The 115,343-nt window shown below is 66.7% G+C and carries 92 protein-coding genes and 1 tRNA gene (1 of these 93 running past the window's edge); 44 read left to right on the top strand and 49 right to left on the bottom strand.

All coding sequences use genetic code 11. From position 1 onward, the window contains the following. The 3 genes from VIP82_RS15480 to galU all read right to left on the bottom strand — a co-directional run. On the bottom strand, nt 1–371 hold a 371-nt coding region (locus VIP82_RS15480), incomplete at its 3' end, for a SepX/GlpR family protein (protein ID WP_527250132.1). Nucleotides 372–492: 121 nt separating this feature from the next. Beyond that, the gene (locus tag VIP82_RS15485; RefSeq protein ID WP_331910171.1) at nt 493–1,122 is read right to left on the bottom strand and encodes a GNAT family N-acetyltransferase; all 630 of its coding nucleotides are present in this window, start codon (nt 1,120–1,122) and stop codon (nt 493–495) included. A 23-nt stretch (nt 1,123–1,145) separates the two neighbouring features. Next, on the bottom strand, nt 1,146–2,033 hold the full coding sequence (gene galU / locus VIP82_RS15490) for a UTP--glucose-1-phosphate uridylyltransferase GalU (protein WP_331910173.1): 888 nt from the start codon (nt 2,031–2,033) through the stop codon (nt 1,146–1,148). A gap of 78 nt (nt 2,034–2,111) precedes the next feature. Here galU and VIP82_RS15495 point away from each other — a divergent pair, with 78 nt between their 5' ends. From VIP82_RS15495 to mscL, 3 genes are read left to right on the top strand one after another with little or no spacing between them, the layout of a single operon-like run. After that, nucleotides 2,112–2,708 (top strand): 5-formyltetrahydrofolate cyclo-ligase, encoded by a 597-nt coding sequence (locus VIP82_RS15495; RefSeq protein ID WP_331910175.1) that lies wholly within the window; start codon nt 2,112–2,114, stop codon nt 2,706–2,708. Nucleotides 2,709–2,725: 17 nt separating this feature from the next. Further along, the gene (locus tag VIP82_RS15500; RefSeq protein WP_331910177.1) at nt 2,726–3,025 is read left to right on the top strand and encodes an FmdB family zinc ribbon protein; all 300 of its coding nucleotides are present in this window, start codon (nt 2,726–2,728) and stop codon (nt 3,023–3,025) included. Nucleotides 3,026–3,068: 43 nt separating this feature from the next. After that, nucleotides 3,069–3,491 carry a large conductance mechanosensitive channel protein MscL gene (mscL, locus tag VIP82_RS15505; RefSeq protein ID WP_331910179.1) on the top strand — a complete coding sequence of 141 codons (423 nt, stop codon included), beginning with the start codon at nt 3,069–3,071 and terminating at the stop codon, nt 3,489–3,491. Nucleotides 3,492–3,614: 123 nt separating this feature from the next. Here mscL and VIP82_RS15510 read toward each other — a convergent pair whose 3' ends face one another. Beyond that, nucleotides 3,615–3,815, bottom strand: a complete 201-nt coding sequence (locus VIP82_RS15510) for a hypothetical protein (protein WP_331910181.1) — start codon at nt 3,813–3,815, stop codon at nt 3,615–3,617. Continuing rightward, nucleotides 3,802–7,572 carry an AAA family ATPase gene (locus VIP82_RS15515; protein ID WP_331910386.1) on the bottom strand — a complete coding sequence of 1,257 codons (3,771 nt, stop codon included), beginning with the start codon at nt 7,570–7,572 and terminating at the stop codon, nt 3,802–3,804. The genes VIP82_RS15510 and VIP82_RS15515 overlap by 14 nt, the downstream gene beginning before the upstream one ends. Nucleotides 7,573–7,781: 209 nt before the next feature. Between VIP82_RS15515 and VIP82_RS15520 the strand changes: the two genes are divergently transcribed. Continuing rightward, nucleotides 7,782–8,399 (top strand): methylated-DNA--[protein]-cysteine S-methyltransferase, encoded by a 618-nt coding sequence (locus VIP82_RS15520; RefSeq protein ID WP_331910183.1) that lies wholly within the window; start codon nt 7,782–7,784, stop codon nt 8,397–8,399. A 64-nt stretch (nt 8,400–8,463) separates the two neighbouring features. Here VIP82_RS15520 and VIP82_RS15525 read toward each other — a convergent pair whose 3' ends face one another. Beyond that, nucleotides 8,464–10,083 (bottom strand): monocarboxylic acid transporter, encoded by a 1,620-nt coding sequence (locus tag VIP82_RS15525; protein WP_331910185.1) that lies wholly within the window; start codon nt 10,081–10,083, stop codon nt 8,464–8,466. Next, nucleotides 10,080–10,436, bottom strand: a complete 357-nt coding sequence (locus VIP82_RS15530; protein ID WP_331910187.1) for a DUF485 domain-containing protein — start codon at nt 10,434–10,436, stop codon at nt 10,080–10,082. Before VIP82_RS15530 ends, VIP82_RS15525 begins: the two co-directional genes overlap by 4 nt. Before the next feature lie 138 nt (nt 10,437–10,574). Here VIP82_RS15530 and VIP82_RS15535 point away from each other — a divergent pair, with 138 nt between their 5' ends. Continuing rightward, on the top strand, nt 10,575–11,492 hold the full coding sequence (locus VIP82_RS15535) for a LuxR C-terminal-related transcriptional regulator (RefSeq protein ID WP_331910189.1): 918 nt from the start codon (nt 10,575–10,577) through the stop codon (nt 11,490–11,492). A gap of 165 nt (nt 11,493–11,657) precedes the next feature. Next, nucleotides 11,658–12,011 carry a histone-like nucleoid-structuring protein Lsr2 gene (locus VIP82_RS15540; RefSeq protein WP_331910191.1) on the top strand — a complete coding sequence of 118 codons (354 nt, stop codon included), beginning with the start codon at nt 11,658–11,660 and terminating at the stop codon, nt 12,009–12,011. A gap of 28 nt (nt 12,012–12,039) precedes the next feature. Here VIP82_RS15540 and pntB read toward each other — a convergent pair whose 3' ends face one another. Beyond that, nucleotides 12,040–13,467 carry a Re/Si-specific NAD(P)(+) transhydrogenase subunit beta gene (pntB, locus tag VIP82_RS15545; RefSeq protein ID WP_331910193.1) on the bottom strand — a complete coding sequence of 476 codons (1,428 nt, stop codon included), beginning with the start codon at nt 13,465–13,467 and terminating at the stop codon, nt 12,040–12,042. Beyond that, on the bottom strand, nt 13,464–15,017 hold the full coding sequence (locus tag VIP82_RS15550; RefSeq protein WP_331910195.1) for a Re/Si-specific NAD(P)(+) transhydrogenase subunit alpha: 1,554 nt from the start codon (nt 15,015–15,017) through the stop codon (nt 13,464–13,466). Before VIP82_RS15550 ends, pntB begins: the two co-directional genes overlap by 4 nt. 296 nt (nt 15,018–15,313) lie before the next feature. On the opposite strand from VIP82_RS15550, the gene VIP82_RS15555 reads away from it, so the two are divergent. From VIP82_RS15555 to VIP82_RS15580, 6 genes are all read left to right on the top strand, one after another. Beyond that, complete coding sequence (locus tag VIP82_RS15555) at nt 15,314–16,309, top strand: phosphodiester glycosidase family protein (protein ID WP_331910197.1); 996 nt, start codon at nt 15,314–15,316, stop codon at nt 16,307–16,309. A gap of 4 nt (nt 16,310–16,313) precedes the next feature. After that, a complete protein-coding gene (locus VIP82_RS15560; protein WP_331910199.1) occupies nt 16,314–17,501 on the top strand; it encodes a glycosyltransferase in 1,188 nt (395 codons plus the stop codon). Beyond that, nucleotides 17,498–18,139, top strand: coding sequence for a DUF4956 domain-containing protein (locus tag VIP82_RS15565; RefSeq protein WP_331910201.1), 642 nt, complete (start codon nt 17,498–17,500; stop codon nt 18,137–18,139). Before VIP82_RS15560 ends, VIP82_RS15565 begins: the two co-directional genes overlap by 4 nt. Beyond that, complete coding sequence (locus tag VIP82_RS15570; RefSeq protein ID WP_331910203.1) at nt 18,136–19,032, top strand: polyphosphate polymerase domain-containing protein; 897 nt, start codon at nt 18,136–18,138, stop codon at nt 19,030–19,032. Before VIP82_RS15565 ends, VIP82_RS15570 begins: the two co-directional genes overlap by 4 nt. Further along, nucleotides 18,999–20,762 carry a carbohydrate-binding domain-containing protein gene (locus tag VIP82_RS15575; RefSeq protein ID WP_331910205.1) on the top strand — a complete coding sequence of 588 codons (1,764 nt, stop codon included), beginning with the start codon at nt 18,999–19,001 and terminating at the stop codon, nt 20,760–20,762. The genes VIP82_RS15570 and VIP82_RS15575 overlap by 34 nt, the downstream gene beginning before the upstream one ends. Before the next feature lie 155 nt (nt 20,763–20,917). After that, entirely contained in the window at nt 20,918–21,199 is a 282-nt protein-coding gene (locus VIP82_RS15580) for a Fe-S cluster assembly protein HesB (protein WP_331910207.1), read from the top strand. A 52-nt stretch (nt 21,200–21,251) separates the two neighbouring features. Here the strand turns inward: VIP82_RS15580 and VIP82_RS15585 are convergent, their stop codons facing one another. After that, nucleotides 21,252–22,112: an endo alpha-1,4 polygalactosaminidase gene (locus VIP82_RS15585; RefSeq protein ID WP_331910209.1), complete on the bottom strand. Its 861-nt coding sequence runs from the start codon at nt 22,110–22,112 to the stop codon at nt 21,252–21,254. A gap of 52 nt (nt 22,113–22,164) precedes the next feature. Here VIP82_RS15585 and VIP82_RS15590 point away from each other — a divergent pair. After that, nucleotides 22,165–22,236, top strand: a tRNA-Arg gene (locus VIP82_RS15590). A gap of 219 nt (nt 22,237–22,455) precedes the next feature. On the opposite strand, the gene VIP82_RS15595 is transcribed toward VIP82_RS15590, so the two are convergent. The 4 genes from VIP82_RS15595 to VIP82_RS15610 form a co-directional block, all read right to left on the bottom strand. Then, on the bottom strand, nt 22,456–23,586 hold the full coding sequence (locus VIP82_RS15595; protein WP_331910211.1) for a tyrosine-type recombinase/integrase: 1,131 nt from the start codon (nt 23,584–23,586) through the stop codon (nt 22,456–22,458). 328 nt (nt 23,587–23,914) lie between these two features. Continuing rightward, a complete protein-coding gene (locus VIP82_RS15600; protein WP_331910213.1) occupies nt 23,915–24,235 on the bottom strand; it encodes a hypothetical protein in 321 nt (106 codons plus the stop codon). Nucleotides 24,236–24,302: 67 nt separating this feature from the next. Continuing rightward, nucleotides 24,303–25,394 carry a DNA cytosine methyltransferase gene (locus VIP82_RS15605; protein ID WP_331910215.1) on the bottom strand — a complete coding sequence of 364 codons (1,092 nt, stop codon included), beginning with the start codon at nt 25,392–25,394 and terminating at the stop codon, nt 24,303–24,305. Between the two features lie 150 nt (nt 25,395–25,544). Further along, nucleotides 25,545–28,157 carry a sigma-70 family RNA polymerase sigma factor gene (locus tag VIP82_RS15610; RefSeq protein ID WP_331910217.1) on the bottom strand — a complete coding sequence of 871 codons (2,613 nt, stop codon included), beginning with the start codon at nt 28,155–28,157 and terminating at the stop codon, nt 25,545–25,547. A gap of 158 nt (nt 28,158–28,315) precedes the next feature. On the opposite strand from VIP82_RS15610, the gene VIP82_RS15615 reads away from it, so the two are divergent. The 5 genes from VIP82_RS15615 to VIP82_RS15635 are packed head-to-tail and all read left to right on the top strand — an operon-like array spanning nt 28,316 to nt 40,075. After that, on the top strand, nt 28,316–31,147 hold the full coding sequence (locus VIP82_RS15615; RefSeq protein ID WP_331910219.1) for a DUF1156 domain-containing protein: 2,832 nt from the start codon (nt 28,316–28,318) through the stop codon (nt 31,145–31,147). 1 nt (nt 31,148) lies between these two features. Next, entirely contained in the window at nt 31,149–34,544 is a 3,396-nt protein-coding gene (locus VIP82_RS15620) for a DUF499 family protein (RefSeq protein ID WP_331910221.1), read from the top strand. Then, nucleotides 34,544–36,073: an ATP-binding protein gene (locus tag VIP82_RS15625; RefSeq protein WP_331910223.1), complete on the top strand. Its 1,530-nt coding sequence runs from the start codon at nt 34,544–34,546 to the stop codon at nt 36,071–36,073. Before VIP82_RS15620 ends, VIP82_RS15625 begins: the two co-directional genes overlap by 1 nt. Then, nucleotides 36,054–37,037, top strand: a complete 984-nt coding sequence (locus VIP82_RS15630) for a PD-(D/E)XK motif protein (RefSeq protein WP_331910225.1) — start codon at nt 36,054–36,056, stop codon at nt 37,035–37,037. The genes VIP82_RS15625 and VIP82_RS15630 overlap by 20 nt, the downstream gene beginning before the upstream one ends. Continuing rightward, nucleotides 37,034–40,075: a Z1 domain-containing protein gene (locus VIP82_RS15635; RefSeq protein WP_331910227.1), complete on the top strand. Its 3,042-nt coding sequence runs from the start codon at nt 37,034–37,036 to the stop codon at nt 40,073–40,075. Before VIP82_RS15630 ends, VIP82_RS15635 begins: the two co-directional genes overlap by 4 nt. On the opposite strand, the gene VIP82_RS15640 is transcribed toward VIP82_RS15635, so the two are convergent. Together VIP82_RS15640 and VIP82_RS15645 are read right to left on the bottom strand one after the other, a co-directional pair. Continuing rightward, nucleotides 40,072–40,500, bottom strand: a complete 429-nt coding sequence (locus tag VIP82_RS15640; protein WP_331910229.1) for a very short patch repair endonuclease — start codon at nt 40,498–40,500, stop codon at nt 40,072–40,074. The genes VIP82_RS15635 and VIP82_RS15640 overlap by 4 nt on opposite strands. A gap of 68 nt (nt 40,501–40,568) precedes the next feature. After that, the gene (locus VIP82_RS15645) at nt 40,569–41,522 is read right to left on the bottom strand and encodes a hypothetical protein (RefSeq protein ID WP_331910231.1); all 954 of its coding nucleotides are present in this window, start codon (nt 41,520–41,522) and stop codon (nt 40,569–40,571) included. Between the two features lie 157 nt (nt 41,523–41,679). Between VIP82_RS15645 and VIP82_RS15650 the strand changes: the two genes are divergently transcribed. From VIP82_RS15650 to VIP82_RS15665, 4 genes are all read left to right on the top strand, one after another. After that, nucleotides 41,680–42,480, top strand: a complete 801-nt coding sequence (locus VIP82_RS15650; protein WP_331910233.1) for a hypothetical protein — start codon at nt 41,680–41,682, stop codon at nt 42,478–42,480. After that, nucleotides 42,477–44,060 carry a GmrSD restriction endonuclease domain-containing protein gene (locus VIP82_RS15655; RefSeq protein ID WP_331910235.1) on the top strand — a complete coding sequence of 528 codons (1,584 nt, stop codon included), beginning with the start codon at nt 42,477–42,479 and terminating at the stop codon, nt 44,058–44,060. The genes VIP82_RS15650 and VIP82_RS15655 overlap by 4 nt, the downstream gene beginning before the upstream one ends. Before the next feature lie 249 nt (nt 44,061–44,309). Continuing rightward, nucleotides 44,310–47,048 carry an AAA family ATPase gene (locus tag VIP82_RS15660; RefSeq protein WP_331910237.1) on the top strand — a complete coding sequence of 913 codons (2,739 nt, stop codon included), beginning with the start codon at nt 44,310–44,312 and terminating at the stop codon, nt 47,046–47,048. A gap of 332 nt (nt 47,049–47,380) precedes the next feature. Beyond that, a complete protein-coding gene (locus tag VIP82_RS15665; RefSeq protein ID WP_331910239.1) occupies nt 47,381–48,241 on the top strand; it encodes a hypothetical protein in 861 nt (286 codons plus the stop codon). A 1,510-nt stretch (nt 48,242–49,751) separates the two neighbouring features. Here VIP82_RS15665 and VIP82_RS15670 read toward each other — a convergent pair. Together VIP82_RS15670 and VIP82_RS15675 are read right to left on the bottom strand one after the other, a co-directional pair. Beyond that, nucleotides 49,752–51,140: an AAA family ATPase gene (locus tag VIP82_RS15670; RefSeq protein WP_331910241.1), complete on the bottom strand. Its 1,389-nt coding sequence runs from the start codon at nt 51,138–51,140 to the stop codon at nt 49,752–49,754. A gap of 497 nt (nt 51,141–51,637) precedes the next feature. Then, a complete protein-coding gene (locus VIP82_RS15675) occupies nt 51,638–51,817 on the bottom strand; it encodes a MerR family transcriptional regulator (RefSeq protein WP_331910243.1) in 180 nt (59 codons plus the stop codon). 112 nt (nt 51,818–51,929) lie between these two features. Here VIP82_RS15675 and VIP82_RS15680 point away from each other — a divergent pair, with 112 nt between their 5' ends. Further along, on the top strand, nt 51,930–52,544 hold the full coding sequence (locus tag VIP82_RS15680) for a hypothetical protein (protein ID WP_331910245.1): 615 nt from the start codon (nt 51,930–51,932) through the stop codon (nt 52,542–52,544). Between the two features lie 372 nt (nt 52,545–52,916). Here VIP82_RS15680 and VIP82_RS15685 read toward each other — a convergent pair whose 3' ends face one another. From VIP82_RS15685 to VIP82_RS15695, 3 genes are all read right to left on the bottom strand, one after another. Further along, nucleotides 52,917–54,923, bottom strand: a complete 2,007-nt coding sequence (locus tag VIP82_RS15685; RefSeq protein ID WP_331910247.1) for an ATP-dependent helicase — start codon at nt 54,921–54,923, stop codon at nt 52,917–52,919. 364 nt (nt 54,924–55,287) lie between these two features. Then, the gene (locus VIP82_RS15690; RefSeq protein ID WP_331910249.1) at nt 55,288–55,686 is read right to left on the bottom strand and encodes a hypothetical protein; all 399 of its coding nucleotides are present in this window, start codon (nt 55,684–55,686) and stop codon (nt 55,288–55,290) included. A 246-nt stretch (nt 55,687–55,932) separates the two neighbouring features. Further along, nucleotides 55,933–56,223 carry a helix-turn-helix domain-containing protein gene (locus VIP82_RS15695; RefSeq protein ID WP_527250133.1) on the bottom strand — a complete coding sequence of 97 codons (291 nt, stop codon included), beginning with the start codon at nt 56,221–56,223 and terminating at the stop codon, nt 55,933–55,935. 49 nt (nt 56,224–56,272) lie between these two features. On the opposite strand from VIP82_RS15695, the gene map reads away from it, so the two are divergent. After that, nucleotides 56,273–57,043, top strand: coding sequence for a type I methionyl aminopeptidase (gene map, locus VIP82_RS15700; RefSeq protein WP_331910251.1), 771 nt, complete (start codon nt 56,273–56,275; stop codon nt 57,041–57,043). A 94-nt stretch (nt 57,044–57,137) separates the two neighbouring features. Here map and VIP82_RS15705 read toward each other — a convergent pair whose 3' ends face one another. The 3 genes from VIP82_RS15705 to VIP82_RS15715 form a co-directional block, all read right to left on the bottom strand. Then, nucleotides 57,138–57,467, bottom strand: a complete 330-nt coding sequence (locus VIP82_RS15705) for a hypothetical protein (RefSeq protein WP_331910253.1) — start codon at nt 57,465–57,467, stop codon at nt 57,138–57,140. A 491-nt stretch (nt 57,468–57,958) separates the two neighbouring features. Next, complete coding sequence (locus VIP82_RS15710) at nt 57,959–58,411, bottom strand: NUDIX domain-containing protein (protein WP_331910255.1); 453 nt, start codon at nt 58,409–58,411, stop codon at nt 57,959–57,961. A 50-nt stretch (nt 58,412–58,461) separates the two neighbouring features. Then, nucleotides 58,462–58,833: a hypothetical protein gene (locus tag VIP82_RS15715; protein ID WP_331910257.1), complete on the bottom strand. Its 372-nt coding sequence runs from the start codon at nt 58,831–58,833 to the stop codon at nt 58,462–58,464. A 562-nt stretch (nt 58,834–59,395) separates the two neighbouring features. Between VIP82_RS15715 and VIP82_RS15720 the strand changes: the two genes are divergently transcribed. Beyond that, a complete protein-coding gene (locus tag VIP82_RS15720; protein ID WP_331910259.1) occupies nt 59,396–59,857 on the top strand; it encodes a hypothetical protein in 462 nt (153 codons plus the stop codon). 730 nt (nt 59,858–60,587) lie between these two features. Then, complete coding sequence (locus VIP82_RS15725; RefSeq protein ID WP_331910261.1) at nt 60,588–61,805, top strand: hypothetical protein; 1,218 nt, start codon at nt 60,588–60,590, stop codon at nt 61,803–61,805. Between the two features lie 215 nt (nt 61,806–62,020). Here the strand turns inward: VIP82_RS15725 and VIP82_RS15730 are convergent, their stop codons facing one another. The 3 genes from VIP82_RS15730 to VIP82_RS15740 all read right to left on the bottom strand — a co-directional run bounded on the left by VIP82_RS15730 (nt 62,021) and on the right by VIP82_RS15740 (nt 63,479). Beyond that, the gene (locus tag VIP82_RS15730; RefSeq protein WP_331910263.1) at nt 62,021–62,248 is read right to left on the bottom strand and encodes a hypothetical protein; all 228 of its coding nucleotides are present in this window, start codon (nt 62,246–62,248) and stop codon (nt 62,021–62,023) included. Nucleotides 62,249–62,293: 45 nt separating this feature from the next. Then, on the bottom strand, nt 62,294–62,536 hold the full coding sequence (locus VIP82_RS15735; protein WP_331910265.1) for a hypothetical protein: 243 nt from the start codon (nt 62,534–62,536) through the stop codon (nt 62,294–62,296). A 229-nt stretch (nt 62,537–62,765) separates the two neighbouring features. Further along, nucleotides 62,766–63,479: a response regulator transcription factor gene (locus VIP82_RS15740; RefSeq protein ID WP_331910267.1), complete on the bottom strand. Its 714-nt coding sequence runs from the start codon at nt 63,477–63,479 to the stop codon at nt 62,766–62,768. Between the two features lie 156 nt (nt 63,480–63,635). On the opposite strand from VIP82_RS15740, the gene VIP82_RS15745 reads away from it, so the two are divergent. The 3 genes from VIP82_RS15745 (at nt 63,636) to VIP82_RS15755 (ending at nt 67,720) form a co-directional block, all read left to right on the top strand. Beyond that, nucleotides 63,636–65,621 (top strand): sensor histidine kinase, encoded by a 1,986-nt coding sequence (locus VIP82_RS15745; RefSeq protein WP_331910269.1) that lies wholly within the window; start codon nt 63,636–63,638, stop codon nt 65,619–65,621. 756 nt (nt 65,622–66,377) lie between these two features. Beyond that, nucleotides 66,378–66,860 (top strand): hypothetical protein, encoded by a 483-nt coding sequence (locus VIP82_RS15750; RefSeq protein WP_331910271.1) that lies wholly within the window; start codon nt 66,378–66,380, stop codon nt 66,858–66,860. Between the two features lie 38 nt (nt 66,861–66,898). Further along, entirely contained in the window at nt 66,899–67,720 is an 822-nt protein-coding gene (locus VIP82_RS15755; protein ID WP_331910273.1) for a hypothetical protein, read from the top strand. Nucleotides 67,721–67,853: 133 nt separating this feature from the next. Here the strand turns inward: VIP82_RS15755 and VIP82_RS15760 are convergent, their stop codons facing one another. Beyond that, nucleotides 67,854–68,258: a DUF2255 family protein gene (locus VIP82_RS15760; RefSeq protein WP_331910275.1), complete on the bottom strand. Its 405-nt coding sequence runs from the start codon at nt 68,256–68,258 to the stop codon at nt 67,854–67,856. 3 nt (nt 68,259–68,261) lie between these two features. Then, nucleotides 68,262–68,963 carry a mycothiol transferase gene (locus VIP82_RS15765; RefSeq protein ID WP_331910277.1) on the bottom strand — a complete coding sequence of 234 codons (702 nt, stop codon included), beginning with the start codon at nt 68,961–68,963 and terminating at the stop codon, nt 68,262–68,264. A gap of 277 nt (nt 68,964–69,240) precedes the next feature. On the opposite strand from VIP82_RS15765, the gene VIP82_RS15770 reads away from it, so the two are divergent. After that, a complete protein-coding gene (locus VIP82_RS15770; protein WP_331910390.1) occupies nt 69,241–69,699 on the top strand; it encodes a P-loop nucleotide/nucleoside kinase family protein in 459 nt (152 codons plus the stop codon). Between the two features lie 406 nt (nt 69,700–70,105). Here the strand turns inward: VIP82_RS15770 and VIP82_RS15775 are convergent, their stop codons facing one another. The 3 genes from VIP82_RS15775 to VIP82_RS15785 all read right to left on the bottom strand — a co-directional run bounded on the left by VIP82_RS15775 (nt 70,106) and on the right by VIP82_RS15785 (nt 75,349). Then, the gene (locus VIP82_RS15775) at nt 70,106–71,524 is read right to left on the bottom strand and encodes a DUF5597 domain-containing protein (protein WP_331910279.1); all 1,419 of its coding nucleotides are present in this window, start codon (nt 71,522–71,524) and stop codon (nt 70,106–70,108) included. Between the two features lie 110 nt (nt 71,525–71,634). Next, on the bottom strand, nt 71,635–74,049 hold the full coding sequence (locus VIP82_RS15780) for a glycoside hydrolase family 3 N-terminal domain-containing protein (protein WP_331910281.1): 2,415 nt from the start codon (nt 74,047–74,049) through the stop codon (nt 71,635–71,637). Further along, entirely contained in the window at nt 74,039–75,349 is a 1,311-nt protein-coding gene (locus VIP82_RS15785) for an MFS transporter (RefSeq protein WP_331910283.1), read from the bottom strand. Before VIP82_RS15785 ends, VIP82_RS15780 begins: the two co-directional genes overlap by 11 nt. Nucleotides 75,350–75,627: 278 nt before the next feature. Here VIP82_RS15785 and VIP82_RS15790 point away from each other — a divergent pair, with 278 nt between their 5' ends. After that, a complete protein-coding gene (locus tag VIP82_RS15790; protein ID WP_331910285.1) occupies nt 75,628–78,066 on the top strand; it encodes a glycoside hydrolase family 2 TIM barrel-domain containing protein in 2,439 nt (812 codons plus the stop codon). A gap of 33 nt (nt 78,067–78,099) precedes the next feature. On the opposite strand, the gene VIP82_RS15795 is transcribed toward VIP82_RS15790, so the two are convergent. The 7 genes from VIP82_RS15795 to VIP82_RS15825 form a co-directional block, all read right to left on the bottom strand. Beyond that, on the bottom strand, nt 78,100–79,734 hold the full coding sequence (locus VIP82_RS15795; protein WP_331910287.1) for a DUF5605 domain-containing protein: 1,635 nt from the start codon (nt 79,732–79,734) through the stop codon (nt 78,100–78,102). A 118-nt stretch (nt 79,735–79,852) separates the two neighbouring features. Beyond that, the gene (locus VIP82_RS15800) at nt 79,853–81,364 is read right to left on the bottom strand and encodes a glycoside hydrolase family 43 protein (protein WP_331910289.1); all 1,512 of its coding nucleotides are present in this window, start codon (nt 81,362–81,364) and stop codon (nt 79,853–79,855) included. Further along, on the bottom strand, nt 81,357–84,212 hold the full coding sequence (locus tag VIP82_RS15805) for an alpha-L-rhamnosidase (protein WP_331910291.1): 2,856 nt from the start codon (nt 84,210–84,212) through the stop codon (nt 81,357–81,359). Before VIP82_RS15805 ends, VIP82_RS15800 begins: the two co-directional genes overlap by 8 nt. A gap of 34 nt (nt 84,213–84,246) precedes the next feature. After that, a complete protein-coding gene (locus VIP82_RS15810) occupies nt 84,247–85,101 on the bottom strand; it encodes an ATP-binding cassette domain-containing protein (protein WP_331910292.1) in 855 nt (284 codons plus the stop codon). Next, nucleotides 85,094–86,890 carry a dipeptide/oligopeptide/nickel ABC transporter permease/ATP-binding protein gene (locus VIP82_RS15815; protein WP_331910294.1) on the bottom strand — a complete coding sequence of 599 codons (1,797 nt, stop codon included), beginning with the start codon at nt 86,888–86,890 and terminating at the stop codon, nt 85,094–85,096. The genes VIP82_RS15810 and VIP82_RS15815 overlap by 8 nt, the downstream gene beginning before the upstream one ends. Beyond that, nucleotides 86,887–87,828 carry an ABC transporter permease gene (locus VIP82_RS15820; protein WP_331910296.1) on the bottom strand — a complete coding sequence of 314 codons (942 nt, stop codon included), beginning with the start codon at nt 87,826–87,828 and terminating at the stop codon, nt 86,887–86,889. Before VIP82_RS15820 ends, VIP82_RS15815 begins: the two co-directional genes overlap by 4 nt. 19 nt (nt 87,829–87,847) lie before the next feature. Then, nucleotides 87,848–89,377 (bottom strand): ABC transporter substrate-binding protein, encoded by a 1,530-nt coding sequence (locus VIP82_RS15825; protein WP_331910298.1) that lies wholly within the window; start codon nt 89,375–89,377, stop codon nt 87,848–87,850. A gap of 308 nt (nt 89,378–89,685) precedes the next feature. Between VIP82_RS15825 and VIP82_RS15830 the strand changes: the two genes are divergently transcribed. Beyond that, complete coding sequence (locus tag VIP82_RS15830; RefSeq protein WP_331910300.1) at nt 89,686–90,726, top strand: LacI family DNA-binding transcriptional regulator; 1,041 nt, start codon at nt 89,686–89,688, stop codon at nt 90,724–90,726. Between the two features lie 62 nt (nt 90,727–90,788). Here the strand turns inward: VIP82_RS15830 and VIP82_RS15835 are convergent, their stop codons facing one another. The 6 genes from VIP82_RS15835 to VIP82_RS15860 all read right to left on the bottom strand — a co-directional run bounded on the left by VIP82_RS15835 (nt 90,789) and on the right by VIP82_RS15860 (nt 97,661). After that, nucleotides 90,789–92,639 (bottom strand): PKD domain-containing protein, encoded by a 1,851-nt coding sequence (locus VIP82_RS15835; protein WP_331910302.1) that lies wholly within the window; start codon nt 92,637–92,639, stop codon nt 90,789–90,791. A gap of 447 nt (nt 92,640–93,086) precedes the next feature. Continuing rightward, nucleotides 93,087–93,689 carry a DUF998 domain-containing protein gene (locus tag VIP82_RS15840; protein ID WP_331910304.1) on the bottom strand — a complete coding sequence of 201 codons (603 nt, stop codon included), beginning with the start codon at nt 93,687–93,689 and terminating at the stop codon, nt 93,087–93,089. A 67-nt stretch (nt 93,690–93,756) separates the two neighbouring features. Next, nucleotides 93,757–94,059 carry a Rossmann-fold NAD(P)-binding domain-containing protein gene (locus tag VIP82_RS15845; protein ID WP_331910306.1) on the bottom strand — a complete coding sequence of 101 codons (303 nt, stop codon included), beginning with the start codon at nt 94,057–94,059 and terminating at the stop codon, nt 93,757–93,759. 89 nt (nt 94,060–94,148) lie between these two features. Further along, nucleotides 94,149–94,934 (bottom strand): alpha/beta fold hydrolase, encoded by a 786-nt coding sequence (locus VIP82_RS15850; protein WP_331910308.1) that lies wholly within the window; start codon nt 94,932–94,934, stop codon nt 94,149–94,151. Nucleotides 94,935–95,055: 121 nt separating this feature from the next. After that, nucleotides 95,056–96,726: an alkaline phosphatase D family protein gene (locus tag VIP82_RS15855; RefSeq protein WP_414684689.1), complete on the bottom strand. Its 1,671-nt coding sequence runs from the start codon at nt 96,724–96,726 to the stop codon at nt 95,056–95,058. Nucleotides 96,727–97,019: 293 nt separating this feature from the next. Next, nucleotides 97,020–97,661 carry a DUF305 domain-containing protein gene (locus VIP82_RS15860; protein ID WP_331910312.1) on the bottom strand — a complete coding sequence of 214 codons (642 nt, stop codon included), beginning with the start codon at nt 97,659–97,661 and terminating at the stop codon, nt 97,020–97,022. 373 nt (nt 97,662–98,034) lie between these two features. Here VIP82_RS15860 and VIP82_RS15865 point away from each other — a divergent pair, with 373 nt between their 5' ends. Both VIP82_RS15865 and VIP82_RS15870 read left to right on the top strand, forming a co-directional pair. Beyond that, a complete protein-coding gene (locus tag VIP82_RS15865) occupies nt 98,035–100,239 on the top strand; it encodes an alpha/beta hydrolase-fold protein (protein ID WP_331910314.1) in 2,205 nt (734 codons plus the stop codon). Between the two features lie 140 nt (nt 100,240–100,379). After that, nucleotides 100,380–101,426 carry a LacI family DNA-binding transcriptional regulator gene (locus VIP82_RS15870; RefSeq protein ID WP_331910316.1) on the top strand — a complete coding sequence of 349 codons (1,047 nt, stop codon included), beginning with the start codon at nt 100,380–100,382 and terminating at the stop codon, nt 101,424–101,426. An 89-nt stretch (nt 101,427–101,515) separates the two neighbouring features. Here VIP82_RS15870 and VIP82_RS15875 read toward each other — a convergent pair whose 3' ends face one another. Then, complete coding sequence (locus VIP82_RS15875) at nt 101,516–101,995, bottom strand: hypothetical protein (RefSeq protein ID WP_331910318.1); 480 nt, start codon at nt 101,993–101,995, stop codon at nt 101,516–101,518. Between the two features lie 437 nt (nt 101,996–102,432). On the opposite strand from VIP82_RS15875, the gene VIP82_RS15880 reads away from it, so the two are divergent. The 5 genes from VIP82_RS15880 (at nt 102,433) to VIP82_RS15900 (ending at nt 108,261) form a co-directional block, all read left to right on the top strand. Continuing rightward, complete coding sequence (locus tag VIP82_RS15880; RefSeq protein ID WP_331910320.1) at nt 102,433–103,170, top strand: dienelactone hydrolase family protein; 738 nt, start codon at nt 102,433–102,435, stop codon at nt 103,168–103,170. 109 nt (nt 103,171–103,279) lie between these two features. Then, complete coding sequence (locus tag VIP82_RS15885; protein ID WP_331910322.1) at nt 103,280–103,966, top strand: hypothetical protein; 687 nt, start codon at nt 103,280–103,282, stop codon at nt 103,964–103,966. 71 nt (nt 103,967–104,037) lie between these two features. Next, nucleotides 104,038–104,355 (top strand): hypothetical protein, encoded by a 318-nt coding sequence (locus VIP82_RS15890; protein ID WP_331910324.1) that lies wholly within the window; start codon nt 104,038–104,040, stop codon nt 104,353–104,355. 111 nt (nt 104,356–104,466) lie between these two features. Then, nucleotides 104,467–105,912 carry a DUF1254 domain-containing protein gene (locus VIP82_RS15895; RefSeq protein WP_331910326.1) on the top strand — a complete coding sequence of 482 codons (1,446 nt, stop codon included), beginning with the start codon at nt 104,467–104,469 and terminating at the stop codon, nt 105,910–105,912. A 108-nt stretch (nt 105,913–106,020) separates the two neighbouring features. Then, complete coding sequence (locus tag VIP82_RS15900) at nt 106,021–108,261, top strand: helix-turn-helix transcriptional regulator (protein ID WP_331910328.1); 2,241 nt, start codon at nt 106,021–106,023, stop codon at nt 108,259–108,261. A gap of 16 nt (nt 108,262–108,277) precedes the next feature. Here the strand turns inward: VIP82_RS15900 and VIP82_RS15905 are convergent, their stop codons facing one another. Continuing rightward, the gene (locus tag VIP82_RS15905; protein WP_331910330.1) at nt 108,278–108,679 is read right to left on the bottom strand and encodes a hypothetical protein; all 402 of its coding nucleotides are present in this window, start codon (nt 108,677–108,679) and stop codon (nt 108,278–108,280) included. 152 nt (nt 108,680–108,831) lie between these two features. Here VIP82_RS15905 and VIP82_RS15910 point away from each other — a divergent pair, with 152 nt between their 5' ends. Both VIP82_RS15910 and VIP82_RS15915 read left to right on the top strand, forming a co-directional pair. Next, nucleotides 108,832–109,290, top strand: a complete 459-nt coding sequence (locus VIP82_RS15910) for a DUF6325 family protein (protein ID WP_331910332.1) — start codon at nt 108,832–108,834, stop codon at nt 109,288–109,290. A gap of 1 nt (nt 109,291) precedes the next feature. Next, the gene (locus VIP82_RS15915) at nt 109,292–109,495 is read left to right on the top strand and encodes a hypothetical protein (RefSeq protein ID WP_331910334.1); all 204 of its coding nucleotides are present in this window, start codon (nt 109,292–109,294) and stop codon (nt 109,493–109,495) included. Nucleotides 109,496–109,546: 51 nt separating this feature from the next. Here the strand turns inward: VIP82_RS15915 and VIP82_RS15920 are convergent, their stop codons facing one another. After that, nucleotides 109,547–110,488 (bottom strand): GAP family protein, encoded by a 942-nt coding sequence (locus tag VIP82_RS15920; RefSeq protein WP_331910336.1) that lies wholly within the window; start codon nt 110,486–110,488, stop codon nt 109,547–109,549. Nucleotides 110,489–110,633: 145 nt separating this feature from the next. On the opposite strand from VIP82_RS15920, the gene gadC reads away from it, so the two are divergent. After that, nucleotides 110,634–112,079 (top strand): glutamate/gamma-aminobutyrate antiporter GadC, encoded by a 1,446-nt coding sequence (gene gadC / locus VIP82_RS15925; RefSeq protein WP_331910338.1) that lies wholly within the window; start codon nt 110,634–110,636, stop codon nt 112,077–112,079. 17 nt (nt 112,080–112,096) lie between these two features. Then, nucleotides 112,097–113,491: a glutamate decarboxylase gene (gene gad, locus VIP82_RS15930; protein ID WP_331910340.1), complete on the top strand. Its 1,395-nt coding sequence runs from the start codon at nt 112,097–112,099 to the stop codon at nt 113,489–113,491. Nucleotides 113,492–113,552: 61 nt separating this feature from the next. Here gad and VIP82_RS15935 read toward each other — a convergent pair whose 3' ends face one another. Next, nucleotides 113,553–114,485: a LysR family transcriptional regulator gene (locus tag VIP82_RS15935; RefSeq protein WP_331910342.1), complete on the bottom strand. Its 933-nt coding sequence runs from the start codon at nt 114,483–114,485 to the stop codon at nt 113,553–113,555. A gap of 77 nt (nt 114,486–114,562) precedes the next feature. Between VIP82_RS15935 and VIP82_RS15940 the strand changes: the two genes are divergently transcribed. Then, on the top strand, nt 114,563–115,343 hold the start of the coding sequence (locus VIP82_RS15940; protein ID WP_331910344.1) for an L-aspartate oxidase. 953 nt of this gene lie beyond the right edge of the window; the window shows 781 of its 1,734 coding nt (coding positions 1–781); its start codon is at nt 114,563–114,565; its stop codon lies beyond the right edge, outside the window.

Genomic DNA, 115,343 nt, shown 5'->3' on the forward strand with positions numbered 1-115,343 from the left:
TCAGCGGCGACGCGTTCGGTGCGGGCCCGCTCACGCTCGAGACGTGCGGTGGCCTCGGCCACCTCGCGCTCGGTGCGGGCTCGCTCCAGGTCGACCCGCGCCTCTTCGAGTGCCGCGTGCTCACGTTCGGCGAGTGCGCGCTTCGCGAGCCGCTGCTGTGCGGCCGCGGTGCGGGCGTTCAGCTCCAGGCGCACTTCCTCGGGCGTCTCGCTCGTCTCGGCGAGCACCCGAAGAGCCTGGTTCAGACGGACGGCGTTGCGCTCGGCGGCGTCGAACTGGCGGCGGCTGTGCCACGTCGGCAGCAGATAGACGAGCCACAGGCCCACGGCGACGAGAACGATCACTCCCCCGCCCCACACCTGCCCGCCCATGCAGACCACGGTATGCGACGGATGCCGATGGCCCCGGCATCCGCTGGCGTGTCCCTCAACACCACCCGGTTGTCCGGTTCGACGCGCTCGCCTGGGAAAGCGTGTCTCGGGACGTGTATCGCTACGCGTGCAGCCGGTCTGCGGGCGGCACCGTCGCAGCATCCTGGGGTGCGCGTCCCGAGATCCAGCGCTGCAGCACGCCCTCGGGCACGTCCTCTCGCACAAGGGCGAACGCGTAGTGGTCGCGCCAGTCGCCGTCGATGTGGATGAACCGGCGACGCAGCCCCTCGTAGCGGAAGCCGAGCTTCTCGACGACGCGCAGGCTCGCACGGTTCTCGGGACGGATGCAGATCTCCATGCGGTGCAGCCGCAACTCGGAGAAGCAGATGTCGGTGGCGAGCGCGACCGCGGTCGGCGTGATGCCCCGGCCCGCGAACCGCTCGCTCACCCAGTACCCGATCGTCGCCGACGCGAGCGAGCCGCGCGCGATGCCCCACACGTTCAGCTGGCCCGCGATCTCACCGTCGTACTCCATGACGAACGGCACGCCGGCGCCGTCACGGTACTGCTGGAGCAGCCGGCGCACGCCCATCCGCATGTCGAACGACACCGGTCCATCGGGACTGGTCGCCTCCCACGGGCGAAGCCACCCACGATTGGACAGCAGTTCGTTCTGCAGCACGCGCGCGTCTCGCTGCTTCACGAGGCGGATCGCCACCGACCCGTGCCGACGAGGAGCCGACAGATCCACGTGACTCCCTCGAACGGGCGGCGTCAGAGATTCGCCGCGAACTCCTTGAACCAGGGACGCAGTGCGGGGCCGAGATCGTCCCGATCCGCCGCGAGCTGCACGATGGCCTTGATGTAGTCCACCCTATCGCCGGTGTCGTAGCGGCGGCCACGGAAAACCACCCCGTACACACCGGGGCCGTCGGGGTCCGCCGCGAGCTCCTGCAAGGCGTCGGTGAGCTGGATCTCGCCGCCCTTGCCGGGCGCCGTGCGCTCGAGGATCTCGAACACGTTCGGCGACAGCACGTAGCGGCCGATCACCGCGAGGTTCGACGGTGCGTCCTCGGCGCTGGGCTTCTCGACCAGGCCGTTCACCTTGACGACGCCGTTGCCGTCGGTCGACTCGACCGAGGCGACGCCGTACAGGTGGATGTGCTCGGGGTCGACCTCCATGAGGGCGATGATCGCCGCGCCGGTGCGCTCGTGCTCCGCGATCATCGTGGTCAGGAGCGGGTCGCGCTCATCGATCAGGTCGTCGCCCAGCATCACCGCGAACGACGAGTCGCCGACGTGCGCCTTGGCCCGCAGCACGGCGTGCCCGAGTCCCTTCGGCTCACCCTGGCGCACGAAGTGGATGTCGGCGAGGTCGCTCGACTCCAGCACGCGGTGCAGGCGGTCGGTGTCGCCCTTGTCCTTCAGCTTCTCCTCGAGCTCGGGAACCGAGTCGAAGTGGTTCGAGATCGCGTTCTTGTTGCGTCCGATGATCACCAGGATGTCGTCGATGCCGGCCTGGGCGGCCTCTTCGACGACGTACTGGATCGCCGGCTTGTCCACGACGGGGAGCATCTCTTTGGGCATGGCCTTGGTGGCGGGGAGGAAGCGCGTGCCGAGACCTGCGGCCGGAATGACAGCTTTGATGGAGGTATGGGGCATTCCCCGAGTCTAGGTGGCGGGGCCCGCCCGACACGGTCGCACCGACCCGTGTGACGAGCGCGCCGTAGAATCGACTGCATGTCCGACGCGATCGCCGATGCGAAGCGCGCGCTGCGCGCCGAGCTGCGCGAGCGCCGCCAGCTGATCACGCCGCAGGCGCGCGAACTCGCCGAGGCGGGCGTCCACGCTCAGCTCGACGCCCTCGTCGCCGAGCACGGCGCGCGATCGATCTCGTGTTTCCTGTCGACCACCACCGAGCCCGGCACGCGTTCCTTCGTGACGGATGCCGTGGCCCGCGGCATCCGCGTGCTCCTCCCGGTGACGCGCACCGACGGCCTCCTCGACTGGGCCGTCGCGACCGCCGACGGCGACATCGCCGAGGGCATGTTCGGACTGCCCGAGCCGGTCGGCGAGCTGCTCGGCCCGATCGCCGTCAACGACGTCGACCTGCTCGTCATCCCGGCGGCCTCGGTCGACCGCAACGGCATGCGTCTCGGCTGGGGCCGCGGCTTCTACGACAAGACCCTCGGGTCGATGGAACGCTGCCCTCCCGTATACGCCGTCGTCTTCGACTCCGAGTTCGTCGACGAGGTCCCCAGCGACGAACTCGACCAGCCCGTGACCGGCGTCGTCACGCCCACGCGCACCATCACCCTCGCGCCCAGCCGGCGCTGACACCCACCGAGAGAGCCATGCCCACCTACGCCTACGCCTGCAAGCAGTGCGGCCACCGCTTCGATGCGGTGCAGTCCTTCGCCGACCCGACCCTCACCGAATGCCCCGAGTGCGGCGGCGTGCTGCGCAAGGAGTACGGCTCGATCGGCGTGACCTTCAACGGCTCGGGCTTCTACCGCACCGACTCGCGCGCCGGTGCGAAGAGCGGTGGAGCGCCGGCGAGCGGCGGGACGGACGCCTCGAGTGGCGCCTCTTCGTCGACTTCGACATCATCGAAGTCCGAGGCGAAGGCCTCACCCGCGTCGTCCGGATCCTGATCGTCCGGAGCCCCCGGCGCGGGCGGACACCCAGGGGGTACGCGTGATCAAGGGCTTCAAAGAATTCATCCTGCGCGGCAACGTGATCGACCTCGCGGTCGCCGTCGTCATCGGCGCCGCGTTCACCGCCGTCGTCAACGCGATCGTCACCGGGCTGATCAATCCGCTGATCGCCCTCGTCTTCCAGGCGGACAGCCTCAACGACATCGTCATCGCCGTGCCGAACCTGCGGGGAGGCACGACCGACTTCGCGATCGGCCTCATCCTCGCTGCGGTCATCAACTTCCTCGCGGTCGCCGTCGTCGTGTACTTCGTCTTCGTCTACCCGATGAACCGGCTCAAGGAGCGGGCAGCGGCCAAGGCAGGGATCACGCCCGCGGATGAGGAGCCGAAGCTGCCGACCGAGCAGGAGATCCTGGTGCAGATCCGCGACATCCTGGAGAAGCAGGGATCCGCGAGGTCCTGAGCCTCTCAGCGACGCGTTTCGTCTCGGTCGCTGGCGCTCCCTCGGTCAACGACCGGATCTCAAGCATCCCTGCACCCGGTCGTTGAGCGAGCGAGGAACGAGCGAGACGAAACGCGCGAGGTCCTAGTAGTGCGGGGGGACGTCGCGCCGCAGGCGCTCGTCGTTCGGCCCCGCTGAACCGGGGGTCGAATCGGGCGCCGCGGCGGCGGCATCCGTCGTCTCATCGCCCGGTACGGGCTCGGCGCTCGTTCCGGGCGCAGGCGTCAGCTTCGCCCGCCGGGAGCCCTTGACCCGCTCGATGCGCTGGCGGTCACTCGACGACATCGATCGGCTGGGTCTCGTTGTCCACCCGGGGCGCGTCGGGCGGCACGCCCAGCATCGCGGCGATGCGCTGCGCGACGTCGGCGGGGTCGCGGTAGAGATCGAACGAGTGCACGCGCACGTAGTGCCAGCCCAAGCGCCGCAGGATCTGCGGGCGCAGGCGCAGCGACTCGCGCAGCGACTCACCGATCGTCTCGGGGTCGCTCTCGACCACGACCGCCTTGCCGTCGTACTGGGCGACCAGCGGCAGCAGGCCGCGGTAGTGCACGTCGACCGAGAGTCCGGCGCGGCGCAGTTCGCGGGCGAGGCCGCGGGTGAGCGGATCGGCGAGGTCTTCGAGGCGCGCTTCGCGCGAGCGGGCGGCGATGCCGCCGAGGATCGTCATGAGGGTCGCCGCGCCGTACTCCAGGCGTCCGTCGTCGAAGGCCGAGGGCCGGATCGACGACACGATCACCATCGAGCGGCGGGCGCGGGTCATGCCGACGGTCAGCAGCCGCTCCCCGTCGGGCGACGAGAGGTCGCCGAAGTCGCTCAGGACGCGGCCGTGCTTGGTGAGGCCGAAGCCGAGGGAGAAGACCACGCGGTCGCGACTCTCGGCGACCGACTCCTCGAGGGTCAGCACGGCGAAGGGCTCGGCGGTGTCGCGCGAGACGAAGTCGGCGACGTCGGAACGTCCGGCGAAAGCGGCCTCGACGGCGGCGCGGATCCGCTCGGCGTGCCGCGCACTCGCGGTCACGACCATGAGCGACTCGCTCCCCCGGTTGACCGCGTGCTCGACCACGAGGGTGACGACGCGGGCCACCTCGGAGTCGGGGCTCTCGACGGCTCCGGTGACGGGATCGGGCGTGCCGTGGCCGCCCTCCACGTAGTCGACGGCGAGGCTGCCGCGGCCGAGGTACGAACCCGCCCAGGGCAGAGACACGAGCTCGCCGCCGTAGAACGCGTCGTTCACGAGGGCCGCCAGGTCTTCGCCGCCTGCGCGGTAGCTGCGGGTGAGCGTCTCGACCGGCAGCAGCTCGGCGAGACGCTCGAACACGCTCGTCGAATCGAAGGGGACCTCGTCGTCCTCCGCGCGCTCCGCGGAGGCGGCGGCGGAGGCAGCGGCAGGCGTGGTCCCGTTGGTTTGAGGCGGCGTGGTGGCGCCCGACACCGCGGATCCGGCGGCGACGCGGAACGGCGTGGGCTTCTGCGTGACCGGGTCGCCGAATGCCACGACCTGTCCGGCCCGGCGCAGTGCGGGTGCGGCCTCGGCGAGGCAGAGGGCTCCGGCATCCGCCAGGATCACCACGTCGAAGCCCACCGCGTCGGGGATGCGCGGCACCTCGTACGGCGACGCCAGCCACACCGGCGCCAGCGTGCGCGAGAGCACCGGAGCGACCGTGGCGAGCTCGGCGGGCGTGATCGCCCCGCGCTTGAGCGCCTGCTTCAGCCCGTCGGCCTCGCTCTTGTGGTCGACGATCCCGATGCGCCACTGCGTGGCGAGGTGGGCGGCGAGGAGAGGGCCGGATGCCGAGGCATGGGCTTCGTCGACGAGCCGGAAGTCGCGCTCAAGGCGGTCGACGACGGCGGTGTTCGCGCCGAGGACGGCGCGGTCGGTGCGCAGCAGCAGCTCGAGGGCGGACTGCCACCACGCGTATTCGAGCTCGGCCGCGACCTGGTCTTCAGGCACGTGCCGCACCGACAGCTCGAGCAGGAGGGGCTCGAGGCCCATCGCGGCGAGCTCTGTGCGCAGCGTCGCACGCTCCTTGAGGTTGTCGAACACGTCGGAGTCGGCGGCGAGGCCGGCGAGCGTCCGCACCAGCTGTTTCACCGGGAGCGTCGAGAGCCTGTCCGCCTCGCTGCGGCCCAGAGCGGCGTCGAGTTCGGCGAGCTCGGCATCCACCCGCTGCCAGGCGACCTGCACGTCGGCGAGGCCCAGCGGCAGCTCGGGCGTGACGCCGGTGTCGACGTACCGCTGCCACTCGGTGCGCTGCTGCTGGATGCGCACGAGCGCCTCGTACATGTCGGGCACGTGCACGCCGGGGCGCAGGTACTCGCGCGACAGCCGGCGCAGCCGGCGGCGGTTGGCGCCCGTCATGTCGGGCGCGTCGCGCCGCGGAGCGTGCGCCTGGATCAGCTCGCCGAGCGGCCGCTCGAAGACGGTGAGGCTGAACCGGTCGAGGGAGTCACGGATGCCGCGCAGCAGGCGCAGGTACACCCCGAGTTCCGCGATCGTCCGGAAGGGACGCATGCGCGTCTGGGCGATGAGCTCGTAGCCGCGCTCCAGGAGCGTCGGCACGTCGCTGCGATGCAGCTTGCCGGCGAGGCCGTGGGCGCCGCGGGCCTCCTCCACGGTCGCGAACGTCACGCCGTACCAGGGCGAGTCGTCGGGGCCGAACCGGAACTCGCCGAGCCGTGCGGCGGCGGCGAGCTTGGCTGCGGCATCCTGTCGGGTCGTGGCGAGGTTGGCGAGCGCCTCCGCGTCGAAGCGGGCCTCGGTCGCCGGGGCGACGCCGCGCTCGGCCAGCTGCGCGAGCTCGCGGAGGATGTCGAGGACCGACACCCCGAACGCGGGATGCTGGGCGGTCACGGCCGAGCGATAGTCGCGGAGGACGCCACGCAGGCGCACGAGCGCGTCGTCGATGTCGGAGACCTTCGGCGCCTGGGCCTTCTCATTGCGGCCGATGGCACGGATGAGGTCCCGCTGCAGGCGGTCGGGCGAGACCGCCAGTCCCGGGAGCCCGATGCCGGCGAGTCTGTGGCGCACGCCGTCGAGCGTCGAGCGCCGGGCACTCACGACGAGCACGCGCTTGCCGTCGCGCACGAGGGCGCCGACGGCGTTGATCACGGTCTGGGTGCCCCCGGTGCCGGGCAGCGTGTGGACGACGAGCCACTGCCCGTCGGTCACCCGCGCGAGCACGCGCTCCTGCTCGGAATCGGCATCCAGCAGCAGCATGTCGGCGGCCGGAGGGCGTTCGTCGGGGCTCGTGGGCACGGGTCCGCGGCGGTGGAGCGTGAGGGACTCGCGGTCGGCGACGTGGCCGGCCAGCGCGTTCAGCACCCGGTGGTCGAGGTTGGACGCATCGAGCGCCATGTCGCCGCCCACGTCGGCGAAGCTCGACACGAGCAGGCGCGGCTTCACCGCGAAGCTGTCGATGGATGCCGTCAGCGCGCGGATGTGGTCGATGACCGGCTGCGGTTTGAACACGCCGTTGTCATACGCGAGGGCGGCGAGCCCGCCGGCGTCGATCATGATGCCGAAGTGGGTGCGCATCGCGCGGACGAGCTCGGGGTTGACCGAGAACGTGCCGTGCAGTTTGAGCTCGAAGTCGCCGTGGTGACGGCGGATCGCGAGCGGCCGCAGCAGCACCGGTGCGCTCCAGCCGATCCCGCCGAGACGGAAGGTCGCCAGGCCGACGGCGAGGCGCACGGCATCCAGGCCGCGCGTCGTGCGGAGCTCCTGGTCCTTCGCGGTGATGCGCTCGGCGGCCAGACGCGCGTTGCGCAGCGCGACCTCGTCGCGGAACAGGTTCGACAGGAGCGTGGAGCGCCCGGTGATGAACTGGGGAAGGCTGCCGGGGTGCGCCTTCGTGATCTCGATGGACGCGTCCTGGCCGTCCGTGAAGTGCAGGAGGGTCGACCTGCCGCCCAGGGCGGCGGCCTGCAGGCGGAGCCGGTCGCGCTCGGACTCGGCGACGTGCACGACGGTGACGTCGGGTTCGGCGAGACCCAGATCGCCCGGGGTCACGTCGTACCCGCGCTCGGCGTCTGCTGGGCCCAGCACGGCGCTCCGTTCTGCTCGCCACACACGTGCCACCCTAAAGGCGACGGCCTCCGGGTACTTGCAATGGACCTGAGTTTCGCGGTATTGGACGCGGCCGGATTAGCGTTCGCGCAGCCCCTCCTCCCCAGCCCGACGGGTCGCGCGGCATCGCACAGATCGGATGCCGGAGCCCCCGCCGCGTCGGCGCGCGGGGCCAGGATGGTCGCATGACCCCCGAGGAACCACCCCGCTTCCGCGTCCACCCGTCGCCGATCGGCGACATCCTCATCGTCACGACCGCCGACGGCATCGTGACACTCCATCCCTTCGACGGCCCCCTGCACGCCGAGATCGAACGCGTCGCGCTGCAGCTGCGCGCGGTGCCGGTTCCCGACGAGGGGAGGGATGCCGCCGACACTGTCTTCGACGTGGCGATCGACCAGCTCGACGAGTACTTCGAGGGTGACCGCCGCGAGTTCGACCTGCCGCTGGACTGGCGGCTGGTCCGCGGCTTCACGCGCGCGGCACTCGAGGCGGTGTGCGACATCCCCTACGGCGAGACCGCGAGCTACGGCGAAGTGGCCGTCATGGCCGGCACCGCTCGCGCGGCCCGCGCCGTCGGCACGGCGTGTGCGACGACGCCCTTCTCGGTCGTGGTCCCGGTGCATCGCGTGGTGCGTGCCGACGGATCGCTCGGCGAGTACGGCGGGCGGCCCGACATGAAGCGGTTCCTCATCGATCTCGAGCAGGGGCCCGGCATCCCGCAGGCACCGAGCGCGGCCGACGCGGGCGGGGCGGACGCCCCTGACGCCTCGGTCGACGCGAAGCTGGCGGCGGGCGTGTAGGCCGCCCGCACGCCGCGAGGCCCGGGCGGAGCGTCCGCCCGGGCCTCGCATTCCACCGACAGCGTCAGTGATGCGTCGCCTTCTCGGCGCCGAACCCGGTGAGCGACCGCACCTCCATCTCGGCCGCCTTGACCCGGCTCTCCGCCTTGCGCGAGGTCACCGAGCCGAGCCAGCCGAGGAAGAACCCGAGCGGGATCGAGACGATGCCCGGGTTGTTCAGCGGCCAGATGGCGGTGCCGACCTTGAACACGCTGGTCTCCGTGCCCCAGAACACCGGCGACAGGAAGATGAGGATCACCGCGGCGGCCAGGCCGCCGTACATGCTCCACACCGCGCCTCGCGTGGTGAACCGGCGCCAGAACAGCGAGTACAGGATGGTCGGCAGGTTCGCCGAGGCCGCCACCGCGAAGGCGAGGGCGACGAGGAACGCCACGTTCTGTCCCTGCACGCCGATGCCGCCGACGATCGCGACGAGGCCGATCACGACCACAGTGCGACGGGCGACCTTGACCTCGCCGTCCGGCGGCACGTTGCCCTTCTTGACGACGTTCGCGTAGATGTCGTGCGCGAACGACGCCGCCGCCGTGATGGTGAGCCCGGCGACGACCGCGAGGATCGTCGCGAAGGCGACTGCCGAGATGAATCCGAGCAGGAGCGGCCCACCGAGGTGCAGTGCGAGCAGCGGCGCGGCGGAGTTGACGCCACCCGGGGCTGCCTTGATCTCCTCCGGCCCGACGAGCGCGGCGGCACCATAGCCGAGCACCAGCGTCAGGAGGTAGAAGATGCCGATCAGCCAGATCGCCCACACCACCGACCGACGCGCCTCCTTGGCCGTCGGCACCGTGTAGAAGCGCATCAGCACGTGGGGCAGGCCGGCCGTTCCGAGCACGAGTGCGATCGCCAGCGAGATGAAGTCCCACGGGTTGGCGCCGTACTGCAGACCCGGTCCGAGGATCGCGTCCTGCGGGTCGCTCGTCGACGCCGCGACCGCGCTCTCGAGCAGGGCATTGAAGTTGAACCCGTTGAGGGCCAGCACCCAGATCGTCATGACGAGCGCGCCGCCGATGAGCAGGAACGCCTTGACGATCTGCACCCAGGTCGTGCCCTTCATGCCGCCGATGAGCACGTAGACGATCATGAGCACGCCGACGACGGCCACGACGATCGACTGACCCAGGGTCTCCTTGATCCCGAGCAGCAGCGACACCAGGCCGCCGGCGCCCGCCATCTGCGCGAGCAGGTAGAAGAAGCAGACCGCCAGCGTCGTGATCGCCGCCGCCATGCGGACCGGTCCCTGCTGGAGGCGGAACGACAGCACGTCGGCCATCGTGAACTTGCCGGTGTTGCGCATGAGCTCGGCGACGAGCAGCAGTGCGACGAGCCACGCGACGAGGAACCCGATCGAGTACAGGAACCCGTCGTACCCGTTGATGGCGATCGCACCGCAGATGCCGAGGAACGATGCCGCCGACAGGTAGTCGCCCGAGATCGCGAACCCGTTCTGCGGGCCCGTGAACGAGCGTCCGGCTGCGTAGTAGTCCGCGGCCGTCCGGTTGTTGCGGCTGGCACGGATGACGATGAACAGCGTCACCGCGACGAACGCCGCGAAGATCGAGATGTTCAGGACGGGGTTGTTCTCGACCGTCTGCACGGCCGCGTGGATGGCGCCGAAGACCTCGTTCACGACCGCACCTCCTGCTCCTGCGCCTCGAGCTCGCCGCGGATCTCCTCGGCGATGGGGTCGAGCTTGCGGTTGGCGTACCAGACGTAGGTCATGGTGATCGCGAACGTCGTCACGAACTGGCCGAGCCCGAACAGCAGACCGACCGTGACGTCTCCCCACACGCGCTGCGACATGAAGTCACGTGCGAAGGACGACAGCAGGACGTAGGCGAAATACCAGACGAGGAAGGCGATCGCGAGCGGGAAGACGAACCCTCGCTGCCGCCGTTTGAGCTCCACGAACCGCGGTGATTCCTCCACCGCGATGTAGTCGATACCGCCCGGCGGGGCGGTTTCGGTCGTCGATTCGGACATGTGGCCTCCTTGCCTCATGAACGGGCGCTTCGTCGCGCCCATCGGGGGGACCCGGACCACGTGTGGGCCGTGCCCCGGGTGGTAAAGTCGACGCTACGAAGGCGGCGAGGACGCCGTCACCCCCGGAAGTAGGTAGTCGTGGGCGCGTCCCTCCCACAACGTGCGCCGAACCCCGATCGCGCTCGCGCAGGGGTCGGTTCGGTCGTCGATGGACTCGACGGCGATACCGGCGATGCCCGGGCGCTCGATCACGCCGTCGCCGAGCTCGTGCGCCGCACGCGATTCCCGGTCGGATTCGGCGGACTCGCGCAGGGCGACACCATCTATGTCACCTCTATCCACGGCGCTCGCACACGCCGGCTCGAGGGCCTCGTGGTCGAGGCCTCCCGCGGACTCGGCGGGCGCGCGCTCGTCGAGAAGCGTCCGCGACTCGCGCTGGACTACAGGTCGTCCCGCAGCATCACGCACGACTACGACCGCGCCGTCCTCGGCGAGGGCATCGCCACGCTGTTCGCCGTTCCGGTGATGGTGGGCAACCGTGCCCGCGGCGTCATCTACTGCGGGTCCTGGGCGGAGTCGCCGGTCGGCGATGTCGTCGCCCGCCCCGCATTCGCGGTCGCTGAGGAACTGTCCGCCGAACTGCGCATCCGTGAAGAGGTGCAGCGCCGGCTGACCCTCTCCCCCGCCGGGCAGGTCACGATGCCGGCCACCACGCGCGAAGAGCTGCGCGAGACCTACGCCGAACTGCGCAGCATCGCCGCCGTCGTCGACGACCCTGCGGTGCGCGCGCGACTGGACCGCCTCGAGAAGCGCCTCGCCGCCCTCTCGCACGATGCGACGGAGCCGGCGCTCGACCTCGACGTGCGGCTGTCGCCGCGCGAGATCGACGTGCTGGCGTGCGCCGCGCTCGGCGCGACGAACGCCGAGATCGCCTCGACGCTCGACCTCAAAGAGGGCACCGTCAAGTCATATCTGCAGTCGGCGATGGCAAAACTGGATGCCTCCACCCGGCATGCCGCGGTCGTCACGGCTCGTCGCGCCGGCCTTCTGCCCTGACCGCCGAACTCTCGTCCTGCACGACATCCGACATGTCGCGAAATCCGCCGCCGTCAGGGTGATTCATCGTTATTCGGCCGACGGCCCCAATTCCCCGAGATAACGGTTCTCCACACCGGGAAAATACCGATGGTCGGGAGCGACAATTCGGCGTATTGTGCCCCCATGGCCCGAAGAATCGTTCACCAGCTCGTCGATGACATCGACGGTACCCTTTTGGAAGCCGGCGAAGGAGAAACAGTGCTGTTCTCCCTCGACGGCGTCGCATACGAGATCGACCTCACCGACGAGAATGCCGGAGCTCTGCGAAGCGCTCTCGAGCGGTACACCAAGGCGGCTCGCGCCGTCTCCTCCTCCCGCGCGACATCCGGCGCCGCGTCGGCCGGGCGAAAGCGCCGCCGCAGCGGGCAGCAGGATTTCAGCGCCGTCCGCGAATGGGCGAAGCAGAACGGCTATCAGGTATCGGAGCGGGGCCGGGTTCCGGCATCCGTTCTCGAGGCCTACGAGGCGGCGCACTGACGCACGCCGCCTCGCGGCTTTTCACGATTCAGCGCAGTTCCGAGATGCGCGAGAGTTGGAAGAGAATCTCCTCGACTTTCTCCTTCGCGTCCCCGAAGAGCATCTGCGTGTTCTCGCGATAGAAGAGCGGATTCTGCACGCCCGCATATCCGGATGCCATCGACCTCTTGAAGACGATGACATTCTGGGCCTCCCAGACCCGCAGCACCGGCATCCCGGCGATCGGGCTGCCCGGATCTTCCGCTGCGGCCGGATTGACGGTGTCGTTCGCGCCGATGACGAGCACGACGTCGGCGGCTGACAGGTCGTCGTTGATCTCGTCCATCTCCAGGACGATGTCATAGGGCACCTTGGCCTCCGCAAGGAGCACGTTCATGTGCCCGGGCAGGCGGCCGGCGACCGGATGGATGCCGAACCGCACGTCGACGCCGCGCTCGCGCAGCTTCTGCACGAGGTCGGCGACGCCGTGCTGCGCCTGGGCGACGGCCATGCCGTAGCCCGGCGTGATGACGACGGTCGAGGCGCCGGCGAGCATGTCGGCCGCGCTCTCGGCGTCGATCTCGCGGTGCTCGCCGTACTCCTGGTCGGTGCTGGTCGGCGCCTCGATGCCGAACCCGCCGGCGATCACCGACAGGAACGAGCGGTTCATGGCCTTGCACATGATGTAGCTCAGGTAGGCACCCGACGACCCGACCAGCGCTCCGGTGACGATCAGCAGGTCGTTGTTCAGCAGGAAGCCGGCCGCGGCGGCCGCCCATCCGGAGTAGCTGTTGAGCATCGAGACGACGACGGGCATGTCGCCGCCGCCGATCGAGGCGACCAGGTGCCAGCCGAGGGCCAGCGCGAGCAGGGTCACCGCGACGAGCAGCCACAGCTCCGGCGTGATGACGTACCAGACGGTGAGAACGAGGAACGCGACGAGCGCGCCGATGTTGAGCGCGTTCTTGCCGGGCAGCATGAGCGGCTTCGACGAGATGCGTGCCGACAGCTTCAGGAACGCGACGATCGATCCGGTGAAGGTCACACCGCCGATGAAGACGCCGATGAACACCTCTGCGTGGTGGATGTCGGCGAGCGCCCCCTCGAGCCCGGTCTCGTACAGCGCGCCGTTCCAGCCGACGAGCACAGCGGCGAGACCCACGAAGGAGTGCAGCAGGGCGATGAGCTCCGGCATCCCGGTCATCTCCACCACGCGCGCCCGCCAGAGCCCGATGGCACCGCCGACGACGACGGCGACCACGAGCATCACGAGCCCGGTCGTCGCCTGCGGGTCGCCCCAGGCGCCGGCGGCCGTCACCCACACTGTGGCGACGAGTGCGATCGCCATGCCGACGATGCCGAATGTCACCCCGCGGCGACTGGTCTCGTGCTTGCTGAGCCCCGCGAGGCTGAGGATGAACAGCAGTGCGGCGACGATGTAGGCGGCGCCCGCCACCTGGCCGGCGACGGCGGTCATCGGGTCTCACCCTTCTGGAACATGGCGAGCATGCGCCGCGTGACGGCGAAGCCGCCGAAGATGTTGATGCTGGCGAGCAGCACGGCCACCGCGGCGAGGATCTGAACGGTCAGATCGGGCAGCGTGATCTGCACCATCGCGCCGACCACGATGATGCCCGAGATCGCGTTGGTGACGCTCATGAGCGGCGTGTGCAGCGCGTGGGCGACATGGCCGATGACGTAGAAGCCGACGACGATGGCGAGGGTCAGCACGAGGAAGTGCTGCGGGAGCGGGGGCGGTGCGAACGCGCAGATCGCGAACAGCCCCGCGATGCCGGCGACCACGAGGCCGGTCCTGGCGCCCGCCGACATCGGCTTCCTCCCCGCGACCGCCCCGGTCCCTGAGCTTCTCGAAGCGATGGTCGCGGGGACAGCGGACACCTGAACAGGCGGCGGTGGCCACGTGATCTCGCCGTCCTGTACGACGGTGACGGTGCGCTGCACGACGTCGTCGAAGTCCAGCGCGAGAACGCCGTCCTTGCCTGGGGTGAGCAGCTTGAGCAGGTTGACGAGGTTCGTCGCGAACAGCTGGGACGCCTGCTGCGGCAGCCGGCCGGGCAGATCCGTGTATCCGAGGATCACGACGCCGTTGGCCGTCACGACCTTCTCGCCCGCGACCGACCCCTCGACGTTGCCGCCCTGCCCCGCCGCCATGTCGACGATCACGCTGCCCGGCCGCATCGAGGCGACGTCGGCGGCGGTGATGAGGCGCGGCGCCGGCCGGCCGGGGATCAGCGCCGTCGTGATGATGATGTCGACGTCGGCCGCCTGCTCCGAGTAGATCTCGGCGGCCCGGCGGTCGTATGCCTCGCTCGTGGCCTTGGCGTAGCCGTCGGCGGAGACCTGCTTCGCCTCGTCGGGCACGACCACCTCGAGGAACTCGCCGCCGATCGAGGCGACCTGGTCTGCCACCTCGGGCCGCGGGTCGGTCGCGCGGACGATCGCGCCGAGACTCGATGCCGCACCGATCGCGGCGAGCCCCGCCACACCGGCACCCGCGACGAGCACCTTCGCCGGGGGCACCTTGCCCGCGGCGGTCACCTGCCCGGTGAAGAAGCGGCCGAACTCGTGCGCGGCCTCGACGACGGCGCGATAGCCGGCGATGTTGGCCATCGAGCTCAGCACGTCCATCGACTGCGCGCGCGAGATCCGAGGCACGGCGTCGAGCGCGATGGCCGTGATCCCCCGGGTGGCGAGCGCCTCGACCAGGTCGGGCCGCAGCGCCGGGCTCAGCGTCGCGATGATCGTCGCGCCGTCGGCGAGCCGGTCGATCTCAGCGGGCGTGGGGGCAACCACCTTGAGAACGATCGGCGACGCCCAGGCCGCCGCGCCGTCGACGACGGTCGCTCCCGCCTGCGCGAACGCGGAGTCCGGGAACGACGAGGCGGCGCCGGCGCCGGCTTCGACGACGACGTCGTAGCCGAGTGCGATGAGTTTGGGGACGGTGTTCGAGGTCGCCGACACCCGGTTCTCTCCGGGCGCTTCGGCGACGATGCCAATGCGGGTCATGCGTTCCTCACGGTTGGGTGGGCACGGTCGGGTCGGCAGCGCGCTGCTGCCGAGACAAAAGCCGGCGAGCACCTTCCCCGGCGCTCGCGACGACGCCTCCACCATGTCAGACCACGGCGCGGATGGGTCCCGCGTTGCGCCCGACACGATGACAAGAATCACAGATCTTGCTGTCCGCGCACCACAATCGGGCTTCTTCGGCCGCTCCCGCTGCCCGACCCCGACGGCATCCTCACCGAGAAGTTTCATAGGCCACGGCGAAGGTCGTCGTAAGTCGGCCGCCTATCCATGAAGGCATGGACGAGAAGAGCAGCGACCGCACCAAGCCCGGCAGGCGCCGGCTCCGCAACACCGTCATCGCCTCCGGCCTGGTCGTCGCCCTCTCCGGCGGCGCCGGCGCCGTGTGGGCCGCCGACCGGTTCCTCGTCGAGCACGTCGAGATCGCCGACGTGTCGGAATACGAGGCGCAGAACTCCTCGACCGACGCGACGACGGAGGGGACGGATGCCGCCGCCGACGCGGTCGTCACGGCGACCTCATACACCGACGCCAGCACGGCCATCACGATCTCGACGGTCACCGAGGGCTCGGGCTCCGACACGGTGACGTACTACGTCGCCGATGTGACGCTGTCGGACGCCACGACGCTGCAGAGCGCCTTCGCGAAGGACCAGTTCGGCGAGAACATCACCGAGCTCACGAGCGAGATCGCTGCCGACAATGACGCGATCTTCGCCATCAACGGCGACTACTACGGGTTCCGCGACACCGGCATCGTGATCCGCAACGGCCTCGTCTTCCGCGACGAGCCGGCCCGCGAAGGGCTCGTGTTCTACACCGACGGCACCGTCGAGATCTACGACGAGACCACCACGAGTGCCGACGAACTGCTCGCCGACGGCGCGTGGAACACCCTCAGCTTCGGCCCTGCGATCGTCGCGGACGGCGCCGTCGTCGACGGCATCGAAGACATCGAGATCGACACGAACTTCGGCAACCACTCGATCCAGGGCGACCAGCCACGCACCGCGGTCGGTGTCATCGACGAGAACCATCTGGTGTTCGTCGTGGTCGACGGGCGTCAGTCGGGGTACAGCGAGGGCGTCACCCTCACCGAGCTCGCCGACATCATGATCGACCTGGGTGCCACCACCGCGTACAACCTCGACGGCGGCGGCTCGTCAACGATGTACTTCAACCGCGAGGTGATCAACTCGCCCTCGAACGGCGGCGAGCGCGCCACGAGCGACATCCTGTACATCGCCGACGCGTCCGCGTCCGCCGCCGAGTGACGCCGTGATCGTCCTCATCCCCACGTACGAGCCGGGCCACCGCCTCGAGCCCGTCGTCGCCGGCCTGTTCGCCGCCGACCCCGATGTCGAGCTGGTGGTGGTCGACGACGGAAGCGGGCCGGCGTTCGCGCCGACGTTCGCACGCGTCGCCGCCTGCGGCGCGACGGTGCTGCATCACGAGGCGAACCTCGGCAAAGCCGCGGCGCTGCGGACCGGCCTCGACCACGCGCTCGCCACGCACCCGGGCGATGACGTCGTCACCGCCGACGCCGACGGACAGCACACGGTGACCGACATCCTTCGCATCGCCGACGCCCTCCGCGAAGACGCGGCGGCCGCGACTCCGGCGCTGATCCTCGGCTGCCGCTCCTTCTCGGGCCGCGTGCCGCTGCGTTCGCGTGCCGGCAACGCGGTGGCGCGCGGCGTGTTCCGGCTCGCGGCCGGATGGGCGCTGAGCGACACGCAGACCGGGCTGCGCGGCATCCCATCCGGACTCATCGCGTGGATGCGCGACCAGCCCGGCGAGCGCTTCGCCTTCGAGCAGAACGTGCTGCTGCGCTGCCGGCGCGACGGCGTCGCAACGCGCGAGCTTCCCATCGAGACGGTGTACCTCGACGGCAATGCGTCGAGTCACTTCCGCCCCGTCGTCGACTCGCTGCGCATCATGCTGCCGCTGCTGCTGTTCGCGGGCTCGTCGCTGCTCGCCTTCGGTCTCGACACCGTCCTGCTGCTGGCGCTGAACGCGCTCACGGGCATGCTCGTGCCGTCGATCATCGCGGCGCGCCTAGTCAGCGCCTCGGTGAACTTCGCCGTCAACCGTCGCGTGGTCTTCGGCGCCGGTCCGACGGACTCACCGACCGGACGCGGACCGACGCTTCGTCTCGCCGGCGCTCGCTCAGCGGGACTGCCGCGCCAAGCGCTGCGCTATGCGGTGCTGGCGCTCGCGCTGCTGGCCTCCAACGTCGTGTGGCTCGACGCGCTCACGAGGTACGGGCTGCCGCTCGTCGTCGCCAAGATCGCGACCGAGGCCGTGCTGTTCGTGACGAGCTACGGCGTGCAGCGCAGCTTCGTGTTCGGCGTTCAGCCGGATCGTGCGGAACTCAGGACGCGGGCTGCCGCCCGTCATAGCAACCGCATAGCGGCGACGACTCGACTGGATTCGAACGAACACCCCATCGGGAGGAAACCATGACCACCAGTGCGCTGATCCTCATCGGCATCGATCTGGCGGCCGCGCTCGTACTGAGCCTCGGCCTGTACTACCGCCGGCACCACCGCCGCGACCTCGTCGTCGCGTTCCTGGGGGTGAATGTCGCGGTGTCGGCCGTCGCCGCCGTGCTCGGCACCGCCGAAGTCGCGATGGGGCTGGGCCTGGGCCTGTTCGGCGTGCTGTCGATCATCCGGCTGCGCTCGTCCGAGATCACCCAGCGCGAGGTCGCGTACTACTTCGCCGCGCTCGCGATCGGGCTCCTCACCGGTTTGCCGCAGTCCGACCCCTGGCCGGTCGCCGCGCTCGTGGCGCTCATCCTCGTGGTGCTGTGGGCGGCCGACCACCCGGCCTTCCTCGCCCGCTCACGCCACCAGGTCGTGCGGCTCGACCGCGCTGTCGCCGACGAGGGTGAGCTGCGGGCCGAGCTCGCGACGCGCCTGGGCGGCACGGTCACCTCCACCACCGTACAGGAGCTCGACCTCGTGAACGATACGACCCTCGTCGACGTCCGCTACCGGGTCCCGCGCGGGGGAACGCGACCGGCGCGCGGCGGTGGCCTCACCCTCGCCCGCGGCACGAGCGCGACCACCGCACACGCGCTGGAAGGAGCCGGGCGATGACGAGCTTCGACCGCTTCGACGCCGTGGCCCTCGACGCACTCGTGGCCGAGGCATCCCTCCTCACCCGCGTCGACCGCAAATACGTCGTGCCGCAGGCCGACCTCGAGGGGGTGATCGCCGCCCTCGACGCCCACACCCGCGTGCTCGAGATCGACGGCGCCCGCGACTTCGCGTACGAGTCGGTGTACTTCGACACGCCCGACCTGCTGAGCTTCCGGATGGCCGCTCAGCCGCGGCGGCGCCGGTTCAAGCTGCGCACGCGCAGCTACCTCGACACCGGCAGGTCGTACCTCGAGATCAAGACGCGCGGCGCCCGCGGCACCACGGTGAAGGATCGCGACGAGTACGACCTGAACGACCGCGACCGGCTCACGGATGACGCCCGCGACGATATCGCCGACGCCTTCGCGACGATCGGGGTCGCCGCAGAGCGTGCCGACGAGCTCGGCGCGACCATGCTGACGCGCTACCGCCGTGCCACCCTGCTCCCTCCGGACGGCTGCGGCCGCGCCACCGTCGACACCGCGCTCGAATGGATCGAGCCCGACGGGCACGGCTTCGCACTCCCGGGCACGGCGATCGTCGAGACGAAGTCGGGCGCGCAGCCGTCGGGGGTCGACCGCGCGCTCTGGCGCGCCGGCCACCGGCCGGCCACCGTCAGCAAGTACGCCACCGGCCTCGCCGCCCTCCACCCCGCGCTCCCCCGCAACCGCTGGGCGCGGCTGCTGCGCGGTCCGTTCGACATCACTCAGCGCGCGTTGCCTTCCAGCCACCAGCCCTCGGACCGGCCTATCGCCGGCTCGACCCACCCGACCACTACCCAGAAGCCCACCAGCGCCACCCCGAAGGAGGACGCCACATGTCCCGTCACCTCTCGCTCCGCCGCCGCCTGATCCTGGCAGCCGCGCCGCTCACCGTTACCGGCCTCGTGCTCGCCGGCTGCGCCGTGCAGAGCTCGGCCGCGTCGACGACCTCGACCTCGTCGACCGACGACACCGCGACAGAGACCGCGACCGTCGTCGACTCCGACCTCAGCGCGGCGGCGGTGCTCGCGGCCAACTCCGACGTCACCGTCGTCGAAGACGACGAGTGGAGCGAAGAGGATGCCGCAGACATCTCGCTCGACGGCACCTCGGCGTCGAGCGACTCCGACGCCGTGACCGTCGACGGGTCCACCGTGACCATCACCGCCGCCGGCGTGTTCCGCCTCTCCGGCTCGCTCGACGGCCACGTCGTGGTCGCGGCGCCCGACGATGCGCAGGTGGTGCTGATCCTCGACGACGCCGAGATCTCGGCATCCGATTCGTCCGCCATCACCGTCACCAGCGCGGACGATGTGGCGATCTCCCTCGCCGACGGCAGCGACAACAGCGTCTCGGATGCCTCGTCGTACGCCGACGACGCCGAGGCGAACGCTGCGATCTACGCGGATGCCGACCTCACGATCTCGGGCACGGGAACGCTCGAGGTGTCGGGCAACGGCAACGACGGCATCGCGAGCACCGACGACCTCGTCATCCTGTCGGGCACGATCACGCTCGACGCCGCCGACGACGGCCTGCGCGGCAAGGACTCGCTGACCGTCGCGGGCGGCACGATCGAAGTCACCGCCGGCGGCGATGCGCTCAAGAGCGACCAGACCGACGACGCCACGCAGGGCTTCGTCGCGATCGCCGGCGGCTCGGTCGACGCCACGAGCGGTGACGACGGGATCGCCGCGGCGACGGATGCCGTCGTCACGGGCGGCACCGTCACCATCACCGCGGGATCGGATGCCTCGACCGCCGACGACTCGCCTAAGGGCATCTCGGCCGGCGTCGTCGTCGCGCTCGACGGCGGCAAGGTCACCGTCGAAGCGGTCGACGACGCCGTCCACTCCGACGGCTCGGTCGGCATCGGCGGCGGCACGGTGACCGTCTCTTCGGGCGACGACGGCATCCACGCCGAGCAGCGTCTCGAGATCCGCGACGGCGAGGCGACCGTCGTCGAGTCGGTCGAGGGCCTCGAGGCGACCGATGTCGCGATCTCGGGCGGCACGGTCGACGTGACCTCGAGCGACGACGGCATCAACGCCGCCAGCGGCACGGCGTCCGACACGCAGGGCGGTGGCGGCATGGGCGGCGGCGGCGAGCAGGACACCGGTGAGATCCTCACGATCTCGGGCGGCACCGTGCGCGTGGCCGCGGTCGGCGACGGCCTCGACTCCAACGGATCGATCTCGATCACCGGCGGCACCACCGTCGTGAGCGGCCCGAGCTCGGCCGGCGGTCAGGGCGCCGTCGACTCCAACGGCGCCATCGCGATCGACGGCGGCGAGATCTTCGTCGCCGGCTCGGTGCTGGTGACGCCGACCGGTGCCCAGCAATGGGTCGCCGCGACGGTCAGCGGCTCGGCGGGCGACACGGTGAAGGTGACGGATGCGGCCGGCACTGTGGTCGCCACGTTCGAGGCCGACCAGAGCTTCGGCGCCGTGTTCTACAGCGGTCCCACCGTGACCGACGGCGCCGCGTACGCGATCGCGGTCAACGGAGTCTCGGCCGCCACCGTGACCGAGGGCGTCAACGTGTCGGGCGGCATGGGCGGAGCCGGCGGCGGGGGCGGCGGGGGCGGACGCCGACCCTGATCCCCCGTTCTCGGTCGCCGCTGGGTGTCGTCACCCGGCGGTCACCGAACGTGGGAACTCCCTCCGAATGCGGCGCTCTCGGCGCGTATGGGTTGCATCCGCGGTGGGATCTCGGAATCGTGGCCGACTCGGAACCGCACGAGGAAAGGAAAAGCATGCTCACGCTGACCCAGACCGCCGCCGAGGCCGTCGAAGAACTCATCGCCCGCGTCCCGCTCGCCGAAGACGGAGGTGTGCGCATCCGCGACACGGGAAGCTCCGAAGGATTCGAACTGAGCGTCGTGCCGGTCCCCGAGGCGACCGACACCGTCGTGGTGGAGGGCGGCGCCCGCGTCTTCCTCGACGAGACGGCGGCTTCGATTCTCGAGAACCGCGTTCTCGACGCGGAGCTGTCGAACGACGGCGCCGTGCGCTTCGCCCTCGGAACCCAGGGCTGACGATCTCACGAGGGCCCCGGCATCCGTCCTGGGTGCCGGGGCCCTTCGCGTGTCATCCGGACTCGGGGCGGCCGTCGCACAGCGCGAAGATGTAGCCCTCTTCATCCGGCGCGACGAGTGCGCGGTCTCGCAGGACGACGGATGCCGGTGCCGACGGGCGGCGGCACGCCTCTGCGAAGTCGAGCCCGGTGTCGGAGTACTCGATCGCGATCACTCGCGTGCCGTACGCGCCGAAGTACAGCTCGCACTCGTCGAAGGCGAGGCATTCCTCCGCGACGGCGAAGTCGAACCCCGCGTCTTTGCGCAGGGTCTCGGCATCCTCGGCCGCGTTCTTCTGGCCGGCCGCGAGCCCGGCGCGGTGCGCCGTGTCGACGAGGTGCGCGGCGAGCGCGAGATTGTCGTCGATCGTCAGCGCGCCGCCGCTGCGCGCGTAGGTGTCGAGGTTGTCGAACTCGACGGCCTCGAATCCGGATGCTGCGCACTGGCGGATCCAGGGATCGACCCGCTGGGCGATCTGGGCTCGGTGTGCGGCGGAGGAGGTGTCGAGCAGTGCCTCGTCGGGCCATGCCGGGTCGAAGACGATATCGCCGTCGTCGTCGGTGAGCAGCACGTCGGCCGGCCAGGCGTCGAGCTCGCCCGGCTGCGTCTGGAACGCGTTGATGTAGCAGACCGAGTAGATCCCGGCGACGGGCTCGGCGGTGCGATCGCGGACGACGATGCCGACCTCGGCTGCCGGTTCGTACGCCGTGCCCAGCTGGTAGTCGGGCGCGGCAGCCTCGGGCGGGAGGATCATCGTCGGCGTCGGGGCGGCGCACGCGGAGAGGAGTCCTCCGGCCCCGAGAAGCAGCCACGCGAGAAGCAGCGTTGCGGGGCGGACCGCGCGCCCGCCGCCGTCACGGGAGCGGATCACCACGGGCTGAGGGTACACGGCGCACCCTGCGCGCCTAGGTAGACTCGAGAGGCCAGCCTCTGTAGCTCAATGGAAGAGCAGTTCCGTCCTAAGGAAACGGTTGGGGGTTCGAGTCCCTCCAGGGGCACAGTCTTTTTTTGCCTCTGACCAGGTATTTCTTCTGTGGTCAGACCACTCAGAATGCGTTTTTGGCCGCTTTTTGGCCGCATTTGAGAAAGCTATGAGCCGATACCGACGCAGATTCGACGCCCTTCAGGGAGCGTCGTTCGATGCCTCAGAACGACGAAATCGAGCATTTCTGGCGTCCTGAGCCTCGTCGAAAAGTTGAGCAGTCTGCTCTCCGGCGCTACGTCGGTCGGGCGTAGCGCGTCTGCGGACCCGCCGGCAGCGCCACGAGCGGCATGGCCTCGTTGAGGCGCGATGCGACGGCATCCAGATCGTCGTCGAAGAGGTCGGCGTAGGTGTCGAGCGTCATGGCCGCCGACGCGTGCCCGAGCATCCGCTGCACGGCCTTCACGTTGGCGCCGGAGCTGATCGCGAGCGAGGCGGCGGTGTGGCGGAGGTCGTGAGGCGTCAGCCGCGGAATCGATGGGTCCACAGCCTGCGCGCGGCGGACCGCGTTCGCGAACCACCCCTGTGCGCCTGAGTTGCGCATGTGGTTGACGCCGTCGCCGAACAGCAGCCCCTCCGGACCTTTGCCGGCGCATGCTTGCTCGATCATCGGAGCGAGACGCTCTGGATAGGGCACCGAGCGCTTCTCGTGCGTCTTGGGCGTGCCGACGTGGATCTCGTACGCGATCATCACCGCGTTCTCCTCGATGACGAAGCGTCGACGGAGGCGGTTCACGCTCCGCACCCGCAGCCCCGTCGCCTCGCCCCACCGTAGGCCGGTGTAAGCCAAGGTCAGGACCATTGTCGGATACGCCGAGCATGCCGCCAACGTCGCCACCTGGTCGTGCGAGAGATAGACGCGGCGCTTGCCTGGCCCGCTCCGAGGGAGATTGCGGATGTGTCGCGCCGGATTGTTCGCAAGGCGACGATCATCGATGGCGACATCGAGGATGCCGGCGAGGACTCCCAGCGCGCGAAGGACGACCGTGCGCGACTTCTCCGTCGCGAGCTCTGACACCCAGTCCTGAACCTCAGACCGCCGGATCGACCAGATTTCCCTGTCTGCCCAGACTGGAGCGACGTGGTTCTTCCACGCCCGCTCGAGCGTCATGTAGTACGAAGGCTTCGACATGGGCGGCTGCTTCGACCGCAGCCAGCTGTCGGCGAACATCCGGACCGGCACCCGCGACGCCACAGGATCGATGTACTCGCCCTTCGACTTGGACACGGTGACCATGGACAGGTAGAGCTTCGCCTCGCGCATCGTCGTGAAGCCGCGCTTCTGTGCCTCGGTGCGATCAGGCTTGCGGTAGCGCACGCGATAGCGGCGGCCCTTCGACGTTTCGTACGGGGTGATGGTGCCCATCTCGACCTCCGCTCATGCCGGCTCGATGGTCGGTATCGGGCCAGTGTCGGACACTGGTCGGATGCCGTCAACGCTGCCGATGGCAGATGTGGATAGTTGACGGAAGACGTCGTCAACTGCCGTTGAGGCTGAGGGGCGCCTTCTCCGACGCCGAGAGTGTAGCGCTCGGTCGCGTCTCCGTTCTCGCCGCTCACTCCTTGCAGACTCCGCGCTGGCGCGCTCCGCTTAGCAGCCGTTCGACGACGAGCACTGCGCCGCACCCGATCGCTTGGGGGGCTGATTGTCGGAGCGACCAGCCGAGGGTTCCGGCGAGCGGGCTGAATGGCAGTCAGAGGCCCGGGTGTTGGTGCTTCGTCTTGAGCTTCGGGCTGAGGGCGATTTCGGTGAGATCCGCCGATCGACCGAGCTCGGTGAGCTGCCAGGGTGCTCGGCGGTCACCATCGACAGCCTTCATATAGCCATTGTTTCGTAGATACTGAGCTGCCCACCGAACGTCGTACTGCCAGGTATAGAACAGGTCACCCGAGGCACGGAGATCATGCTCGTGCACCTGCCATACGCGCTTCGTCACCTCGAGCACGCTGCCGGAACCCCCGAGCGATCGCAGAGCCTCGACGACGAAGTACCTGAACTCATCCCGTCCCACCACGCTCAGCAGCCTATAGACCCAATCGGTCCCAATCGTGGCACCGAAGGGCTGTGCCGGGCTCGGGACGCTAGAGAGCGCTCGCCAGCTGCCGACCGATCGCCGCGCCCAGAGGGATGGGAACCGCGTTTCCGATCTGTCGTGCGATAGCGGTCCTGGAGCCCACGAAGAGGTGATCTGCGGGGAACCCCTGCAGCACCGCTGCCTCGTAGTGCGTGATCGCGCGATTCTTCGTCGGATGCAGGTAGCGCCCCTTCTCGGGCTTGAAGAACTCTGTACGGATCGTTACCGAAGGACGGTCGGAGTGGAGGCGTCCCATCACGTCTGCCGAACCGGACTTGTGCTTCCGCCAGCACGGAGCAAGGTCCGCTTCTTTGATGTCGAACCGATTCCCACCCTCCGGAATCGCTTGCATTCGCCTCATCGAAAGATCTGTGTAGTCGCGGCTCCAGTGCAGCTCCCGTGTCGAGAAAGGCCCTGCGAACTGCTTGCCCGAGAAATGGACCGACTTGGTGCCGAGAAGGTGATCGCGGTCTGGGTCTCCGGGGATTCCGAGGAACGCATCCTGTACCCACCGGTATCTCTCGAGGCTGTCTGATGGCTGCGATGCGTGCGTCGGCTCGGGAAACCCCGGGAAGGGCAGTGTGCGGAGGTGCCCGATCAGCACAGCGCGCTTGCGTGCCTGCGGCGAGCCGAAGTCTGCGGAGTTCAGTACGCGATGTTGGAAGGCGTACTCCTCGAGAATTCCGCCCGGTTCGGTCGCTTCGACAAACTGGCCGAACTGCTTTGATCTCTCGAAGGCGGCCACGTTCTCGACGACGAAGTACTTTGGCTTCACTCGCTTGATTGTCTCAGCGTAGTGACGCCAGAGGCCGTTCCGAAGATCTTCCTCATCTTGCTTGCCGAGAGTCGAGAAGCCCTGGCACGGCGGCCCGCCGACGACCACATGAATGTTCGCCGGCATCGGCTGGGTATCGAGCCACTCCTCGATCGGTCCGGCGAAGACAATTCCGGAACCGAACGTCGCCTCATATGATGCAGCGGCCGCAAGATCCATCTCAACGGCCGCCACGCTCGTGAATCGCTTCGATCCTTCGCGGAAGCCTGCGGTCAACCCTCCCGCGCCAGCGAAGAGATCGAGGACACGGATTTTACGAGGCACGTCACAGGATCCTAGCCGGCCGTGTCGCTCTCAGCTCACTGCGACGCGACATCCTGACTGAAATTGGGGCTGAGATCAAGAGTGTGGACATAGCTTCTATACTCGGCGCGGCCACCGACACCGAACGCTATGCGGTGAGGGTGGGGCGTCTCACAGATAAGCCCTGAGTGACTTCGCGCGTTCCGAGTCGCGCAGCGCCTCGAGTGTCTTCGCCTCGATCTGACGAGCGCGCTCACGCGTGAGACCAATCGATCCTCCGACCGCATCCAGGGTGCGAGGTACATCCCCGCCGATGCCGAATCGCCATCGAATCACGTTGGCTTCTCGTTCCCCGAGTGAGTCGAGGAGCGACTTGACCTGGAGTGGCAGCATCGCTCTCTCGAAGTGTTCCTCCTGTGTGAGGTCATCGCCATCGATCAGTTCATCGGCTAGCGACACCCACTCAGTGCCGCCGTCCGCTGCTTCGATCAGTACCGGCCAGTCGAGTGAGAAGGGAGCATCGAGATTGTTGACGACTGCACGAACCAACGCAGGTGCTTCGGCCAGCGCCTCTGCGACGTCGTTGATCCGCTGTGTCGACGTGCCCGAGGTCTCCTTCCATACCTTGACAAGGGCCGGGAGCTTCTCGGCGATGTGGACAGGGAATCGGATGGTTCGCCCCTGGTCGGCTATTGCGCGGGTGATGGCCTGTCGGATCCACCAAGTGGAGTATGTCGAAAACTTAGTGCCATGGAATCTGTCGAACTTCTGGACCGCACGCAGCAACCCGGTGATTCCCTCCTGCACGAGGTCTGCGAGCTCGAGGCCGCGATTCTGATAGCCCTTCGCGATGTGAAGAACGAGGCGCAGATTCGAAACCACCATCCGATCGATGGCGCGCGCGCCGTCCCGCGCCAGCCATTGCAGGTCGAGGCCGTCGACCGTCACTCGATCCTCGCGCGAGAGCGATGCAACCCGCTCCGCAGCGAAGACACCGACCTCGATCTGACGTGCGAGCTCGACCTCCTCATGCGCCGTGAGCAGCGGAAAGTCCTTGGTCCGGCGTAGGAGATCCTTCAGAACATCGTCGTCAATGTGAACGTCGGCGAGTGCTGGGTCTGCGAGTGGCTCGTAGGGATCTCGCCCTGAGATCAAGATCGACTCGACCAGCACAAACTCTTCATCGTCGTCGTCGCCGTCCTCGCGGCCCCGATCAGGATCCTCGTCCGCCGAATCGTGGGCCACGGCTTCACCGGGTCCCTGCCCTGAATCCCGACTCACGTCGTCCGCGTGACCACGTATGGCGACGGATGCGAGCGCGGCATGCACCACATCCAGACGCTCCCTTGTGTGGCTTGCGAGACGCTCCTTGCCAGCGTGAGGCTCCAGCAGCAGGAAGATGCTCGTCTTCAGGAGCTCCAGCCTGGGCGGGTCCGACTCGAGCTCCGCCCGATGCTGACTGTTGAGCCGCACGTGGCCCGTCACAGGCTCGAACGAGTACAGCTGCCGCGGAGCGAGATCGACCCAGCCGAACGAGATCGCGGCGGCATCGCCGCGGACGCCGAGCGTCTTCTGCACGAGGGACTCAAGCCCGCTCGGGGCGCCCTCGCCCACAGCTGCAAACGGCTGTGCACGAAGCTCCCGCAGTTGCCCCCGTCGCCAGACCTCCCGGGCATCGTCGAAGTAGGCCTTCAGCGAGAAGCCGTCGGTTCGGGAACGCTCGAGCGCCTGCATCGCGGACGGGCGGAGGACGACACCGCGTTTCTCAGCGTTCATCGCCACGGCATTCAGCACGTCCGGCGTGAGGTCGATCACCGCCCGGGCAAGCTGTGTGTCGACGCCACCATCGGGATGGAGCTGCAGCCATCCGCCGCCGTGCAGGAGGCGATCGTTCCTATAGACGAAGAGCCCCTGCCAAGCCCCCCGGGGCCGGCCCAGCATCTTGACGTTCGGCCCATCCACCGCAGGCGGGACGATGTAGCACGTCATGGTGAGGCGCCCGCCGCCCGCCAACTCGGCATCGAGAGCTTTCGGGTAGCCCGTCGAGCCCCATTGCTCGAACTCGAATGGGTCGATCGGTTTCACTACACGGGGCGCGCCGGACTCGTTGCTGTTCTCGTCGAGCTCGTCGATCTCGATCCGGATTCGTTCTTCCGCGATCAACCGATGGAAAGTCAGCCCGAGCTCATCGCGGAGCTGGACGATCATCGCCTCGAACCAGTTCCGACGTGCGCGATAGGTCGAGGCCTCTGAAACGTTCTCGAGGCTCGACCATTCCACGACGGTCCCGGAATCGGCGTCGAGCCCGCGCTTCTGGAGCACGGATGCCGCCGCACCGGCGTCAATCACCTGCGCACGGATCTCGGGGCCCGACTGTGCTCGATCGAGCCGCATTCCCGCGGCAGGTGAGAACCCCGTGGTTGAGAAGACGGTCAGGATGCGAGCTTGACTGAGCGAGGCTGCCTTTAGCCCGACACGGAAGTGCCCGTGATCCGAGCCCGAGTGGTCGCTCCCTCCGCCGAGGGTCATGGCGCGCTCGAGCTGCGCGACCGTCATGCCACACCCGTCGTCGCGGATGCGCATCGAGCGGACGACGGCATTGTTGGTCACGAAGCGGATGCTGACGCGGGTAGCGCCGGCGTCGATGCTGTTGTCGATCAGATCGGCCAACGCGGAGGCGAGGGTGTGCCCTCGTCCTATCGCGCCGAGGATCGACGCATCAGGTGCGAGAACGACAGTTCCTTCCCCCAGGTCGGCCCCATCGACCTCGATGCGGTCTGTCATGGCTGCGAGCCTAAGGGCACTCCCTGACATGGCCGCGCGCTGGCTGCGCGGGCCGGGGCACTCGGTCTGTCGGCTCCATGCGATAGAAAGGAGTCGACTCTGGCCGGAGAGCGTCGAACGACGATGCCGCGGTGGGTCGAAGCACCATGGGGAGTGTTGTGGCCAAGAAGAAGTTGATCGAGGTCGCGCTGCCGCTCGAGGCCATCAATGCGCAGTCCGCACGTGAGAAGTCGATCCGGCACGGGCACCCGTCGACGCTGCACCTCTGGTGGGCCAGACGCCCGCTCGCCACGGCGCGAGCGGTGCTGTTCGCGCAGCTTGTCGACGACCCGTCGGAGCGCGCGGACGAGTTCCGGAGCGAGGCGGCTGATGCTGGGCTGAGCGACGTGGATGCACACGTGGCAGCGCGAGTGGATGCCGAACGCCAGAGTCTTTTCGATCTCATCACCCGCATGGTCGATTGGGACAACCTCGGCGACGAGGAGCTGTTCGACCAGGTACGAGCCGAGATCCGCAGATCCACTGACGGCAACCCGCCGGCGATCCTCGACCCCTTCGCAGGAGGGGGGACCATTCCGCTCGAGGCCCAGCGCCTCGGACTCGAGGCGCACGCGAGCGACCTCAACCCGGTCGCTGTGCTCATCAACAAGGCGCTTATCGAGATCCCACCGAAGTTCGCGGGACGCGCACCGGTGTTTCCGGGTGCCGAGGGCACCCGGAACTCGTGGCCGAAGGCGACCGGTCTCGCCGAGGACGTCCGCCGCTACGGCGAGTGGATGCGCGACGAGGCGGAACGTCGCATCGGGCACCTGTACCCGAAAGCAACGCTGCCCGACGGCACGACAGCGAACGTCATCGCCTGGATCTGGGCGCGCACGGTCACCTGCCCCAACCCCGCCTGCGGAATTGAGATGCCGCTCGTGCGTTCCTGGTGGCTCGGAAAGAAGAAGGGTAAAGAGGCGTACGTCGTGCCGTTCGTCGTCGATGGTCGTGTGGAGTTCGACATCGGTCACGAGATCAGTACCGCACCGAAGCGCGGGGAAGACGGGACCGTTGCTCGCGGAGATGGGGTTTGCGTCTCCTGCCACTCGGTGGTCCCGAACGCCTACATCCGCGCAGTCGCGACCAGTGATGGGCTCGGCGCGGATATGATCGCGGTGGTTGCCGAAGGACATCGGTCGCGAGTGTATGTAGCGCCGGAGCCTGCAGATCGAAGAGCAGCGGATGTGACGCGGCCTTTCGACACACCGGATCAGGTGGTGACCACGCCCAACCATGACGTCGATCGCCTTCCGATGTACGGAATGCCGCGATGGAGCGACGCATTCACGAATCGTCAGCTGACGGCCCTCACAACATTCAGCGACCTGGTCCTCGAAACACGAGAGCTCATTGTCCGCGATGCCGTGGCAAGTGGCATTGTCGAAGGCGAACCCCTCGAAGCGGGCGGCACTCAAGCCTGGGCTTATGCTGATGCGGTCGCTACGTACCTAGGTCTCGTGGTCTCGCGGCTGACCGACTACTCGTCCTCCGTGACGACTTGGGCAAGCAACCCACAGATGGAGATTCTGCGGAACGTCTTCGCCCGACAAGCGATCCCAATGGCCTGGGATTTCGCCGAAGGTAATCCCTTCGGTGGGTCATCTGGCGGTCTTGACATCATGATTCGAGCTGTCACGCGCGCGATCGAGCGAACGCCTGCGTCCTTGGCCGCCGAAGCGATTCAGGCTGATGCGGCAACGAGAAGCTATTCCAACGTCGTGGTGTCGACCGATCCCCCGTACTACGACAACATTGGATACTCGGATCTATCAGATTTCTTCTATGTGTGGCTTAGACGCACCTTGAAAACGATCCATCCCGAGCTCCTCAGCACGATGCTGGTCCCCAAAGCGGATGAGTTGGTGGCTAACCCAAATCGACACGGCGGCCGTAAGGGCGCTCAGTCGTTCTTCGAGATGGGTTTCAAGAACGTCTTCGCTCAAGCGCGAAGGGCTGCGACAGACCTGTTTCCAATTACGGTCTACTACGCGTTTAAGCAGTCAGAACTGGAGGCCGAAGGCCTCGCGTCGACGGGATGGGAGACGCTTCTGAGCGGCATGGTGTCCGAGAGTTGGATGGTTACAGCGACTTGGCCGGTTCGCTCTGAACGGGCGGGCCGCATGACTAGCATTGGCACGAACGCGCTCGCGTCGTCCATCGTCCTCGCGCTTCGTCCTCGCCCCGAGGACGCCCCGATAACCGATCGTCGCGGTTTCCTCGCTGAGCTGAAGTCAACGCTCCCCGAGGCGCTGCGGAATCTGCAGCAGGGTAGTGTCGCGCCTGTCGACATGGCTCAGGCCGCGATCGGACCCGGCATGGCGACCTTCTCCAAGTACGCACGCGTCGTGGAGCCCTCCGGCGAACCTATGAGCGTGCGCGACGCGCTTCGGGCGATCAATGGTGTGCTCGACGAGGTGCTCTCCCAGCAGGAGGGTGACTTCGACGACGACACCCGCTGGTGCGTGGCTTGGTTCGAGACACACGGCTTCGATGTCTCGCTGTACGGCGACGCCGAAACACTCGCGGGCGCGAAGAACGCGTCGGTCGCGGGACTCGCGCGGTCGGGCGTCATCTCGAGCGGTGGCGGCAAGGTCAAGCTGTTCACACCGGAGGAGCTCCCGACCGACTACGACCCTCGCACCGACGACCGAATCTCACTGTGGGAGGTCGTGCTGCACATGTCCCGAGCACTGTCGGACTCCGGTCTCGACGCGGCGGGCCGTATACTCGCGGGCGCCGAGGAACGTGCCATCGACATGACAGCAGCCCATGAACTCGCCTACCTGCTCTACGCAATCTCAGAGAAGCGGGGGCTCACCCAGGCTGGCATCCTGTTCAATGCGCTCGGCTCATCGTGGCCCGAGGTACGTGCGGCCGCGGCCATGGTGCAGGAGCGACCCGTGAAGAGCGCGGCTACTACCCTCGATTTCGGCGACCTGGAGCGCTGAAATGGCCGAGATCTCTAACCGAACGCGCATCGATGAGGCGCTCCTGCTGGTTGCAGAGGCGCTCGACCCGTTTATCGAGCGAACCGTCGCGGAACACGTGCCGGACGGCCATGACTGGACGATCATGCTTCGCGTCCGCGATGAGGCCGCCGGGAAACGGGGACTGGATTACTCCCGACTCGATCCGTCCGCGCAGCTCAAAATGATCAACGGTCGGTTCGGGGAACTGGGCTACCTCTTCGACGGCGTGCTCAGCCGGGCGGAGAAGAACTTCGCAGGCGAACTCGCTACCGTCCGCAATGATCTGTCGCACAACCTCAAGACTTTCAGCGCAGACGACACCTACCGCGCACTGGACACGGCAGAGCGCCTCCTGCGAGCCATCGGTGCAACGAAGCCGGCAGACCAGGTGCGCCGTTCTCGACTCGATGTCCAGAGGCGCACGTACGCGGAAGAGACAAGGCGTGATACCCGCGCGGGTGCAGGTATGCCGGCCCTGTCATCGACAGACCTTGCACCCTGGCGCGAGGTGCTGCAGCCGCATCCTGACATCGCTGCCAACGACTTCGCTCGCGCAGAGTTTGCCGCTGACCTCCATCAGGTCGCGACGGGCGCCGAGGCCTCCCGCGACTACAACGACCCCATCGAGTTCTTCCAACGCACGTATCTGACCCAGGGCCTCAAGTCCCTCCTCGGGATTGCGGTGAAGCGCATCGCGGGCGATATGAACGCCGCGCCGGTCGTCAACCTGCAGACAGCGTTCGGCGGCGGCAAGACCCACTCGATGCTCGCGGTGTGGCACCTGGTGAGCGGCAGGACGATCACCGACTTCCCTCAGAGCACGCAGGATGTGATCCGCGAGCTCGGCATCGACCCCTCAGTAGTCGAACGAGACGTGAAGCGCGTCGCGATCGTGGGCAATGAGCTCTCGCCCGGGCAGTCCTGGACGAAGCCAGACGGGACCGAGATTCGAACGGTCTGGGGAGAGATCGCATGGCAGCTCGGCGGTGCGGCAGCGTACGCGCAAGTTGCTGAAGCCGATCGCACCGGCACCAACCCCGGTGCCGCTATCCGGAACGTGATCGCAGATCACTCGCCCGCGGTGATTCTGATCGACGAGTGGGTCGCCTATGCCCGCGGGCTTTACGGGCAGGATTCACTCGTCGGAGGCACGTTCGAGACACAGTTCTCGTTCGCGCAGCTACTCACCGAAGCTGTGAAGTCGGTTCCCGGTGCGCTGCTGCTCGTATCTATCCCGGCATCAGACATCCGCCGCGACGATGACGCTCCCGTCGCCTCCGACCTCGAGGTGGGTGGTGCCCACGGTCGGGCCGCACTCGAGAAGTTGCAAAACATCGTCACCCGGATCGCGCAGCCCTGGACACCCGCGAGCAGCACGGAGTCGTTCGAGATCGTGCGTCGGCGGCTGTTCCGCGAACCAGATGCCGAGGCCCGACGCAGGATCGATGCGACCGCGAAGACCTTCGTCGAGTACTACCGCAGAAGCGTCGGAGAGCTCCCGGCCGAGACCCGGGAGCCGGCATACGAGTCCCGTATTCGCGATGCCTACCCGATCCATCCGGAATTATTCGACCGGCTGTACGGCGATTGGTCGACGCTCGAGAAGTTTCAGCGCACGCGCGGCGTGCTGCGGCTTATGAGCGCGGTCGTCCACGCGCTGCACTCCGCAGGCGATGACTCGCCGCTCATCATGCCTGGGTCGATCCCGCTCGACTCCGCCGCAGTGCGAGACGAGCTCACGGGATACCTCGACGATGGCGATCGGTGGAAGTCGGTCGTAGAAACCGATATCGACGGCGCGAACGGTACCGCGATCCACATCGACAGGGAGAAGCCGCTCTTCGGGAACCGCGCGCTGACGCGTCGAATCGCTCGCGCAACGTTCGTAGGATCGGCCGCGACGCTGCGTTCAAGCCACAAGGGGATCGAACGCAAGCGCATGTTCCTCGGCGTCGCTATGCCAGGTGACACGATCGGGAACTTCGGCAGCGCGCTGCAGCTTCTAAGCGAGCGGGCCAACTACCTCTACGCCGAGGGCGACCGTCACTGGTTCGATCTACAGGTCTCGCTCAACCGCACCGTCGCCGAGCGTGCGCAGTCGTACTCTGTCGCAGACGTCGAACGCTTCATCGTCGATCGTCTCCGGCGCCAGACGAAGAACCCCGCAATGTTCGCCGATGTCGTCTATGCGCCCGCGGACTCCAGCGAAGTAGTCGAGTCCGACAAGGTGCGCCTAGTCATCGCGGGCCCCGCGCATACGCACGACGGCAAGAGCTATGACTCGAAGGCCCACGCGTTTGCCCACGGCGTCGCCTCGACCAGAGGGAACGCGCCGCGTCAGGGCGTCAACACCGTCGTCGTGCTCGCGCCGGATCAGTCGCGCTGGACCGATCTGGAACAGGCGTCGCGGCAGTATCTCGCGTGGGAAGCCATCCACAGCGAACGCAAGATTCTCGATCTCACCCAGGGGCAGGTCGAGACGGCCTCGCAGCGCATCACCGCATTCAACAAGACGGTCGAGCAGCGCATCCGAGAGACATGGATCTGGGGCATCCATCCGCAGCAGCCCGACGCAGGAGCTCCGTGGACGACGTCACAGATCAAGGCCGACGGCGCCACCGAGTCGGTGATCCTTACTGTCGGCGACCGCTTCGACAAGGTCGACGCGGTGATCACGCAGTTCTCTATGCAGTCCATCGGCGTCGAGCTGCAAAGCAACCTGAGAAGCAGGTGGAACTCGGGTTCGATCCGCGTCGACGAGCTCTGGGAGTATCACGTCCGATACCCCTACCTGGCACGACTGCGCGACAAGCGGGTGCTGCTCGACGCGATCGCGGGAGCGATGGTCGACCCGGCATGGGAGCAGCTCGGGTTCGCACTCGCCGATGGTTATGACGAGGGGACCGGCGATTTCGTGGGGCTTCGAGTGCCGATCGAAGACTCGGCGCCAGCGGCCATCTTGGACTCGATGCTCCTCGTTAGCCCGCGACTGGCGGTGGCTCAGCGGGCGCGAGAGGTCGAGGCGGCCAGTCGTGTCGTGGTGCGGCCCACCGAGGGTGGGGGTACTGGTTCTGAGCCGGGTTCGGGATCCGGGACTTCGACAGGGGTGCCGCGCCCTCCGGCCCCGACGGTCATCAGAAACGCCCGCTATCGCGGCTCGATCGAGCTCAAGCCGGGCGCCGACCTTCGCGCGCAGGTGGTTCAGCTGGCCGAAGAGCTGCTCGAGCACCTGCGGCGGGCGGGCCCCGACACACTCGAAATCCGGGTCGACATTGACGCCGGCAAGACGGACGGATTTTCGGACGCCGTCGTTCGTACTGTCAAGGAGAATGGGATGCAGCTCGGCTTGTACCCGAACGCGTTCGAGGACATCTGATGGGTGAGGCGGCGCACGTCACCCGGTTCCGCCAGACGGCTCCGGACCCCTCGATTGCGAAGGCCGTCGGCCGCCATCACACATTCGAGACGGCGATCGCGGACCTTGTCGACAATAGTCTTGATGCCGGAGCATCCCGGGTCCTCGTCCGATTCCTCGAAACGAGCGGAGCCGTCACCGGCCTGCAGGTGATCGACGACGGCCGCGGGATGGACAGCGACCAGATCGATTCCGCCATGGAGTACGCCCGCAAGAGAGCGTACGGCGAGAGTGATCAGGGGCACTTCGGGCTGGGGCTCAAGGCGGCCTCGCTGAGCCAGGCGGACACACTGAACGTGTACTCGCGCAAGTACGGCGCGCTCGCCACAGGTCGCACGATCGGTGCAGCCAACCCGACCCTGATCGGAGATCTGGACCGTGACCACGTCTCCGGCCTGCTCGAGGGGATTCGGGTCGACTTCCCGCTGCTGAACGGCACCGTGGTCGAGTGGGTGGGTCCACGGACATTCCTGAGCAGCAACGACCAGCGCGATCGTGCGCAGTGGCTCGATCAGCGCGTGGCGGCGCTGCGCACCCACCTCGGGACCGTGTTCCACCGCCACATCGCATCTGGTCGGATCACGATCAACATCGACGTGTTCGACGAGTTCTACGGAGAGTCTGGCGCCCCGCGCGGAGTCAGCACGCTCGACCCGTTCGGCTACCGCAGGCTACCCAATGACAAATTCCCCGCAGCCCTCACATTCTCGATCGACGGTGCACCAGGATCCGCTGAGGCGCATGTGTGGCCGGCGTCACAAGCCGGCCTGCCGGAGTTCAGGCTCGGCGGACGGCCAGGCGGGCTCGCACAAGGGTTCTACTTCTACCGCAACGACCGACTGCTGCAGATAGGCGGCTGGAACACGCTCACGGTCGACCGTCCAGAGCTCGAGTACGTCCGCATCGCGGTAGACCTCGACGGACCGCTCGGACGGCACGTGACGATCAACCCCGAGAAGGCCGGCCTGGAGCTCGATGCGGACGCGAAGGGTGCGCTGCTCGACGCCCGACTGGCGTCGGACGGAGCGTCGCTTCGCGCATTCCTCAGCGCAGCGGAGGCCCGTCGGCGGGAAAGCCGAAAGTACGAGAAGCGTCCAGTGGAGTTGGTGCGACCCGGCCGTGGGATGAGCGCCGCGATGCGCACAGCCTTCGATGAGTCGGTCGAAGGCGTCGACGTCGCCCCCATCGACATCCGATGGCGGATCGACCCGACCGAGTCCCCGGTGCATGTCGACCTCGAGAATCGCACGATATGGCTCAACAGCACATACCGGGCGCTCATCACGGGCATCGACGGCGTCGATAATGAGGACGCCCCGCTGCTCAAGACGATGCTCGCCATGCTGTACTCGCGGTACTTCGAGGGCTCCTACCTCGGCTCACGCGAAAAGGCTGAGCTGCAAGCCTGGGACCAATTGCTGACTGCGGCGGTGCGCGAAGAGTCCGCGCGCCAGGAGAGGGAGCTGAGGGATGACGACGAACGCGGATGAGAATCCGAGCCACCTCGACCCGAAAACGGTCGAGGAGTACTTTCGGCTGGGTGCGAAGTCGGCCTTCACGCTGCACGCCGACCCACCGGTGGTGATGGAGATCGATCCCGGCCGCGAGGAGATGGAGCTCCGCACCCCGGCGGCAGGATCAGAACCGGAAGTCACCGCGTTCGAGCGGCTGTCGCTCGTGCGTGTTCAGCGCGACGGCACGGGGTGGTTCCGCCTGGTTGTCGATGCCCGCGACATGCACTACGAGGCCTACGTGCTGCTGGAATCGATCGTGGATCAGCTGAAATCCGGTGCCTCATTCCGACATGCCGTGTCAGAAGCCGTTTCGTCGCTCAAAGATCTGCTCGCCGGACGATCACGGCTCACCGAGGAGAAGATCCTCGGTCTGCTCGGAGAGCTTCTGGTGCTGACCCACGCAATCGACACCCTCGGCGAGGAGGCGGCCATGACCTCGTGGCTGGGCCCACTCGCCGAGGAGCACGACTTCGCGTTCGTACAGTTCGACGCCGAGGTGAAGACTACGAAGTCCGAGTCGCGAGTCCACGTCATCGGCTCCGAGACGCAGCTCGAGCCGGAGCCGGGTCGTCCCCTCTACCTCGTCTCCATTCAGCTCACTCGGGCCGGTCTGGCAGAGCAGGGCTTCACACTGCCGTCCGTCATCGCCGACATGCGCGCGCGGCTGGATCAGACCCGCCGGACGTTCGATGCTGCGATCGAGGGGCTCGGCTGGCGAGACACGGATGCCGACCTGTATAAGGTGCGATACCAACCGCGCTCCACTCCCCGGGCGTACCTGGTCGATGATGAGTTCCCTGCCATCACCTCCGGACGACTCGACCAGGTCGTTCCCCAGCGGCCGCATGTCGCCAGCGTGACCTACCGCGTCAACGTCACTGATCTCGCCTACGCCGGGATCGGCGCTCCACTCGATGACTTCTGCGAGGACCCCGAATGACGACCACTGTCGACCCGACCATCACCGCCGCCGTCCAGAAGGTTCTGAATCAGATTCGGGACACGGGCCCTGAGGAGCTGCTGTGGCGGGTGCAGGGTGAGCTGCGCAAGACACAGGTCAGCGTGGCGGAGGGGGACATCAGCGCGGTTGTAACCGTTCCCAACCTGAATGACCCCGCTCGGCGCGCTATGCACATGGCCCTGGCGATGTGGGATGCGCTCGCCACTGCGGATTGGATTCAGGAGACCAGGCCCGGCACTCCGAATCGACGAGAGCGGATCTACGAGATTCTCGAGATCTCTGATGGTCTGCGGGAGGTTCTCGATTCCGAGTTCCCGAGTGCGTCTCAGATGGATGCGATGATCGTCGATCCCAAGAACTGGACCCCTTGGTACGACGAGGAGCGCCGCGCCGCCCACGACTTCTATTGGCGTGCATACCGAGGCGTCCTGGAGCGTAAGGGTTGGGATGTCGACGCGCTCGCGACACTCGACCGTTCCACTACCGAGATCGTTCAACGCCTCGCCGACCCGAGCGCGCAGAAGGGCTACCAGACGAAGGGCCTCGTCGTCGGTCACGTCCAGAGCGGCAAGACGGCCAACTTCACTGGCATCGTCGCCAAGGCGATCGACGCGGGCTATCGCCTCATCATCGTGCTTACAGGGACGATCGAGCTCCTTCGCGGTCAGACGCAGCGGCGCCTCGATATGGAGCTTGTGGGAGAGGAGAACATCCTCGATGGTGCGGACAGGAACGATGCGTCGTCGATCCGAGACATCGACTACATCGGGACTCAGGACGCTGACTGGTACGCCGGCAAGTTCCTTCAGCACGGACAGGATGTGCACTCGCTTCCGGAGGTTCCCGCGATCAAGCGGCTGACGACGGTGGACAGGGACTACCGCAAGCTCCGGTTGGGCCGGGACGCGCTTGATTTCCGTCGCACTGGCGAGCTCCGGGACACCGGCAAGCCGGTTTACGCGCCCGAGAACATCTACTCGGTCGACGCACGGATCGCCATTATGAAGAAGAACACGACTTCGCTCAAGAATCTCCTCCACGACCTGAAGAACATTCGGGCCGATGGCAAAGAGATCCCAGCGCTCATCATCGATGATGAGGCGGACCAGGCATCGGTCAATACCGTTAACCCGCGTTCGAAGCAGGAAGTCGCCGCCGAGGTCAAGAAGCGTTCGGCCATCAACAAACTGATCGCTGAACTGTTGATCGAGCTGCCGCGTGCACAGTACGTCGGATACACCGCCACGCCCTTCGCCAACGTGTTCATCTCACCGGACGACTCAGAGGATCTCTTCCCGAAGGACTTCCTCGTCAGCCTTCAGCCCTCGTCGCAGTACATGGGCGGCCGCGACTTCCACGACCTGTGGGGACTTGACGAAGCGCATAAGGGCGACCCCGCCCGATCGAACGAAGCTGCTTTTGTGCGCGACCTGTACGCCGACGGCGACGAGGATCCTGCGGCGGAAGAGGCCGAGATCCTCAGCGCACTAGACTCTTTTGTCCTGACGGGGGCGATAAAGAAGTGGCGTGAGTCGCTCGGCACGGGGTTCACGTTCCGCCACCACACCATGCTGGTTCACGAGTCCGTGCGCACGTCGGATCAGTCCGAACTCGCCGACCGATTCCGTGGGGTGTGGAGGGCAGCGGCGTACACGAACCCGTCGGCTTTCTCACGACTGCGCGAGCTATACGAATCGGATTTTCGCACAGTCAACGAGGCGCGGGAGTTGACCGACCATCCGCTTCCGACGAGCTTCGACGACCTCAAGCCCTTCGTCGGCGCGGCGGTCGACGCCATCACTGCGGACAGTGATCCAGTCGTGGTCGTCAACGGGACGAAGGACAGCGACTATAGCGCGATGGACTTCCAGACCCGTCCGTATTGGCGAATCATGGTGGGCGGTGCAAAACTCAGCCGCGGGTTCACGGTCGAGGGGCTGACCATCTCGTATTACCGCCGGCGTGCGGCGGCAGCGGACACGCTGATGCAGATGGGTCGGTGGTTCGGTTACCGTCCGGGATATGGCGACCTCGTTCGTCTGTACATAGCGCGGAACGTCATTGACGGGCGCGGAAAGTCGTACGACCTGTATGACGCGTTCACCTCGATCATCGAGGACGAGGAAGAGTTCCGCGACCAGCTCCACCGATTCTCTGAGATCGAGGAGGATGGTCGTCCCGTCGTCCGTCCAATCCACGTGCCCCCGCTGGTCTTCCAGCAGCTGCCATGGCTTAAGCCCACGGGCGCGAACAAGATGTACAACGCCGTACTCACTTACGAGGGCGACGGCGGCGTCGTCAAGGACTTCAACCAGCACGACCATCGGGAGGACGGCAGTCGCAACGCGAAGCACTTCGCAGCCGTGAAGCCGCTGCTGGTCGGCCTGTCCGAGCCTCATAAGTTCCTCGGTGTCGCGGGCACAACATTCGAAGGCCGGTACGTCGTTGCCTCGACCGAAGCGGTCGTCGCCGCGCTCAGCGAGTTCCGGTTCTTCTCACCCGACCAGCTCAAGCCCACTATCAGCATGATTCAGAAGGCGGCGCATGAAGGGACTGTGAAGGATTGGGCTGTGATCGTGCCCGAACTGGACTCGACCTATCAGCGGGAGCTCGATGGCGTCGTCGTTTCGATCGCTGAGCGCCGGCGTCGGAAGGATCGTCCTGGGTTCGCCGGAAGCGAGCGTCGGCACCGAGCAGTCCTCGAGGTCATCAGCGGACGGCCGGATCGAGACGCCGAAGCTGGTCCGGCGGCCGAGTCGCTCGCCGACCCGACGCGGGGAGCTCTGCTTCTGACCTTCGCATTCGACCCTGCTGTGACCGCCGACGAAGTCCAGCAGGAGGGCCGCGCTGGTGCGGATCGAATCAAACGAGCCATGTGGCCAGCGCCGATGACGAGCGAATCGGTGGCGACGCTAATGTCGATCGCTATGCCATACGGATCAGCACCTCGGGGCCGCATCGGCTTCACAGTGCGTCGTGAAGACGACGCGGACAGCGCAATCGTAGATCGGGATTAGGGGTGATCACCGGGATGGTACGAGGACTGACGTATCTTCCCGATGATCTCGCTCGCGACTTGCTCGGGCGACTCATGCTCCCAGAACCGCAGTACTGTCCATCCGGCATCTCGTAGCAGGTCGTTCGTCTCACGATCGCGTTCGACGTTACGAAGTAGCTTGGGAGCCCAGTAGTCGGCGTTCCGCCGCGGCTGCGTGCCGTGAGTGGGACAGCAGTGCCAGAAGCATCCATCGATGAAGATGGCGATCCGCTGGCGCGTGAAGACGATGTCTGCACGCCGGCGACCACCTACAGGAGCGTAATCGACTCGGTATCGCGCCCCTTGACGATGAATTATGGCACGCACTGCCCGCTCGGGGCCGGTATCCCGTCCCCGGTTGGATCGCATTGAGCGTTCGGTGCCCGCTGAGCTCGCCCACGTCATTCGACCACGGTATGTCAAGTCACTCCATCACTCGACAGACTCCGTGAGCGGAGACGTGAGCGCGATAATCAGGCTGCCGCCAGCGCGAAAAGTTGCGCTATCACACCATCGACCGCTCTGGAGTCAGCGGGAACGACTACCGCTCGCGCGAGTCGAGCCAGCGAGTCCGCGCGAACCGTATCTATGCAAGCTGCAAACCCCTTGTCTGCGGTTACGAAAACATCGCTTTCGGGGAGGTATGTCGCGATCTGGTTGTCGAAGGGCGTGCCCGGGTTGGTCGCGCGCGTAGCTTGAACATGGCCAAAGGCCCACCGCAACCAGCTCAGTTGCACCCCAGCGGGATCCACCTCTCGTGTCCAGAATCGCGTCCATCCATCACGATCTATGGCGCTACGGTCGAGCCAGGGCGCAAGCCAGTCGTTGTCGGGACCCTTCGTCTCAAGAGCGGTCCACCAGCGTCGCATTGCTTCGCCGCGCCAGGAATCGAAAGGATCTCCGTCCCATCCAGGCTCACGGCCGAGAAGGATCGCCGGCCGGAGGAAATTCACGGTTTCGAAGGTTCTCCCCTCCTCGCGCGCCTCTGAGCGCGCCCGGACGGAGTCAGCCCGTGCCTGAGCGACTGTCGCGCTCGACAACATGCCGTGTATGCGCGCTGCCTCGTCTGGCGTTCGGCGGACGAAGTCCCACCAGCTAGATTGCCAGTCAGTCTTGTGATGGTTCCAGGCGCGTAGGCGCGGGTGCGAGTTCATCCACTCGGGATGCGCCCGCTCGACCTCAGCGCGTACCTCGTTCGCTTCCTTGAAGGCTTCGGGCATCAGGCGTACCCATGCGGCGCTGGTCATTGCCATTATTCGGTGCTGCTTGTCCGCGCGACCCTCGGGCGATTGCGGGTTTGCTTGAAGTGCCTCGATCACAATGGCTGGAGGTACCACGACGTCTACGCCCTGACTCCACGCTTCAAGCTGGAGAGTCTCTACGGCGTCGCTCTTCACTAGGAATGTCCAGACATTGTTGTCCAGCATCAGCCGAGGGCGCATAGTTGCGATTGTGACACGGCCCGCGGAGTCTGGCATCGACCCATCTCCGGCCCCAGCACCACCGGTTCCTCGATCATTTGCCGCGATTCCGGTAGGGTCCAGTGAGTGAGCAAGTGAGCGTGGGGGCCCATTGGATCGACGAGTGCTGTGGCTGTCCACCGGGTGGTTACTATTCGCGCTGTCCGCTGCCGTCGCCGCAGCGATTGGGCTTTTGATTCTTGCAGGATCCATTGGCACGGGGTTCTGGAGCTTCTTCTGGTCCGGAATTGGAGCCGCACTCCTCTCTACTGCGCTTGCGCTCCTCATTTCCGAAGTCGTACTCAAACCACTCTTCGTGCGCGATCTCCTATCGATCGCGAATCTCCGTACGCGTTTCGCCGATATCTCAATGCGTGAGGTTGGCCCGCTGAACAGAATCAGGTGGGCGGAGCTCTACTCCACAGCGCGGGAGATCGATTTGGTGGTTGCCGATCCCTCTCCATGGATGGCTCGTGATCTCGATCTTGTGGTCGCATGTGCGGCACGGAGAGTTCGGGTTCGAGTTTTCTTGGCTAGCCCGGAGGGGAGCGGGAAGGAACAGGTCACCTCGGCGGAGGCAGGGCTCCGCGAGGCATGGACGCGCCGTCAGAATAAACACCGACGTGCCGACTTGGAGATCTGGTTCCTCAGCACCGCTCCCACGTCGTTCATGGCCCGGTTCGACGACGAGGTTGTCGTCGCGATCGATGCGGGCCTTGCTGTGGAGGCGAAGCCCGAGCTCTTTCTGCAAATTGGATATGAGGGGGCGTCTGACGTTCAATCTTGGATTCGAGACCGATGGCAATGGGCCGAGTCAATGGAGGGACTGACGCCCGCGTGGGCAAGCAGAAAGCAATCGCCAGAGCCGAGCGAGGTGCGAGGACGTCTAGGAACCCGGCTTGATGACCCAGGGAGCGGCTTGTGAACGAGACTCGCTCACAGGACCTCGCGCTCGATGCTGTGATGGAAGGAATCGACGCAGGGCAGGTCACTCTGCCCGATTTCCAACGGGACTTCGACTGGTCAGACCGTGAAGTCCGGTCCTTGCTTGCAACGGTACTCATGGGGTGGCCGGTAGGAAGCATCCTGTTGATCGAGGGTGCGAGTAACCGAGAGTTCTACGCGCCGAGGAAGTTCGAAGAGGCACCTCCGATCTCCTCGTCAATCGTATATATCGTGCTCGACGGCCAGCAGCGGTTGACTTCGCTCTATCACGCGCTCCGCGGCCGTGGAGCACTGCGGTACTTCCTTCGACTCGATCGGGCCGCGGACTATGGCGACGTCAATGCCATCGATGAACTCATCGTGAGCTATTCCGAGGACACTTGGACGGCACTATCGACGCCTGAACTGCAGCTCCGAGGAGGTGTGATCCCGCTCCCGGCGCTCGCGACTCCTGATGGGTTCTACGAGTGGCGTGATGCTTGTGGCGCTGATCCCGAGGATGGCGCATGGCTAACGTCCATGTACAGGGAGCGATTCGCCCATCTTGCGAAGTTCAGAGTTCCTGCTGTCATCGTGGACAGTCGCATCGCGCCCGCGGCCATCGCGCGCGTATTCCAGCGGGTGAATCAGGGCGGGATGAAGCTGGGCTCGTTCGACATGATGGTCGCAAAGACCTACTCACCGAGCTTCAATCTCCGAGCGGCTTGGGAGCGCTCGAAGGCGGAACATGCTTCGCTAGCCCGACACGCCTCTGATGACGGACTGCCCGTGCTTTCCGTCCTAGCCCTACGGGAGCTTGGGGATGTGAGGCAGAGTTCGGTGTTGAGGTTGTCAGAAGACTCCGTACGAGAGCATTGGTCAACCGCAGCTGGACACTACGCCAACGCAATCGAGTTTGTTGAGGCAGAGCTCGGCGTGCTCGATTCTGACTGGCTGCCCTACGGACAGATGCTCACAGTGCTTGGGGCGGTCGACTATGAGCGCGACCTACGAACCATCCGCGATGTGGTTGCACGCTGGTTCTGGAAAACCGGCTTCGGTCATCGCTATGACTCAGCTTCCAACACGCGCGCTGTCGCGGATTTCAAGCGCCTCGTCGCGGGAACGGACCCGTCACCAGATGAGCTCCGGCTAGTCATTGAAGAGTTGGTGGAGTCCACCAAGGGGAAGCGTGGTGCAGTTCACCGAGCGTACCTTTGCGCCCTTGGAGCGGACTCTGTGATGCGCCGGCAGGAACCGGTTGCGCAACCGACCACCGGGTCGATTTTCCGGCGCCGTGCGGGCGATGCGCTGCCATTGCATCTCCGCACTCTTTCATTCGCAATCCGCGATGCAAATGGCCAGCGAGTGGACTCGCTGGGCATGCGGGACGTACAGCCAGAAGAGTTCAATGACGCCGGCGTGGAGCAGATTGAGCGACTTTCAGAATTTCTCCGGCAAGACTCGGGTATCACTACGCGCATGGTGAGCGAGGCCGAGGAGGAGAGACGAATCGCCCAGCTGGTCTCACGACTCGAGGCGGGCTCTCACGAGTTCAACGCGAATGAGTTCGATACGTGAGGCGTCGGCGCCGACGGGTCATGCTGAAGTAGGCGGGAACACAGTGCTGTCGCTGCAGCAGGCTTGTCCGGCGCGGTTCCCCGCCGGCAATCAACCGGGACGAGCCTGGTCCGCAATTGATGAAAGCAATCGAAGCGATGCACGCAGGCACCCAGGGTGAAGGACGCCCTTTACAAGCACTGTCCTACACGAACCTGCACCGCAGAAAAATCCCTGGATAAGCGTGAAAACCCAGCCTAATCTGGCGGCATGCGTGGAGGGCTCGAGCGATGGAAGCGAGGTGTCGATTCCCGAGGGGTTCGACAGGCGATCGGCTACGCGCTCGAGGGCACCTGCGATGCTCACCTGCAGCACTCCCCCGGCGTTGACGCGCTCGAAGCGTACGGCGCAGCATCCGATTCAACCGTCTCGCGGTTCATCGTCGCGAGCGGCAGGATCGGCAAAGACGAGCTCACCGCCGGCGACCTTCGGGTCTGGCTCACCGGACACGACCCGGTCACCGGAGAAGAGCGCGGCCATCAGCGGCTGAGCCCCGACGCAGACCTGCTGCTCGACGGGACGCTCAACCACCCGAAGTCCTACAGCATCGCCGCGCTGCTGCATCCCGAGCTGGCCGCCGAGTTCGAGGGGCTCCAGGACCGGCTGCGTGAGCGCATCCTGCTCACGTGGCAGACGGAGCTCAACGCGCGGCGCGGACACGGAGGGCTCATCCGCGAGGAGATCACCCGCATCGAGGTCGTCGAGCTGCAGCATCGGCGCTCGCGCGCGCTCGACCCGCACATCCACCGTCATCTCTGGCTGAACATCAAGGTGCTCGGCGCGGACGGCAAGTGGTCCAACCTCGACTCGCGGGTCGCGATGAAACACCACACCGTCGTCAACGCCGAGGGTGAGCTCGCCGCCCGCACCGATCCCGCCTGGATCGCCGCGCTCGCCCGGCACGGATACACGCTCGACGACACTGGCGAGATCGCCGAGTTCGCCGACGCCGTCCGACCCGTCTCGCGTCGGTCGGCGCAGATCGAAGCTAACCGTGCGCGCCTGATCGCGGAGTGGTCGGCAGCCCACGGCGGATCGGCGCCGAGCGTGGAGGTGCTGCAGCAAATCGATCGACGCGCGTGGGCGGTGTCGCGTCCGAACAAGCCGGCCGACCTCAACGAGGCGTCGTGGGAGGCGCGCGTCCGCGAGGAGATTGCAGCGATCGATCCGCGTCTGACCACCCCGCGCGCACCAATTCCCGTTGCTGCAACGGACCTGCATGCCGTCGACCTGGATCTGCTCGCGGCACAGGCGGTCGTCGACGCGGACGAACGGTCCATCTCATGCGGCGGGAGGTTCAGTATCTTCGACATCCGCGCGGGAGCAATACGCGCGCTCTCGCGCACGGGCGTCGTTGCGGAGCGCGACCGGCTCGATGGCGTGATCGCTGAGATCACGGAGCGTGCCAGGGGTTCCGTCTATCGGCTCGTTGCGGAGCCGCCGGCGCACGTGAAGGCGTTCATGGCGACCGAGACCGTACGCGCCAAGGTGCGTCTCGCCGGCCGCTTGGACGTGCTCGCCCAGTCTGGGCGCTCCCTGCTGCCGGGCGAGTTGCATCAGTTCTCACCGAACGAGGTTCTCTCGGCACTGGATGCGTCGCAAGGCGTTGCGGCGTGCGCGATCGCCGGTACGGACGGGCTCGTTGCGGTGACTGGCCCCGCCGGCACGGGCAAGACGACGATGCTGCGCGCCGCGTTCGCGGCGCTCATGTCGCAACGGCGTCGGATGCTAGTCGTTGCTCCCACGCGGAAGGCGGCGTCGGTGGCGTCTCGCGAGGTTGGGGCCGCGGCATCCAGTGTTCATGCCCTGCTCTCGGATCATGGCTACCGATGGGGCACCGACGAGGCCGGCGCGAAGGTGTGGACCAGGCTGCGAGTGGGAGAGGTCGATGCCAGCACGGGCGCCGTGTACGGCGGACCGATGCAGTACGTGTTGCGTTCTCGCGATCGGATCGTCGTCGACGAAGCCGGCATGGTCGACCTGCAGACGGCGAACGTCCTCGTCGAGCTCGCGATCGAGCAGGGTGTGGGGCTGGCTTTCGTGGGTGACACGCACCAGGCGTTGCCGGTCGGGCATGCGGGCGCGATGGGTTCTGCGATCCGGCACGCGAATGCTGCGGTCGAGCTCGACACGGTGCACCGGTTCCTCGATCCCGAGTACGCGGCGCTCACGCTGCGGCTGCGGGATGCGGGTGATCGCGAGCGAGCGCTGGTGGTTGCGGGCGAGCTTGCCGAACACGGTCATGTCGATCGGGTCGATCATCACGACGCGGCGCGTGGGCGGATGATCGACGCGTACTTCGAGTGGCACGCGCGCGGCAAGCGGGTGACGCTCGTATCCGGCACGAATGCTGAGGCGGATGCGATCAACGACGCGATCCAGCTGCGGCGAGTCGATCAGGGCGAGCTTGACGTCGGCGTCGTTGCGTGGGGAATGGGGCAGCAGCGGATCCTCGTCGGCGACACCGTCCAAACCCGTCGCAACGACCGGCTGACGGGCGTCGAGAATCGCGCGCAGTGGATCGTGCGCGGCATCAGCGATGAGTACGTGTCTCTTGTCTCCGTGGGCGATAGCGGCGAGGTGAGGCGGGCGTCCATCGAGTACGCGCGCGAACACCTGCAGCTCGCCTACGCGTCCACCGTGCACGGGGTGCAGGGCGACACCGCCGATGCGTCGGTGGTCGGGCCGGATGTCGATGCAGCGGGACTCTACGTGGGCCTTACGCGCGGTCGGCTGAGCAACGTCGCGATTGTCGTGGCCCGGACGGATGCCGCGGCCCGCGAGTGCCTCGCCGAGTCGATGCAGCGCGGCACTCCGGAGTTGACGATGCAGGATGCTGTGCGCGCGGCCGAGGCGGAGGTGCGGCGTGCGGCGAGGAACCGGGAGGCGGCGATGGCTACGGGGCCGGTGGTCGGAGCGCCGAGTCCGGGGCGCGGGATCGGGATGTAGAGCCGATCCGTTGCAGTCGAGGACCGTCCGGCGTCGGCTGCAGCCTCGATTCAAGGGCTGAGCACTTGGGTGCAAGCGGACCGGCCCGCGCACACCGCTGAGCTGGGCAACGTACTCACGCCGCACATGTCCTGACCGAACCAGGTAACGTGTTGTCCCTCCGGTCGGTCCTGCTTCGCGATGCGGTCGGACTGGCGCATGCGAGTTGGGCTGCGAGTTCGCTCCAGCCTAGGCACGCGTCTTAAGGCACAAGATGCGAGCAATACGAAGGAGTTCCCGTGTCAAGAAGATTCCGGTCGGACTTGAGCATTTCGGACGAATTCGGAGATCGCATGGATCAGCTCGCTGACACCTGCGACGGCCTAGTAGACGCGTGTGTCGAGGTTGCTAGCAGCTCGCAGGCCTCCAACTCCCAATTCGCAAGCGAGGCGTCCCTCTTTCGGAAGGAATACCCGCAGGCTGAGAAGAATGTTGAGTATGCGCCGGCGCACGCGGCGACCGCATACGCCGACGTGCTTAGGCACCAACTCGCGTCAATCTCCGCGCTATTGCAAGCCCGGGAGGTCGTGGGAACGCTGTGGCCGATAGTGCGAGCACAACTTGAAACCGCGGGACGGGTGGTATGGCTCTTGGACCCGGAACTCGAGCAACCGGCCGGCAAAGCGCGCGTCGCGAGGTACTATCTGGAGGCGATCTCGTCGTTCCAACGCGCAGGATTCACCCACAGCAAGTATGATCGCGCAGCCGAAAAGGCTTACAAGGCTGAGCGAAGCGCAAAAATCGCCGCCGCGACTAGTCTGTTTCCAGACTTCGAGTTGGAGCTGGGTAGCCCGGATCTGATTGCGGATTGGAAACTTGGTGGCGAGCCGATGCTCGGCCTCGGTGCCGGCGCCAATCTATTCGCGAAGCGACTTCTTTCAGGACCGGGCAAAGCCTTATACGACATTCTTTCGGACTACTCCCACCCATCTCTTGTGTCGATCGAGTCGCAGACGCGACTTGTCGACGACGGGAAGGTTGCGTCGCACCCGTGGGTCGTCCCAGTCGACTTCGTTGAACACCAGTGTCGATGGGCGTGCACCATCCTTTACAAGACTTACCAGCTTGCCTCCGAGTATCTGGGCGTGGACCCGGCCGCCCTCGAGAGATGGGCGGACGGCGCTCCAGCGGATTGGTTCGATCCAGTTACATAGTCTTTGCGTGGGGTTAACGATGGCGGAGGACGAGTCGTAGCGATCTCACTCCGGAATCGCTCCTCTCATCGGCTTGAGCCAGAGGCCGTGCAGGCGGCGATCCTCAGGAAGGTGAGGCGGCACCTTTATGTCCACCGGAAGTTGTCTGGACACTCGCTTAGGATGATCGGACCTTCCGGGTCTACTTGGCGACTTTGCGCGGTTTCGAGACGACGAGTGCGTGCGTTGCGGCGACCTCTGGCGCAGCGAGTTCCGACGCGGGTCCAGAGAGCTCGCGCTGGTGGAAGCGGAAGCGCGCTGACGGTTCGAAGTCTCACCGTGGGAGATCTCTACGCGGGAGACCTTATGAGAGTGGGTCGCGCACTGTCAGGTGCGCGCCACGAGCCAAACGTCGCGGACGAAGCAGGCGGGGGGCGACCCGCATGCGACGAACCGCTGGCCGAGCTACGCCAGGTTGATCAAATGCGTCGCAGTCGGGGACTGAAGCAACTTCATTGAGGGCTACGCGCCGAAGCATCTGTTGCGAACCGCCCGGGGCGGGTAAGCGCGTTGGGGTATGCCGTCGTGCGCAGCGTTTAGGGAAACCTCACCCCGTTCATCTGTGGCCGAGGTGGGGTTCGGGATGCGATGGCGCTCAACGGCGCCGCCAGCGGATAGGCACGATGCACAACTACGGGGGGGGGTGTGCCAGCGGTCGACCAGTCGACTAGATCTGCCACGCCCAGCCAGGCATGGTACGCCGCGGTTTGCCATCGGTTGTGTCCATAGGCTGACTCACTGCTCGCGATTTTGTCCTCCAGGGCCAATTTGACGACGGTGGCCGTCGGGTGGGGATCGACGAGGCGGAGCGTTGCAGCAAATCCCTCGAACTCTTGAATGGCTGGATCCACGTAACGGCGCGCTAAGTCCACATCATCAACAAATTGTTGCAACGCCGCCCACTGGTCATCAGCGAATGAGCGATGGCGCTCCGGATAGAAGCGAAGGTCATGCGGTTCTGCTATGTCGACGACCTCCGCTCGCAGCCAAGGCACGTCTGCAACCCAGTTATCGAAATATGGGCTGACCGTGATCGACCCATGTCCAACGTTCCGCTCGAAATTGCAGTCGCGACACGCAGGAACGAGGTTCAATGGCTCCACAGTCAGGCGTGGATACCTCGACTGCGGAAAGGAATGTTCGACGGTTCTTGGTACGGCGATGTGGCAGAAGGGGCAGCGGAGTCCGCCAATGTCGAGGATGGCCCTCCATATGCGGCCGCCGGGAGCGCTGTCTCGGAGGCGGTTCTCATAGAATTTCTTCATGTCCCGACTAACGACAGGCATAAACTGTGCAGGCGCCAGCGAACGTAGCGCTCGCCTCGACGCGGCGTCGTAGAGTGCGTCTTCCTCGGCTTCGATGCTCGACAAGTCTCGGAGAATACGATCTTTCACTGGTCCCGGATTCATCGTCGGTAAGCAAGCATCTCGGACCTCTCGGCCCGTCAGAGGAAGCGGCGAGATCATTCGCATCACATGTCCTCGCTATTGCGACGAATCATCGAACGTAGAAGAAGTTTGGCTTCATCTCCGATTTCGCCGTCCAGTCGGCGGATAGCGTCCTCGTACGAGGTTGACCTTGCAGCGACATCACGAAGAAAGGCGTGGTAGCCAGACCGGTTCATTTCCAGGTCGAACACCTCTCGGGTAAGTACCCCGAGGTTTGCTCCAAAAGTCTCGATTGAAGGTCGCTCGATGCGCGGACCTGTCCCAGCGCTCCAGATGATCCACGCGCATCGGCGTGGAACTTCCTGCAGCACAACGGGTGAGTGCGTCGCAACGATTGCCAAGCCGTTGATTTCCGTCATCAGGTCTGAGAGCCCGCGCGTAAGTGCCCCCAGCAGAGGTGGATGCAGATGCGATTCGGGCTCATCCAGGAGGACAAGAGTCTTCTCCTCGCAGTACCGCACAAGACTCGCCACCATAAGGATCGCGATCTTGTGGCCGGAGCTGAGGCCAGCGAAGTCGAGGTCTTCTAACGCGTGCGCTTCGTAGATTCGGTGGGAATCGAGCACCCGGTCCGCATCAGCTAGCAACCTTAGAAAGGGAAGCAGTCGTTCTGGTCGCTCCGCCAGACATCCCAACGTCTCTTCGCGAACGTGCTGTCCCATCTCCATTTCGCTCGCACGTGCCGCTCCTGCAGGTGTGAGGCCGGGCCGGGATCCGGTCGCTTCCGGTTGGCTGATCCAGGGTAGGCGGATGTTCGTAATCCGGAACTCGAGCTGGTCTGAACTGTTGCGAAGACTAGGGGGAAAGGTGTCGAAGGCGCTGAAACTGATCGAGAGAAGCCCGGCGATCTGCTCCGGATTGGAGACTGTAAGTGGGCTGGATCGCAGCGGATACTCGACGCTTCGCTCGAATGCCCACCGAATGTTCGAGAGCGCCGTCGTCTTCCCGGTCCCATTCGCGCCGATAAGAGCGTGAACGTTGCTAGGGAGCGAACGGTTTCGGTTCACCTCGAACCGCATGTCCGGTGACTCATTGTCAAGGCCAGGGTCGAGCTTGATCGTGAGGTTAAACCCGCGCTTCTGCAGGTCACCTGTGAGGATCCGTGTGTATTGATCAGTCACCGTCCGTATCGACACCGAGCGCATCAGAGAGCGCTGGACCACGTCCTCATCGCTATACCTAGACAGCAACGATGGAACGGCGGCGAAGTCCTGGAGCGCTGTGAGAAGCTTCCTTGCGTCGGTCGCCCCGAGCCGATTTACCAGATTCTCGTAGAAGCTTGCATCTTGGCCGAGCGAGAAGAAGCCCTCATCCAGCTGCTGGAACTGATGAGGCAATTCCACAGACTCCGTCTCGACTCCAGCCTGTGAGAAGTAGCCTGGGACCAGACCAACCCGTCCGATCTTGGTCACGCCAACCGGCACCCACTCCGTACCGCGCGCGAGGAGCAGATCGAATGTAGTGCCGTACCCGAAGTCGTTCCATGAGTTGCGGCGGAGCTTCACAGAAGTGTGGCCCCGACCCCGCTCTGGACGGCCGCCGGGGTCGACGACAAAGTCGAATAACAAACGCGCCCCCTGTTGGTCGTTCGGACGTAGCTACTGCGTCGTCTGGCGCACTCAGCCGCCACTGTTTCCCACGATACCGATTTCGCGCTCGCCCAAGCTCCTCACTGCAGGGCCTTCAGCAGCCAATGTGACGACTCCGAAACCCCACGCCCGGCCGATGTCGAGACGCTCACAATCTCTGACATCCGCCGGGGCGGACGGTCCAGTCTGTCGACCGATCGTCGCAAGCAATCTAGGTGGTGACCTTCGGCTCAGGTGATGCGAAGGAGTCGACCCCGCGGCACGAGACGTCCTTGGGTCTGACTCCCCATGCAAGGTCTGCCTCGGCGTCAAGGACGTAATCATGCATCGACGCCGAAGGCGCGCAGCAGCGGCACGCGCGGGATCATCCGACGCGGGCCGAGCTGGATCGTGGGGATGGTCCCGTTCTCGATGCCAAGCTTGATCGTGCGGTAGTCGACGCCGACGAGCTTCGCGGCATCCTTCATCGTCAGGGCAAGCGAATTCGGCGATGAGTTCATGGCTTTCTCCTTCGCTGGATGGTAGATGTCATCACTTGCTCACGCACTGTACACCCGTGAGTGCACGATGTCATCACTTGCTCGCGCTTGCAGGAACTGGGAAACTCGCAGCATGCCTGAACTCTCGATCGAACTGATCGACGACGAGATCCTCGACGCCGGCGACGGCATTCACATTCCACGCTCGTGGGTCGCCGTCGTGACCGGAATTCCTGACGTTCCGGGTGCCGTGCGTGCGCACGTCGTGTACGACCCGACGCTGCGGCGGGCAGCGGCTGAGTCGATTCGAGTGGATCGGAGCGGCCAGGGCGATGAGGTGACCACCACGCTGCTGCGCGACCTCCGAGTGCAGGCCATCGTCAAGTGGGCTGCGTCTCGCGTTGTCCGCATCGACGGCGGTCTGTCCGAGCCCGAGACCTACGGACAGTACCTCAGGCGACTGCGGGCGGACGAGTCGCGCTCGGAGGACCAGAACCTGCGCGAGGCTGTCAGGCTGTACCGGCTCGCCTCGGTCATCAACGACGGGCCACTCAAGCTCGTCTCGGAAGAGCTCGGCGTCAGCGTCAGCACCGCGACGCGCATGATGAATCGGGCCCGTATTGCCGGACTTGTCGACGAGGCCACCGGTCGCGAGGTGCTTGTCCAGGCTCGCGAGCAGCAACTCCGCGAGCAGTTCACCGGACCCGTGGTCCGACCAGGTTCATCGGGGCCTTCGATCGGTCGCTGACACCGCTGGGATGCGTCGAACCGCATTTGAGCACTATGCCAAACAGAACGCGTCTCTATGAGCATAGCGCCCAAAACCGCACGCTTGAGCCCCCAGCCAATACCGGCTTGGCCGCATCCAGTTCTGAGATGGGTCTGAATCCCGCTCCAGGACTGGCAAGTCCTGCCCGCATTTTGGCCGCATTCCATTCGCCGCTGGCTGTTTTCGGACGTCGCTGGATGTCGCAGCGATCTCAAAAACCCGCGTAATTCCGCGGAAGTTGTCGTTCGACGTCGCTATGCAAAATGCTCAAAACGTGTTCGAGTCCCTCCAGGGGGCATCGTGCTTTTTTTGTACGCTGACCGGGGATTTATCTCGACCAACCAGTGCGAATCAGGCGAATAGTTCGTCGAACTCGTCCGTGCGCACGCGCGGCGCCGCGGCGGCCTGCTTGATCGCAGGCTCGGGGTTGACGGCGGCCGTGCTGACCGACTCCATGAGAGCGCGGGTGAGCCCGGTCAGGAACCTGCTGGGCTTGGCGGCGACATGCTTTGCCAGGAATGCGGTGGGATGCGTGGGCAGTTGCGAGGGCACGTACACGTCGAGGGCGTCGCGTGCGCGGGTGAGCGCGACATAGAAGAGCCGCTCCTCCTCCGCGAGCCCGGCGCGGGAGGTGAGCGCCATGTCCGAGGGCATCGCGCCGTCGTTCACGCGCAGGAGGTGCACGGTGTCCCATTCCAGGCCCTTGGCGGAGTGGATCGTGGACAGGGTCAGCCAGTCTTCGTCGAGATGCGGCTGCTTCGCCCAGTCGCCGGCGACGTTCACCGGGTCGATCGCCTGCTCGCTCACGAACGTGCGGAGATCGCTTTGTCCGGCAGCGGCCTGTGCGATGCCGTCGACTTCGGTCACCCGACGCTGCCAGTCCGGGTAATGAGCGCGCAGTAACGGATCCACCGCGCCTCGGCATGCCTCGACCAACTCCGGTACGGCCGTCGTGGAGTCGACGGCGCCGAGCAGCGACAGGGTCGACGCGAGCCCGGTGCGCGCCTTCGCTGGTGCCGCCGCGACCGCGTCAGCCGTGCGATCGCCGCCCCCATCCGCGAGGATCCTGGCGAGTACGCGCGCACTCGCCTTGCCGATAGCGCGGTGCCGGGTGAGCAGCCGGTACCAGGACACCTCATCTGCCGGATTGAGCACCACTCGAAAGCTCGCCAGCAGGTCGCGCACATGCGACGTCTCCAGGTAGCCGATCCCGCCGAACTTGTGGAACGGGATCCCCCGCACCTTGAGCTCCACCTCGAGCTGCGCGCTGTGGGATCCGGTGCGCATCAGCACGGCCTGCGAACGCAGTGGCGTGCCATCGACGTGCGCGGCGAGGATGCGGTCGGCGATCACGCGGGCCTCGTCGTCGGCGTTGCGGCAGGTGACCAAGGTCGGCCGGGCGCCCGGCTGCGGACGGTCGGCGACGAGACGCAGCCTCAGTTCGCCCGGCCGCACCTGGTTCGCGAGGTCGAGGATCGTCTGCGTGGAACGGAAGTTGCGTTCGAGGCGCACGAGCGTGGCGTCAGGGTACGCCTCGATGAGCTCGAGCAGGTGCCCGGCGCTCGCCCCCCGGAACGCGTAGATCGCCTGTGCGTCGTCGCCGACGACCGTCAGCCCGCGGCCGTCAGGACTGAGCCCGCGCACGATGTCGACCTGCAGCTGGTTGACGTCCTGGTACTCGTCGACCAGCACCCAGTCCCAGCGCGCCCGCAGCCGCGCTCCGACATCGGGGTCGGCGACCAGCGCCCGCAAGGCGATGAGCAGATCATCCAGGTCAAGCAGGCCGCGCTCGCGCTTCCGGTCGCGGTAATGGCGCAATAGGCCGGCGATCGCGTCGGCCTGCTCGAGCGCCCAGGGAAACTGCTCTTCGATGACGGCACGAGCCGGGGTCGCGGTGTTGATCGCGCGCGAGGCGATGTCCGCGATCGTGCGTGTCGTGGGCAGCCGCACCTCCGTGCCGTCGAGCCCATGCTCCGCGCGCAGCAGGTCGATCAGGTCGATGACGTCGTCGGGATCGATGACGGTCACGTCCTCCAGCCCCAAATGCTGCGCGTGCTCGGCGACGATGCGGTGCGCGACGGCATGGAATGTGCCGCCGGCGATGCGCTGCGCAGCCTGCGGGTCGCCGCACATCACGGCAGCGCGAGAGAGCATCGCGGATGCCGCGCGCCGGGTGAACGTCAGCAGCAGGATCCGTTCAGGTGCGACCCCCGCCTCGAGCAGCCGCGCGACCCGCGCGGTGAGTACGCGCGTCTTCCCGGTACCGGCCCCTGCTGCGACCACAAGCGGCCTATCGCCGTGCTCGACGGCCTCAAGCTGCGCGAGATCCAGCCCGGCGAGCGCATCAGATGTTGCCACGGAGATGACGGTAAGGAGACCCCCCGACATTCAGCCATCACGACCGCTTCGCGGAGATGCTCAAGCGGATCCGTGTGGTCGGGCCGGAGCGGTATTTGAAGTGCGCGGCTCCCGCCCTCTGAGGGTCGTCGTGCGGACGTCCCGCCGGAGCCGCGAACTAGGCGGTGACAGCGGTTGCGCGGATGGACACGAGGATGCCGGGCAGTTCGACGCCTAGCTTTGCAGTTCGCAAGCGCCTGCCGCGTCTGCTCCTGGATGGTGTCGCCGGCTCGCTTTGAGCACGTCGATGGGGCACTCGATTGGCCTGCGGTGACGACACAACGCGGTGCGGTCTCGCCGTCGCGCGAGGACCTTTCCCGTCAATTCACTCTTGTGTGCGGGTGCGAGCAGGCGGTCGCCACTTGATCGCGTAGTGGACGATGACGCCGGCTAGATAGGCGGTCAAGATCCACGGCGCCCAGATCCAGCCGTGCGCGGTTGCTGCGACGTGAACGATGTTGTTCTCGTCGTCGTTGTTGAAGCCGTGGGGGCGATACCCCGCTCGCACAGATCCATCGGGGTCCGGCGGCCAACCATCGAGGTAGATGTTCTCTTTCCGGATTGTCGAGTCATCGCTGACCCAGACGCCGATGCTTCGGCATCCGCCCCTCCCTTTCGGTTCGCAGTCCTGCTGGGTGAAGGTTCCCCAAACGACTGGCTCGTTCGCGCTGACCATCCCACCAACGCCCAACACGATTGACACGGCTAGCAGCGCTGTGATCACTGAGAAGAACAATGCGCGCCCGGCGGTGCCAAGCGGTCGGTGCCACGATGGGCCGCGGGAACGGGCGCGGTCGCGTCGAAGACTCACCTTTCGTCATGCACGCGCGAGTATGCGCGACGGTAGGTGCCCATGAGCATTCGTCGAGTCTACGAAGTTGAGCGAACGCCATCGACCGCGTCCACAATCCTCGGCGGTATCGGTTCAAGGCCGCCCCAAGACCGGTCGTTGACCGCGCGTCAGTCGAGCTCAGGCGGAGAGACGCTCGCCTGTGTGGGTGCCCGTCACTCTGGACTCAGCAGCGAGCACGTCAAGCGAGAGTTTCAGCGCCGACGCGACGGCGGTGACGATGGCGAAGGAGGGGGTGACCAGTCGACCCGTCTCGATCTTGCGGAGGGTCTCCGGGGAGATTCCCGCCGCCGACGCGACGTCGAGAATCGAACGACTCCCGCGGGCATGTCGCAGAAGAGCGCCGAGACGCCGACCCCGCTCGATGGCCTCCGGGCTGTGCGGCAAGCGAACCATCATGAGCTCGATCATACCGGTATAGTTTGACCGGTATTTTCATACCGCGCGAATTGGAGCAACCATGATCGAGATCTTCCATCCCTCGGAGGTCGCCCGCGCTCGATCGGCCGGCGCCGTGGTCGCAAACACGCTGAGCGAATTGCGGGAACGAGCGAGGGTCGGAGTGAACCTCCTGGACATCGATGATTGGGCACGTCAGCTCATCGTCAAGGCGGGCGCGCGGTCCTGCTACGTCGACTACGCGCCATCGTTCGGACACGGACCCTTCGGTCATTACATCTGTACCGCCGTGAACGACGCCGTCCTCCACGGGATGCCGCACGACTACACGCTCGAAGACGGAGACCTTCTCACCCTCGACCTCGCGGTGCTAAAGGATGGGATGGCGGCCGATGCCGCAATCAGCTTCATCGTTGGTCCAACCAAACCCGCGAGTAGCGTCCGGCTCATCGAGGCCACAGAGGCGGCCCTCGCGGCCGCTATCGACGCAGCTCGCCCGGGGAACCGCATCGGCGACATTTCTCACGCCATCGGCGCCGTGCTCGAGGACGCCGGCTACTCGATAAACACAGATTTCGGCGGGCACGGCATCGGCTCCGTCATGCACGGCGACCCCCATGTGGCCAACACGGGCAGCCCCGGCCGCGGCTACAAGTTGCGCCCCGGTTTGCTTCTCGCCCTCGAACCCTGGGTGATGGAAGACACGAACGCTCTGATCACCGACCCTGACGGATGGACCCTTCGCAGCGCCACCGGCTGTCGTACGGCGCACAGCGAACACACCATCGCCATCACCGGCGGCGCCCCCGAGATCCTCACTTCAGCGCGATAGCACACGACGGTCGTCCAGCGCGCCGATACATAGGTGGGTAGACGGGACTCGAGCCCGTTGCTGAGTGGAACGCACGCCGGTCCGCATGCGTGCGTCAGACGCCTGGTCCTTGGCGCCGCGCGCCTATGTTGTTCTGGATTAGCGGCTGAACGGCACCGTCGTTGGTAATAAACGCACCAGCTCGTCGCTTGCCGTGGTTATGGACACGAAGACGCGTTCGCTGTTGCAATCGCCTCTCGGACAGCGGTGCGCGCAGCGCACTCCGAGACGCTCGCTCAACGGTCGCGAGTACATCCTTGACAATCGTCTCTCGGTGCCTTCTGTTGTCGCCGAGCCAACGCCGGACATAGTCGATGGCGAACAATGCCGCAGTGACGAATAGCGTTGCGCCGGTCGTCAGGAAGCCGACAAGGATGGGGTCCATGAAACGAAGGTAGAGCTCGACTCGGACATCGCTTCGTCGGCAGCCTGGTCTCGATGCCCGGTCGGCTCCCTGCGGTACCGGCCGCGCGATGATCGGTCGTCGTGCGATCGCCCTCGATCGTGGCATCATGCAGAAATGGGAGACGTCGCGGCGGCAGATGAGGACTATTGGGCGGGAGGACGCCGAGCTCACATCACGACGGGGCCGTGACCGGTCGACTGCTGTTCCTCTATCCTGACTCGCGCGAGCCTTGGTGGACATACGTCATCGACGCGAGCCCGCACGTAGACGCAGCAGGCGAGTTCTACGCAGACGAGCGCGACCTCCCCGCCCGCCTGACGGCCGAATGGGGTCTGCGCTGGATTCCCCGCAGCTCACAAGAGCAAGAGCTGGAGAGCAGCCGGTTTGACTGGCGTCCCACCTTGACCGGCACAAGCTGGCTCGCACCCGCGCCGCCGACCTTGTGAGCAGCCGGCGCGCTTATGGGTCCCTTACCGAACGGCGTCTGCAAGGACCTCGTCGATCCACTCATGGCGGTCTAGCGCTCGGACTTCGCCGGCAGTCACCCATCGCGTCTCGAGAAGCTCCACGCTCTCCAGTACGAGGTTGGTAGTGGGCAATGAGCACCGGTATGCGACGGTCACGTAGCCGACGCGGTCACCGTTTGGGTACACCGCCTCGAGTGCTTCGCCACCGTAGGCGCCGACGATTCCGTGGGTGGACGAGTGAACCCCGAGCTCCTCGAGCACCTCGCGCCGAACGGCCACCTCCGGCCGCTCGCCAGGTTCGACGCCGCCACCGATGAGGCTCCAACGTCGTGAGTCGCGTTGGCGTGCCAGGAGGAACCGATCCGCCTCCTGGATGACAGCAGTGACACCGGGCAGGAGGAGAAACTCCGTTCCGATCCGTGAACGGATCGCGGTGACGTAGTCGGAAGCTGGCACCCGTCGACGCTATCGCGGGGACGTCAACAGCCGATCCCCATCTGGGACGCCTAAAGCACGACCCAGCTCGAAGCCCTCGAGTGCCGGCGTGGCAACGACTTCATTCGTCGTTCACTTTGAGGTGGGCGATTGGCCTCAGCGGGTGAAAGCTCAATGACGATTCGGCGTCCTGCGACGATAATCCCCGGACCCTTATCCGGCGTCGGCGCAGGAACCGGAATCTCCTGCTCGGCCTCCCAGACGATCCGGGCGTTGTGGGCCGACGGATGAAACAGCTCATCGAAGCCGAGAAGCCCGCCAGACGAAGGTTGGGACTGAGCATCCACCTTCTGACGACGGCGCACCGAGAACCCTACCCACGCGAACACGATCGGGATCGCCAGGACGATCGTGATCGTGCCCCATCCCATCACGTCGCTCATGGCCCCACGCTACGTCGACATGTGCACGGCGGCCTCCACCCACAGACGGACTCTCAACAGCGGTGTGCGTAACACCCACGCGGTGACCGGCACGGGTGCGCGCCTCCCACCCGCGGCCAGCGCTCTGCACCTGGTCGACCGTCAGCCCGACTGGCTTTGGGTCGGCGCGCGTCGATGTTCGCCGCGTGCTCCCGATTCGGGCTGATTAGGTCGCAGCGAGCCAACACCCCTTGACGTCAGTGAGGAAATGGGCAGCGCGGTTTGCTAGCAGCAGTTGCCTCGCCTGTTAGCGAAAGCTGCAATCGCTACCCCGCTCGCGAGCGAGTCGGTCTGTGCTCGGGTAGCCGTCCCTCAGTGCGACAGCTCAAGTCGTACAACCGGATCGTCCCACGCGCCGGCGTCGCCGCTGGTTGCGGTTGTCGAGTGGACAGGCACCGGTTGCCATCTTCGTTGGCAATCCGCGCGGCGCTTTGGCTCCCCCAGTCGTTCACTGGATGATGAGCGAGTGACAACCAGCTCCACTGGCAAGCGCCGCAGACAACTTGGTGCGGTAGCAGTCTGTATGGCTGTCCTTCTCTTGGCGGCCGCGTGCACGGACTCAGACTTCAGCCTGTCCGAAGAGGACGCGTACGGGACGTGGAGTGCTGGCAGCGGGTTGCCCACAACACTCGAACTTGCTGACGACGGGACCTTCCAGGCGACCGCATGGCCGGTCGATGTCGGCTGTAGTGGGCATCCTCCACGGGCGGCGAGCGAACTTCTCGAGTCGGAGACCATCGACTTCACTGGCACTTGGGAGGAGGGAGATGATGCCTCTCAGAACCGAATCAGCCTGATGCCAGAGTCTGAGGCGTGCGGCACGCCTCGGATCAGCGCTGACTTCCGCAGTGAAGACGGTGTCCTGTACACCTGCACCCTCTTGGGCGTACATGTCGATCTAGCGAGAGCCGAGAACTGGTTCATTCTCTACCTGAGTGAGCCCGAGGCAACCCCGGACTCAAGTCGCTGCTTCAACTACAACTAGGGCGCTTTGACAACGAATGGGCGGCGCGCTGAGGGTCTGAGACGGTAGGCAGTTTCGGCCGGCTCGTCAAGGGGTCGCTCAGCGCGCAGCTCTGCAGATCAGGACGGGAAGTCAGGTGACTGTCCGTACCGCGCGAGATCTCCGGTGATCCATACCTTCCGGCGAAGGAGTTGCGTGAGCACCTGTTCCGCGTCGCGAAGTCCGTCGGCGTGGGGAGCGTCCGGAAGCACGAACCACACCTCGTCTTCGCCGTCCGTCGGAACAAACCGCGCGGTTGCCGACTCACCCAAGAGTCGCATCGTCGCAGCGACGGCACTGCGTTGCCCGATGTTGGTTCCTCGGTCCAGTCCTTCTGCGCTCGCCATGTCCCCAGTATCCGAGACAGATTGCCGAATTGTGTGCGCTCGGAAGTCGGTCCTCGAGAGGGCGACGCTCGAGTGGCGGACCTGCATGGCGCATCAGGTCGGTCAACGCCGTTCAGGCGAGTCACCGTGTTGGCCCACACCCAGCAGCGCAGCTGCATCTCCCTGATGGTGAATTGGACATGTCGTTCTATACCACGACGACAGAGTCGACGAGCATTGCGTGGGGCCGAACCGCACCCATGCTTGCCGGGCTTCGATTACGGGTTCCCCCGGTCGAGTCGGTAGAGCACGGCGGACCGGCGTGAGGGCCTTCTGCGATCAGACGAGGTCGGCCGCGCCGGGGAGCTCAGAATAGGCTGAGCGACGTGATGCCAGCGCGCGAGCCGGAGCCCGCCTTCTGGGTGCGACTCGATCTGCCGGCGTCCGAGGCCGATTGCGTCGAAGGCCTCGCGGAACTCCTCCGCCAACTTCGCGTGCCTGCGGCCGTGCGTCACAGTCCTTTCGAAGGCGGCACGTTCGCGCTTGTTCCGTTAGACGATGACGGGTCGCCCCTCGCGGTCGCCGCCACATATGGCCCGGAACTGCGATGGTCCCTGCTGGGCCGGGACCGACTCATCAACAGCCTCAACAGTCTGGCTGGTCGAGGAAGCACTCTTGACGGTGAGCGCATCGAACAGCTCGCCGGTGAATCCGATGATGACCCGGGCCTCGGCGACACCGCGCCGGGTGGACCGGGGCGCGTCGACGCGATCGCTTGGACGACGCATGAGAAGCCGGGTGTGCTGGCGACTCTCGGGGCGCGATTCGACATGTCGTTCGTCGCCGTCGACGCCGGGGAGATGGGGCTCGCGCTCACGGTCCACGATCCGGCGGACCGTGACAGGGCATTCACAAACGGCGTTTGGGCGATGACCGACGGCATCGCCATGTGGCGAAGCGGCGAGGAAGCCTCCGCGGCCTTCATACATCGCCGTAGCGCGGTCATCATGACGTGGCGGACGCCGTGGCTGCGGGTCGACCCGAGCAAGCCTGGCCAAGTCGACCACGACGGTGCAACGGTGAGCGCGATGCTCAGTGATCTCGCGCTCGACGACGGCGACCCTGCTGCGTGGGTCACGCGGTTTCGCCTCGACCAGGAGCGCGGCGACCGTCTGCGTGCGCTGTTTCGGCGAGGACCGCACGCTGCAGCACTTCAGGACCTATGTGAGATCCTCCGGATTCACCCATCACTGCTCGTGGTCCTGTCCGACGATGGGGAGTCGAACGCCGACCGCACCATGATCACTGCGCGCAGCGCACGTCAACAGTTCCGGGACGAGATGCATGCCGCGGCCGCGGCACCCGGGCCGCAGAGCTTCCGCGGCCGACACCCTCGGATATGGCTCGGGCTCTCGGCCGTTGTGATCCTCGTTCTCGCAGCCGTCGCGGTGATGGGCTGGTCCGACGGCCGCCCGACGGCTCTGCTCCCGGGCCTCGTTGCCCTGATCTGGACGGCTAGCCTCTTGAGCGACGGATCAGTCCGACGAGCTCGCCGGGGCGATTCATCCGAGCCCGCACCTGTCCGCGACGGGCACGATCGTTGACGCCCGAGCCGCGGTACATGGCAAGGATGTCTCTGCCGTGAGGCGTCGAGATGGAGCGCATTCAGCGAGAGCGCTGCGCGGAGCTCTGCGCATGGACCGGGACCGGCGGCGACATCCGATCTGCGGGGTGCGTCCGAGCCCGCATGGTGGACGTTGACGTGCGCGGCGGATCGCTCGTTTGCGGCGTCCGCAAGCCGGTCATCAGCGCGCGCGATTTAGTCGGATTCGTCGTTCGCTGCGGTCTCGATCCAGTCGACGGCTTCATCCGAGAGAAAGAATCCGTCCGGTCCTGACTCGCCGACCCACCACGCGCTCGAGGTCACCGCGCCGCCTGCCGCCGCAATCTTGCTCCGCACTTCCGGTGACACCGCTTCGCCGTTGTGGGCAATGAGCCACGCCTTGGCGTCGGAGTCCAGCCTCGCCCACCACTCGATGGTTTCCATGCGGCCACCATTTGCACCAGCTGGAGCCGACCGAAAGCGAGTCGCCTAGCGAGCCGGTGGGCGCTGGTGCCGCTCCATGGGCTGCGCGCCTTCGCGGCGGCGTTTCCGCCACGGAATCACGACCCATTCCAGGACATGCTCGAGCAGCGTTAAGAAGACGCAGCTCAACACCGCGACGACCTTAATCCACATCGGGAACGGCAGCACGATCAGGATCAAGATCGGAACAGCGAGTAGGGGCAGGAAACGGCGTGCCCATGACGCCAGAAACTGCCGCACCGATCTCACAGAAGCCACCCTAGGTCGCCCGAGGGCTTCGGTGAGGAGCCTGCTGTGCAAGGCCGGCCGGTGGCTCGCAGGACGGTCGTTCTCCGAGCACCAGCACGGTGAGGAGCGTTTGTCGCGCATACGGCAGACGGCGACTGGGATGCGGAGTGCTCTGACGAAGTGAAGTCCTGCACGATCCATTGCCGGAAGCTCCGCATCCGGCGCTCGAACTGGTCGCCGTGCGGGGCGGTCAGCCTTGGCTGGCGCGGACGAATCCGGTTCTGAAGGCGACGGACACGGCTTGTGCTCTGTCGGTGATGCCGAGCTTTAGGAAGATTCGATGGACGTGTGTCTTCACCGTGGCTTCGCTCAGGAACATGTCAGTCGCGATCTGTGAATTCGATCGTCCGTTCGCCATCGCCGCGAGAACTTCCCGCTCTCGACGGGTCAGCTGCTCGATCTCGGCGGATGTCGGGAGCGAAGGCTCGGCACGTGAAGCGAGCTCGTTCAGCAAAGATCGCGTCACCGTAGGGTCGAGCCACCCATCGCCCTTCGCGAGCGACCTCACCGCCTCCGGCAGAACCGCGGGGGCGGCGCTCTTGAGCAGGAACCCCGCGGCGCCGGCTCGGACGGCGTCACGTACGGCGGTGTCGTCGCTGAACGTCGTGAGGATCAGGATGCCCGGCGGCCCGCCATGTTCGTCCCGGTAGTCGGGCGAGGTGAGGATGCTGGTCGCCTCGACGCCGTCCAGACGCGGCATTCGCACGTCCATGACGACGACGTCGGGTTGCAACTCTGCGACCAACGTCACGCCGGCCTGCCCGTCGGATGCCTCGCCGATGACCTCGATGCCGTCCTCGGCGTCGAGAAGCATGCGCAATCCGGCTCTGATGAGCGCTTCGTCATCGACGAGCACGACCCGCACGGAACGTCCCGTGTCAGCGTCCTCAGGCTCGGTCGACATGTGCTCAGTGTCCCGCGGACGAATGGTGTGCGCCATGCCCCTGCTTGAGCGATGGATCCGGCATCAACCCTGGGATCGACCTGTGGGATCGACGCGCGGGAGGATGCGCGGGCCGGGTGGACGCGGGAAGCTTGCCTCATCCGGAAGGGAGGTGTCATGGGAGACGCGAACCGACCGTCGATCTCGCGGCGACGCCGGCTTCGTCTGGCGTGGCCCGTGCGGTTCGATGTGCTGGTCGTCGGCTGTCTCGTTGCCTTCGACCTTGCCGTGCTATTCACGATCGACGGGCACCGGAGCGGCGAGTGGCTCCTGCTGCTCGCTATCGCGGTCATCACCAGCCCGCTCCTATGGAGATCTCACGCACCGGTACTCGCTCTCGCCGGCGTGATCGCTCTGCAGTGGGCGCTCCTGGCGCCCATCGGCGGCCTCACCGTCGGCGGAGGACTGCTCTGCATGCTCACCGTGGCGGTAGGCCTCGGCGCGGTCGCGGCTCGTCGTCACGTCTGGATCTCGCTGATCTGCCTGTGCGTAACGTACGCCCACACGACCCTCGTGTTCGTCGTCGCCTTTCCTGCGTCAAGCGCGGCTTGGAATTCCTTCGCCACCGCAGTCGTGTGTGCAGTCTCATGGGGGCTGGGCGCTTTCGCGCATGTGATTCGGACGCGGCTCGGACAGCTTCAGATTGATCAGGAGCGCGCAGCCGCGGCGGTGCGCGCCGAACGATCCCGAATCGCCTCGGAGCTCAGCACCATCGTCCGTGGCGCGGTGGCCGCCATGGTGGCCGAGGCGTCGGTCGCGCGGGTCACGATCGCGGACAATCGAGGCCGCGCGGTCGCTGCGTTCGCAGCGGTCGAGCGGACTGGAGTCGAAGCCATGCATGAGCTCCGGCGCCTGCTGCATCTGCTCCACGACGACCCGCAACTCGCCGTCGAGGAGCGAACCGAGCACGCCGACGACGCAGTCAGAGGGCGGTTTCGCGATCGCTTGACGATGGTCAGCGACCGCGATGCTCTCGTCACGATCAGCACCATCGCGGGAACGATGTTTCTGGCATCGCTTTCATACGAGGGTGGGATGCGGCTGCTGGCTAGCCTCTTCCTCGGTCTGACGCTGTGCGTCCTGTTGTGGCGTCATCAGTTCCCCGTGGTGGTCTTCGGATCAGTCATCGCCGCGACGGCGCTCGCGGTCGTCCTCTTCCACGGCGGCGACTTCGTGTTCGACAATCAGACCCCGATCATTCCGGTCCTGGTCGCCCTCGCCGCCGTGGCCAGCGCGACATCCCTGTGGACATCCATCCCGGCTTCGCTGATCGCCTGGGCGTACCTCTCCATCACAGCTTTCGAATACCCAGAGGTGATGGCATCGAACCTCATCGGCAGCGCGGCCATCGTTATCGCCGTGTGGCTGGCGGGCGTGGTCACGGGACGAAGGCGGCGGCAGATCGATCGATTGGAGACCGCTGGCGGCGCCGCCCGTCACGCGGTTCAACAGGAACGAGCGCGGCTTGCCTACGAACTCCATGACGTCATCGGCCACTCGATCACGGTCATGGTGCTGCAGGCTGCTGGAGCACGACGAATCATCGAGCAGAGCCCGGAGCGCGCGGCGGCGGCGCTCGCTCCCATCGAAGAGTCAGGCGCGGAGGCCATGCGCGAACTCGATCAGCTCGTCGTCATACTTGGAGAGGATGACGCGACCATCAGTCCCCACATAGCGGTGGATACGGCGCGCATCGGCGAACTGGACAGACTCGTCGAGCGAACCCGTCGCACCGTCAAAGACATCCACCTTGAGGTGATCGGCGCGCCCAAGCGCCTCGAACCGAGTGTGGATATCGCCGCCTACTGCGTCGCACGCGAGGCGCTCACCAACGCTGTCAAGCATTCCGGGATGGATGCGCATATCGTCGTCACGGTTTCGTGGATGCCACAGCTCGTGCGGGTTGAAATCGCCAGCGACCCCGGACCGGCGTTCACCGTGCCGACCCCGGAGCTGTCGGGAGGCTACGGCCTGCTGGGCCTTCGCGAGCGGGTGGATCTGGCAGGAGGCGAACTGCGCTGGTCCTCGAACGGCGAGACGTTCACGGTCGACGCGCGGCTGCCTGTTGCCGAGCCATCCGCACCTCCCGTGCACGCGGCCTGAACCGTAGGCGAGGCTGGCGTTGCGAGGCTCGAACCGCGACGGACGTACCGTGTGTTCGAGGGGTTCGGCCATCCGTTCAGCGAGGTGCCGACACGGGCAGAAGACCGCGCGCGCTGCCCGCAACAGGCCGGAATCCGGCCCCCCGCACGCATCGCAGCGAATGGCTTCCGAACGCCGCCCCCGGTCCGCAGACCACGCCGGCCCTCTCAGGCACAACGACTTCGCCCTCGATCGCCGATGACGCGGGGGCGGTCGAGAAGGGGGTCGGCGCTGCGCCGATGCCGATGGCCGTCAGCACAGTGATCGCCGCGACAGTCGAGAGTCGTCGCAGGCGGAACGACTCTCGTCGTTCACGAATGCGGGGCGATCGCTGTGTGCGCATGGCGTCCTCCCGGATGGCTGACTTGAGCCTGCTCCGGCGAGGGCACCCCGCACATCGACCCGGGGTTTGCATTCGCCTGTACACCAACGGGTGCACCCGATGTGGGATCCGCTCGGGGCAGTCCACCCCCGGATCGACGCCGAAGTGACGCCCCCAGGGCGACGCGGCTCCCGCCTAGTGACCGGCACTCTGAATCCACTCGAAGAAAGGATCCCGACATGGACAGCACAACGTCCGCCGGCGGAACGCACCTATCGCGTCTGATGTCAGGCGCCGGCGCTCTCTTCGGCGGAATCGGGCTCGCGTGCACGGCAATCATCCACTCCGGTCAAGCCATCGGCTGTGTCGGACTCGAGGAGTGCGCAAGTCGCCCGATGCGGACCACGACCCCGTTGATCGCGGTGATGGGCACCGCGGCCCTCGTCCTGCTGGTCCTCGGCATCGGGGGGCTGGCGCTCCTGGTGATTCGCACAGGTCTCAAGCCGACTACGGCGGGGGCGGGACTCATCCTGCTCGGGATAGGCGTCGGACTGCTGCTGACGGGGGGCATCATCCAAACGGCGCTCGGCGACTTCCCGTGGATGCCGCTGTTTGTCGGGCCGGGAGTCATCGCCGTGCTGGCGGGGATCGCGGTCGTCGCGTGGTGCAGTGCCGCAGTCGGACTGCTGCCTCTGTGGATGGCGATCCTTGTCGGCGTGAGCGCAGCCGGGGCGCTCGCATCGAACGAGCAGAACACGACGATCCTCTTCGTCGTACCGTTCGCGATCGCTCTGGCGCTCATGGGCGGATACCTGTGCGTGTCGGCATTCCCTTCCACCCGCTCGCGGGCATACGAGTCACGGGCCCGCACTAGCTGACTGAAGTCTCGGCGCTGGAGGAAGACCGGAGAGATGAAATGAGTACAGCACCCACTGAAGTAGCGACGTCCGAATCCAACGCGTCACCGGCGCGCACCGCTGTGGTCTCGCTTTTGTCAGCAATCGTCGTCGCCGCGGTGGCGGCTGCCCTGGGCAGCTGGGAGCTTCCAGCCGCGGCAGTCGCCTCGATCGCAACGGCATCCGGAGCATTGGTCCCGGCGTTGGCGATCAAACGCTCTGATCATCGACGAGCTCACAAGACTCGGACGAGTGAGCTGCTCACGGGGCGCTTCACGCGGCCTCCGGTCTACGTTCTGATCGTCGCGAGTGGGATGCTGGGCCTCGCCTTTCTGCTCAGTCTGGTGTTTGGCTACACGCTCGCATACATGACGCTGGCGGATGCAGAGTCGTCGGGCCACCTGACAGGAGCCGACTACAACGATCTGGTCGAGCGAGGCTCCGGAGCCGGCACGGCCGCAGGCCTAGTGTTGATTGTCATGCTCGCCGCATCCATGCCGGTCGGCAGGTACGTCGCGCACCGCATTCCTTCCCGTGCCTGGGCGTGGGGGCTTGCCGCCGTGCTGGTGAACGAGGCGGTGCTGTACGCGAGCGGGAGCCTGGTCGTGGGAGATTGGTCGCTGCCACCCAACGAGTACTTCGTCGTCTACACCTTGCCTGTCACGATCGGTGTCCTCCTGGGGATCTGGCGTGGGAGTAGGACCCGAGCACTGTTCTGGGCGAAACGGCTCTTCAAAGGGCTGTCGGAGACCGACCGTCGAACGGTCCTAAGCCTCATGGATGAATCGGTGTTGAGTGTGTCACCATCCGAGGCGTCCAGACGTCCACGTGAGATTGCCTGACCCGCCGGACTGCGACCAACCGTGCAGGCGGCGGTCGATGACGGGCAACCTGCCTCTAGCCGTCCAGGGATCCCCATGGGGCGCACGGTAAGGGGCGGTCGCCGAGCCATTACGGGCACGAGTAGTTGTGCGGTCAGTCAGCACGCGGGTCAAGGCGGAGGGTGGACGCCGCGGCTTCCGCGGTGACCATGCTGCGTGCTGCGAGATCGCCGTACTTCTTGCGGTAAGCGGCGTCGACCGCGGCAGCATCCGTCACACCGGTCGCCGTGACGATCACGTCGATCGAGACGTCGCCGACACGGATGCGTGCGGCCGCCGACCTGGCTGCCGCGCCGTACCATCCGGTGTCGCGCCGGTGCCATGTGCGGACGAAGACATCGGCTCCAGCGACGACGACCCAGATCGGGGTCCAGCGGCTGGGGCCGCCTTCGCGACGCGAAGCCGAGACCTCGATCTCGATCGCGTCGTCGAGCACGCGCAACTGCGCGGGCGTCCACGATGAACCGGAGTCGATGTCAGAGGGCGCTGGATCGGGCATGGATCAGCGCCTCATCTCGCCGAGCGCGGCGAAGCGAATCATGTGCGCCTCGCCGGCATGCAAGGTGTACTCCTGCAGCATCTTGATGAGCGACCATCGCAGCGTCCGGCCATGACCGAGCCCGCGCGCATCGAGCGACGGCGAGGCCGCGATCGCGGCATCCGCTCGCTTCACCTCTGTCAGCCACCCGCTGATGTCATCGCCGACGCTCTCCAGCGATCCGCCTGCGAAGTCGTCGTCGCCGGGGAAGTCTCGCGCACCCTCACCGCTCAGACCCCACGCGAGATATCCCGCCTCCATCTGCCTCATGTGGCGAACGAGACCCAGAACCGATAACTCCACGGGCGGTACCGACCATCGCATGGCCTGCTCCGCGGACAGGTCGCGGAGCTTCCGAAGCAACTCATGGCGCGGATGCTCGAGCCACGCAACAAGGTCCTCGCGCTCGTCGCCGGTGTCATCTGGCTCGCTCCAGCGCGACACGTCGACATCCGCGAGCACAGGAACGGATGCCTCGTGCTGGGCACGCTCGACATCGGATGGGTCGTTCGCGGGCCAGTCTCGCTGCAGGCCGATCGCGTCGGTCAGTGCCTCCACCGCGTCGGCGAGTTCGTCCAGCTCAGCCGCAGACGAGGCGGGCAACGCGGCCGCGATCCGCGACACCTGCACGAGCGGCGCTGCCCCTTTCGATGAGTTCCAGGTCATGGGCGTCATCCTCGACCTCGCGCGTCACGCTCGCTACAACCGGGTGACGTCGCGCGACAAGGAGGCACATCATCCCAGCTGACCAGCTACCTGATCCTCCGCCTCCGAGGGCTCAGTCCTGCGATCCGCAGACGGTGCGAACACGATGCTGACCGATTGAAGTCACCACCTTAGCGCCCCATAACTGCCCGCAGCGGATCCTCATCCGCGCGGGGGCACGCCCAGGGACCCCGACTGATCAAGGGCTATCGTCGGAGCGGTGAGCAGAGTCGTTCTGATGTGCGGGCCAGCGGGATCCGGAAAGTCGACCGTCGCCAGGCGGCTCGAATCCGAGGGCATGGTTCGCCTTTCATTCGACCAGGAAGCGTGGCGACGCGGCATCCAGACGATGCCCCTTCCGACCGACGTGCACGAAGACATCGAGCAAGAACTCCGCACCCGCCTCATCGCGCTCGTCGCGGCCGGCGCAGATGTGGTGCTCGACTTTTCGTTCTGGTCCAAGCGCGCCCGCCTCGCGTATCGGGACCTATTGCGCCCGCTTGGAGTAGTGCCGGAGACGATCTATCTCGCGACGCCACGAGCAGTCGCGCTCGAGCGAGTGGATGCGCGCGGCCACGGGCACGCCGACGATTACGCGCTTCCCAACGACGTCGCGGCCGAGTACTTCGACCACTTCCAGCCCCCGACCGCCGACGAAGGCCCGCTGACGGTACTCGGTGCCTCCGCGTTGCAATGAGCGATCGTCAACCGCATCGATTCCGCGACGATCGACCTCTTCTCCCCCACCGACAACGGCGAGCGACGCCGAATCTCGCGCGAATACGCCCTCGACCATGTGGTGCTCGCCTACGCGTCGACCGTGCACGGCATCCAGGGTGAGACTGCCGACGACTCCATCGTCGGTTCCGACGTCGACGCCGCCGGTCTCTACGTCGGATTGACGCGCGGGCGCCACCACAACGAGGCGATCGCCATCGGACGCACTGAGGCGGGCGCGCGCGAGCGCCTCGCCACCACCATGCTTTCGCGCGCGTGTCGTCAATTGAGGACGGGTCGCCCGCGAAGTAACCAATCGCGTCCAGCCTGCTCACAATTCGTGCACACTTCGCGGAAGGCGTGTTCTCCGCAGCTGACCAAGACGTTCACTCGAAGCGGTACAACTCCAGGTCCACGATGCCGGTGAAGCGCGTGTCGAAGGGAACGACACCCTGTCCGCGACCGGAGTACAAGCGATGGAAGCGCACCCCGCTGCCACCGCCGACCTCGTCGCCGTTGAGGACTCGGTGGACCTCGAGCTGTCGGGTTCGCTCGATCACCGATGCCACGAAGTAGCCGGTCGTCGTCTGGCCCGGCTGCAGCACAAAGCCCCGGCCTGCCACTCGCACCGAGCCCCCCATATCGACGGCGATGCCATAACCGATCTCACCTTCGTCGAGCATGCCGTGAGGATCATCCAACGACGCGACGAGCTCGATTCCTCCGATCGTCACGGGCGAGACGGGGTGGGCGCGATCAACGAAGAATCCCCGAATGCTTTCGGTGCGAGCGGTGGCGATCGTCTGCCGCATCGCCGAAAGCAGCCCGTACGCGTCCACGATCTCGTCGTAGTCCGGTGCACCCGTGTGCAGCGAATCCAGGCCGAATGGTGCTACGAGCTCGGCGCCGTGTTCACCAATCGCTCGGAACATGTGGGCGATGCCCAGCTGATCCCGCCTCATCTCGGGTATGACCAGGCGATCAGAGGCCGCGGCGTACGCGCGGCACGTCGCGTCGAAGTCGCCGAAGTAGATGTCTGGCGAGAAGAAGTCGATGGATGGCGCGAGCGCCCGCCAAAGTGGAAGCAGATGAGGGACCGGGCCGCCGCTCGGGTAGCCGCCGGGCTCCATGCCGCCGGCGACAAGCTGGTCGGCCGGTGTCATCGGATTCACCGCGTCGAGCCAGGCGTTGACGTAGAGGGGAACGTCGAGTTCCACGCGTCCGCGTGCTGCGACTTTCTCAATGTGCGTTGCGTATCCCCACGCCATCAGAGCCTCATCCGCCTCGGACCCGAAGACCTCCCTCCAGGAGCCCGCGGTTCGCGACCCTTCTGACTCCCACGCCGAGCGCAGGCGCCCGCCCCCGTCGCGCGCAGCGGCGATCACGGCATCAGGCACGTCCCGGTTCCAGTGCGTCTCGGCTACATCGCTCTCGTCGCGACGAGCACCCAGAAGCCCCGGTTCATTCTCGACTTGCACGAAGGGGACAACGTGCGCCTTTCCGGATTCACGCATACGCGCGAGGACCCGCGCGAAGGCGGTGGCATCGGCCGCAGCGATCTCTTCACCGAATGGCGAGATGTGGTGCATCGACCCGTTCGCTGATCGAGCGCGCGGAAAACGCGCACCATCTCGCTTGACCCAGCCGGGGACATACGTAGACGCCCCGTTCTTCCAGGCACCGAACCACAGCGGGATCCACCGCAGTCCCTCCGTCTCGGCCGCTTCCAACGCGGCGTCGACCAGCGAGAGGTCGAAGTCGCCTTCGCGCGGCTCGACGGTCTCCCACGAGATCGGCGCGAGCACCGAGTCGGCGCCGATATCGCGGACACGGCGGAAAGCCTCGCGGATCGAAGCAGGGCTGCTTGCGCTCGAGTTGTGGAGCTCTCCCCCTAGGAAGAGCTGTCGTGATGCAGTCATCGAGAGCCTTCGTCCTTCTGGAGCGTCGAGACCGACAGGAAGGTCCGCTCGGAGCTCCTCAGCCGACGGCGGGATCCGGTGACGTCGACCACCGTCTCGAGCGGTCGCGACTCGGCGTCAAAGCTCACCCACACGTTCACCGGCGACGGCTCGAGGACGAACTCGCCTGCGATGTCGGTGTATCCGAGCTGCGCGGCATCCAGCGTGAAGGTCACCCGCCGCGCCTCCCCCGCATCGAGCGAGACGCGTGCGAATCCCGCGAGCTGCTGTGCAGGGCGCGTGGCCCCGACGGTGTTCACGCGCGCGTAGAGCTGCACGACCGTGTCTCCGCTGCGCTCGCCCGCATTCTCCACGGTCGCCGCGATCCGCACCGACCCGCTGGTCGTCATCTCGGCATCCGCAACCAGGTCCGACAGGACGAACTCGGTGTAGCTGAGGCCGTGCCCGAAGGTATAGAGCGGTGTCGCCGGCATGTCGAGGTAGTGGCGGTCGACATCGGGCGGCAGCGGGTTGCGGTACCCGGTGCCGGCGCGCTGGTGGTGGTAGACGGGGATCTGTCCCGTATGGCGCGGGATGCTGTACGGCAGCTTTCCGCTCGGGTTCACCTCTCCGAACAGAACGTCGGCGACGGCCGCCGGACCGAAGGGGCCGCCGTACGACGACACGACGATCGCCGCGGCGTCCTGGATCACCTGGGGCAGCGTGTACGCGCGACCTTGCACGAGTACGGCGACGATGGGCTTCCCTGTCGCGGCGACGGCCTCAGCGAGGCGCACCTGTGCCGCGGGCAGCGCGATGTCGGCGGAGTCGCTCGCCTCGCCCTCGGTGCGCTCGCCATTGAACCAGAGACTCGCTCCGCCGAGCGCGAGCACGACGACATCGGATGCCGCTGCCGCCGCTACGGCATCCGCGATCGCATCCTCGCCGAGGTCGGTCGTCAGAGTGCTGCCCGCCACGACGTGGGTGGCGAGCGCGTGACGGTCGATCTCGTCGATGAGCGAGGTCGCGTCCAGCCTGTCGCGCACGAAATCCTCGATGGGCATCGAGGGGAACAGGCTGTTGTTCCATGCGGCCATGCCCGGATCGATCCCGACCATGTTGCCCATGCCGCCGCCCGACATGAAGGTGGTCATATCCCGGAAGGCCGGGTAGCTGTAGGTGGGGAACTGCAGCTTCACTGCATCGGCGTGGGGACCGATCACCGCCACCTTCGTGGCACCGGGTGCGAGAGGAAGCACTCCGTCGTTCTTGACGAGGACGACCGAGCGGCGCGCGAGCTCGCGCGACAGCCCACGTCCTTCGACGGCCACCTCCGCGATCTCGATGCGCTCGGCGGGGTAGGGGTTCTCGAACAGCCCGAGACGGAACTTCGCGGTGAGGATGCGGCGCACGGATCGGTCGACGTGTGCGATGTCGACGCGTCCGGCTTCGACTTCGCCGGCGAGCGCGTCGCCGTAGCCGTAGGGAACGGGGAACTCGGTGTCGAGTCCAGCCGCGATCGTCAGTCGGCCGGCGTCGGCCGGCGAGGCAGCGGCGCGCTGGCGGGTGTGGATGTGCTCCAGCGTCATGTAGTCGCTCGAGACGAACCCGTCGAACCCGAGCGTGTCGCGCAACAACGTGGTGAGCACGTCGGGGTTCGCCGCGGCCGGGACCCCGTCCACGTCCGAGTAGGAGTTCATGACCGACCCGAGGCCAGCCAACTGGATCGCGGCCTCGAACGGATACGCGTAGAGGTCACGCGTGCGCCGGGGGCCACCCTCGTAGGAGGAGAGGTTCATGCCGCCGGTCGGCAGGCCGTAGCCGACGAAGTGCTTCGCGGTGGCGATGGCGCCCGTGCGGAGATCGTCGCCCTGGAGTCCTCGGGTGTACGCGACGCTGAGCGCTGCGACGAGGTACGGATCCTCCCCGTAGGTCTCGTGCACCCGGCCCCACCGGGGATCCAACGCGATGTCCATGTTGGGCGACAGCGCCTGCCGCACGCCGACCCGGAGCATCTGCTGTCGGATCGTGTCGGCCATCTCCTGCACGAGGTCGGGACTCCAGGTCGCCGCGAGCCCGATCGATGTGGGGAACACCATATGCCCACCCGCGAGCAGGCCGTTCAGAGCCTCGATGTGCAGGAGCAGCGGGATGCCGAGACGCGTGCCCTCGATGGCGGTGCGCTGCAGGTCCCCGACGATCCGCGCCATCGTCGCAGGGTCGTCGACCCCGAAGTTGGAGATGTGGCCGGGCGCCTTCTCCAGCCACTCGTCGCGCACCGCCGGAGCGGAACCGTCGGCGAGCACCAGGTACCAGGGCGGCACGGAGACGAGCTGATGCGCCTTCTCACGCAACGTCATCTCGGCGAGGAGGCGGTCGGCACGCTCCGGGGCGCTGAGCGCGGTGTCGAGGTGGGCTGACTCAGGAGACACTGTGAACCTCCGTGTGGCTCGGGGACGGGTGTGGGTCGGTACCTGCGTGCGATGCCGAGGCTCGGGGCGTGAGGAGCAGCAGGATCAGTCCCGCCACGGGGAGCACGGCAGCCACCCAGGGCAGGGCACCGAGACCCCACGCTCCGACCACGAGCGCGCCGAGGGCGGCGCCGCCGCCGATCGCGACGTTGAACGCGGTGGTCTGCAGTGCGGCTGCGGTCGCACGCTGGTGCGGCGGTGCGATCCGCATCATCCGGGTCTGCAGCAGGATCGGAACGACAGCGAACGCCATCGCCTGCAGGAGTGCGGTGACGACGAGAGCACCGATCCCCCACGCGGCCGCGAGCGGGAACAGCGCGCTCAGGACCGCGAGCAGTCCGACCGCCACCGGCATCGCGCCGTTCGGGAAGCGGTCAGCGATCCGGCCGACGGCAGACACCGCGACGAATGCCGCAAGGCCCGTGCCGAAGAGGAAGGCAGGGATCGCCGCCGACGGGATGGCGGCGACTTCGCCGAGCCATACGACCGAGTAAGTGCCGTATGTGGTCTGCCCGATCACAACGAGCAGGATGATCGCACACACGAGCAGGATGCCCCCGAGTGCCGACGGCGTCGAGGCGTCGCGCGCCGACGCCTTGCGCGGTGCCGGCGGATTGGGCATCACGGCCGGTAGCAGCAGCGCGACCAGGAGCACGACGAGCACTGCAACAGCCGCAAGGGTTCCAAAGGCGACTCGCCACCCGAAGGCCTGACCAAGCGCATTGCCGAGCGGGACTCCCAGCACGCCGGCGACCGAACCCCCGGCCGCCGTGATCGCGGTCGCGCGTCCCAGTTGCGACGAGGCCACGAGATCGGCCGCGTATGCCGCAGCCACCGACCAGAACAGCCCGTGCGCCACCCCGCCTGCCCCGCGAGCGATGAGGAGCATTTCGAACGTGGGTGCCAGCGCGGTCAGGCCCGTCGCCGCTGCGATCCCGACGAGGGCGATGATCGCGAGCGGCTTGCGCGGCATCCGTCGAGTGAGGACGGCGAGCGGGGTCGTGGTGAGGATCACGGCTCCGGCGAACACGGTGATGAGCTGCCCGACATCGGTGACCGGGCGGTCGAACGTCTCGGCGATGTTCGGCACGAGACCGCCGGGCAGGAACTCGGTCGACATCGAGACGAAGATCGCGGCGGCGAGAACCAGGAGCCCGAGCCGCGGAAACGGCGAGCCGGGAGTTCTGTGTGTCGGGCGGGATACGGGGTGGCGGCGAAACCGGCGGGTCGATGCACGTTTCGTGGCACGGCTGTGCAACATGGCTGATGCCTTCTCAGACCCTTGCGCGCTGCCGGATGACCCAGGCGCACCAACGCCGCGAACGGTGGGGATCTCGAGACTACGAGGTGATGAGGGCGCGAGCCTCGGTCGTGGCGACTATTGCGCAACCTGGCGTGGCTGATGTTGCCGGTCTGGCGGGCACGCAGTAGGCAGGACGTGAGGATCGATGCAGCCGCACGGCCGCGTTTGCCGTCGATCCTGACAGTTGTAGCGTGCGGAAGCGATCGCTCCCGCACGTGACGCGCGAACGGAGCAGCATGAACAAGTACCTGTTCAACGACGACTGGTCGGTCCGTCGCAAGGTGAGCGGCTTCGTAGACCTCATGGGCGGTGCCGCTTCTGAGAGGGTCACACTCCCCCACGACGCCATGATCGGATTCACCCGGTCCTCCGATGTCCCCGGCGGCCCATCATCGGCGTTCTTTCCCGGCGGTGAGGTCGAATACACAAAGCGGTTCGACGTTCCGGTCGCGTGGCGCGAACGACGGGTGACCATCGAATTCGAAGGCGTGTACCGCGACGCCATGGTCTACGTGAACGACGAGTTCGCCGGCCAATGGAAGTACGGTTACAGCGTCTTCCGCGTCTCCCTCGACGCCCACCTCCGCTACGGGCAGGAGAACGTGGTGCGGGTCGAGGCGCGAGCGAACCAGGACTCCCGGTGGTACACCGGGCTCGGCATCTACCGCGACGTCCATCTCGTGGTCACGCCGCTGGCTCACATCGTCGATGACGAGATCCGCATCACCACGCCGGATGTCGACGAAGAGCGTGCCGTCGTCGAATCCGCCATCCTGGTGCGCAACGAGAGCGTGGTCACCCGTCGACTGTCGCTCGAGGTCGAGGTGCGCGACGACACCGGGTCGATCGTCGCGCATGATCGCGGACCCGTCACGATCCGCCCGAATGCGACGACGACGATTCGCAATCGGCTCTACGTCGACGCTCCCCAGCGGTGGGGCGTCGATCACCCGCACCTCTACGACTTCCGCGCACGGCTGCGCGATGAAGAGAGCGACGACGCGCACGACGTGAACACGTCGTTCGGCATCCGCACGATCCGTATCGACCCGCGCCATGGACTCCGGATCAACGATGAGCCGATCAAGCTCCGCGGCGCGTGCATCCATCACGACAACGGCCCCCTGGGCGCCGCGACGATCCGGCGGGCGGAGGAGCGTCGAATCGAACTTCTGAAGGCGGCCGGTTTCAACGCCATCCGCAGCTCGCACTGCCCCGCGAGTCCGGCGATGCTCGATGCCTGCGACCGGCTCGGTGTCCTCGTGTTCGACGAGACGTTCGATGCGTGGACCGAGATGAACAAGCCCTACGACTACACACTCGATTTCCCCGAGTGGTGGGAGCGCGACGTCGACGCGATGGTCAAGAAGGACTTCAACCACCCCAGCGTCATCCTGTACTGCATCGGCAATGAGATCCACGAGTACGGGTCCGGTTTCGGAGGCTCGCTGGCGCGCGACATCGCCGAGCGGATCCGGCTCAATGACGAGACCCGATTCATCACCACCGCCGTGAGCAGCTTCTGGGCTGTGGCGGGTGAGGTCATCGGCGACCTGAAGAACCGCCTCGCGGACGCGACGGCCCGCGGCGTCAACGACGTCATGAACGAGATGACGGAGTTCTTCGACGAGGTCACCGTGTCCGATGTCGTCACCGTCCGCACTGCAGAGGCGCACGCGGCAGCAGACATCGCCGGCCTGAACTACGCCGAGGCACGCTACGCCCCAGACGCCGTCGTCTTTCCGAACCGGGTGGTGCTCGGCACCGAGACGAACCCGCGCGTGACCGCCCAATCGTGGGCGGATACGGTCGCGCACGATCACGTGATCGGCGGATTCACCTGGACGGGGTGGGACTACCTCGGGGAGGTCGGGCTCGGGCGCACCGACTACACCGACGACCCCGACGTTCGCGGAGGCGGCGACCCCGACTTCCCCTGGCTCACCGCGTGGGCGGGAGATCTCGACATCACGGGCTTCCGGCGGCCACAGTCCTACTACCGGGAGATCGTCTACGGACTGCGACGCGAGCCCTACATCGCGGTGCTGAGGCCGCAGCACTACGGCCGCCGACGGCTCGAGATGCAGTGGGCCTGGAGCGACGCCGTGGCGAGTTGGACGTGGGACCTTCCGGACGGAGCGCGTGCTGAGGTCGAGGTGTACAGCGACGCGGATGAGGTGGAGCTCGTGCTGAACGCGCGTTCCCTCGGACGGTCGGCTGCCGGGCCGGCGGCCGACTTCCGCACCCGCTTCGATGTCGCGTACGAGCCGGGAGAACTCGTCGCGATCGCCTACCGTGACGGCATCCCGAGCGAGCGCACCGCGCTGGTGACGGCATCCGACCGAGTGCTCGTCGCGTCCGCAGATCGGTCGCACATCCAACCCGACCCCGGCGACCTGGCCTACATCAGCATCGAGTTCCGCGACGGACGCGATGTCTTGAACAGCTCCGAAGACGCCCTCGTCCACGTGTCGGTGGACGGCCCGGGCGAGCTCGTCGCCCTCGGCTCGGCACGGCCGGCGACGGAGGAGCGATTCGATTCGACCAGCTGCACCACCTTCGATGGGCGCGCGCTCGCCATCGTACGGCCGACCGGCGAGGGCCGGATCACGGTCACGGTACGCTCCCCCGGCCTGGCCGATGCGGACGCCGCGGTCGCCGTCGGGGGGATGTGACAGCAGCGGATCCGCGCGGGGATCCGCTGCCGATCAGTCGGCTGCTCGCACCCGCACAGCGATGTAAGGGCGGGCGGGGAGGTCGACGCGCACGTCGCTTTCGTGGATGCCGGGCAATTCCTCGATGGTCATCGCCCAGGTGTCGATGATGTCGATCTTCGCCCGCATCCCCTGAGGCACCCGCACCGTGCGGAACTTCGGCCGGGCGTCAGTGAAGTACGTCAGCGCGTAGCCGTCTCCGCCACCGGTGGCGAAGTCCCAGTCGCTCGGCAGCGGCGCGATCCGTCCATCCGGGGCAGCCTCGATCAGCTCGCGCAGGAACGCGAGTCGAGGAAGGCTCTCACCGCGGAGCGTGCCGCCCTTCGCCCAGAAGATCACCTCGTCGTCAGACCAGAACGTCTCGCCGTGCGTGAGGAACGCGCCCTGGAGAGTCGCCTCCCAGAACCTGCGGACGACTTCCTCGGCGGTGAGATTTCCCCACCCCTGGTCGAGGTCGCCTTCGTAGCCGAACTCGTCGACGACGATCGGCTTGTCCCATCTGCTGCGCCACTTCGCGACCGACTGCGCCATCTCGCGCCCGCCGCCTTGGATGCTGGCATGCGTGGCCCACTCGGCTGCGTAGTCGAAGATCTCCACCCAGTTGTGGATCGACAGCGGATGCCCCACGGGGTCGTTGGCGACCACCAGCCCGGCGAGACGGTCCCAGTCTTCGCGTCGCATCGCGGTGAGGAGGTCGTACTCGTTCGCCATCGACCACCAGACGTTCGGGAACGCCGACAGGCGGCGTACCACGTACGACACGTATCGGTCGTCGGCGGCGGCACCGAGCCTGGCGAATCCCCACCGGTCGTAGGGGTGGAAGAGAATCACGTCCGCGTCGATCCCGAGATTCGCGAGTTCGTCGATGCGCCGTTCGAGATGAGCGAAGTACTCCAGATCAAAGCGAGTCGTGTCGAAGGCGCCCCCCTCGGCACGCGGGAACACGAACCGCTCGGGTTCGTTCGAGTTGAAGAGGAACGACTTGGGAAACAGCCCCATCCGCAGCTTGTTGAACGGCGCGGTCGCCAGCGAGCGCAGCGTCTGCTCCTGCAGCGCCGCCGGCTGATGCGTCCACGCATACGACGTTGTGCCGACGGGGACGAACGGCGTGCCATCGGCCCGCACGAACCCGCGTCCACTCACGCGGACCGGCCCCGCGGCATCCGATTCGCTGACATCGACCACGCCCTGCACACCATCGAGCGAGCGCGCCGTCGACCACGTCGTGAAAGTCCAGCGGCCGGCACGCGGGGGCAGGAAGCGTAGTCGGTACACCCCCTCACCGTCGTAGAAGCCCCCGACGTGGAAGGTGGTGGTGTCGTCGAGCGTGAATGCCGCGGTGAGGTCGACATCGACGAACGGGTTGCCGTGGGACGGACCCCGCAGAACGATCTCGACCCGTTCGTTGCGGGCCGCGGCATTCGGAATCTCCTCCGCGGCGGATCCCCGTGCGACGTCCGCACCCTCATAGTCGAGGGACGCGGCGATGGCGGGGTCCTGTGGCGGGAGGGGACTGAGGTCCTCGAACTGGGCGACGGCCTCGAGGATCGCTGCCCTCCGTGGATCACCCTCGCCGAGGATCAAGGTTGCCAGCGAGCCGAAGGGAAAGTCGGCAAGCTGTGTGAGCATCGGCGATGCGAGCAGATCGGGAGCGATCACCCCGATGGCGTGTTTCGCGTCACGCTGCTGGAGAACCGCGGAAGCCGGGGTCTGTGGATCGATGTAGCGCATGGTTCCTCGAAGCGAGTCAATCGGGCAGTGGTCGATAGGTCACGGACACGACGCGCCCGTCGCGCGACGGCGCGCCGAGTGCGAGCATCCGGCCGGTGAAGCCGGCGGCGACCTCGGTGGAGAAGTAGCGGCCGTCGAGTCGGGCGATCTCGATCGCTTCGCCGTCGCGGACGACGGAGAGCACGACGTCGTCGGGGCCGGCGTAGCCGAAGGGCACCGGTGCCGTCTGTGGAGGCGTCGTCGATACGCGCAAGGTCGCCGTGTCGCCGGCGATATCGACTGCGCCGACCCGCTGACGGATGTCGCCGATCTGCACGATCGCCTGAGCGCTGCCGTTCTCGAAGATGACGCCGCACCAGTGCCGGTCGTCCAGCCGCAGCCCGACCGTGCCAGACCGCTCCACGACGGCGTCAGCTTGCCAGGCGAAGTCCGCGACGCGTGTGCACAGCACATCGGCCGCCGATCCCCACCGACGGAATCTGAGTCCGCCCTCCGGAGCCCGTTCGACGACGGCGTCGGGTTCGCTGCCCGCCGCGACCCATCGGGGGTCGAGGTCGGCGCCGATGAAGTGCTCCACGAAGCCGGAGGGCTTGTCCGGGATCTCGAAGCGGGCCTCGTCGAACACGGGCCAACCCTCGATCCAGTCGACGCCGGCGAGGAACGTCTCACGGCCGAGCACATGAAAACCCGGCGTGGACCCGCGCGGGCGCGCACCGAGATAGACGGCTGCCCATCCACCGCTCGGAGTCTCAACGAAGTCGGCGTGGCCGACGTTCTGCACCGGATGGGAGCTGCTCCGGTGGGTGAAGACCGGATTCAGGCTGCAGGACTCGAAGGGGCCGCGCGGACTCGGTCCGCGCGCGATGGTCACGCAATGCCCGCGCTCGGTGCCGCCCTCGGCGAGCATGATGTACCAATAGTCGCCGATGCGGTAGAGATGAGGACCCTCTGCCATCGGCATCCCACTCCCCTGCCACACCGGATAATGCGGCTCGAGGAGGCGACCCGTCTCCAGGTCGATCGGCGCTTGGCGGATGCCTTGGCCACCGACCGTGAAGTCGAGAACATGCCAGGTGAGGTAGCAGGCGCCGTCATCGTCCCAGCACAGATCGGGATCGATGCCGATGGCCTCAGGAACGAATACGGGGTCACTCCACGGCCCCGCGGGATCGGTGGCGTGGACGATCAGCTGCCCGGACTCGAAGTCGCTGACGTTCGTGGTGATGAACCAGAAGCGTCCGTCGCGGTGACGAAGCGTCGAACCATAGATTCCCGTGGAGGGTCCGGACGTGCCGGCCCGGAACTGCGATCGTCGCGTGAGGATGTTGCCGATCTGGCTCCAGGTCACCAGGTCGCGGCTGTGAAAGATCGGGGCACCCGGGAAGTATTCGAAGCTCGAGTGCGCGAGGTAGTAGTCGTCACCCACGCGGCAGATCGTGGGATCGGGATGAAACCCCGGGATGATCGGATGCAGTTCCGCGCTGAGACTCTTCGCCAGCGAAGTCGATGCGGCCACTCGTTCAGACATGAAGGGCAGCGTCTTCGAGCTGGGCGGACAGCGGCCGGGTGGGCGCACTGGCGGCTGCCGCATAGTGCGCGACGAGCCCGGCGAGCGCCGCCTTCGTCGACTCGGACGGCCAGATGCGCGTCCAGACCGCATCAGCGATCTCGGCGACGGGCCGATCACGGAACGGCGCGAGCAATCGCGCGAGCTGCGTCTCCGACGCCACGAGCCCGTTGTCGACCGCGAAGCGCGTCAACTCCTCCCACGCGTGCTCGTCGTCCAGGAAGTCCCTCACCGTGTGGAGGGCCGTCCCCTCCGCGGGCGTTTCCACGAACTGCCAACGGTGACGGCCGTGCCCGACCGTCGTGACTGTGGCGTCCCCCGGAAGCTCGACCTCCGCCCGGGCGCCCACCGGGACTTCCACCTCGAGAGTGACGACGCCATCCGCGCGGGACCAACCCACTGCGGCATCGCCGTACGGCGTGCGGTGACGCGCTGAGCAGCGATCCAGTGCTGACGGGAAGATGGGGCGAACCGAGATAGCCCGATAGCCGGGGGCTGCGGCGGCCAGCCCCGCGACGCGGCGGTGGACCCAGTCCACCACGCTTCCGAGTGCGTAGTGATTGAACGATGTCATCCCGTTCGAATTGATCGTGCCGTCGGGGAGCAGGCTGTCCCACCGCTCCCAGATGGTCGTCGCGCCGACGGTGATCGGATACAGCCAGGACGGTGACTGTGTTTGCAGGAGGAGACGGACCGCCAGATCCTCGAATCCGGCGTTGGTCAGCGCGTCGCAGATGAGCGGCGTTCCGACGAATCCGGTCGCGATCCGGAAGCTGCTCGCCCGCACCAGGTCAGCCAGTCGCTCGCCGGCAGCCGCACGCTGTCGCGCGTCGGGCAGCAAGTCCCACTCCAGCGCCATTGCGTAGACGGTCTGGGCGTCCGAGACGATTCGGCCCGACGGGGCGACGAACTCGGCGTTGAACGCAGCGCGTACCCGCTCGGCGAGGCGGCCATAGAACTGCGCCGCATCCGCGTCACCCAACGCCTCGGCCGCTTGCGCGACGATGTCGGCCGAGCGGGCGAAGTGCGCCGTCGCAACGACATCCGGATCGGACGTCGCGTTGAACGGGTCGTCGGCGGGGGCGGTGGGGTCGAGCCAGTCGCCGTACTGCACCCCTCCCCGCCAGATCAGGTCATCCCCGGCGATAGAGGCGACGTGGTCGACCCACGTGCGCATGCTCGCGAACTGCCGCTCGAGAATCCCGCGGTCGCCGGTCTGCTGCCACAGCACCCACGGCACCACCGTCGCTGCATCACCCCAGGCCGCCGTCGGAATGGTCGTCACCTCGGAGCGAAGGATGTCTGGCACGACGTGCGGCACTCGTCCTGAGGCATCCTGTTCTGCCGCGAGGTCTGCGAGCCAGGATGTCAGGAACCCGCCGGTATCGAAGAGGTAGGTGGCGGTGGGTGAGAAGACTTGGATGTCGCCGGTCCATCCGAGGCGTTCGTCTCGTTGCGGGCAATCGGTGGGAACGTCGAGGAAGTTCCCTCTCATGCCCCAGACCACGTTGCGATGCAGCTGGTTCAGCATCTCGTGACTCGACTCGAACCAGCCGGTGCGAGTCAGGTCGCTGCCGATGACGATCGCCTCGATGTCTTCGCACCGGATCTCGTCGAGCCCGTCGACTTCGGCATAGCGGAAGCCATGAAAGGTGAACGCCGGTTCGAGGAGCTCGTCGCCGGTCCCCGCCAGGTAGTACGTGTCTGTCGCCTTGGCGCTGCGGAGGGGTCCGACTCCGAGTTCGCCGGCGTCGAGCACCTCGGCATGCCGGACCACGATCTCTTCGCCAGGGCCCGACGCGGGCACGCGCAGTCGGACCCATCCGACGAGGTTCTGGCCGAAGTCGATCAGAAGCTTGCCGCTGGGAGATCGCCAGATCTGCTGCGCGGGAACGGTCTCCGTGACCCGCATCGGTGGTCCGTCTTCGCCCACGAGCACGGCGAGGTCCGCGTCGACGATCTCGACGGCGTGGTCGAAGGGTGCGGCAGGGTCGTGGCGGAGGTCGGTCGTCTGTCCGTCGTAGATGTCGTCCATCAGAATCCCGGAGGCTCGAGCACCCCACGATTCATCGGTGGCGAGGACGTGGACGTTGCCGTCGTCGGTGGTCACTTCCAGTTGCCCGAGGAAAGCGAGTCGATGGCCGTAGTGCGCTCGTTGGCCGAGGAAGCCCAACCGGCCGCGCCACCAGCCGTTGCCGAGGGTCACGTCGATCGTGTTCTGGCCCTCTCTGATGAGCGGGGTCACGTCATAGGCGCGGACGCGAAGCCGGTGCTCGTATGACGTCCATCCGGGGGCGAGCACGGTGTCGTCGACAGGGTTCCCGTTCAGGCGCGCGGAGAGCAGCCCGTGTGCGGTGGCGAACAGCCGCGCCTTCACCACGCGTCCAGGGACGTGGATCGCACCCCGCAACTGCGGAGCGGGTTGCCGGAGCCCGCCGAGCCCGACCGGGCTGATGAACCGAGCCTTCCAATCGGTCGGCGTGATCAGGCCGGCCTCCGCCTGTGCCGGCTCACTCCAGGGACTCCAGTCGCTGCCCCGCACGCGGAGCCGCACCGTTACGGATTCGCGGGCGTCGAGCGGAGCGGACGGCCAGGGCACCAGCACCTGATCCGTCGATTCCACTACCCATCGTTCGGTGTCGTCATCGCGTCGGTGGATCTCGACCTCGTATGCGGTCTGCCGGTAGTCCTCGGGCGCGAGCGGCACGGTCCAGCTCAGCCGGGGCCGGACCGTCGTGAGGCCGAGAGCCGGACCGCCGTCAGTGCGGTGCTCGAATCGAGGCGCGGTCGGCGCCGAGAGGGGAGTCATGTGTGTCCTGAGGTGTGAGAGGTGTGCGCCGTGATCAGGCGGAAGCGGCCGAGCTGTCGGCGGCATCGGAGGTCAGTGCGGGCCCGAACAGCCGGAGGCGCTCATCGCGGCGCGCTCGTTGCCGCGGCGGGTCGGCGATGGGTGCCGACATCTGCAGCCGACGTGTGTACGGATGCTGAGGTTTGGTCGCGACCTGGTGTGCGTCACCTATCTCCACGATGCGGCCGCCTTGCAGCACAGCGATGCGGTCGCTGATGGCATGGACGACGCCGAGGTCATGACTGATGAACAGGTACGCGACGCCCGTCTCCTTCTGCAGTTCATCGAGGAGGGCCAGCACCCGAGCCTGTGTCGTCACGTCGAGCGCGCTGGTGGGTTCATCGCACACGATCACGGACGGATCGAGCGCGAGCGCCCGTGCGATCGCGATGCGCTGGCGTTGGCCGCCGGAGAACTCGCGCGGATACCGAGAACCCGCATCTGACGGAAGTCCGACGGCATCCAGCAGCTCGCGGACGCGGGTGCGGCCCTGGGTGACTCCGGCGGCCCGCAGCGGCTCGACGAGGATGCTCTCCACCGTCATCGAGGGATTCAGTGACGAATAGGGGTCCTGGAAGATGACCTGGATGTCGCGGGCGACCTGGCGACGCCGCGCTCGGGAGATGTTGCTGATCTCCTGCCCGCGGAAGGAGATCGTGCCCTCCGTGACGGGGGCCAGGCCCAGGATCGCTCGGCCGATCGTCGTCTTCCCCGACCCGGATTCCCCGACCAGGCTCACCGTCTCTCCGGCTTTGAGGGCCAGCGAGACGTCCTCGATCACCGTCTTCCCACCACGCCGGCCGCCGTAGCGGACGACCAGGTTGCTGATCTCCAGCAGCGGCTCACTCATCACCGGTCACCTCCATCAGCTCGACCTTGCGCGACGATTCCAGGAGGTCGCGCGTGTAGGGGTGCGCAGGGGCGGCGAAAAGCGTGTCGACGTCGTTGCTCTCGACGATCCGCCCGTCCTTCATGACGCTCACCCGGTCGCAGATGTCGGCAACGACCCCGAGATTGTGCGTGACGATGATCATGGCGAGGCCCCGCTCCAGGCTCAGCTCGCGCAGCAGCTCGAGCACCTCCGCCTGCACCGTGACATCGAGCGCGGTCGTCGGTTCGTCGGCCACGATCAGTTCGGGAGACGAAGCCACGGCGCCGCAGATCAGCACGCGCTGCGCCATTCCGCCGGAGATCTCGTGCGGATACAGCCGCATCACGCGGTCGGGGTCGTCGATGCCGACGCGTGTGAGCAGACCGACGAGCTCCGTGCGCGCCCGGGACTTGGAGACGCCCGTGGCCGCGCGCAGACCGTAGATGAGCTGCGCGCCGATCGTGAAGGACGGGTCGAGATTCGACATGGGCTCTTGCGGCACATAGGCGATCTGACGTCCTCGGGCTTTTCGGATGCGAGCTTTGTCGGCGAGCAGATCCTTGCCCTGGAAGAAGACGCTGCCGCCGAGCACGACCGCTTCGCGTGGCAGGATGCCGACCACGGAGAACGCGATCTGGGACTTGCCGGAGCCGGATTCGCCCACGAGTCCGTGGATCTCGCCGCGCTTGACGTCGAGGTCGACTCCATGGACGACCTCACCCACGTCGTCTGCGGAGACGGGGTATCCGACGCGGAGTCCGCGCACCGCGAGGACGACATCCTGGGGCGGCGTCAGGTCGTTCACGCCTGCCACGCGCTCGTCCTGAGCGATGCGTGCCAGTGAACGACGCCGTGACGGCTTGAGCGATGCGCTGCGGTTGGAGGCTTGCAGCGTGTCCCGCAGAGCGTTCCCCAGGAGCACGAAGGCGAGGATCGTCACACTGATGACGACGGCGGGGAAGAAGATGTTCGCCGGCACAAGGTAGATGTTCTCGAATGCCTCCTGCAGGACGCGGCCCCAGGACGGCTCATTGGGGCTCCCGAGGCCGATGAAGTCGACGCCCGCGAGCAGGGCGACGGCCGTGGCGAGAACGAACGAGCTCTGCACGATGACCGGCGCCCGCACGGCGGACAGGACGTGGCGTCCGACGATGCGGAAGTCCGAGAGCCCGACGACCTTGGCCGCATCCACGTAGAGCTCCGACCGCACGCTGATCACGACGGATCGCACCAGTCGGTAGAAGCTGGGGGTGACGATGACGCCGAACGCCGTCATGGCCGCGGGGATGTTCGGGCCGGTGAGCGAGTAGAGCGAGATGATCACCGCGATCCCGGGAAGCGACATGATCAAGTCCGAGACGAAGTTGGCGACCGCCTCCGTCTTGCCCCGGTAGAAGCCGGCGACGAGCCCCGACGTGAGGCCGAGGACGAGCGAGACGCCCAGCACGAGCACGCAGGCGAGAAGCGTCGCCTGGGTTCCCCACATCAGCCGCGACAGGATGTCCCGGCCGGACTGGTCCGTGCCGAAGAGATGCCCATCGGTGAAGGGTGGCACGTTCGCCGCCGCCAGATCGGTGGCATTGGGCGGGTATGGTGCGAGCCACGGAACGGTCACTGCCACGAAGACGAGGATCGCCAGGACCGCGAAGCCGAACACCGCGAAGGGGTTCTTGAGCAGCGAACGGAAGGTGTTGCGCCGAACGCCCTTGCGCGCCAGGACCGCAGTGCCGTCGGCGGCCGGATCGATTTCGTGCTGGTCGACGGTCATCGGATCCTCGACTTCGGGTTGAGAACGCCGATGAGCAGGTCGGCGAGGAAGTTGATGACGAGGACGAGGATCATTGTGAAGACCACCGTGCCCATCACCATGGGGACGTCGCCGGCCTGAGCGGACGACACGATGAGCTGCCCGATGCCGGGCAGGGCGAAGACCTGCTCGATGAACAGCGCGGCGCCGAGGAGTCCGAGCGTTGTGAGGCTGAGGACCACCAGACCGGGCCCCGCGGCGTTTCGAAGGACGTGGCGGAACAGAAGCGGTCCTTCTTTGATGCCCCGCGACCGCAGCGTCCGGACGTAGTCCTGTGACAGCGCGTCGAGGACGGACCCGCGGAACTGCTGCGCCGACGAGGCGATCGTGCCGACGAGGAGCGCGGTGACGGGCAGGGTGAGCGACCACAGCCACCCTTGGACACCGTCCGCGATCGGTATGTACCCGGTCGCCGGATAGAGCGGAACCGCGATGGCGAATGCGAATACGAGCCCGATGGCGAGGATGAAACCGGGAACGGCAGCACCCAGCACGGAGAGGAACTGCACGACACGGTCCACCCAGCCGCCGTACAGGGCGGCGGTGACGCCGAGCACCACGCTGAGGATGGCTGTCAGGGTCATCGTGATGACGATGAGCGACAGAGTGACCGGGATGCGTGTCGACAGGGCCTCCGTCACCGACTGGCCGGTGAGGAAGGACGCCCCCAAATCGCCACGCACCACCCCGGACAGGTAGTCGAAGTACTGGACGATGAGGGGACGGGTGAGCCCCAGCTCTTCCGCCTTGGCCGCAACCTGCTCATCGGAGGCGCTGAGCCCGAGAACCGAGCGAGCGATTCCGATGCCGTCGGTGAACGTGACCGTGAAGGTGATGAAACCGACGATGACGAACAGCCCGGCGGCGCGGATGAGGTTGATGGCTATGTAGCGAAGCATTGCTGGGGCTCACCGTCTCCTAGTTCTTCTGGAAGTCCCGCAGCAGCGGGTGCAGGGCGGAGAAGTCCGACATCGTCGGGACGCTGATGTCCGAGCTGTACAGGTAGAACCCGTCCGGGTACGCCATCGGCACGAACCAGGCCTGGTCGACGACGTACTGGTTGATCTCCTGCTGCGCCGCGATCCGCTCTTCGTCCGAGCCCGTGAGGATGGTCTGCCAGAGCCCATCGATGGTCTCATCCGGCTGGTGCGACACGTTCCAGATGCCGTCGGGCAGGATGTAGTCCTTGATGTCCTGCAGCGACTCGCCGTAGTTGCCGAGCTGCCACAGCGGCACCGGGTACGTTCCGCTCAGCAGCTCAGTGATCGCGTCGGGGCCGGTCAGGTTGACCTGCTCGACCGTGATGTTGAGCTGCGCGAGCTGCTCGGTCACGTATGGGAACAGCAGGTCGTGGTTCTGCCCTTCGAAGAACGGGATCTGAAGAGTGAATCCGTCGGCGTACCCTGCCTCCGCCATGAGCGCCTTCGCGGCCTCGACATCGTAGGGGTAGGGGTCCTCGGTGAGGTCCTCGAGGTAGGCACTGCTGCCCGGCCGGAAGATCTGATACGCCGGGTCGGCGTATCCGCGGTACAGATCGTCGGCGATCGAGTCGCGATCGAAGACCATGTTCATGGCCTGGCGCACCCGGACGTCCCCGAGCGCAGGGATGCTCTCCCCCAGGTGATCCGTGATGAGCAGCCGGGTGGTCGTGCCGCGAAGCGTGACCGCCTCCAGCCCCGACTTCTTCGCCTCGTCGATGGTCGCCGCGCTGCCCAGGATGCCGTCGATCTGGCCGGTCTTCAACGCGTTCAGGCCGGCGGTGGCATCCGTGAACACCTTCAGCACGAGCGTCTCGTACGGGTAGGTGTCGCTGTCGAAGTAGTCCGGGTTCTTCGTCAGCGTGTACGACGATCCCTGCGTGCTCTTACTGGGCTCGTAGATGTACGGACCGCTGCCGACCACGGTCGTGTCCTGCTCATCACCGGCGTAGTACTCGGCGGACGAGACCTGCGCTTCGCAGAGGATCAGCGTCGGCGTCGGCGTCGGCTGCGGCCAGGTGATGGTCATGTTGTAGTCGTCGACGACGTCGAAGGTGAGGTCGGCGAAACGGGCGTTGTTCTCACCCGCGAACTCATAGGCCGCCTGGACGTCCTCGGTCGTGAGGTCGCTGCCATCCGAGAAGGTGATGTCGTCGCGGAGGGTGATGGTGGCGGCACTCTTGTCCTCGTTGTACTCCCACTCCTCGGCGATCTGGGCGGACGGCTTGCCGAACTCGTCGCAGATCAGCAGGGTGTCCCACGCGGCGTCGGCGAACCAGCCCTGATAGGTGGGCTGGATGCCGACGCTGAGGCCGGGGATATCGGAGGTCATGCCGAGGGTGAGCGTGTCGCCCGCCCCACCAGTGGCGGAACCGCCACCGCCTCCGGGGGCGCAGGCTGTGAGCGCGAGTGCCGCAACCAGCGCGGGGACCGCGACGGCTACGGCTGCGCGTCGACGTGTGAATCGCATTGCAACTCCTTTGTTGAATCTCTTGGCCCGGGCGGTGCTGCCCGTCTGACGGAAGACCGTGACGTTCGGATCGTCCGCCAGCGACGTTAGGCGCGGCCCTGGAGCGCAGCAATCGCGCCGTCGATTATTGCGCAACGCGCCGCGCCCGCACATTCGCGGTGATTGCATGCCGTTCGTGCCCTCGGGGGCGCCGCAACACCGCGCGGATCCCCCTGACCGAAAGGTATCCGCTGGCCACACCCTTGCGTATGCCGGCACGGGTTGGGTTACGATCGGCCGCGACAGCCACTTGCGCAAAATAAGGAACCATGGACGAGCAGCCCAGGCACGCGGTCACCCTGCGGGACGTGGCAGAAGCGGCCGGAGTGTCGGTCGCGACCGCCTCCCGCGCTTTGACGGGACGCGGCGAGCTCTCGCGTCGCACGCGTGAGCGCGTCGCCGTCGCCGCCCGCGAGCTGGGATATGACCGAAGCGACGCGACACGGGGTCGCCCGACCACTCTGGATCCGCGTCTCATCGAGTTCGTGCTCGGCAGTTTCAACGACGCATGGACCGATGCGATGACCACCGGCGCCCGCGAAGCGGCATTCCGGCTCGGATTCGATCTGGTGCTCACCCTCGAGCGTGCCGAGCCGACGGACGACTGGCCGACGCGCGTCGCGACTCGTCGGCCATCCGGCGTGATCATCGGGATCATCCGACCGACGAATCGCCAACTCGACGAGCTGCGGGGCCTTCGCATTCCGATCGTTCTTCTCGAGCCCCGATCGGACCCTGAGGGCGCGCTTGCGAGCGTGGGGACGACTGATTGGCAGGGCGGCTATGACGCAGGAAGGCACCTCGCCGATGGCGGGTACAGCCGCTACGTCATCGTCACGGGTGAACCGAGGTACCGATTCGGGCGAGCCCGAGAGGAGGGCTTCCGGCAAGCGATCGCTGACGCCACCGGAAAGGAAGTGACCCGTATCAACTCAGAATGGACAGACGCACCCCTCACCGAGGGGATGCTCCGCGGGATCGCCGAGGATCGCTCGCCGGTTGGGGTGTTCGCCTGCAACGACGAAATGGCCTTCGCCGTCTATCGAGCAGCGGCACAGCTCGGCCGCAGCATCCCAGACGACATCGGCGTCGTGGGCTTCAACGACGAACCCCGCGCCGCGCACGCCAAACCACCGCTGACGTCCGTGCGCCAGCCGCTCAGGGCGATGGCAGCGAGAGCGGTCGAGCTCGTCGCCGAATTGCGCAGGCACGAGGATTCCTCCTTCGAGCGGATCGAGCTGCCGAGCGAGCTCATCGTGCGCGGATCCACCCGCTCTCATGCGCAAGCGAACGAACACGGTGACCACTGAGACGACGCAACGGGTGCCGGGTGCGGGGTGGGTGCGCGGCTCACGGCACCCACCCCGTCTCTCTACTGAGTGACGACCACTCGCACGCGGTCGATGTTCTGCAGCAGGGCGTACGCGGCGTCGATGTCGCCGTTGCGTTCGGCGGCCACCTTGACGCTCACGAAATACGTGCCCGGCTCGCTGAAGGTGTGCTCTGTCGACACAGTGGCGTTCTTCTTCGGAGTCACGGCGTCACCGGCGACGTACGAGCCGTCGCTCTCGAAGTCCCACTCCGCGGCAGTGATCCGTCCGCCACCCTCAGGGGTGCGCGCAGTCGCGACGATCTGCACCGGCTGGCCGACTTTGGCAGTGATCATCTCGCCGCCGCCCGACGCGATGTCGACGGAGGGCTGGAGACCGTCGCGCTTCTGCGCCTTGTCGGAGATTACGACCTGAGAGCCTTCGATCGAGTATTGAGTCGACGCCGGGGCCGGCACGCCGTCCTCCACCCACGCCGCGACATCACGCAGCGCCTGCTCGACCGAGCCATACCAGTCGACCAGGTGCGTCGCGCGTACGCCGGTCGGCACCGCGTCTTGGTGGTCGGCGTGGTCGGTGAAGTAGACCCGGTAGTTCGCAGATGCTGCAGACCCCAGGGCCGCCTCGACGCGCTTGCGGTACCAGTCGGTGTGCAACGGCAGAGCGTCGCTGTCATACAGGTTGGAAACCACGATGACCTTGCCGTTGATCGTCCCGTCGAAGGCAGCGTTGCCTGAGACGGCACCGGAGAAGCCGGGCTCTCCGACCCCGCGCTGGGGGTACAGTGGCGTGCCATCGGACCTGCGGAACTGATCGAGCGCGATCCACCCGGTGTTCGCTGCGGGGAGCTGGTATCGGTACGCGAAGCGCTTGGCGATGTTCCATCGGTGCCCGACGGTGTCGCCCATCTCGTTCAGCTCCGCCCGGACCCGCTGTCCGAGCGCGCTTTTCTCGGTGCCGAGGTACCCGGGTGCGTTCCAGAAGTCGTCGACATACGTGGGGTCGTAGGCGAGCGGGCTGTCAGAGGCGAGGCCGGCGCCGTAATACTGCGGGTCCCGGCCGAGCAGGTAGTCGGGGTTCTCCCACGCCTTCCACGGAATGCCGAGCTTGTGCAGTTCAGTGAGCATCGCGCTCTCCGCCGCGTCCAGCGCCGCGCACGGATTGCCGCTGCCCCCAGGCAGGAGGGCGTCGCGGATCGCAGCGGCTTTGTCGCCGAGGATCAGCTCTGCCGCCGAGCGTCCGTTGAAGTTGTAGCTGTTCGGTGTCGGCACCGCCTGCACCATCGGAACGAATCCCTGCCACACCCCGTTGGTGTTCTCCGCAGCGCCCACGGTTTGGAACGATCCGCCGCTCGGGCCGTAGAGGTAGCCGAAGATCTCGCGGTCGCTGCCGTAGTACGCGGCCGCCACGGTCTCTGCGTACTTGGCTGCCGCGGCCGCGTGTCGATAGCCCAGAGAAACGGAGCCGTTCCCGGCCTGCACAGCGTAGCCGCCACTCGCCAGAGCGAACCCAATGGCGCGATCGCTCGCACGAGCCGTGCTCTGGTCTGCCGCAAACGTCGTCGGGTACGTGTACTGGAAGAACCGTCCGTCCCACTGAGCCTTGTCCGCCTCTGCGTGGAGGTAGATCGTGAACTGGATGTTGGTTCCCTCGAAGTGGCCGGACACCCGGTGGTGCGGCACCGGCGCAGTCTCGTCGGTCTCGGCGTCGATGACTGGGTGTGCGTAGGTCTGGTCGATGCAGTCGGCGGTCACCTGCATGGGCGCATTCGGCGCCGACTGGACGCACGGCACCGGTTCGGCGGCGGCCGGCACCGCGGGCACTAGCACTGCGATCAGCGCGAGCGCGGCGCCGAGCGCCAACGGCGCACGGCGAGCAAGAGATGTTCTGGGCACGGTGGCTCCTCCAGCGTCTTCGATGGCTGCCTTCACGACCGTCGTGGCGGCAGAGCTCGCACCTCCATCGCCTCTGAGGGATGCGAACAGCGACCGACGCTAAGCCGGGGAGCGTGACCGACACAACGAACTACGCGACTATTGCGCAAGGTGCGACCTCGCGAGGCCTACCGCTCCCGCGGCCCCGAACCCCGAACACGGGATTTGGCCTCGAGATGTGCCACCGATGTCCTGATGCAGAACTGTCAGGGATGTCCTGATACATCACACCAGGGGCACCGTGTACGGGCAGCACGAGACACGTACCGCGTCCGGGCGATCGCCCGCTCCGACCCCCTTGCAGTCAGGAGCCTCGACATCGATCTCCGGGCGTGTTCCCTGCGACCGATTTGGATCCCAGGCATGGCGGACCAGCCACGTGTCGGGCTCTTACGCGGCGCTTTTGCGTCACACGACGGACAGAACGCCGATAGCGGCGAGCACCACCCATGCCAGGTAGGCGAGGAGGCAGAACCTGTCCGGCCACCCGATCCGGATCTCAGGCGAGCCGCCCTGCCCTCGGGCGGGGGCAGCGGCACTGAGGAACCACACCAGGCCGGCCAACGGAACAATCGAGGCGATCGCCAGCACCCATCCCAGCGCGGTCGCCACCCCAACCCCCGCGAACAGCGCGGCAGGCGGAAAGCCGGCGAGGAGGATGATGCCCAGCACCGTGTGCGCCCTGCCCACCGGCGTGGCCTGAGCACGCGGGGTCATGATCGGATCGGCGTCGATGAACGCGGCACCGAGCGCGCCCAGCGCGACCGCGGCAAGGCCGATCGTCCACGCGCCGCCGAACGGCCACAAGGCGACGCACGTCGCGGCAGGGCTGATGGCCATCGTGACGAAGGCGAGGCGCATGACCCACCCGAATCGCCCGACGGAGTACTCGCTGATCATCCGCCAGGACGGGTCGTACTCGGGTTCGAGGACGTGAAGGACCGCGACCAGCCCCGCCGTGATCCCGCCGGCGACGAGCGCCGTCACGGCGGCGATGGCAGCGACGCTCAATATCGGACAGCCATAGCTGCAGCGACCACGGGCATCCTCCTGCGCGGCACTATATCCCGGCGGTAGCTCACGGTCCCCCGACGAGGCGGGGCTTCGTCAGCTTCACGTTGATGTCGTGCGTCAGCTGCTGAGGCTGATCAGGAAGTGTCGGAATGATCGGGGTTTCGCTGCCGGTGACGGAGTGGACGTCGCGGGTGACCGCGGCGAGTTGGCCGAGCGCGATGGCGGTGTAGGTCGAGACCCCTGCGTCGTACAGCCATTGCGGCGCGTCCCAGCGGCGACGGGAACCGTAGGCTTCGTCGACTGTCTCCTCGTGGTACTTGACGGGCTGGCCGGTGGTTTCGGTGAGCACGCGCGCGACCTCGGTCATGGTGAGCGCTTCTGGTCCGGTGAGGTCGTAAGTCAGGTTCGCGTGCGCGTCGGGATCCCGAAGCACCGTCGCGGCGACTGCGAGGACTGTCAGGTCACGTGGGCGAGGATGGCCGCGGCAACGGCCGTCGGTGCGGATTGCTGGGCGACATGGTGATGGCCCGGGATGAGGACGAGGCGTGCTCGAACCGCAGAGTCGCGCAGCCGGCGGCACCACTCCAGCCCGGCGATGGGATCTCGCGAGCCTCGAATGACGAGCAGAGGCATCGACAGCGCCGACACGCGGTCCTCGATGCGGTAGGTCAACATGTGGCGGACCTGCGCGAGGTACCAGGGCACGCCGCACCTCAGGTAGTCGGTGAGGACGATCGCGTTGATCGCGGGCGTCTCACCAAACGTGTCCCTTGCGAGGGCGATCAACTGCGACGCGAGCGAGCGGTGCTCCGCGTCCGCCACGGGGCCGATCACCACCACATCCGTGGCAAGCTCCGGTCGCTGTGCACCGACCTCGACCACCCACTGCGCACCCATCGAGTGCCCGACCAGCACGACGGGTCCGGCGTTCAGCGATTCGATGACACCTCCGAGCGCAGACGCCATTGCTGCGACGCCGACGTCGATGCCCGGTTTCGGCAGGCCGCCGAAGCCCGGCAGGTCGATCGAGTACACCGCTCGATGCTGCGCGAGCACATCGTTCACGCGGGAGAGATACCGGTGCGACATCCCGATGCCATGAACGAGGACGATGGCTGGACCGGGGCCGGCACCCGGCGGCGACGACAGGAGCACACGGAACGCCAGTCCGTCGACTTCGACCCTCCACTCGTCGCGGTGGTCTTTCCTCGCAGCAGTGCTTCCCGGCGGACGGCCGTTCATCCCCCCACGGTATCCCTCGGCTCGCTGTGCGCTGGAGGTCCCCTACCGAGCGGCGCCTGCAAGGACCTCGTCGATCCACTCGTGGCGGACGAGCGCTCGGACTTCGCCGGCAGTCACCCGATCAGGACGACACTTTGGAGTCTCCCTTCGCCGGCACCGTGATGGATGCCACCTCTTCGAGACGAGGATGCAGCTCGTCTCCGTCCTCGACCACACCGGTGTGCCATGTCATGGTGAGCCCATCCGGTCCGTCCTGCAGCAGCGCGAGGTTGTTGTCGAACCACGGACCCTTCACTGTCTTCCAGCGGAAGGGCGGGTCGGGAACCTTTGCAGAATGCGCCGCCGCGGCACCCAGCGGCGTCGCTGCGCCATACGACATCACCACCGAGAACCAGCGCAGGAAGCGGGGCAAGGGGTTTCGTATCGGTGAGCACACTGCCTGCACGATGCGGCTGCCGTTGTGACGCTCCACCTCGGCCAGGTAGGAGAAGTGCACGTCACCGGACAGGAAGGTCACCGTAAGCGGCGACCGGCCCCGCTCGCCATCCGCTAGCTCCGTCGCAATCCCGGCAACCGCCTGGAAGCTGTTCTGGAACGCCGCCCAGTGTTCCAAGTCGACCGCCTGTCGCAGCCGTTCCCCGACCCACGCGACCCATCGCCCCCAAGCGCCCTGCGCAATCGCCTCATCCCATGCCTCGACGTGGTGCAATCCCAACGGCAGGAGGAACGGGAGCGAAGTGGCGATCAGAACGTGGCGGAAGCCGCCCTGCATATGGTCGTCGAACCACGCGAGCTCTTGAGCGTTCAGCAACCCGCGAGCCGACGGCGCGAGATCTCGCGCGACGCGGGAGTCCAGGACGATCAGGCGCGATCCATCGAAGTCTCGGCAGTAGCTCCAGCGGTAGCTGTTGGGATCCTCGTTGCAGCGGTCGGCGAACTCGTCCAGTGCAGCAGTGAGGTCGGGGGACGCGGCGTCGTGACGCCCGGCGGCCTGCTGCCACAACTCGTCTGCGGCACGTTCACGGGGAGACAGGTTGCCGAGGTGCTGGTACACCCAGTACGACGCCAGGCCGGCGACGATGCGCTCGTGCCACCACGAGGTGGCCTCCATCTTCCTCCTCCAGTCGAGCGAGGCGTTCCAGTCGTCGCGGATGTCGTGGTCGTCGAAGACCATGGCGGTCGGGACGCACGAGAGCAGCCAGCGATTGGCTTCATCCGACCATGCCAACTGGTAGAGGTGGGCGTATTCCTCGAAGTCTTTGAGCTCCGTGCCCGGTTCCTGGTGAATGTCGCGACGGCTGCGGATGAATGCCTGCATCTCCTTCGTGGTCGAGTCGGCGTACACCTGGTCGCCGAGGAAGAGCAGCAGGTCGGGTCGGGTCTGGCGACCGTCAGCCACCGCGAGCGCAAAGGCGCGCAGCGAGTCGACGCCATGGGTGCGATTGCCTGCTCGGTCGTGGGGGACACTGGTGCGGCACGACCCGTAGGCGATCCGCGGCCGTCGATCGGGCGCGCGCGTGGCGATCACCGATGCTGGATACTCGGAGTCCGGGTCGGGCCAGACAGGTACCCCGTCGATCTCAATCCCGTACGGCGAGACGCTACCGGGCTCGAGCTCGTCCACCTCGACGAGGGCGAAATGGTGGCCGTGCACGGAGAAGCTTCGGGCCTGCCACGATCGTCCCTCGGCGTGGACGCTCACCAGACAGTCGGCTCGCGTCTCCACCCAGATGCTGGCCGACGTCTCATCGACGTAGCGCAGCATCGGCCCCAACAGCAGCGGGGATCCCATGAACCCGTTCTATCGCGAATTGGACCCCAGCGGCCAGAGGTGCCCGCCAGTCCCTCCGGTCGTTTGCGACTACTCTTCGTTCATCTCGTTGAGCACGTCGAAGGATGATTCCACGGCGCCGGTCCACGCTTCGATTCCTTCGCGGACGGCGAGGGCGGCGACGACCAGTGCGGCGACGGAGTCTGCCCCACCAGCCGAACAGGCTGTTGAGGATCAGGCCGATGAAGACGGCGCCGGACAGATAGACGCAGAGCAGCAGTTGTCGTGCATCGGAATGCGCGATCGCCGCTGCGTCACATCTCGGCGACCAGATCCTGCAGTGTCGCGAGCTCGGCGGTGTCCACATCGATGATCCCTTGCGCCACCTCGAGGGCGTCGGGGTTGATTCCGTCATCCATCTCGGTCTTGGCCATTTCCACGGCCGCCTCGTGGCCCTCGATCAAGCCTTCGAGGTAGAGCCGTTCCGCTGCCGCGCCGTCCGCAGCTTCAAGCGCTTCCATGTCGCGTTCCGACATCCAGCCGTCCCCATCGCCGTCGTCATCGTCATCGTCATCGTCAGGCTCGGCGTCGTCGTCGATCTCCCACTGGTCGAGCAGGGATTCCATCCGCTCGATCTCGAGCTCCTGCGCATCCTGGATCTGCTCGGCGAGGGCCAGCACCCGTTCGTCGATGCCATCCTTGGCGAGGATCTCCTCGCTCATCTCCACCTCTTGCTCGTGGTGCGGGATCATCATCGTCACGAACATCGCGTCAGCGTCATTGAATTCGCCGAGCGTCTCGGCCGTCGGCGATGCTGACCCTGGCGCCTCATCCCGGTTCATCCCGGGCAACGACTCATCGCCGTTGAGGCTGCCGCATCCGGCCAACGCAAGCGTGAGCGCCAAGGGGATGGCTGCGAGCGCGATGGCGCGCTTCGTGGAGGTTGTCGGCGACATGTCATGAGCGTCGCTCCCCTAGCCGCCAAAGGCATATGGGTTGGTCTGCGAACTCGCGCTGTGATATAAAGTGCGTCCCCTTCCGTCGACGCCATCCACGCATGACGGCCCGAGGGAACGCCGCGGGTTCGCGCTCTGCCGGCCGAGCGGGTGCCTTGGTCGGCGACTGGCCGTAGCGCGTCGCCTGCGGACGAGTGCTCCGCGACCGTCCGGATCAGCTATTGCAACGGTGTAGTACACCGGTGTACCTTCACTCCTACTACACCGGTGTACTACCTCGCCAGATCAGCCGCAGAAGGCTCCTTGCGTGGAGCACGTGCGCCGAGCAGCGGGTGCGGGATTGCCGCTGCATCCCTCTCAGAAAGGCTGTTCAATGAAGAATGAATCCGGGGTTCGGTGGCCGCGTGGCCTACGAGCTCGGGCAGCGACGGGACTCGTCCTCGCTGCGTCGCTCGTGGCGCTGACGGCGGCCCCCGCCTCAGCCGCTCCTGATCCGTGGGAGTCGCAGTCGGGCATCTATCACCGCTTCACGGTTCCCAAGTCGAGCGTTCCGTCGAATGCCTGCGGCAACTCGACGGGTGCCGGCGCTGAGATCGAGGGCAATTTCGGGCCGTCGAACACGTGGGCGAGGATGGGGCTCGACGCGAGCGGCTCGAACTGTTCCGCGAACATCGGCCCGCTCCAGCCCGGCCTGTACTACTACCAGTACGTCGCCACCATGGCCGACCGATCGAGGGTCGCCTTCCGCAACCCCGACACCCCTGTCGAGGTCACGTCGCACCCCGATTGGAACACCCTCTTCATCCCCGGGCCCGAGGTCGCCTGGATGGACGACGTCGCCGCGGGCGGCGGTTCCGTCGCCGAACTCACGTACCAGTCGCCCGTGACCCAGTCCGAGCAATCGGTGGCTGTATGGACCCCGCCGGGGTACACCACCAAAACGGCCAAGGCACTCCCCGTGCTCTACCTGCTCTCCGACGAGGGCCAGTCCTTCCGCGAATGGCTCGAACTCGGCCGCGCGCGCCAGATCCTCGACAACCTCGCGGTGAACGGCGACCTGACCTCGATGGTCGTCGTGATGGCCGACGCCGGTGACGCGAACCCGGAGACGGAACTCCTGGACGGGATCGCCCCCGCCGTCAAGTCCGCGTACAACGTGTCGAGCAAGGTGAAGGAGACCGCGATCGCCGGCATCGGGCGCGGCGCGTCGCAGGCTCTCGAACTGGCGGCCGCCGAGCCCGGCGTCTTCGGTTCGGTCGGCTCGCTGTCCGGCTACCTGTCCGACAGCACCGCGGTCACGGCCGAGCTGGCGCGCAAGATCAATGCCAAGACAGATCTGCTGCGCTTCTACGTCGGCAACACCCTCGACCCGAACTACAACGGCACCTACGAGGCCATGACCACGCTTCAGCAGGCGGGTGTTCGGCTCGAGTTCGACGGCGTGCACCCCGAGACCGGCGGGGTCTGGGACACCTGGCGTGAGAACCTGCGCGACTTCGCATCGCGTGCGTTCACGCCGAGCGTCAAGGACCGCGGCCTCAGCGACGGTCACCGACCGCTCACCGAGCCCTACACCGCGCCGGGCGCAGGGAGCATCACGACGCCGAACATCGACGAGAACGGCATGGTCACCTTCGAGACCGGCACCCAGTGGGCCGACGCCGAAGACGTCGTGCTGTGGGGCGACTGGGCTCCGAACGGGCAGTGGTTCCGCATCCCGCTCACCAAGGAGGGCGACCGCTGGCGTACGACGATCGGACCGATCGACGGCTACTACTACTGGCGCTACGAGGTGAACGGCGTCCCGTTCCACGATCCTCAGGACACGAAGAATGTCGTGAACATCGAGAGTCAGCTGTTCTTCCCAGGTGGCGTGCGCACGCCACTGCTGGCGGATGCCCCTGCCGATGAGAGCGGTCAGCTCGCGACGCTCAGCTACAACGGTGCGTTCGGCGCCTCGAACCTCAAGGTGTGGACGCCGGTCGACTACGACCCTGACCGGGCCGAGCCGTATCCCGTCCTGTACCTCTACCACGGCTTCGGTCAGAACTACGCCGCGTGGACCGAGATCGGCAGGGCAAGCCAGATCCTCGACAACCTCTACGCGCAGGGCAAGATCAAGCCGATGGTCGTGGTGATGCCGGGGTACTCAGGCGCGCCCTTCGATATCTGGAACGAACTGTCGGGCAACGTGATGCCGCTGGTGAAGTCGCAGTACAACGTGTCGGATGACCCGGCGCAGCGCGCGATGGCGGGCCTGTCGTGGGGCGGGTTCCTCACGCACGGCACGCTGGTGAACCACCCAGGTCAGTTCGGCTACTTCGGGATGTTCTCGCCACCGTTCACCGCCGCGACGCTCGATCCGTCGACGCCCGGAGGCCAGACGGCCATCGCGACAACGAAGTCGGTCACGCTGTACGCCGGCGACGTCGACACCGGCGCCGTCAGCGCGATCAACGGCATCGAGTCGTCGATGACTGCCAACGGGATCCCGGTTGTGAAGACCGTCGTTCCGGGACCGCACGGCTTCGACGTGTGGTGGCAGGGTCTCATCGACTTCCTGCCGCGGCTCTTCTAGCCGATCCACGGGTGCGGGGGCCGGCCAGCGTCGGCCCCCGCACTCCGCTTTCAGCGCTCCCGCCTGCCGTGCTCGGTCAAGCGGCAGCGAGGCAGAGCTGTAATACGCTGACCACTGACCCGACGGGAGGCGGTAGAGCCATGGCACGCAAAGCGAGCGGGTCCGCGACGATCCGGGATGTCGCGGAGCTCGCAGGCGTGTCGATCAAGACCGTCTCGAACGTGCTGAACGGCTACCGCTACATCCGGCCCGAGACCGACGAGCGCGTCCGCAACGCGATCCGCGAGCTGCACTACCACGTCAACGTCTCGGCGCGAAACCTCAGCCGCGGGCGCACCGGCGTCATCGCGCTCGCGCTGCCCGCCCTTCGGGGCGCCTACTTCGCCGAGCTCGCCGACACCATCATGCGCGAGGCCGCCACTGTCGGCTTGACCGTCTTCATCCAGCAGACCAACGACGAGCGCGATCGCGAATTGAGGGTCGTCAACGGCAGCTACCGCTCGATGGTCGACGGTGTCATCTACTCACCATTGGCATTGGGACAGCAGGATGCCGCGCTCTTCGACGTCGACTTTCCGATGGTGCTGCTCGGCGAGCGTGTTTTCGACGTCGGCGTCGATCACGTCACGATGCACAACGTCGACGGCGCGAAGGCTGCCGCGGAACACGTCATCGCGCGCGGGGCGCGCACCATCGTCCCGCTCGGTGCGAAGGAGGATCAGTCGACGAGCAGCGGCACGCTGCGCATGCAGGGCTTCCTGCAAGCGCTCAAGGCGCACGGACTCGAGGTCGACCCCCGCGCGATCATCGGAGTGCCGGACTACTTCCACGCGACCGGTGCCGCGACCATGGCTGAAATCCTCGACCGCGGCGTCACTCCCGACGCCGTCGTCGCCTTCACCGACACCCTCGCTCTCGGCGCACTTTCAACGCTCACTGACCGAGGCTTCCGGGTGCCCGACGATGTGCAGCTCATCGGCTTCGACAACATCGAAGAGACCAGCTACTCCAGCCCGCCCTTGACAACGATCGACCTCGGCCGCGAGGCCGTCGCCGCCAGCGCTGTCGCTCTCCTCGAAGAACGCATTCGCCTTCGGCTCGACGGCATCGGGAAGGGCGATCAGCCCCCTCCCCGCAAGGTCGTCGTCGACTTCCGCCTGGTGGAACGACAGTCCACGCTGCGCTGACGGCGCCGGTCCTGCCGTGCCGTCGGTATGTGCCTGCCGCCATCCGCGTGAGGGCACCGGCACCATGAGGGACAGCCGGCGCGCACGAGCTAACGGGCTGGCCGCAGCTTCACCGGCTGGTCGATCAAGCTCGTGTTGGCGAAGCCGCCGCCGTCGCCGTACGCGCTGGCGAATGCGTTGAAAGCAGCGTTCCCGGGACTGAAGATGACGCCGTTGGACGATCCGAGTTCGAACACCCACGGGCTCGGTGCCGGTCCGCACTCGAGCAGGCCGGATCCGGTCGCCTCGGCGATACGGTAGCCCCGGCGCTGCATCACGGTGACCTCGACGTACGCGATAGCGGCATGGTCGCAGGTGACCGTTCCTTGCAGAGTCACAGCGCCGTCGCGGGTGACGGCGCCGGAGTCGACCGTCACTGCGACTTCCGTGACCGGCGGTTCAGCTTCCTGGAGATGGAAAACGTCGTTGGCAGGCACCGCCGCCGAGGCCGGACTCGCTCCTGCCAGTGCGGTTGCCGCGGCCAGGGCCAGTCCTACGGCCAGTGTCCGCCAGGGTTTGATGTCGGACATCGCGCTTCCTCCCCAGTGATCGAGTTGTTCGGACGCGAAGGTCACGAGCACCCCCGGTCTGGAGGCTGTAGCACAGGCGAGACGTCACACCTGCCGGCCGGGTGCTGCTTCGGCAAAGGCGTCTGTGCTCATTGTCCTCTTCCCGCACCATTAAGAAAGAGGAACCACAATCCGACGGCACGCGCCTAGACGCCGACTGAGTCCCTCTCTCTCTCTCTTCGCCGACGCACCACCCGTCGGTGCGAGACCCGATGCACGTCCGCAAAGCGCACACGACGCCGCACCAAGCCTGCCCTGGTAGGCTCCAGACCGCCGTGCGACAGAACGAGGAGGTGATACCCATGAACGAATCGACGTGGGTGCTCCTCTCTGGGGTCACGGTCGGGCGATAGGTCGCTCGGGAGCGCCGCTCAAGCGCACTCCCGAAAGGCACGACCATGCACTTCACCTCTGAACAGCGACTCGACGACACCGTCATCGAGCGCGAATTCCTCCTCGGCGAGATCCCGGGCGTCCTCTGGACGCCGGCATCGGCATCCGCTTCCTCACCTGTCCCGCTCATCCTGATGGGCCACCCGGGCGGGCTCGGCGCGATGTACCCGCGCCTCGCGGCCCGGGCGAAGAGCTCGGCGGCCCCGGGCTATGCCGCGGTCACCATCGAGCTGCCGGGTGCCGGTGACCGGCAGCGCCTCGCCGGCGCAGACGAAGCCCGCGCCGATCTGCGTCGGGCGCTGCAGGCGGGCGAGACCGTGTCGGGCGACATCGTCGACCGTCTCGTCCTGCCCCTGGTGGAGCGGGCGGTCCCGGAATGGCAGCAGACATTGGATGCCGCGCTCGCGCTGCCCGAGATCGCCGGCCCCGTCGGCTACTCGGGCGGTCCGATCGCCATCGGCATCCGCCTGGCAGCGATCGACTCGCGCATCGTCGCGGCCGGACTCTTCGCCGGCAGCTATGTGCCCGCCTTGACGTTCGACGAGGCACGGCGGCTCACGCTCCCCCTGCACGTGCTGCTGCAGTGGGACGACCGGGGGAACGACCGTCAGATGGCGCTCGACCTCTTCGACGCGTTCGGCTCGAAGGAGAAAACACTGCAGGCCAACATGGGCGGGCACACCGGCGTTCCGTCGTTCGCCGGTGAAGACGCTGCCCGGTTCTTCGCGCGGCATCTGAGCTAGCGGCACGCAGTCCGCCGCCTCCGAACACGAGGCGGCGGACCCTCGCGTTCGGCGAGCACGACCCTCGACCGGCTTGTGGCTGGGCCGGACGGTTGAGAATACTGGGGCGATGCTCCCCCGCTTCCCCGATGGCGCCACGGCGGAGGAGGCGCGGGCAGTACTCGTCGCTGCCGGCTGGAACGAGGTCGGCGTGGGCGACTGGGCGTGGGTGCACGCTTCGCCCGACGGCAGCGTGGTTGCCCGAGTGACCCCGTTCGACCCGGCCTTCCGCCTGTTTGCGGACGCCTGCCTGGAAGGATGGACGAACCCGCTCCTCGTCCGCGTGGACGAACTGGTTCCACTTCGCCATAAGGGGTACGCGGTGATCATGGAGCGGCTTCACCCGGCGGATGAAGATCGCGCGCAGCGACTCGCGGCGGCTCTGACCATCGGTCCCGACGGCATACCAGCGCCGCCGGAGACGTCGGACGCCGGTCTTGCTGCCGACTCGGACGTCATTGATCTCCGGAATCGACTCGGAGAGCTCGTCGCCGAGGGCGACCGTCGCTTTCGCGTCTGGGGAGGTGCAGACATCCGACCCGCGAACATCCTGCAGTCGGTCGACGGTCAGCTCCGCGTCACCGATCCTGTGTTCGTCCGAGGCCTGGACATCTTCGAAGCCATCCGCGACGGCGACGCCGACCGGCTCGGAGACTTCTCCCGCGCGGACCTCCACGACTTCCTATCCATCCCGGTTTTTCCTCCCGGCCCGGAGACGGAAGCCCTCCGTCGCAAAGTGGACGCCCTCCTGACCTAGCCAGGTTCCGCAAGAGAGCTGCCCGCCGCGGACCCCTCGCATTCCCTGGGAACGGCCGAGAGGATGTCGGTATGAGCGATGAGCAGAGCGTCGTCCGCATGTGGCGCGGAGTGATCCGCACGTCGGACCGTGACGAGTATGTCGAGTACGTCGAGCGCACGGGCATCGAGGAGTACCGCTCGGTTCCGGGCAACCGCGATGCCTGGACGCTGACGCGCGAGCTTCCGGACGGCCTGACCGAGATCGTGACGGTCTCGCGGTGGGACAGCCTCCAGAGCATCCGCGGCTTCGCCGGCGACGACATCGAGAAGGCGGTCTACTACCCCGAAGACGACCGGTTCCTCGTCGAACGCGACGACACCGTGCGCCACTACGTGCAGCGCAGCTAGTCCCCCGCACTCCGCATCCCCGCTGTCAGCCTCACGCGAAAAGGGTGATGGCCGTGCCCCTTTCCCCTGCCACAATCGCGACATGACGACTCACGAGGGGGATGGGCGAGCATGACAATCGAGGCAACAAAAGGATCGGGCCTGACGACGGAAGAACTCGCCGAGGAATTGGCGCATGTCTCCACGCCAGACACGCTTTCGACGCCCTTCGGGGAGTTCGAATTCTTCGACGGAGTGCCGAAGCCCGAATCCGTGCAATCGATCTTCGACGGACTCGACCTCGTCCGCGGAATCACCGCATTCCTGAACACGGTTCCCGGCGCATCGCTCGTCGCGATGAGGCGCGGTCTGCGCTCCGCCGGGGTCGACTCCCCCGACAAGATCGGCTACACCGATCCGCGGTGCACCTCCACGCCGATCTTCCTGACTCCGAACACCGAGACCACGTACGGCGTCACGTTCCTCGATCTGAAGGCCTGGGGGCCCACGGTCATCGAAGCGCCGCCGCAGTCGCTGTGCGTCGTCGACGACTTCTGGTTCCGGTACGTCGCCGACATGGGAATCGCCGGGCCCGACCGGGGCGCGGGCGGCAAGTTCCTCTTCCTGCCCCCGGGCTACGACGGCGAGCGGCCCGACGGCTACTACACGTACGAATCGCCCACGTTCACGAACTTCGTGGTGATCCGCGCCCTCGGCGGGGTGCCGGCCATCAAGCAGTCGCGCATCTACCGGCTCAGCGACGCCGGCTCTCCGCCCGAGAACACGTTCGTGAACATCGGCGAGCAGGCCATCAACACGGTCCACGCCAACGACTTCTCGTTCTTCGAAGAGGTCGCCCAGCTCGTCGCCGAAGAGCCGACCACGGCCCTCGACCCCGAGCGCGCGGGCACGCTCGACGCGCTCGGCATCCATCACGGCACGCCGTTCGCACCCGACGACCACCTTCGCGGCATCCTCGACAACGCGGCTCAGATCGGCGCGGCGATGGCGCGAGCCACGCTCTACTCGGCCCGCGACCCGCAGTCGTTCCGGTGGGAGGGGTCGTCGTGGAAGGAGGGCTTCGTGGGCGGCAGCTACGAGTTCCTGAACGACGGCGCGCGCAACCTCAACGCGCGCACCCTGTTCCACTACGCGGCGACGGTGATCACGCCGGCGATGGCGCATGCGCAGGTGGGCGCCGGCTCGGCGTACATCTACACCGCGGAAGACGCCGACGGCGCCCTGCTCGACGGCGGCGCGACCTACACGCTGACGATCCCCGCGAACGCTCCGGCCAAGAACTTCTGGGCGATCGACGCGTACGACACCCAGACCCGGTCGCTGCTGCAATCCACCGCCTACCCGGCCGTGTCGAGCCTGTCGGAGGACATCCAGGCAGAGGATGACGGATCCCACGTGCTCTGGTTCGGGCCGACGGCACCCGAGGGCAGGGAATCCAACTGGATCCCGACGCTGCGGGGCAAGTCGTGGTGGCCGCTGCTGCGGCTCTACGGTCCTCTCGAGCCGTGGTTCGACATGACGTGGCGCCTGCCCGAGATCACCCGCGTGCAGGGCTGACGCGGTCGCCGCACCCACTCGACCCGTCCCGCTCGCGACACGGCGCTCGCCCGTCACATGTCGCGAGCGGGACGACTGCCCACCACACGTCCTCGCTAGGATGCACCCGTGTCCGAATCGAGCCTCGAGGCCCCGTCATCCGTGCGAAGCCTCAGCAGCCACCTGCTGTCGACGAAGACATCGATCAGACCGCGACGCGTGGGCGTGGTCAGCCGGCGCGACGTGATCGACCACGCCCGCGAGAGCGGTGCGAGTGTCGTCGCCGTCACCGCGCCGGCCGGCTACGGCAAGTCCACGATGCTCGCGGAGTGGGCGGCCGTCGAGAGCCGGCCCGTCGCCTGGGCGACGGTCGACGAGTTCGACGACGACCCCGTGGCTCTGCTCACGCTGCTCGCCACGGCGAGCGGACAGATCTCACCACGGGCGCGCGAGGTGTCGGAGGCCATGGGCGCCCTGGGGGCGGGGGTGCTCGGCCGATCTGCGCCCATGCTGGCCGAGGCGCTCGCCCAGGCACCGGCACCCTTCGTGCTGTTCGTCGATGACGTGCACGCCGCATCATCCGACGCGTGCCGTGACGCGCTCGAACTGGTGCTGGCCGGCGTCCCGGCGGGATCGCAGATCGTGCTCGCGAGCCGGCACGAGCAGCCCTACCTGGCGCGGCGTCGCGCAGACGGCGCGACGTTCGAGGTCGGCTCCGACGACCTCCGCATCGATCAGGAGGGTGCGCGCCGCATCTTCCGAGGCGCGAGTGTGGCCGTCTCCGACGAGGCACTCGCCATCGCGGTCGATCGCTGCGAGGGCTGGGCGACCGGCCTCTACCTCTGCGCCTTGGCGACCCGCGCCGGCTCGGACGTCGTGGCGATCAGCGGCGGGGAGCGCTTCGTCGCGGACTACCTGTACGGCGAGGGTCTCGCGGGTCTCTCCGATGAGCTGCGCGACTTCCTCCGGCGCACAGCGGTGCTCGACCAGATGTCGGGACCGTTGTGCGATGCGATGCTGCAGACGGATGACTCGCACGCGCTCCTGCGCGACCTCGAGGCCCGCGGGGTCTTCCTCGTGGCGCTCGACGGCGAGCGCCGCTGGTTCCGCTATCACGCGCTGTTCCGCGAGTTCCTGCTGACCGAGCTGTCTCGAGTCGAGTCATCCCGCATCGCCGAGCTGCATCTCCGCGCGGCGGAGTGGTTCGAACATGACGGTTCGCCCGAGCGCGCGATCGAGCACCTGCTGGCGGCGGGCGAACGCGGTCGGGCCGGCGTGCTGGTCGCCCAGCTGGCCATGCCCGCCTACCAGAGCGGGCGCATCGTCGTGCTCGACCGATGGCTGGACACGCTCGGCCGGTCGACGATCGAAGCGACGCCGGGTCTGCTCGCCATCGCCGCGTGGACGGCTCTCCTGGCCGGTCAGTCCCCCGCCGCCGAAGAGCGTGCGGCCGCCCTGGAGCGCTCGCGCGCAGAGTTCGCCACCGCGGACGAGGAGCTCACGTTCGAGTCGTCGCGTGCCATGGTCCGCGTCGCGATGTGTCTCAGCGGCCCCCCTCGACATCTCGCGGATGCCGAGCTCGCCGTGGCGAATGAGCCCCTCTGGAGTCCGTGGCGGGCGCCTGCGCTCTACCTGCTCGGGACGGCACTCGTGCTCGTGGGCGACGCTGCCGGCGCAGGACGCGCGTTCGCGGCATCCGTCGAGCGGGCAGCGCAGGCGGGCAACACGGCCGCCCACCTGCTCAGCCAATCGGAGCTGGCCATTCTCGCGTTGGACGGCGGAAAGATCGAGGATGCCGCACGCCACGCCCGCGGCGCGATGAGCGTGGTCGACGACAACCACCTCGACGGCTATCCGACGGCAACGCTCGCCCTGGCGGTCAGCGCACGTGTCGCGCTGCGCCACGGCGACGCCGCGGCATCCCAGCGCCTGCTGGCCCGCGCCATGCGTGCGCGCATCCAGTGCAACCACGTGATGCCGTTCGTGGCCATACGTGCCCGGCTGCAGCTGGCCAAGGTGTTCGCGGGATCCGGTGACGCGGCTGCGGCGCGGCAGCTGCTGAAGGAGGCCGACGACCTGCTGCAGCGCTGCCCGCAGGTCGCGGCTCTCGGCCCCGAAGTGATGGAGTTCCGTCAGTCGCTGGGCGATGGCTCCGGCACCGTGCTGGGACTCCCGCTCACCCCCGCCGAGATGCGGCTGCTCCCCTACCTGCAGACGCACCTCATGATCGCCGAGATCGGCCAGCGCCTGTTCATCTCGCGGAACACGGCCAGCACCGAGGTGAAGTCGATCTACCGCAAGCTCGGTGCGACCACGCGATCGGCGGCTGTGGACCGCGCGATCGAGCTCGGGCTGCTGGGCAGCGGGTAGCGGTGCAGCGATCCGGTCAGTAGAGGTCCAGCTCGACCCCCAGTGCCGAGGCGACCTTCGACGACGCTTTGACGATGCACGCGCGGCCGACGAGCGGCATGACGCTGTCGAGCACCCCGACGACCTCCGACGCCTGCGCGCCGGCGGCAATGGCCTCATCGACTTCGCGGTGGATGGAGGCCTCGGCCGCCGACACGGCGATGAGCGCACCGAGCCGCACGAGCGCGCGGGTCTTCGCGTCCACGAGGGAATCGCTGGTCGCGGCGCGATCCTCCGGGCCGGGGGCATCGATGCTCAGTCGCCGGAGGTGCTCCGCGTAGTCCATATCGACCCTCTCGGTCGCGTCCTTCGTGCCGCCACCGTCGAGCGGCGCGGCATCCGTGTCCAGTGAAGCAACGGGCGGCCGGCTCGGCGTCACACGATCCGTGTGATCTCTGGACGGATGCCGCCGAGCCGTGTCGACGCGCGGTCACCGCCATCGCGCGAGCGGCCGGCGAAGTTCACTCACCGTGGGTGAGTCGGTCGGCCGCGGCATCCGTCACCGTGGAAGTTCCAGAGGAAGGACATCCCATGACCGACCGCACCCTCGATGAACTCGGCCCCGTCGACTTCATCGTCGTCGAGTTCCCACCCGGCCACGCCAGCTTCACCGGTGAGATGGCGTCGGAGCTGCTCGCCCTCGTCGATGCCGGAACCATCCGCGTCATCGACATCCTGGTGCTCACGAAGGACGCCGACGGTTCCATCGAAGCGCTGGAGCTGTCGGAGCTCGACGATCTCGGGCCCCTGGTGCGCCTCGAGGCCGAACTCGCCGAGCTCCTCGCCGCGGACGACGTCGCGCATCTCGCCGCCGCCATGGACCCGGGCACGGTGGCCGGCGTGCTCGTCTACGAGAACCTGTGGAGCGCGGGCTTCGCCTCAGCCGCGCGTCGCGCGGGCGGCCAGCTCATCGCGAACGGCCGCATCCCGATCCAGTCCATCATCGCCTCGATCGAGGCGGACGAGACCGCCATCCAGATAGGAGCCTGACATGCTCGGACGAAGAGTAGGACGCGTGGGAGTCATCGGGGCTCCCGTCGCCAAGGCCGCCGTCGTCGGCGCGGCCGTCACGCCGGGCCCCTCGCCGGTCGCGAAGGCCGCCGTCGTCGGAGCCGCCGTCACGCCCGGCCGCTCCCCGGTCGCCACGGCCGCCGTTGTGGGCGCCGTCGCGACCCCGCGCCGCCGTCGCATCTAACGGTCTGCGCGTCGTCCCGCCGCTTCCGCCGTGGCGGGAGCGGCGGGCCTGTTACAGCCGCGAGATCCCCATGCCGACGATGAGCAGACCGATCACCACGAGGATCGCGCTGGTCAGCAGGCCGCCGTTGGTCTCCATCCACTGATGCGCCGCGACCAGCTTCGGCTGCATCCGCGTCGGCGAGGCGGCGGTGACGATGATCGGAAACGCGACGGTGGAGGCCGCGACCACGGTGTAGATGATCACCGGAACAACCGCCAGACGGACCGAGCCGGCGTCGGCGTACAGTGTCAAGCCGGCGGCCAGGGCGAGCACGATGCCCTTGGGCCGGAGATTCAGGATGAACCCCAGTCCGAACGCCGACCAGGCGCCCATGTTCGCCTCGGCCCGCATCCACTTCGGAGTCGTCGCCACCACTCCGCTCCGGCGTCGACGAAACCACGAGAGCACTCCGAGCACCATCGCCGCCACACCCAGAATGATCTCCACGATGGCGACGGCGGTGTCGGGCTGCCGCTCGAAGCGTGACGTGGGGAGCACGGTCGCGAACAGCGCGGCGATGGAGACCGTCACCAGGATGCCGATCACCCAGCCGACGAGAAACGGCACTGCCGAACGGGCACGATTCGGAGACAGCAGGATCAGGATCGTCATCACGATGGGGACGGAGCTGATGGCCACCGCGGCAGCGATGATCAGCAGGTGACCGATTGTCGACACGACCGCCCTTCCCAGCCCCGGTCCGCGTGCCGGACCCCTCATCGAAGTGAAGCACAAATCGGGCTCTCTCTGCGGCCTCGGCGATTTCGAGAGTTGGTCGGACGGATGCCGCCGGTCGCTGTGGGGACACCATCCATTCGCCCGGAATAACGCATCGGAATTGTCATCACCCGTGCGTGGTGAAGTGTCACGAATGTCGGAGAAGCAAATCTCATGCCCCTGATTCGACTCTTGGATTTTCATTGACACCGCACGAAAAGCGGGAGTAGGCATGGTCCGTACCGTCGTCGACGAACCCTCGCCAAGAGTCCGCCGCCGACCAGACCGGGCCCTGGGGGGTCCTTTGACGGCAGGGGAACTGAAGATGGCTGACGGTGTAAAGCGGCCGACGACGTCGGTTCACGCGAAGACGACGGGAATGTCCTGGATCACGATGGCGATCCTCATCGCCACTGCGGTCGCGAGCGTTCGAGGACTGCCGGCGATGGCCGGCTATGGCTGGGCCTCGATCTTCTTGTACGTCCTTCCCGCGATCGTGTTCATGATCCCAGTGGCGCTGGTCGCCGCGGAGCTCGCGAGCGGCTGGAAGGGCGGCGTCTTCGTCTGGGTCAAGGAGGCGTTCGGCGATCGGATCGGCTTCAGCGCGATCTGGCAGCAGTGGATGCAGAACGTGGTGTGGTATCCGGCTCAGCTGGCGTTCTTCGCGTCGGCGCTGGCATATGTCTTCAACCCCGCGCTGGCCAACAACGGCCTGTTCACCGGCCTTGTGATCCTGGTCGTGTATTGGCTGTCGACGTTCATCGCTTTCGGCGGGGTGAAGTCCTTCGCCGGCGTGGGCAAGTGGGGTTTCATCGCGGGCACGATCGTGCCGTCGCTGGGTCTGGTGCTCTTCGCCATCCTGTTCCTGAGCTCGGGCGGCAAATCGGAGCTCCCGCCTGCGTCCGAGGGGCAATGGCTTCCGACATGGACGGGCATTGCAAGCATCGTGCTGATCGTCAGCAACTTCCTCTCGTACGCAGGCATGGAGATGAACGCCGTGCACGTCAACGAGATGGACAAGCCGGGCAAGCAGTTCCCGAAGGCGATCCTGCTGTCGGCGATCATCATCCTGATCGTGTTCATCTTCCCGACGCTCGCGATCTCGGTCGGGGTGGATTCCTCAAGCATCAACTTGACGCAGGGTGTGCTGCAGGCGTTCGACGTGTTCTTCGGCCAGCTCGGCATGCCGTGGATGACGACGGTGATGGCGCTGCTGATCGTGTTCGGCATCCTCGCCTCCGTCGTGACGTGGATCCCCGGTCCGAGCAAGGGCCTGCTGCTGGTGGGACGTCAGGGTTACCTGCCGCCGAGCCTGCAGCGGACGAACAAGAACGGCATGCAGGTGCCGATCATGGTCGTGCAGGGCATCCTCGTGACGATCCTCGCCGTGCTGTTCGCGGTCGTGCCGTCGGTGCAGAGCGTGTTCTGGATCTTCTCGGCGATGGCCGTGCAGCTCTACCTGATCATGTACATGATGATGTTCCTCGCGGCACTCAAACTCCGCCGCTCGCACCCCGACGTGAAGCGCGGCTTCAAGACGCCGGCGATGGGCTTCATCGGCTGGCTCGGGTTCCTCGCGAGCCTGCTGGCCCTCCTGATCGGCTTCGTCGAGCCGGAGGGCAGCACCATGGGGCAGCTGGGCTACACGCTGCTGCTGGTGGGCGGCATCGTCGGTCTCGGAATCTGGCCGTTCATCATCTACGCCTTCCGCAAGGAGAGCTGGAAGGTCTACCCCGACGAAGACCACGAGCACAGCGAAGAAGAGGCCGGCGTCACCGCCGCGGAAGCCTCGACCCCGGCATCCACTCCCAAGACCGCGAACTGACATCGGAGACCACGAAAATGCTGCATAAGAAGGATGACGTCCGCGACGAGCTGCTCGATGAGGTCTTCGCCTCGGGAGACCTCTCGGTATCACTGCCGAAGTACCGGATGCCGCAGAAGGAACATCTCGCAGCCCACGCCTACCAGGTGGTGACCGACGAGCTGATGCTCGACGGCAACTCGCGCCAGAACCTCGCGACCTTCTGCCAGACGTGGCTCGAGCCGGAGATCCGCTCCATCATGGCGGACACGCTCGACAAGAACATGATCGACAAGGACGAGTACCCGCAGACGGCCGAGATCGAGGCGCGCTGCGTCCACATCCTCGCCGACCTCTGGAACTCCCCCGACGCCGAGAACACGCTCGGCACGTCGACGACGGGATCGAGCGAGGCGGCCATGCTCGGCGGCATGGCGCTGCTGTGGAACTGGCGGGCGCGTCAGCGTGAGGCGGGCAAGCCGACCGACAAGCCCAACATGATCTGCGGCCCGGTGCAGGTCTGCTGGCACAAGTTCGCGCGGTACTGGGACGTCGAGCTGCGCGAGATCCCGATGGAGGGCGACCGCTTCATCATGAACGCCGACGAGGTGATCAAGCGAGTCGACGAGAACACCATCGGGGTCGTGCCGACGCTCGGTGTCACCTTCACGGGCCAGTACGAGCCGGTGCACGAGGTGAGCGACGCGCTGGACAAGCTGCAGGAGGAGAAGGGGCTCGACATCCCGATCCACGTCGACGGCGCGAGCGGCGGCTTCATCGCCCCGTTCACGCTGCCCGAGCTGGTGTGGGACTTCCGGCTGCCGCGCGTGAAGTCGATCAACACGTCGGGCCACAAGTTCGGCCTGGCTCCGCTCGGCGTCGGCTGGGTCGTCTGGCGGGATGCCGCGGAACTGCCCGAGGACCTGATCTTCAACGTGAACTACCTCGGCGGCAACATGCCGACGTTCGCGCTGAACTTCTCGCGCCCGGGCGGCCAGATCGTCGCGCAGTATTACAACTTCATGCGACTGGGGCGCGAGGGGTACCGCAAGGTGCACCAGTCCTGCCACGATACGTCGATGTTCCTCGCCGAGGAGATCGCGAAGCTCGGCCACTTCGACATCATCAACAACGGAGGCGCGGAGTCCGGCATCCCGGCCGTGTCGTGGAAGCTCAAGGACGGCGTCGATCACCCGTTCACGCTGTTCGACCTCGCCGACCGGCTGCGCACGCGCGGCTGGCAGGTCCCCGCGTACACGATGCCGGCCGATCGGCAGGACCTTCCCGTGCAGCGGATCCTGGTGCGCCAGGGCTTCGGCCGCGACGAGGCGTCGCTGCTCATGGCCGACTACCGTGCGGCGATCGAGCACTTCGACAAGCACCCGATCGTCAACTCCATGACCGAAGAGGAAGCCGGCAGCTTCCACCACTGACGACAGTCGCCGGGCGATGACCTCCATCGGTTCGATGGGGCTCATCGCCCGGCTTCGTCGTTCAGGCGGCGTCGGCGAGTCGGGTGGTCGCCTCCGGCCGCGCTGCGAGCGCGGCGGCGGTGCGGACGATCGTCTGCTGCATGACCTCGACGGCCGGCGTCGGCGCGATGTCAGTCACACGCGCGATGCTGATCGTGCGGGTCAGCGTCGGCTCCGAGAGACGCACCGCACGCAGGCCCTTGCGCTCGATCATCACCATCGCCGGGACGATGGCCACGCCGATCCCTCGCTCCACGAACCGGAGCACGGCATCCATCTCCGCACCCTCGATGACCGCGCGCGGCGACAGTCCCGCCGCCTCGAAGGCGGCATCCGTCGTGCTGCGCAGGTCGTACGTCGCACTGAAGGCGACCTGCGGCAGCTCCGCGACCTCGCGAAGGGTGATGCTGTCGCGCGAGGTCAACGGCGGCGCGTCGCTGGATGAGATCACCACGAGCTCTTCGAGGAGCAGCGGGGTCACGGTGAATCTCTCGGTGGATGCCCCGCCGGACGTCGTGACCAGCGCGAGGTCCAGTTCGCCACCGGCGAGAGCGTCGAGCAGTCCGCGCGAACCCCGTTCGGTGATGTGCAGCTCGACTCCGGCGTGTGCCGCGTGGAACGCGCCCAGCACCTCGGCGACCAGGCTGATGCAGAGCGTCGGCGTGGCGCCGAGTCGCACACGCCCGCGCCGCAGCCCGGCCAGCGCGTCGAGCTCCCGACGCACGGACTCGGCGTCGGCCAGCATGCGGCGAGCCAGCGGCAGCAGTGACTCACCGGCCGACGTGAGCGTGCTGCCCGCTCGTGCGCGGTGGAAGAGCTCGGCGCCGAGGTCCTGTTCGAGCGTGCCGATCTGACGACTCAGCGAGGGCTGGGCGAGGTGCAGCTGCTCGGCGGCCCGCGTGAAGTTGCCCAGCTGGGCAACGGTGACGAAGGCGCGGAGCTGCTCGAGATTCACGGTTCATAGCGTACCGCTATTGATTCGACTGAAAAGATGCATTGGAGTAATTGACGGGAAGTTCTTACCGTGGGTGGGTGAGCACTTCAGAGCGCCAGCTTTCCACCACCGTCCTCGTCATCGGCACCGGGGGTTCCGGACTCCGCGCCGCCATCGAACTCGCCGAAGCCGGGGTCGACGTCATCGCCCTCGGTAAGCGTCCGAAGTCGGACGCCCACACCTCGTTGGCCGCCGGTGGCATCAACGCCGCCCTCGGCACCATGGATGCCGACGACAGCTGGCAGCAGCACGCTGCGGACACACTCAAAGAGAGCTATCTGCTCGCCAACCCCCACACCGTCGAGATCGTCACCTCGGGCGCCGCCCGCGGCATTGAAGACCTCGAGCGGTACGGCATGCCCTTCGCCCGCGAGGACGACGGGCGCATCTCGCAGCGCTTCTTCGGCGCGCACACCTACCGGCGCACCGCGTTCGCGGGCGACTACACCGGTCTCGAGATCCAGCGCACCCTCATCAACCGCGCGGCACAGCTGCAGGTGCCCATCCTCGACACGGTGTACGTCACGCGCATCCTCGTCAATGACGACGGCGCCGTCTTCGGAGCGTACGGCTTCGACCTCGAGGACGGCACTCGCTACCTGATCCACGCGGATGCCGTGATCCTCGCGGCGGGTGGCCACAACCGCATCTGGCGTCGCACCTCGTCGCGACGCGACGAGAACACCGGTGACTCGTTCCGCCTCGCCGTCGAAGCCGGCGGCAGGCTGCGCGACCCGGAGCTCGTCCAGTTCCACCCGAGCGGCATCATCGAGCCCGAGAACGCGGCGGGCACCCTCATCTCCGAGGCGGCCCGCGGCG

The sequence above is a fragment of the Microbacterium sp. genome (assembly GCF_036566905.1).
Lineage (GTDB): Bacteria > Actinomycetota > Actinomycetes > Actinomycetales > Microbacteriaceae > Microbacterium.

Bases quoted from the DNA above. Each gene is read 5' to 3' on its own strand.
- galU (WP_331910173.1), bottom strand. From the start codon at position 2,033: ATGCCCCATACCTCCATCAAAGCTGTCATTCCGGCCGCAGGTCTCGGC.
- VIP82_RS15495 (WP_331910175.1), top strand. From the start codon at position 2,112: ATGTCCGACGCGATCGCCGATGCGAAGCGCGCGCTGCGCGCCGAGCTG.
- VIP82_RS15500 (WP_331910177.1), top strand. From the start codon at position 2,726: ATGCCCACCTACGCCTACGCCTGCAAGCAGTGCGGCCACCGCTTCGAT.
- VIP82_RS15510 (WP_331910181.1), bottom strand. From the start codon at position 3,815: ATGTCGTCGAGTGACCGCCAGCGCATCGAGCGGGTCAAGGGCTCCCGG.
- VIP82_RS15520 (WP_331910183.1), top strand. From the start codon at position 7,782: ATGACCCCCGAGGAACCACCCCGCTTCCGCGTCCACCCGTCGCCGATC.
- VIP82_RS15530 (WP_331910187.1), bottom strand. From the start codon at position 10,436: ATGTCCGAATCGACGACCGAAACCGCCCCGCCGGGCGGTATCGACTAC.
- VIP82_RS15540 (WP_331910191.1), top strand. From the start codon at position 11,658: ATGGCCCGAAGAATCGTTCACCAGCTCGTCGATGACATCGACGGTACC.
- pntB (WP_331910193.1), bottom strand. From the start codon at position 13,467: ATGACCGCCGTCGCCGGCCAGGTGGCGGGCGCCGCCTACATCGTCGCC.
- VIP82_RS15550 (WP_331910195.1), bottom strand. From the start codon at position 15,017: ATGACCCGCATTGGCATCGTCGCCGAAGCGCCCGGAGAGAACCGGGTG.
- VIP82_RS15555 (WP_331910197.1), top strand. From the start codon at position 15,314: ATGGACGAGAAGAGCAGCGACCGCACCAAGCCCGGCAGGCGCCGGCTC.
- VIP82_RS15565 (WP_331910201.1), top strand. From the start codon at position 17,498: ATGACCACCAGTGCGCTGATCCTCATCGGCATCGATCTGGCGGCCGCG.
- VIP82_RS15570 (WP_331910203.1), top strand. From the start codon at position 18,136: ATGACGAGCTTCGACCGCTTCGACGCCGTGGCCCTCGACGCACTCGTG.
- VIP82_RS15575 (WP_331910205.1), top strand. From the start codon at position 18,999: ATGTCCCGTCACCTCTCGCTCCGCCGCCGCCTGATCCTGGCAGCCGCG.
- VIP82_RS15580 (WP_331910207.1), top strand. From the start codon at position 20,918: ATGCTCACGCTGACCCAGACCGCCGCCGAGGCCGTCGAAGAACTCATC.
- VIP82_RS15595 (WP_331910211.1), bottom strand. From the start codon at position 23,586: ATGGGCACCATCACCCCGTACGAAACGTCGAAGGGCCGCCGCTATCGC.
- VIP82_RS15610 (WP_331910217.1), bottom strand. From the start codon at position 28,157: ATGACAGACCGCATCGAGGTCGATGGGGCCGACCTGGGGGAAGGAACT.
- VIP82_RS15620 (WP_331910221.1), top strand. From the start codon at position 31,149: ATGGCCGAGATCTCTAACCGAACGCGCATCGATGAGGCGCTCCTGCTG.
- VIP82_RS15625 (WP_331910223.1), top strand. From the start codon at position 34,544: ATGGGTGAGGCGGCGCACGTCACCCGGTTCCGCCAGACGGCTCCGGAC.
- VIP82_RS15630 (WP_331910225.1), top strand. From the start codon at position 36,054: ATGACGACGAACGCGGATGAGAATCCGAGCCACCTCGACCCGAAAACG.
- VIP82_RS15635 (WP_331910227.1), top strand. From the start codon at position 37,034: ATGACGACCACTGTCGACCCGACCATCACCGCCGCCGTCCAGAAGGTT.
- VIP82_RS15640 (WP_331910229.1), bottom strand. From the start codon at position 40,500: ATGACGTGGGCGAGCTCAGCGGGCACCGAACGCTCAATGCGATCCAAC.
- VIP82_RS15645 (WP_331910231.1), bottom strand. From the start codon at position 41,522: ATGCTGGACAACAATGTCTGGACATTCCTAGTGAAGAGCGACGCCGTA.
- VIP82_RS15660 (WP_331910237.1), top strand. From the start codon at position 44,310: ATGCGTGGAGGGCTCGAGCGATGGAAGCGAGGTGTCGATTCCCGAGGG.
- VIP82_RS15665 (WP_331910239.1), top strand. From the start codon at position 47,381: ATGGATCAGCTCGCTGACACCTGCGACGGCCTAGTAGACGCGTGTGTC.
- VIP82_RS15675 (WP_331910243.1), bottom strand. From the start codon at position 51,817: ATGAACTCATCGCCGAATTCGCTTGCCCTGACGATGAAGGATGCCGCG.
- VIP82_RS15680 (WP_331910245.1), top strand. From the start codon at position 51,930: ATGCCTGAACTCTCGATCGAACTGATCGACGACGAGATCCTCGACGCC.
- VIP82_RS15695 (WP_527250133.1), bottom strand. From the start codon at position 56,223: ATGATCGAGCTCATGATGGTTCGCTTGCCGCACAGCCCGGAGGCCATC.
- map (WP_331910251.1), top strand. From the start codon at position 56,273: ATGATCGAGATCTTCCATCCCTCGGAGGTCGCCCGCGCTCGATCGGCC.
- VIP82_RS15705 (WP_331910253.1), bottom strand. From the start codon at position 57,467: ATGGACCCCATCCTTGTCGGCTTCCTGACGACCGGCGCAACGCTATTC.
- VIP82_RS15715 (WP_331910257.1), bottom strand. From the start codon at position 58,833: ATGAGCGACGTGATGGGATGGGGCACGATCACGATCGTCCTGGCGATC.
- VIP82_RS15720 (WP_331910259.1), top strand. From the start codon at position 59,396: ATGGCTGTCCTTCTCTTGGCGGCCGCGTGCACGGACTCAGACTTCAGC.
- VIP82_RS15730 (WP_331910263.1), bottom strand. From the start codon at position 62,248: ATGGAAACCATCGAGTGGTGGGCGAGGCTGGACTCCGACGCCAAGGCG.
- VIP82_RS15740 (WP_331910267.1), bottom strand. From the start codon at position 63,479: ATGTCGACCGAGCCTGAGGACGCTGACACGGGACGTTCCGTGCGGGTC.
- VIP82_RS15745 (WP_331910269.1), top strand. From the start codon at position 63,636: ATGGGAGACGCGAACCGACCGTCGATCTCGCGGCGACGCCGGCTTCGT.
- VIP82_RS15750 (WP_331910271.1), top strand. From the start codon at position 66,378: ATGCGGACCACGACCCCGTTGATCGCGGTGATGGGCACCGCGGCCCTC.
- VIP82_RS15755 (WP_331910273.1), top strand. From the start codon at position 66,899: ATGAGTACAGCACCCACTGAAGTAGCGACGTCCGAATCCAACGCGTCA.
- VIP82_RS15760 (WP_331910275.1), bottom strand. From the start codon at position 68,258: ATGCCCGATCCAGCGCCCTCTGACATCGACTCCGGTTCATCGTGGACG.
- VIP82_RS15765 (WP_331910277.1), bottom strand. From the start codon at position 68,963: ATGACCTGGAACTCATCGAAAGGGGCAGCGCCGCTCGTGCAGGTGTCG.
- VIP82_RS15770 (WP_331910390.1), top strand. From the start codon at position 69,241: ATGTGCGGGCCAGCGGGATCCGGAAAGTCGACCGTCGCCAGGCGGCTC.
- VIP82_RS15785 (WP_331910283.1), bottom strand. From the start codon at position 75,349: ATGTTGCACAGCCGTGCCACGAAACGTGCATCGACCCGCCGGTTTCGC.
- VIP82_RS15790 (WP_331910285.1), top strand. From the start codon at position 75,628: ATGAACAAGTACCTGTTCAACGACGACTGGTCGGTCCGTCGCAAGGTG.
- VIP82_RS15795 (WP_331910287.1), bottom strand. From the start codon at position 79,734: ATGCTCACACAGCTTGCCGACTTTCCCTTCGGCTCGCTGGCAACCTTG.
- VIP82_RS15800 (WP_331910289.1), bottom strand. From the start codon at position 81,364: ATGTCTGAACGAGTGGCCGCATCGACTTCGCTGGCGAAGAGTCTCAGC.
- VIP82_RS15805 (WP_331910291.1), bottom strand. From the start codon at position 84,212: ATGACTCCCCTCTCGGCGCCGACCGCGCCTCGATTCGAGCACCGCACT.
- VIP82_RS15810 (WP_331910292.1), bottom strand. From the start codon at position 85,101: ATGAGTGAGCCGCTGCTGGAGATCAGCAACCTGGTCGTCCGCTACGGC.
- VIP82_RS15815 (WP_331910294.1), bottom strand. From the start codon at position 86,890: ATGACCGTCGACCAGCACGAAATCGATCCGGCCGCCGACGGCACTGCG.
- VIP82_RS15820 (WP_331910296.1), bottom strand. From the start codon at position 87,828: ATGCTTCGCTACATAGCCATCAACCTCATCCGCGCCGCCGGGCTGTTC.
- VIP82_RS15825 (WP_331910298.1), bottom strand. From the start codon at position 89,377: ATGCGATTCACACGTCGACGCGCAGCCGTAGCCGTCGCGGTCCCCGCG.
- VIP82_RS15830 (WP_331910300.1), top strand. From the start codon at position 89,686: ATGGACGAGCAGCCCAGGCACGCGGTCACCCTGCGGGACGTGGCAGAA.
- VIP82_RS15845 (WP_331910306.1), bottom strand. From the start codon at position 94,059: ATGACCGAGGTCGCGCGCGTGCTCACCGAAACCACCGGCCAGCCCGTC.
- VIP82_RS15850 (WP_331910308.1), bottom strand. From the start codon at position 94,934: ATGAACGGCCGTCCGCCGGGAAGCACTGCTGCGAGGAAAGACCACCGC.
- VIP82_RS15855 (WP_414684689.1), bottom strand. From the start codon at position 96,726: ATGGGATCCCCGCTGCTGTTGGGGCCGATGCTGCGCTACGTCGATGAG.
- VIP82_RS15860 (WP_331910312.1), bottom strand. From the start codon at position 97,661: ATGTCGCCGACAACCTCCACGAAGCGCGCCATCGCGCTCGCAGCCATC.
- VIP82_RS15865 (WP_331910314.1), top strand. From the start codon at position 98,035: ATGAAGAATGAATCCGGGGTTCGGTGGCCGCGTGGCCTACGAGCTCGG.
- VIP82_RS15870 (WP_331910316.1), top strand. From the start codon at position 100,380: ATGGCACGCAAAGCGAGCGGGTCCGCGACGATCCGGGATGTCGCGGAG.
- VIP82_RS15875 (WP_331910318.1), bottom strand. From the start codon at position 101,995: ATGTCCGACATCAAACCCTGGCGGACACTGGCCGTAGGACTGGCCCTG.
- VIP82_RS15880 (WP_331910320.1), top strand. From the start codon at position 102,433: ATGCACTTCACCTCTGAACAGCGACTCGACGACACCGTCATCGAGCGC.
- VIP82_RS15885 (WP_331910322.1), top strand. From the start codon at position 103,280: ATGCTCCCCCGCTTCCCCGATGGCGCCACGGCGGAGGAGGCGCGGGCA.
- VIP82_RS15890 (WP_331910324.1), top strand. From the start codon at position 104,038: ATGAGCGATGAGCAGAGCGTCGTCCGCATGTGGCGCGGAGTGATCCGC.
- VIP82_RS15895 (WP_331910326.1), top strand. From the start codon at position 104,467: ATGACAATCGAGGCAACAAAAGGATCGGGCCTGACGACGGAAGAACTC.
- VIP82_RS15910 (WP_331910332.1), top strand. From the start codon at position 108,832: ATGACCGACCGCACCCTCGATGAACTCGGCCCCGTCGACTTCATCGTC.
- VIP82_RS15915 (WP_331910334.1), top strand. From the start codon at position 109,292: ATGCTCGGACGAAGAGTAGGACGCGTGGGAGTCATCGGGGCTCCCGTC.
- VIP82_RS15920 (WP_331910336.1), bottom strand. From the start codon at position 110,488: ATGCCTACTCCCGCTTTTCGTGCGGTGTCAATGAAAATCCAAGAGTCG.
- gadC (WP_331910338.1), top strand. From the start codon at position 110,634: ATGTCCTGGATCACGATGGCGATCCTCATCGCCACTGCGGTCGCGAGC.
- gad (WP_331910340.1), top strand. From the start codon at position 112,097: ATGCTGCATAAGAAGGATGACGTCCGCGACGAGCTGCTCGATGAGGTC.